We start from the raw sequence: 112223 nt of genomic DNA, 5'->3' as shown, positions 1-112223 counted from the left end.
CTTGGCCGACCGAGAAGGCTGCGATACCATCCGACTCCCCAACGGACTCCCGCCAGGACGACGCGATGAACCGAGTGTTGTACCCAGGTACCTTCGACCCTATTACCAAGGGCCATGGCGATCTGGTCGAACGCGCCGCGCGCCTGTTCGACCATGTGATCATTGCCGTCGCCGCCAGCCCGAAGAAGAACCCGCTGTTCCCGCTGGAGCAACGTGTGGAACTGGCCCGCGAGGTCACCAAACACCTGCCCAACGTGGAAGTGGTCGGTTTCTCGACGCTTTTGGCCCACTTTGCCAAGGAAAAGAACGCCAATGTGTTCCTGCGCGGCCTGCGTGCGGTCTCGGACTTCGAGTACGAGTTCCAACTGGCCAACATGAACCGCCAACTGGCACCGGACGTCGAGAGCCTGTTCCTGACGCCGTCGGAGCGCTACTCCTTCATTTCCTCGACCCTGGTACGGGAAATTGCGGCGTTGGGCGGTGATATCACCAAGTTCGTCCACCCGGCCGTGGCCGATGCGCTGACTCTGCGCTTCAAGAAATAACCGGCTGGCGCTGCGAGCCACCTCGTAGCGCAACGCAGTCCATCGCGCCCGCGTGCACTGCGCTCGCCAATGCGGCACAATTGCGCCCATACGTTTTCAGATGCCCGGGCCAAACGCCCCGGCAGGAGCCTGCATGTCCCTGATCATCACCGACGACTGCATCAATTGCGACGTCTGCGAACCCGAATGCCCGAACGAGGCCATTTCCCAAGGCGAGGAGATCTACGTCATCGACCCGAACCTGTGCACCCAGTGCGTCGGCCATTACGACGAACCCCAGTGCCAGCAGGTTTGCCCGGTCGATTGCATCCCGCTGGACGAGGCTCATCCGGAGACGGAAGAGCAGTTGATGGCGAAATATCGCAAGATCACTGGCAAGGCTTGAATTTTGGGCGGCCCTGCTGGCCCCATCGCGAGCAAGCTCGCTCCCACAAGGGATTTGCTTCAGCCCCCAATGGTGTAGACACAGCAGATCCCTGTGGGAGCGAGCTTGCTCGCGATGAGGCCATCAGCCACACCCCAAAACCAACTGTCACTCCTGCCGCTCAAACCCCTCCCCCACACACCCCAGGCACCGCACGAACGTGGCCTTCGCCGGGTCCACCACCAACGCCTTCCCCGCATCACCGACCCCGCCACCCAGCGCGGTAAAGGGCAACGACACCACGAACGCCCCAGCCCCGATCACCGTGGCGGCGAGCAGCAGTGGGCGGGCGATCAGCAGATCACCGATCATGGCAAAAGCCGGCGGATTCTGGATGGTGTAGCGCGGGTCGCCGCTGCCGCTGCTTGCCAGGGCAGGCAAACCGATACTCAGCAGCAGCGCTAGAACGACAGGTCGAAGAGGTTTCATCGGGCGATCCTTCGGCTAAAGCAGTTGACTACTGACTATAGACCGTCGGACGCATCAGCTCTGGCAGCGTGGACACCAGACACTCGCGCGCTGGCCCAGGCGGATTTCCCGCAGCCCCGTGCCACAGACCTTGCACAACTCCCCGCCCCGGCCGTAGACGAACAGCTCCTGCTGGAAATAGCCGGGCTGGCCGTCCCCACCGATGAAATCCCGCAACGTGGTGCCGCCGCGCTCGATGGCATGGGCGAGGATGCGCTTGATCTCGATCGCCAGCTTCAGGTAACGCGCCCGGGAAATGCCCCCCGCGGCCCGGCGCGGGTCGATCCCGGCGGCGAACAGCGCCTCGGTCGCGTAGATATTGCCCACGCCCACCACCACCGCGTTGTCCATGATGAACGGCTTGACCGCCATGGAGCGCCCCCGCGAAAGCTGGAACAACCGTTCGCCATCGAACAGATCGGTCAACGGCTCGGGGCCGAGGCGAATCAGCAACTCGTGATTGAGTGGGTCGAGGCTCCAGAGCATCGCGCCGAAACGCCGAGGGTCGGTGTAGCGCAAGGCCAGGCCGGACTCCAGCTCGATGTCCACGTGCTCGTGCTTGAGGGCGGGCATGCCGATTTCCACCAGGCGCAAGTTGCCGGACATGCCCAAATGGCTGATCAACGTGCCGACCTCGGCATTGATCAACAGGTACTTGGCCCGCCGCTCCACCTGCACGATGCGCTGGCCCGAGAGCCGCACGTCGAGATCTTCCGGGATTGGCCAGCGCAGGCGTCGGTCACGGACCACCACGCGGCTGACCCGCTGGCCTTCAAGGTGGGGCGCGATACCGCGACGGGTGGTTTCGACTTCCGGCAGTTCTGGCATGGGGTTCTCGCGTCAGGCGACGCCGCGCACTCAACGAGAGGCGAGGTCGCGAATTTCCTGTTTCTGGGTCTGGAAGTCGTATTCCGACAAACCGATGTAGTCGAGCACCAGGCTGCCGACGCTATCCCACTCATGGTCTTCGGCCTGATTGCCGAGCACCCGGTGGGACGCACAGATGTTTTCGGACATTTTCAGGATCGCCAGCAGGTTTTTCAGCTGGCTGTTGTTGCGTGAAGAGTCGTCACTGAAGATCGCCAGGGCGTTGTGGTGGTTGGCGATGGCCTGGCTGACGTGATCCGGCAGGCGCCAGGATTTGGAGGTGTAGTAGCCGACCACCGCATGGTTGGTGTTGAACACGCGGTTCTCGGTGTCCACCACCCGGCACTCGGCGCTGGCATTGGCGTAGGCCTCTTCCAGCACGCTCATGTAGTTGGGGAACTGCTTGAGCATCAACGGCACGCCGCAATCGTGGAACAACCCCAAGGCATAGGCTTCGTCACCGTTCTCCAGGCCGACACGCTTGGCCAGGGTCAGGCAGGTCATCGCCACGTCCTGGGCCGTATCCCAGAAGCGGTTCAGGGTCACGATGGCGTCGTCGTGCAGCTCGCCCTTGATCGACTGCGCATTGATCAGGTTGATGATCGAACGGCTGCCCAGCAGGTTCACCGCGCGCTGGATCGAGGTGATCTTGTTGCGCAGGCCGTAATACGGCGAGTTGACGATCTTGAGCAAGGCCCCCGAGAGGCCCGGGTCCTGGGAGATCAACTTGGCGATGGTCTCCAGGTCCGGGTCGGGCATGTACTGCTCCATCTGCAGATCCACCATGATCTGCGGCTGGGGCGGCACACTGATCCCTTGCAGGGACTGTTGGATCTGTTCGGCGGAAAGTTCTTTGGACATGAGTACACACTCTGGGTCAGGCGGGGATTCTAACCCTGAAAGATGGATCCGATATACCGCCGGGTAGATCGGCGGAACTTTCATCCAGGCATCGGCTTCGGACTTTACAGGGCCGACAGCCAAGCCTGCCTACAGGCTTGAATCGGCAACCCAGCCACTCAGCTTGAGGAGATTTTTTCATGCCAGGCTCCCTGAACAACAAACGTGTCGCCATCCTGGTGACCGACGGTTTTGAACAAGCCGAACTGACCGGCCCCCAGCAGGCGCTGGAACAGGCCGGCGTCAAGGTGGACATCATTTCGGCCCGCGAAGGCCAGGTCAAAGGCTGGAACCATGATCAGCCGGCCGACGACTTCCCGATCGACCTGACCTTCAAGGCCGCCAATGTCGAGCAGTACGACGCCGTGGTGCTGCCCGGTGGCGTGCAGAACTCCGACACCATCCGCATCGACCCCGACGCCCAGAAACTGGTCAAGGGCTTCGAGGCGGCGGGCAAGCCCATTGCGGTGATTTGCCATGGCGGCTGGTTGCTGGCGTCGAGCGGGCTGGTCAAGGGCAAGACCATGACCAGCTACAAGACCCTCAAGGATGACCTGGTCAACGCTGGCGCGAACTGGGTCGATAAGGAAGTGGTCAAGGACGGCACGTTGATCAGCAGCCGCCAACCCGATGACATCCCGGCGTTCAACCGCGAGTTGATCAGCGCGTTGTCCGCTTGATAACTTGAGGCCACTGCCAAACTGTCGAGCTGGGGACACGATGTACCTGTGGCGAGGGGATTTATCCCCGCTGGAGCGCGAAGCGGTCCCAAAATAGCTGGCTCGGTCAGGCCAATGCATCGCGCTCCCGGATTTTAGGGCTGCTTCGCAGCCCAGCGGGGATAAATCCCCTCGCCACAGGCTCCGTATCGGATTGCCGACAGGGCACGCCGCCACGTTTCATCGCCCTTCAAACCCGCCGTACACTTCAACACGGTATACTCCCGCTCTTTTTTCCGGAGCGACGTCATGTCCCTGCCTAGCCTGCGCCTCAAAGCCAACGCCGACCGTCGCCTGCGCGCCGGCCACCTGTGGGTCTACAGCAACGAAATCGATGTGGCCGCCACGCCCCTGCACGGCTTCAAGGCCGGCGACCAGGCCATCCTCGAAGCCGCCGGCGGCAAGCCGCTGGGCATCGTCGCGATGAGCCCCAACAACCTGATCTGCGCCCGCCTGCTGTCCCGCGACGTGAAGCTGCCGCTGGACAAGTCACTGCTGGTGCATCGCCTCAACGTGGCGTTGTCCCTGCGCGAGCGGCTGTTCGACAAGCCGTTCTATCGCCTGGTCTACGGTGACTCCGACCTGTTGCCAGGCCTGGTGGTCGACCGTTTCGGCGACATCCTGGTGGTGCAGATCGCTTCGGCCACCATGGAAGCCCACAAGGACGACGTGATCGCCGCCCTGACCCAGGTGCTCAAGCCCAGCGGCATCCTGTTCAAGAACGACTCCGCGGCCCGTGACGCCGAAGGCCTGAACCGCTACGTCGAGACCGTGTTCGGCCTGGTGCCGGAATGGGTGGCCCTGGAAGAGAACGGCGTCAAGTTCGAAGCGCCAGTCATGGAAGGCCAGAAAACCGGCTGGTTCTACGACCACCGCATGAACCGCGCACGCCTGGCGCCGTACGCCAAGGGCAAGCGCGTGCTGGACCTGTTCAGCTACATTGGCGGCTGGGGCGTACAAGCCGCGGCGTTCGGCGCCAGTGAAGTGTTCTGCGTCGACGCCTCGGCCTTCGCCCTCGACGGTGTCGAGCGCAACGCCGCGTTGAACGGCTTCGCCGAGAAGCTGACCTGCATCGAAGGCGACGTGTTCGAGGCCCTGAAAGAGCTCAAGGCCAGCGAAGAGCGTTTCGACGTGATCGTGGCCGACCCACCGGCCTTCATCAAGCGCAAGAAAGACCTGAAGAACGGCGAAGGCGCCTATCGCCGCCTCAACGAGCAAGCCATGCGCCTGCTCAGCAAGGACGGCATCCTGGTCAGCGCGTCGTGCTCGATGCACCTACCCGAAGACGACCTGCAAAACATCCTGCTGACCAGCGCCCGTCATCTGGACCGCAACATCCAACTGCTCGAACGCGGCGGCCAGGGGCCAGACCATCCGGTACACCCGGCCATTGCCGAAACCCGCTACATCAAGAGCATCACCTGCCGGTTGTTGCCCAACAGCTAAGGCCGAGCGGGGCCGGTGCCGTAGCGCTGAGCCCCCCGACTGACAACCTGATCGCAGCCTTGGCTGCGATTTTTTTTGCGCGTCTGAATAAGTCTGTAGGAGCCACCCCACGAAATTACCAGAACCGTCCTACTCAATCTCCCCGTGACTGGCGGACATGACGCATTAGGATTGAAAGTGCCCCCTCAGGTACGTCTTGGAACGCCTCATGACTGATCCGCAAAACCGCCTGGCTGCCCGCAAACCGGCCACCGTCGGCTTGTTGTTGACGCTGACATTGCTCGGCGTCTTTCCAATCGATGTCGTGCTGCCCTCGTTCCCCGCCCTGTCCGAGTATTTTGAACGTCCATCGCCGGACATTGCCCTGTCCGTCAGCCTGTTCGCGGTGGGCATCGCCCTTTCGCAACTGCTGATCGGTCCGCTTTCCGACGTTATGGGACGAAAAAACCTGCTGTTGATCGGGATCGCCGTTTCAGCGGTTGGAGCAACAGGTTGCGTACTCGCCGACAGTTACTGGTCCTTTCTCTTCTTCCGTGTCGTCCAGGCCTTGGGGTGCGGTTGTTTCGTGCTGTCCCAAGCGCTGATCCAAGACCTGTTCACCGGACAAGAACAGCAGCGATTGCGAGTCTTGCTGGTCACCTGCGGGGGGATTTTCATTTCCGTTTCGCCTCTGGCTGGCACCGGGCTGCAAAGCTGGATGGGCTGGCGCGGCAGCTTCCTGGTGTTCATTGCCCTGGCAATTGGCGTATTCGCAAGCGCCTGTCATTTGCTTGAACGCTCCCCGTCCGGCAGTCAATCCAGGCGTTTCAATATCATCGCATCCTATCGAAAGGTCTTCGGTGACTTCAGTTTCATCGCTTATTGGTTAACCTCGGCGCTGGCTTTTTCCTGCCATTTTTCGTTCATCGTCATTTCCCCCCTGGTGCTGATCGACCAGTTGCACTTATCACCCGAGGCTTTTTCGCTGGTACTGCTGGGCTATGGGCTGGCCTATATCGGTGGGGGCGCGGTGGCGTCCGTGCTGAGCAATCGAATCGACCCACAGGCGCAAATCATCACGGGGCTGGGCCTGATCCTCGCCGCAGGTCTCCTGATGCTGGGGCTCGCCAATCACCTGGGCTTGTCAGTCACCACTCTGTTAGTGCCCATGATCGTGTGCACCGCCGGAACGACCATTGCCCGGGCGGCAGCCAACAACCAAGCCATGACGCTATTTCCGGCGCAGGCCGGTACGTCCGCTTCGGCCGGTAGCGTACTGATCTTTATTGTCGGCGGGCTGACCAGTGCCGTGATCAGCCTCACCCCGCTGGACTTACAGCTGACCCTGGCCCTCTGCCTGGTCCTGCTTAGCCTGCTGGGGCTGGCACTCAATGCCCTGCTCCGGCAGCGTAACAGGGGGCTGTTGGCCGGCTGAACCCTGCCAGTCGTCATCCCGCGCACGACATTGGCGTGCGATCAGCGCTTTGCGTCATTTCATCCTGGCGCCAGCGGTGTAGAATCGTGGCATTCATCGCCATTCATCCCCGGCGGGTTTATGAGCTCATGCCGAGGCGCGCAGCGATCCTGCAAAGTCATCGGCCACTTCCGGACACACGGCCAAACCCGGGTGCTCCAGACGTCGACAGAAGCTCACTTCCCCATTGATACCTGATAAGTACCTGATTAGCCGCCCGGAGTGCTCCATGCCTGATTACCGCTCGAAAACATCCACCCATGGCCGCAACATGGCCGGCGCCCGTGCCTTGTGGCGCGCCACGGGGATGAAGGATGACGACTTCAAGAAGCCGATCATCGCCATTGCCAACTCCTTCACCCAGTTCGTACCGGGCCACGTCCACCTCAAGGACCTCGGTCAACTGGTTGCCCGGGAAATCGAACGCGCCGGCGGCGTGGCCAAGGAATTCAACACCATCGCCGTGGACGACGGTATCGCCATGGGCCACGACGGCATGCTCTATTCGCTGCCGAGCCGCGAGATCATCGCCGACTCCGTCGAATACATGGTCAACGCCCACTGCGCCGATGCCATCGTGTGCATTTCCAACTGCGACAAGATCACCCCGGGCATGCTCATGGCCGCCCTGCGCCTGAACATCCCGGTGATCTTCGTCTCCGGCGGCCCGATGGAAGCCGGCAAGACCAAGCTCGCCAGCCACGGCCTGGACCTGGTCGATGCCATGGTGATCGCCGCCGACTCCAGCGCTTCTGACGAGAAGGTTGCCGAGTACGAGCGCAGCGCCTGCCCGACCTGCGGTTCGTGCTCCGGCATGTTCACCGCCAACTCGATGAACTGCCTGACCGAAGCCCTGGGCCTGGCCCTGCCGGGCAACGGTTCGACCCTCGCCACCCACAGCGATCGCGAACAACTGTTCCTGCAGGCCGGCCGGACCATCGTCGAGCTGTGCAAGCGCTACTACGGCGAGAACGACGAATCGGTGTTGCCGCGCAACATCGCCAACTTCAAGGCGTTCGAAAACGCCATGACCCTGGACATCGCCATGGGCGGTTCCACCAACACCATCCTGCACTTGCTGGCGGCGGCCCAGGAAGCCGAGATCGATTTCGACCTGCGCGACATCGACCGCCTGTCCCGTCATGTGCCGCAACTGTGCAAGGTCGCGCCGAACATCCAGAAGTACCACATGGAAGACGTGCACCGTGCCGGCGGGATCTTCAGCATCCTCGGCTCCCTGGCCCGTGGCGGCCTGTTGCACACCGACCTGCCGACCGTGCACAGCAAGACCATGGCCGAAGGCATTGCCAAGTGGGACATCACCCAGACCACCGACGAGGCCGTGCATCACTTCTTCAAGGCCGGTCCGGCAGGTATCCCGACGCAAACCGCGTTCAGCCAGTCGACCCGTTGGGAAACCCTGGACGACGACCGTGAAAACGGCTGCATCCGCAGCGTCGAGCACGCGTATTCCAAGGAAGGCGGCCTGGCCGTGCTGTACGGCAACATCGCCCTGGATGGCTGCGTGGTGAAGACCGCCGGCGTCGACGAGTCGATCCACGTGTTCGAAGGCAACGCGAAGATTTTCGAAAGCCAGGACAGCGCCGTGCGCGGCATCCTCGCTGACGAAGTGAAGGCCGGCGACATCGTGATCATTCGCTACGAAGGTCCGAAAGGCGGCCCGGGCATGCAGGAAATGCTCTACCCGACGTCCTACCTGAAGTCCAAAGGCCTGGGCAAAGCCTGCGCCTTGCTGACCGATGGCCGGTTCTCCGGCGGCACCTCGGGCCTGTCCATCGGCCACGCTTCGCCGGAAGCGGCGGCTGGCGGTGCCATTGGCCTGGTGCGCGATGGCGACAAGGTCCTGATCGACATTCCGAACCGCTCGATCAACCTGTTGATCAGCGACGAAGAACTGGCCGGGCGCCGCATCGAACAGGACAACAAGGGCTGGAAACCGGTGGAAGTGCGTCCGCGCAAAGTCACCACGGCCCTCAAGGCCTACGCCCTGCTCGCCACCAGCGCCGACAAGGGCGCGGTGCGTAACAAGGCGATGCTTGACGGCCTGTAAGCGTCGTTAGCCGCAATAAAAATGCCCCGCCAAGTGCGGGGCTTTTTTTGATGCCATGAAACCCAGTGATCCTTTGTGGCGAGGGAGCTTGCTCCCTCGCCACGGGTTCACCTATTTTCAAGTCTCTGGTACTCCTGAGGGAGCGAACTTGCTCGCGATGGCGGTGTGTCAGCCAGCAAAAGTGTTACTGAACCATCGCTATCGCGAGCAAGCTCGCTCCCACAGAAGGTCGTGGGTCTTATTGAATGTCTTCGGGCTTGACGATCACCCAGTTCTTGTCCGCCGTCACCGGCAGACCTTCCTTGGCCTGGGCCGCGGCGTGCTTGGCCATCATGCCGTTGATCTGGTTCATGTATTTGTCCTTGCGGTTGACCCACAGGTGAATACCGCCCTTGGCCACGTCCACATCGTGGAACAGCATGTAGCCGTCACTGCTCGGTGTGTCACCCGCCACCAGCACCGGTTTTTTCCATTCGTCGATGTACGTCAGGATCGCCGCGTGCTTGCCGGCCATCCAGGTCGCCGGGGTCCACAGATAAGGTGTGTACTCCAGGCCAAGGTTGGCCTTCTCGTCATATTTACCCGCGGTGATCTGCTTACGGGCGGTGGTCAGCTCGCCGGTCTTGCGGTCCTTGAGCAGCGTGGTCACGCCGATCACGTTCTGCGGCTTGAGGTTGTAGCCGTATTTCGGGTCCGAGGCGACCATGCGTACCAGCTCTTCGGAAGCGGCGGTCATGACATAGACCTCGATGCCGTTTTCCATCAGCTTGTTGTACAGCTCGGCCTGGCCGGTGAAGATTTTCGGCGGGTTGACGTTGTACTGGACCACCTTGTCACCATCGTAATAGGTAGTCGGCACCGGCTTGCCGGACGCCATCAGCTCATCGACATAGCCCTTGAGCTCCTTGAGCGTAAAGCCAGAAAACACCTGGGCCACCCACGGATAACAGACCATGTCATCCACTTCGCACAGGCGATAGTAATAACTGAACAGGCTTTCCTTGTGGTCGGCCGTGTCCTTGAACGGCATCAGCTTCAAGGACGGGTCCAGGCTTTCCCGAGTGATGAGGCCCTTGTTCTCCATGAACGGCAGCAACGATTCCTCAAGGTCGTAGCGGTAACTGGTGTTGTCCATGTCGAATACCGCGTAGTTACCCTTGTTGGCGTTGGCCGCGATCATCGCGTCCAGGGCCTTGGCCTGTTCCGCCGGCCAGTGCTTGAGCTCGGTGGCGAGCACCTGGCCGGCAAGACCAAGACTCAAGGCGACAGCGAGAAAACGAGGTGCGAGCTTCATCGGCATTTCTCCCAGGTTCAAAGAACTCGACGCTAACAAATGCGTATGACAGTCCTCGCCCAGCCGCGACTGCTTGCGTTCTGATAACGCCAGCGGCATACCCGCAAACGCCAAGTCCTTATTCCATAAACGACAATCTACATGCGTTTTTAGTATTAATTCATTAGTTATCAGGCTGTTAGGCTTCCCGACTCACAGTCGCAGCTTCGGGCGACTGGCACGTCTTATCGGAGTCTCTTTTGATGAATCTGCCGCTGATCCTCAACCTGCTGGTGTTCCTCGCCTTGCTGTATGGCCTGGCGCAAACCCGTCACCGCACCTGGAGCCTGGCCAAGAAGGTGCTACTGGCACTGGTGCTGGGCGTGGTGTTCGGCATCGCCCTGCACACGATTTATGGCGCCGGCAACCCGGTGCTCAAGGCCTCCATCGGCTGGTTCGACCTGGTGGGCAACGGCTACGTGCAGTTGCTGCAAATGATCGTGATCCCGCTGGTCTTCGCCTCGATCCTCAGCGCCGTGGCTCGCCTGCATAACGCCTCGTCCCTGGGCAAGATCAGCTTCCTGACCATTGGCACGCTGCTGTTCACCACCGCCATCGCCGCGCTGATCGGCATCGGCCTGACCAACCTGTTCGGCCTCACCGCCGAAGGCCTGGTGGCCGGCACCCAGGAACTGGCGCGCCTGCAAGTGATCCAGAGCGACTATGCCGGCAAGGTCGCCGACCTGAACATCCCGCAATTGCTGCTTTCGTTCATTCCGCAGAATCCCTTTGCCGACCTGGCGCGGGCCAAGCCGACGTCGATCATCAGCGTGGTGATCTTCGCCGCGTTCCTCGGCGTCGCGGCGTTGCAGTTGCTCAAGGATGACGCGGAAAAAGGCCAGAAAGTGATCAACGCCATCGACACCCTGCAAAGCTGGGTGACGCGCCTGGTGCGCCTGGTGATGAAGCTGACGCCGTACGGTGTGCTGGCGCTGATGACCAAGGTGGTGGCCGGCTCCAACCTCCAGGACATCATCAAGCTCGGCAGTTTTGTCGTGGTGTCGTACCTCGGGCTGGGCCTGATGTTCGTGGTCCACGGCCTGTTGGTGTCCGCTGCGGGGATTAACCCGTTGCGCTTCTTCCGCAAGATCTGGCCGGTGCTGACCTTCGCTTTCACCAGCCGCTCCAGCGCCGCCACCATCCCGTTGAGCATCGAAGCCCAGACCAGTCGTCTCGGCATTCCACGGGCGATTGCCAGCTTCAGCGCCTCGTTCGGCGCCACCATCGGCCAGAACGGTTGCGCCGGTCTTTATCCGGCCATGCTGGCGGTGATGGTCGCGCCGACCGTGGGCATCAACCCGCTTGATCCGGTCTGGATCGCAACGCTGGTGGCGATCGTTACGTTGAGTTCGGCCGGAGTGGCCGGGGTCGGTGGCGGCGCGACGTTCGCCGCGCTGATCGTGCTGCCGGCCATGGGCTTGCCGGTCGCGCTGGTTGCCTTGCTGATTTCCGTCGAGCCGCTGATCGACATGGGGCGTACGGCGTTGAACGTCAGCGGCTCGATCACCGCAGGGGCGATTACCAGCCAGGTGATGCAGCAGACTGATAAGGCCTTGCTCGATGCCGAGGCGCATGGGGAGTTGGTGCACGCTTGATTGCCTGATACCTGTGGGAGCAAGGCATAGCTCCCACAGGGCTTACAGTTTTTCCCACACCTCAAAGCTGTAGGCCGGCTTGTCCCCTTCAGCCGGGTTCGGCTGGTTCGACACCAGCTTCCACTGGCTCGAATCGAATTCTGGAAACCACGCGTCCCCTTCCGGACTCAGCGCCACGCGGGTCAGGTACAGTCGATCCGCCTGCTCCAAGGCCTGGGCGTACAGTTGGGCGCCACCGATCAACATCAGCTCGTCGACGCCCTGCTCCAGAGCCCACGCCTGGGCCCGCGCCACCGCGGCTTCCAGGGTGGAAAACACTTCCGCGCCGTCCAGCACCAAGTCCGGCTGACGGCTGACCACGATGTTCAAGCGCCCCGGCAGCGGTCGACCGAGGGAATCCCAGGTCTTGCGCCCCATGATGATCGGCTTGCCCAAGGTGGTGGCCTTGAAGTATTTGAAATCCCCCGGCAGGTGCCAGGGCATGCTGTTGTCGACGCCGATCACACGGTTTTCACCGAGGGCTGCGATCAGGCTTAGGGGGAGAGTTTTGTTCATGGTCGCGAGGATACCAGAGGCCCGGCGTACCCCGACAGGCATCACAGCGGTTATGCTCAACCCTCATTCGAGCAACGGAAGCCCCCGTGACAGAACTGCAGAACCTCTGGTTGACCGAGACGATCCGCCTGCGTGAAGAGCATGCCGGCCCGCTCGAAGACCAGGAAGCCAATCGCCTGGCCCGTGCGGCAGGCGGCGATCTCTCCACCCGCATCGGCCACCGCGCTCGCTGGCTGGCCGAACGCGATGGCCTCACCCAAGCCCTGCGCCATTGGCTGCAAGGGGCACGCCTGGCGCTGGTAACGTTGGCGCTGCTCGCCGTCATCAGCGGCGCTGGGCTGGGCTTTGCCGCCCTCGGCGACGGGCAAACACCGGTCAATGTGTTCTGGGCCTTGGGCAGTCTGTTGGGGTTGAACCTGATCCTGCTCATCTCTTGGGCCCTGGGCCTGATCTTTGCCGGTGAGCAAGGTGCCGCACTGGGACGCCTGTGGCTGTGGCTCAGCGAAAAACTCGCCCGCGATGCCAAGGCCGCCCAACTGGCACCGGCCCTGCTGCTGTTGTTGCAACGGCACAAGCTCAATCGCTGGGTCCTCGGCGCGTTGGTCAACGGTTTGTGGCTGCTGGCGATGCTCAGCGCGCTGGTCATTGTCCTGATGCTGATGGCGACCCGGCGCTACGGCTTCGTCTGGGAAACCACGATTCTCGGCGGCCAGACCTTCGTCGCCATGACCCAGGCGCTTGGTGCACTGCCCGCCCTGTTGGGTTTCAGCGTGCCGACCGAGGAGATGATCCGCGCCAGCGGCGACGGCGCCCTCAACATAGAGAGCGCCCGCCAGGCCTGGGCCGCCTGGCTGGTCGGCGTGCTGCTGGTCTATGGCGTGATGCCGCGCCTGTGTCTGGCGCTGCTGTGTCTATGGCGTTGGCAACGTGGCCGGACCACGCTGCGTCTGGACTTGAACCTGCCGGGCTACGCTCAACTGCGCGAACGACTGATGCCCAGCAGCGAACGCCTGGGCGTCAACGACGCAGCACCCGCACAACTGCATCCCATTGAAAGCGCCGTCAGTGCAATGGACAGCGACGGCGCGCTGCTGGTGGCCATCGAACTGGACGATCGGCCCTGGCCGCCCAAACTGCCCGAAACCGTGAAAAGTGCTGGCATCCTCGACAGCCGCGAGTCGCGTCACAAACTCCTCGAACAACTGTCGCGCTTTCCCCCGGCGCGGCTGGCGATAGCCTGCGACCCCCGCCGATCACCGGACCGTGGCAGCCTGGCGCTGATCGCCGAGTTGGCCCGCAGCGCCAGCGCTACCCGCGTTTGGCTGTTGCAAGCGCCGCCCGGCGAAGCGCTGGATGCCGAGCGCCTGAGCGACTGGCACAACGCGCTGCAGCAGTTGCAACTGCCCTTCGCCGACTGCATGCCCTTGAACTGGCTGGAGACCGGCCATGACTGAGCCCCTGAAACCGCTGAAGTTGGCCGTGGTCGGCCACACCAACGTGGGCAAAACCTCGCTGTTGCGAACCTTGACCCGCGACGTCGGCTTCGGCGAAGTGTCCCACCGCCCGAGCACCACCCGGCATGTCGAGGGTGCGCGCCTGTCGGTGGACGGCGAAGCGCTGCTGGAACTGTACGATACGCCGGGCCTGGAAGACGCCATCGCCCTGCTCGATTACCTCGAGCGCCTGGAGCGCCCTGGCGAACGCCTCGACGGCCCGGCGCGCCTGGCCCGCTTCCTCGAGGGCAGCGAGGCACGGCAACGCTTCGAACAGGAAGCCAAGGTGCTGCGGCAACTGCTCGACAGCGACGCCGGGCTGTATGTGATCGATGCCCGGGAGCCGGTGCTGGCCAAGTACCGCGATGAATTGGAAGTCCTCGCCAGTTGCGGCAAACCGCTGCTGCCGGTGTTGAATTTCGTCAGCAGCGCCCACCATCGCGAGCCCGACTGGCGCGAAGCCCTGGCGCGATTGGGGTTGCACGCCCTGGTGCGGTTTGACAGCGTCGCCCCGCCCGAGGACGGCGAGCGACGCCTGTATGAAAGCCTCGCGTTGTTGCTGGAAAGCGCCCGTGGGCAACTGGAGCGACTGGTCGCCGACCAACAGGCCCAACGCCTGGCCCGCCAGCAGAGCGCGGCGCGCTTGATCGCCGAACTGCTGATCGACTGCGCCGCCTGCCGACGCAGCGTGGCCAGCGACGTCGAGTTGGAACGCGAGGCCATCAGTGAACTGCGCAACGCGGTACGTCAGCGCGAACAGCGCTGCGTCGAAGCCCTGCTCAAGCTCTACGCGTTCCGTCCCCAGGACGCGGCTGCCAGCGACCTGCCGCTGCTCGACGGACGTTGGGGCGATGATTTGTTCAACCCCGAAACCCTCAAGCAACTGGGCGTACGCGTCGGCGGCGGGATCGCGGCGGGCGCGGCGGCCGGTGCCGGGGTGGACTTGCTGGTGGGTGGCCTGACCCTCGGTGCCGCGGCCCTGGCCGGGGCCATTGTCGGCGGCACCCTGCAAACCGCCCGCAGCTATGGCAACCGGCTGATAGGCAAACTCAAGGGACAACGGGAACTGACGGTGGACGACGGCGTGCTGCGTTTGCTGGCCCTGCGCCAACGGCAATTGCTCCAAGCCCTCAACCTGCGCGGCCACGCGGCGATGGACAGCATCCGCATCGCCACGCCCCAGGACAAGACCTGGCGCGAAGGCAAGCTGCCCGAAGCCCTGAACAAGGCCCGGGCGCATCCGCAATGGTCGTCGCTCAATCCCCAGGCTCGGTTGAGCCAGGCGGAGCGGCAGGAGCAGATTGAGCAGTTGGCCGAGCAGCTCTAGCCCTGCAGCAAGAGACTTTGTGGGAGCAAGGCTTGCCCGCGATGAATCGATGCGGTCTTTCAGAGACCGAGGCGCCTGTATCGCGGGCAAGCCTTGCTCCCACAGAGAGTTCCTTGTCGCAGAGCGCTGCGCTGCTCAAGATTACTCGTTACTCAAGGCTTTGAGGGCCGCCGCCGCTTCAGCCAACTCCAGCTCGCTGAACACCCGCACCCCATGGCGCTTGAGCAACGCCGCCGTCACGCCTTCGCCACTGACCTTCACACCGCTGAACGTCCCGTCATAGGTCAGCAGGTTGCCGCACGATGGGCTGTTGGCCTTGAGCACGGCGATCTGGATGCCATGGGCACGCACCAGTTCCAGCGCCTGATTCGCACCGGACAGGAACTGCGCACTCACATCCTCGCCATCGGTAGTGATCACCACCGCCTGACCGTCGAGCACTCGCCCGCCCTGCCCGCCAGGAATCTCCGCCGCCGCCCGAGGCGTGGGCAAGCCGCCGGCGACTTCTGGGCACAACGGCACGACCCGGCCTTCGTCGAGCCATTGCTGGAGTTGATCGAACGGCCCGCTGGCACCACCGTCATAGCGCACGCGATGGCCGAGCAGGCAGCGACTGACCAGGATCTTTTCCATATTCAGAACAACTCATTGCCGCGACGGCGGAACCAACCGGTCAAGGACAAGCGATTGCGCGTGGCCGGCAGGACTTCATGGGGAATGTCCCCCGACAGGAACACCACCAGGCAGCCGCCGATGGGCACCACGTCACGCTCCACGCCTTCGTCCAGGTACATGCGCAACTGGCCGCCGTGCTCCGGTAGCCAATCGTCGTCGTTGAGGTAGAGCACCGCCGACACCATGCGCCGGTCATCGTCGCGAAAGCGGTCGACGTGCCTGAGGTAGAACGCACCGGGAGGGTACAGGGCGAAATGGCTTTCGAAATCCTCCAGCCCCAGGAACAGCCCGCGATTCATCGCCTCGCGCAGGCTGTCCATCAGCGCCAGGTAATGGTCGCAGGCTTGCGCCTGACCAGGTTCGATCCACTGGATGCGATCCCCCCGAATCCCTTCGCGAATCTCCGAGAACGGTCCGCGACCGACCGCTGCCGGAGCCAGTTCACCCTCGGCGGCACGCTGGCGGCATTCGGCCGCCAGGGCGCGGGTAAGCGCCTCCGGCAGGAAGAGATTCTGCTGCGACCAGCCGCGCTCGGCCAGGTCGTCGACGATACGTAGCAGCAGCGGGTGATCAGAAGGTATTTGCATGGCGCGCATAGTATTCCTGTGCCTGCAAAACCGACAGCGACGCTCAGCAGGTTTTTTGCTGCCAGATAGCACCGCCGTACGAACTTGATACGAATTCTCGACAAGACCCCACACCCCACGGAGAATAGTCGGCTGCTGACAGGAGTCCCTATGCGCCGTTTGCTTTTCTCACTGTTGATGTTCTGCGTTTTGCCCGCCTGGGCAGACAGCTACGACCAGTTGTACAAGGTCGCCGGCTGGCCGGAACAGCGGGCGCATTTCAGTGATGCCTTGAGCGCCGCCCAGCAGCGTTACCAGAGCAGCCTGCCGCCGGCGGTGTTCCAAGCGCTGGTGAACAACAGCAATCAACGTTTCGCCCCCCAGGCCATGGACCAGCGGGCCGAAGCGCAAATGCGCAAGAATCTTCGTGACCCTCAGCCGGCCCTGAGTTTCTTCCAATCGCCTTTGGGCCGCAAAGTCGTGGCAGCCGAGTTGCTGGCGACCCGGCGCGATCAATTGGCGAAAAACGCCAAAGGCCTGCCGAAGATGCAAGCCAGTGACAACCGCCTGTTGATCATCGGCCACCTGGCCCAGGCCCTGCCCGCCCGCGAAGCCGGCGCCGAAGTTAGCCTGGCGATCGCCGGCGTGGCGGCCGACAGCCTGAGCTCGATGATCCCGGGACTCCTGGGGGCCGGCCAGGCCCAGGGCATGCTCAACGGCCAGCGCCAGCGACTGATGGAACAGATCGGCGCGGACCTGAACAACACATTGCTGTACGTCTACCGTGACCTGACGGATACCGAGTTGGAAGAATTCGCCACCTTCGCCGAATCGACTGAGGGCCAGGCTTATTATCAAGCGGCTTTGGCGGCGATTCGGGCGGGGTTGGCGGTGGGGCAGACTCTCGGGCAATAGTTCAGCACCGCTATCGCGAGCAAGCTCGCTCCCACAGGGTGTTGAGTGAACTCAGATTCGCGAGCACACAGATCCAATGTGGGAGCGAGCTTGCTCGCGATAGCAATAGCCCGGTCACCGCCGAACCCGACTCATCCGCTTCGTCAAAAACCCAAACATCTCTTGCCGTATCGCCAGCGCCTCGTTCGCCAGGTGATGCCGCCCTTCAGGCAACATCAGCACCTGCGGCCGGTCGAATTTGCCGCGCAGCACTTGCAGGTTGTGCACCCAATCCACCGTCATGTCCGCCTGTCCCTGCACGATCAACGGCTGGCGCGGGCTGCTCGGGGCGGCTTCGATACGCTTGATCCATTGCCCCAAGGCCCCCACCCATGCGGTGGGCAAACGTAATGGCTGCAGCGGATCGGCTTGCAGGAATGGCAGGAACTGCGGGTCAGTGGAGTTCTCGCTGAAACGCCGGGCGATACCGGTGACGAAGGGCTTGAGCAGGTAATAACTCAGGCGCGACCAACCCCAGGCCCGCGGCCGCACCAGGGGTGACAACAGGATGACCTGGCCCTGGGCCGGGCTTTGCGCGCCGTGGTTGAGCACGTGATCGACCACGATCGCCCCGCCGGTACTTTGCCCACACAGGTGCCAAGGATGCGGCAGGTCCAGCGTCGTGGCCTCGGCCAACAGCCCCTGCAAGGTGGCCTGGTACTCGGCGAAATCCTCGATGCTGGCGCGTTCGCCGCTGGACAGGCCATGGCCCGGCAGGTCGCAGGCGATCACCGCGAACTTCTGTTCCAAGGCCCATTCGATCAAGTGCCGGTACAGCCCCATGTGATCGTAGTAACCGTGGAACACAAACAACGTCGCCACGGCTTTTTCCGGCCACCAGACCTGACTGACCACCTCATACCCGCCCACCTCGAAACGCCCCAATCCCTTGCGCACGCTGCGCTGGGGAAAATCCAGCCCATAGAACCGCTGGTAAGCCTGGGCTTGCTCGGACAGGGCTTGCCACTGGGCCAACGGTTGCAGGCTGGCACGCAGGAGATCGGGATCGAAAGTGGCAGGCATTAAGGTTTCCAGACATGGGCGCAGCGCGCGAGACAGACTTTACAAGCCTGTGATATTCATCTGTCGCGGCAAGCATGGCAAGCTACGCGGCTTCAGAGGATCGACTCCATGCGCCCGTCCCATCGCACGACCTTGCTTGCCAGCCTGCTTGCCCTCGGATGCGCCATCGTATTGTGGGCGGCCTACGACTGGTTCCAGGGCCGTTTCCTGCGGACCTTCAGTCAACACACGGCGGTGTTTTCCGGCGACCCTCTGCGCCTGCCTGCCGACCTGGCCGGCCCCGGCGCGATCCGCCTGGTGCATTTCTGGGACCCGGCGTGCCCGTGCAACGTCGGCAACCAGCAGCACCTGGCCGAACTGGTCGATAAATACGTACCGCAAGGCGTTGAGTTCTATGCGGTACAAAAGCCCGGCAGCCAGGGTCAATTACCGGCCACCCTGAACAGCCTCAAACCGCTCTCGGCGCTCCCCGGCTCAAACCAGATTCCCGCCAGCCCGGCCGTGGCGATCTGGGATCGCAGCGGCCAGTTGGCGTACTTCGGTCCCTACAGCGAAGGCCTGACCTGCAATTCGAGCAACAGCTTCATCGAACCGATTCTCGAGGCGTTGAGTGCCGGCCGGGAAGTTAACGCGACTCACACATTGGCCGTGGGCTGTTATTGCCCGTGGTCGGTTTCAAACTGAAGTGTTAACTACATCACGTATTGCCAGCCTCCTCTTGGGTGAGAATACAAAGTTGAACCTAGTGCCCGCCTCTAGAGCTCTTACTCAAAGTAAGGGCGTGGGCTGAACCGTTTGTCGGATCCAATTTTTCCAAAGAACGCCATTACCCTTCCTTTTCGGCCTGTGCCCCGTGCCAGACGGGTTGTGCAGGGCAATTGACGGCCGCCGACCGTTTAGCTGAATCGATTAACAGCGGCCGTGCCAGTATGAACTTTTTTTTAATCTCTTCTCTAAACCTCGTGACCAACAAAATGTTCTTTACCCGTGCAGCGCGCGGCGGCGCTAACTAGAGGAAGTTCCATACGCCTTTTGATCTTTCAACTTGTCGACCCTCCTAACCAAACAAGAAATGGAATCGTCAGTGATGCAAAAGCTGCTATGCGCTGCACTTTCCAATCCCCATAAAGAAGATGCCCTCAACCTTGAGGCGTTTGTCCAATGCGTCGCCCCGCTCATGATCGACGTGCTGCTGCGCGGCGAAACCGGCACGGGTAAAGACACGCTGGCAGAAAAGATCCATCGTATGTCGGGTTGCTCCGGCAAGTTCGTTGCCATCAACTGCGCCGCCATTCCTGAAACCCTCGCGGAGAGCCAGCTCTTCGGGGCCAACACCGGCGCGTTTACCGGCGCCAGCCAAAATCGCGCGGGGTTCGTCGAAGCCGCGCATAACGGCACGCTGTACCTGGACGAAATCGACAGCATGCCGTTGGGGCTGCAAGCCAAGCTGCTGCGTGTCCTGGAATCCAGGACGGTCCAAAGGCTGGGCTCGACCCAGAACATCCCGGTGAACATGCGGGTTATCGCCTCCGCCCAGTGCCCGCTGGGGGAAATGGTCGAACGTGGCGAATTTCGCCGGGACCTGTATTTTCGCCTGAACATCATCAGCCTCAAGCTGCCTCCACTGCGTAGCCGCAAGGAGCGCATCGTGCCGCTGTTCCAGTCGCTGGTGCGCCGGGAGGCACAGGCACTTGACCGGCCTTATGTCGCACCGTCGCCAACGCTGTTGCGCCAACTGCTCGGCTACGCCTGGCCTGGAAACATCCGCGAGCTGCAATCCGCCGCCAAGCGATACGTGCTCGGCTTGCCGGCATTGCCCCGCGCCGAACCACTGGAACACAGCAGTTCAACGCTCAAGTTGAAAGAGCACCTGCAGCAGTTCGAGAAAATCCTCATCGAGGACTGCATGCGCCGCCACCATCACTGCATCGACAAGGTTATCGCCGAACTGGGTATCGCCCGGCGTACGCTGTATTACCGAATGAAGTGCCTGCAAATATCGACGAGTTGAGTGGGATCGGTGGAACCGTTTACGCAACGGTCGCCACTTAACCGTCGAGACGCTCACGATCGTCTCGCCATTCCACAACCCGGAGATACGACTATGAGTTTTGGTGGACTTTCTCTCGCGGCTTCCACGGCTGCCATGCAGCAGATGGACGCGACCTCCGCTGCGATGACAACCATGAAATCCGAATTCGACCAGAAGAAACTGGTCGCCGACACCATGAACGCAATCGCGGCAGGGTCGATGGACACCGCAACCAAGGCCATCACCGCCATGGGGGAGGCATCCAAAGGCATACGATTCTGACCCATCCGCTTCAGTCCCCGCTTCGGCGGGGCAACCTCAAGCGCGATGCGCAGGAGGCCTTATGCACATTGACATGCCAGACAGCCTTCGTGCTCTCAGAGACCTGTCCCATGACGAGCCCACGCAGCGCCCCGCCCAGACTCCTCCGGGCCTGGCGAACGTGGTCGCCGAGCACCTGGCGTTGCATGGGGCCGGCGACCGGTTGCGGGCGTCGCTCGTCCAGTGGGGTGACGAACAGGGTTCGACCGGCGGACAGTCTCGCTTCGGCTGGCGCAACCCCCAGGACAGATTGACCGCAGAAACCGAAGACCCTTTGCGCCTGGTGCTGGAAGACATCCTGGAAGAGATCAACAGCGGCACCGGTTCCAATCTCGATGTCGACATCGATGACGCCTATTCCAATGAAGACCTGTTCAACGATCTGGCCCAGATGCTCGCCCATCGCCGGCAACCCATCGGTGACAACGATCTCGACAGCCAAAGCGATTTCGGCAGTGCCAACAACCCCTTCTGTGGCGCGTTGTTCGGTGCCTGGGAAATGGAGGGCGATCACGCCACGCGGCGCGGTCGTCATGACGCGAGCCTGTCGCTGCTGCTCAAGATCATCGCAGTCCTGGGTCGAAGGAAACTGCTGACGCTGCTGGACATCGACGAAAGTGACGGCCAGGCGCGGTATGAACCGGATGACCAGGACCTGTTGTTCGAGATCGCGGCATTCATGGACCAGCACCCGGCGCGCTATCCCCCACCGGCAGCCCTCGACACGGAACGGTGGACATGGACCGAACGCATTGCCCGCGGCACAGCGCTGGATGCGCGCGAAACTCGCTTGTTCCAGCTTGCCCTGGAAGAACTGGACTCCGCGCTGGCCCGCTTGGCCGGCCAGCAGTCCCCGCTACGCCAACGCGCCCGGCGCAGCCGGGAAGAAATCGAGTTTCACCTGAGCGTCACCGGTAGCGCTCGCAACGTCTTGAGGCGGATGTGCGCCTGAAGGCACCCGCTCTTTGAATTCCAGCTATTTGAACAACAGGAGACATTCCGTGGACATACATGCCATCGACCCCAGCAACCTCGCCTCCACTTCCGCCAAAACGAGCGCCAGGCCACAGGCCAGCGCCGAGACCAGCGATGTCAGTTGGTTCAACGCACAAATGCGCGAGAAAGCTCCCGCCCCGGACAGCGAAAACAACGTCGCGGCACGCATCATTGACTCGTTGTCGAGCCGCTCCAGCGAATTGCAGCGCCTGGATGAACGCGCCAACCGCGACATGATCAAGGCCGTCCGCAGCGCCGACCCGCAGGATATGTTGCAGTCGAATCGGTCGTTGTCGTCCTTCCACCTGGAAAGCCTGATGACCGCGAAAATAGTCAGCAAAGGCTCCCAGGCAATCGAGAAGCTCACCAATCTCCAGTAAAGGGAAGGCCGGTCATGTCCATGCGCGCGTTCTCCACACTGTTGCTGTGCCTGCTGCTCACCGGTTGCGACGAACGGACGGCATTGCACAGCCATCTTTCCGAGCAGGATGCCAACGAAGTGATCGCCGAGTTGGCGAACAAGAACGTGGAGGCGAGCAAGCAAGTCGACAAAGACGGGTTGACCGTACTGGTCGAGCCAGCCGACATGAACAGTGCCGTCCAGGTACTCGAAGCCGCCGGCTTGCCGCGTCGGTCCCGCTCCAGCCTGGGGGAGATCTTCCGCAAGGAAGGGGTGATTTCCACGCCGATGGAAGAGCGTGCCCGCTACATCTATGCCTTGTCCCAGGAGCTCGAATCGACGCTTTCACAAATCGATGGCGTGGTGCTCGCCCGGGTCCATGTGGTCCTGCCGGAACGGGTGGCCCCGGGTGAGCCGGTCCAGCCTGCATCGGCCTCGGTCTTCATCAAGCACACCAGTGCCCTGGACCCCGACAGCATTACTCCCCGCGTACGCAACCTGGTCGCCAGCGGGATTCCCGGCATGGCCGACGCCACTCAGAACCCGACCAAGTTATCGGTGGTATTCGTTCCCGCCGCCCCCTATCAGGAACAGCGCAAGATGGCGTACTTCGGCCCCTTCCTCATGCAGGCCGATGACATTGGTTATTGGCGGGCGGTGACCGTGGCGGCAAGCATCACCTTGCTCGGCATCCTGATGGGTGCCTTGTATGGCCTCTATCGGCTATGGCGCAAAGGCGTGTTGGTGCTGCCACGGTTCCTCGGCCACACGCTCGCCAAGCCAGCCGGGACGCCCGCCTCACCTCAAAGCAGCGCGACACCCGGGTTGTTTGCCGTGAAAACCCCGGGGGCCAAGCCCGACAGTAACGGGACTGCCGCATGACGGCGGAAGTTGAATGGGTGCGCTGGTGGAGCCACGCCTGGCGCGAGGCAGACCGGGCCTGGTACTCGTCGGCGCTTTGCCGGCTGACCGCGCCGCAAATCGACGCCCTCGCCCGGGGGCACCACGCCGCGCTTGCGCGCACCTTCGGCATGACCCCGTGCACGCCACCACAACCCAGTCCGGCGCTGCAAGCGCTGTTCTGCGGTACGCCCCGGACCTTGCCCCTTGCCTGCGAATTGGTGGCGAGCACTTGCGCACCGTTAACAGCGACACACGCCCTTTCGGCGCAGGACCGGGCCTGGTGCGAGCGCACCGCCAAAGCCCTGCGGCCGGGGCACTGGCTCGAACAAGGCCAGGATCCGCTCGCACTGCTGCGTGCCTGGCTGGGTGAACGGGCCTGGGAACGTGCGCGCCTGGCGTTCCCACGCGACAGAATCAGTGCCCTCGAATCGGTGCCCGCCCCTCAACCGCCAGCCGCCAAGCTGAACACGCTTTGGCAGTCCGCCTGCTGGAAGGCTGAGCAAAGCCTGGCAGCCCCGGCCCCTATCCAAACGGAGAGACACGATGCTCGCTCGGCGTTCGCTTGAACTGCGCCCCGATGGCCAGGGCCTGTCGCAGCCCTATATATCGCGCGAAACCCTGGTGGACTGTGCCCGCGCACAGGTCATCCTCGAACAGGCCCAGGCGCAGGCTGCGCAATGGCTTGAGCGCGCCAGCGCAGAGGCGGACGCGACCGTGCTTGAGGCCCAAGCCCGCTTCTGGGAAAAGGCCGAAACCTTGCTCGCCACCTGGGAAGCCCAGCGCCAAGCCATGTGGGAGCGGATCGAGACGAGTGCTGCTCACCTGGTCAACGAGGCCCTGGGGACGCTGTTGGACGAAGTCCCGGAACAGGCGCGCATCGATGCGCTCGTTCGCCAGTTGGCGTCGCGCCAGGACGAGCCGGTCAGCGTCACCCTTCGCTGCCATCCCGAAGACCTGGCGAGCCTGACGCAGAGCCTGGGCACCGATGGCAGGCGCCCCTGGACGCCGGTGGCGGATGCCGACATGGAACGACAGCAACTGAAGCTGGAAACGCCAGGCGGCACATTCCTGCTCGACTGGCCCACCGCTGTCAAAGCCCTGCGCCTGCCTGATCCACCACACCTCCCTGCAAACTGACCTACCGCTATCGCGAGCAAGCTCGCTCCCACAGGGATTTCTGGTGGCTGCGCTGCCTGTGAACACCCCGGAAAAACTGTGGGAGCGAGCTTGCTCGCGAGACGGCGGCACATCCAACATCACCGCAAACTGACCCACCGCTATCGCGAGCAGGCTCGCTCCCACAGGATCTGTGGTGGCTGCGCTGCCTGTGAACACCCCGGAAAAACTGTGGGAGCGAGCTTGCTCGCGATGACGGCGGCACAGCCCCCCCCCGACGCTAACTGAGCCACCTTCATCACAAGCAAGCCCCACCTCCCCAGTTTTTTCCTCATTTACGCGGAACCGCCCATGGCATGACCACCACTCACATCGTGAACATGCCTAACCCAGAGGAACCGCCCATGTCTTCCACCGATGCCGTCCAGCGCCGCCTCGACACCTACTTCCAACGCGCGACCGACAACGTCAACAACGCTGCGATGAACGCGGCAGAAAGTCAGTCGCTCGACGACATGCATTCATTCCTGACGAGCATGAACGGCATGTCCGTGGCAGTGAACGCGGCGACTCAACAGACCACGGCCCATCACAACCTCGCCAAGGCGATCATCGATGCAATGCCATGAGCTGCGAACACAGCTCACCCGCTGGAGCGCCAGCGTCGATGGCCCGGAACGCTTCAGCCTTGTCATCGACGATGGCGAGGCGACCTTCAGCAAGCTCGACGAGGCCGTGCTGGTATCGGTCGAGCTGACTGTCCCGATGACCCATGAGGTGCTTCTGGAAGACCTGCTTCGGCTGGCGCACCCAAGCCTATCGCGATTCCCCGGCGCGCTGGCCCGTTCGCCGCAGGACGGTCGTTTATGGCTGCTGACGCAATTGGCGCCGGACGGGCATATCGACGACCTGATCGAGGCGCTCGAAGCCCTGCTCAACCAGCGTGACACCTGGCAATCCATTCTCAATAAAGACCAACGTGCCGTCGCAGCGCCTGTGGCGCGACGCCTCTCGCACTCTCACTTGCTCGGAACAGGAATCCGCCATGCCTAACAGGTGGCTTATACCGTACCGCTCGATGACCGCAGGCAAGGTACACCTTCGCCAGTCGATCCCACGCCGCTGGGCGACACCTGCGCTGGTCGCACTGGCATTGGCCGCGCTTGGCGCGGGCATGCCGGCACAGGCGGCCATACCGACCGACTGGAAGAACACGCCTTACGCCTACGACGCCCAGGGCACACCGTTGGCCAAGGTACTCGGCGACTTCGCCAATACCTTCGCGGTGCAACTGGTGATCGATGGCACGGTGAAAGGCACCGTCGACGGGCGGATGCGCGCTGAAAGTCCCCAGGCGTTCCTCGACAGGCTCGGCCTGGAAAATCGCTTCCAGTGGTTCATGTACGGCAACACGTTGTACGTCAGCCCCTTGCAGAACCAGGACTCCACGCGCCTGGAAGTGTCCGCCGATGCCGTGCCGGACATGAAGCAAGCCTTGACCGACATCGGCCTGCTGGATCCACGCTTCGGCTGGGGTGAATTGCCCGACGAAGGCGTGGTCCTGGTCTCCGGCCCGGAACGCTATGTGCGTCTGGTGACGCAGTTTGCCGAAGCACGCAAGACCCCCGAGGAAAAGCAGGAAGTGATCAGCTTCCCATTGCGCTATGCCACCGCCGCCGACCGCAACGTCAAGTACCGCGGCGAAACACTGGTCATTCCCGGGGTCGCCAGCATCCTGAAAGGTTTGCTGGAAAGCCGCAGCGCCGTGTCCGGCGGCATGCAAACGGCCTCGCCCCAGGCATCGTTCCAGAACATGCAGGCCCAGCAATCGGCGACCATGGGCAACATCGAACAGTTGGCATTGAACGGCATGGGTCGCCCGAACACCAACCGCGTACCGTCCGGCGCGAGCGGCGGTGGAGGCGGCCGGGGCAAGATCCGCGTCGAAGCCGACGTGCGCAACAACGCGGTGCTCATCTACGACGCGCCCAAGCGACGGGAAATCTACACGCCGCTGATTCGCGATGTGGACGTCCCGCGCAAGCTGGTGGAGATCGATGCGATCATCCTCGACATCGACCGCACGCAACTGGCCGAGTTGGCCTCGAACTGGAACGTCGAGAGCGGCGATCTGATCGGTGGGGCCTCGATGATTCGCCCCGGAGCCAGCTCGACGGTGTTCATTCAGGACTACGGTGATTTTTCCGCGCAACTGCGTGCCCTGGAAGGCCGCGGCCTGGCCTCGGTGGTGGCGAATCCATCGGTTCTGACCCTGGAGAACCAGCCGGCGGTCATCGACTTCAGCCGCACCGAGTACATCTCCGCCATCGGCGAGCGCGTAGCCACCGTCGAGCCGATCACGGCGGGCACCAGCCTGCAGGTCGTGCCCCATGCCATCGAGACCGGGGGCCGCAACCAGATCCAGATGTCCCTGGACATCGAAGACGGCCGCATCGAGCCCTCGGAGGTCGGCCAGCAGACGCCCAGCGTGCGCCGGGGCGTGGTCAGCACCCAGGCTGTCATGGGGGAAAGCCGGTCGCTGGTGGTCGGCGGCTTTCATACCGAAGAGACCGGTGACAACCTCGAACGGGTGCCGTGGCTGGGCCGCATCCCGCTGATCGGGCCGCTGCTGTTTTCCTCGACCACGCGCGAGACCAGCCGTCGCGAACGGGTCTTCATCCTGACGCCCCGCCTGATCGGCGACCAGGTCGACCCGGCCCGCTATATCTCCGCCCTTGACCGCGAGCAGGTCGACAGCGCCATGGCTCGCCTGGAAGAGCGTCGCAACGGCACCCGTCCCGTCGGCCGTATCGAAGTCAGCGATGTGCTCGCCCAGCTCGCCGACGGCAACATTCCGGCCACGTTCAAGCAGGCTGCGTCGATTCCTTATTCGCCCGACACATTGTGCGCACTGCAACCCGGGCTATCCCTGGATGCCGCACGGGCGCAATGGTTCGCAGGCCCCGATTACGGCATCGCCGTGGGCGTGGTGCGCAACGACGGCCAGCGGCGGCTGCGCTTCGACGAGGCGAGCTGCGGCAGCCGCTGGACCCTGGCCACCTCCGCCTGGCCGAAGGTGTGGCTTGAGCCTGGCGAGGAAACGGAAGTGTTCGTGGTCATGAAACAACCCACGCGCACGCCCGGCGGCGAGCGCCCATCTCTCCTGCAAACCAGCGCGAGGACCTTGCCATGAGTCGCACGTCACTGCTGCTCGTTTTATTGCTGAGCCTGCCGGTGTTCGCCGGCTGCGCGAACCGCTCGGGCTGCCAGGGCGAGGCCTGCAGCCGGGCCGAACCGGACAACGGTCGACTGGTGATCTGGTGGTCGCCCGGTATGCGTGGCGGCCTTGGCTCCCCCGAACACCCACTGGACCATACGGTCGTCCCATTGGAGAACTGAAACGCTATGTCTTTTTCGGTACACAGCGTGAGCACTCGCCAGGCCTTCCAGAAGAACATCATCGCCGGCATCGCGACGTATTGGGAAATAGCCCCGGGCATTGAATTCTGTCTGCGACGCGAGCCTCACAGCGTCGGGCTCGTCTTACAGATAGAAAGCCAGGCGCTACGCGCAAACCAGATCCAGCATGCGCTGGAACGGCGCTTCGCCCACCCGACCGACTACGCGCAGCTGTTCGTATTTCTCGATCCGCAGCGAGCGCTCGTGGTCTGGCAGGCACTGCCCGACGCGCCGCTGTCCACTGAGCTGCTCGATGAAATCCAGTCCCGTCAGCTATCGCTGCTGGGCCTGGAAGACCTCGACGATTATTCGGCCACTTATTGAGGGCGATGCTGTTCACTCAGGAACAACGCTGAACCCGTGGCCAGAGATTCATCCAGAAACTTTATGAGGGAGGTTTTCCATGACTGTCGCACCGCTTGCCCAGCGCTTGATCTCGGCCCTCGCGCAACACCTGCATGCGGACTTGCAGCTGGAAGGTGGCGTATGTGCGCTGTATGACACGAGCAACCGCGAGGCCGTGGTCATCGAGCTGCCCGATCACGGCGACGTCGCCATCCTTCATTGCTCGATCGATGTACCTGCCCACGCCCCCGGCCTGCACAAGCGCTTGCTGGAGCTCAACTTTCGCTTGGATCTGCTCGGTGGCAGCTGGCTGGCCCTGGACGATAAGAGCAGCGTTCGCCTGTGCGCCCATTGCCCGCTGGCGATGCTCGACGAAGCGCGGTTCTGCCATTGGATCGTGGGCTTCATCGCCCAGGTCGGCGAGGTTCGTGCACGCTTGGCGGTGCCTGCGACGCCGGGCGGACCTCGTCCGACCTCGCTCAACACAAGCCGTACCCGACTGGGCTAGATGGCCATAGAACAAAAGTCGATAAACCCATGGCTAGAGGTTGCTCCCGCTGGGCTGCGTAGCAGACCATTTTTTGTGAGTGCTTCGCACTCAAGCGGGAGCAAGCTCCCTCGCCACAGGTTCATCATTTTCCCCAGATGGTCAGCATTGGAGATGTTTATCGAAGCTTCATCGCCTCTCCACCCTCCTGCATGACTTTCCTTGCGCTGTCCATGAAGCCCTTGGTCACCTCGGTCACCGTATCGCTCATCAACTTGGCCATGTCGGCAGAGCTTTTAATCAGCATCAGGGCGCTCTGGCGCTCTTCCATCTGCATCTGTAGACCGAACTGCTTTTCCATCGCCTCCTTTTGACGGGTTTCCATCTCGCTCATGAAAGAGTCCTGAGTGCGCGATGCCGGAGTGGCGTTGGACGTTTGCGCGTCATCCAGCGGTTGAGCTTCATTCGGCGCCGCCGCATGGTTGGCGTCCCGCGTTCGGGTACGGCCACGCTCACGCTGATGCACCGGAGGTGGCGTCGAGGAGGAACGTCCCCGTGTGTGCAGGCTTTGGCTGCCCTGGCGCTGCTGCGCCTCGCGGGGCCGTTGGTTCAGTGAGGGTGAGCGCGATAAGCTGTCGATGCCGTGCAGGGCACCTGTGCCCCTTATGGGGGTCGTCAGGGAACGTTGATCAGGCATGGGAAATCCTCCACGAGTCGGTGTGTGGTGAGCACTGTCGGCAGGCCGGTATCGGCCAGACGAGCCTGGCTCACTACCTGAGTGGCGAGCGCGCGTGCATCGGTTCCATCGACCTCAACGCAGGTTCAATTCCGGAATCTCGATCACCTCGCCCTTGGCCTCGTCATCCAGTTCGCGCAGCACCCGATAAATGTGCGCAACCGCCTGGAGCGTTTCCCGGGGGATATACCCACCGACGTCTTCGCGGTAGATCGTTCGTGCCAGCCAGATGCACTGAATGACCGGGACCCGCGCCGCCTTGGCCCGTTCGATCAGCGCCCGGGCCTCGGCATCGACGCCTTTGACGATCAGTTGCGGCAGCGGCGTTTCCTCGGGGCGATACAGCAGCGCGACGGCAAAGTGGGTGGGGTTGACCACCAGCATGTCGGCGTCCTCCACCGGCTTGGTCTCTTTGCTGACGGGCTGGTCGACCAATTGCCGGGCCAGGCTGCGGCGATGCATTTTTACGTGCGGGTCGCCTTCCATTTCCTTGAACTCCTTGCGCACCTCCTCCTCGCTCATGCGCAGGCGCTTGGCGAAGAAATATTTCTGCAGGCCGAAGTCGAGAATCGCCAGCACCAGCAATACGCCCAGGCAAACGTGCATGATGTGTCGAAACAGGCTGGCCAACCCGCGCCAGTAACTGTGCAGGTCGCCGTTGACCAGACTGATCAACGAGCCGAGTGCCGGCAGGGTCACCAGATAAATCACGCTGCCGATAAACACGGCCTTGACCAGCCCCATGAACAGGTTGATCAGCGCCTGGCCGGAGAACATCTGCTTGGCCTGGTTCATCGGGTTCAAGCGGTTCGGGTCAGGCTGCAGGGCTTCGGGAGCGAACAGGAAGCCGAACTGTATCCAACCGGCCACCAGGCGCGTGACGATCGCCAGCCCCACGGTCATCAAGGTGAAATTGAGCAGCACGCCACCGGCATGGGCCAAGGTCTCCTCGAAGGCCCGTACAAAGTCGACATCCAGCCGGTGCAGCGGGAACGCCACCAGGTCTTCCAACGCCTGCATGCTGTCGTCGGCCTGGGTCAATGCCACTTCAGTGATCGCAGCGAGCACCAGCAGGCTGCTCAAGTCCTGGCTCTGGCCGACCTGGCCTTTGTTGCGCGCGTCGCGAATCTTCTTGGGCGTCGCCCGCTTGGTCTTTTCACCACTGTCTTCGCTCATGGGCGAAGCCCTCCTTCAGGGCGCCTGCAACAACAGGTGAAGCAGATGCCGGATTTCGCCATAGCGGCCAAGACGGCCCGTCATCGCATCCCACAGGGTGGGCAAGTAGAACAGCAGGAAGCCCAGGCCGATCAGGCTCTTGGCCGGCATGGCGAGCACGAACACCTGCAATTGCGGGCTATACAGGCTGAGCAGCGCCAGGCTGAACTCCACCAGCAACAGCAAGCCGATAAAGGGTGCCGCGTAGAGCATCATGTGCATGAACATTTCGGCGAGCAGCCCGAGAAACACGCCGAAGCCGTCCGCGCCAGGCAATGGAAACCAAACGGTGGGCGACCACACCAGGTAGCTGTCCCAGATCACCTGGGTCAACGTACCAATGCCCAGGGTGGCGACCAGCAGCAGGATCGTCATCTCCTTGAACAGGTGTCCCAAGGGCGTGGTGTCGGTGCCGAGCGCCGGGTTCAACTGACCACCGATGAGCGCGCCGCGCTGGTTGTCCAGCAAGGCGCCCACCGATTCGTACAACCAGAACGGCATCGCCAGCAGCACCCCGAGCAAGAAACCCAGCACCAGTTCCTTGAACATCAACCCGGCCAGGGACAACCAATTGACCTGGGCGTCGATCAGCGCCTGGCGAATGCCGGGCGCCGGCAACATGCCCAGGGCAAACACCACGGCATGGCGCGGCAAGCCTCGCAGGTGCTGGAAGCAAAACACCGGGACCAGGTAAGCGACCGGGTAGATGCGCGCCATGCCGAGCGCGATCGACAGCAGCAAGTCGAAGTACGGGACGAAAGCCTGGGCCGTCATCAGGTGTTGGCCATCATTTCGAATGCCCGGCGCAGCAGTCCCAGCAATTCCACGCCGATCCAACGGCCGGTGACCAGCAAGGTCAGCCCGACCGCCACCAGCTTGATGCCGAAGGGCAAGGTCTGGTCCTGGATCTGCATCAAGGCCTGCACCAGGGACGTCAGCACACCGACGATCACCGCCACGATCAAGGGCGGCGCGGAGAGCAGGACCACCAGCAACATGCCTTCCTTAAACAACGTCAGCGCGTCCATCGCACGTCCTCAAAGATAGGAATAGAAGAGGCTGTCGAGCAATTGCGTCCAGCCCTGCACGAGGACAAAAATCAGCAGCTTGAGCGGCAATGAAATGGTCATGGGCGCGACCATCTGCATGCCCAGCGCCAGCAGCAGGTTGGACACGATCAGGTCGATGACAATGAACGGGATGTAGATCAGGAAGCCCATCTGGAAGCCGGCCTCGAGCTCCGACAGCATGAAGGCCGGGATGAGCAGCATCAGGTCGTCGCGACTGGCCTGCTCGGCGCGTTCCTTGGGCCACATCCGCTGGGTGTTTTCCAGCAGGTGGGCGAGGATGTCCGGGTTGGTATTGCGCGACATGAACGCCTGCAACGGTTTTATCGCGTTCAGAGCAGAACCTTGCAGCGCCTCGGTACTGCTGAAATCCAACGGTCGCTCCTTCAGCTCTTCGGCGATGTTGTGACCGACCGGCGCCATGATGAACAGCGTCGCGGCCAGCGCAATGGCATACAGCGCCATATTGGGTGGCACCTGCTGTACGCCGATGGCGTTACGGGTGATCGTCAGCACGATGGCTATCTTGAGAAAGGCGCTGCAGATGATCAGCAGCAGGGGGACCAACGAGATCCCACCGATGAACAGCGCCAGCAGAAAGGGGTCGACCCCCTGGAAGCTCATCCAGCCACATCCACGCGAGCGATTTGCAGGCCCAGCCGGCCATCGACCTCGACCAGCTCGCCATGGGCCAGGGCTCGTTCGCCATAGAACAGCGCCGCTGTTCCCGGTGTCGCACCCTGCACTTGCAACACCGCGCCAGGCGCCAGGTTGCGCAGCTCGCCCAATGTCAGGTTCAAATGACCGCAGCGGATCGTAAGCGCCAGCGGCAGGTCGTCGAAGCGCTCGGGCAGATCGGCAGCAACCGGCTCCGTCATCGGCGCCTCCTCGGTTTCAGCGACGCCATAGGCTGGCTGATCGGCCGCCTCGGGGGCTTGGGCCTCAGGTTCGTAGCGGGCGGTATCGTCCCAGTCCGGTGTCAGGATGTCGGTGTCGGCAGTGGTGCTCATAACGGTCTCCTCCAGAGCGAGCAAGGTCAGGCGCAACGGCGCGGCACGGCTGTGTACCCGCACCTGCAAACAATGCCGGCCCAGGCGAATCAGCCCTTGGCCGGATGAGTCGAACAAGGCGGTTTCCGGCACCAGCACATCACCGGGGCGCAGCGTCGCCAACTGCCCGGCAGGCAGTGCCAGGCGTCCCAGTTCCAACGGAACATGCAGCGCAAAACCCGCGAACCCGGGCGCGCTTCGCCGCTGCCAAGGGGCGGCGCGAAGCAGCCCCAGCAGGGTCGTCCCGGGCATTTGCAGATGACTCGTGACGCGGGCCGCGCCCACCCTCACGTCGAGCCGGCAGACAATGCCCGGCACGGCAGGCTCGGCCGTTGGCTTGAGAAAGCCGAATGCCAGGCGCAGGGGCTCGCTCAGGGTTTGCTGGAACAGCGACCAGAACCACGCGTCATCCGGTCCGGGGTCGGCGGGCAAGACCACCGGACATTCACCGAACAGGCTGAGTACGGCGCCGGGCTCATCCAGCGTGAAGACACCATGGGCACACGCCAACACACACGGCGCCCCCCCAGCCGCGCCACCCGGGGTCAGTTCCAGCAGGCCCGTCTCACCCGCCACCTCGAAGGGCAAGCTGACACCGATCCCCAATAGCCGCCGGGCAGTGGCGTCCTCGATACCAACCGGCGGCAGCGTCAATGCATGGACGGTCATGTCGCGCTTGCCTCTTCTTCCTGCGCTACGCGCACGCTCACTGGTTGGCCCAGGCTCTGGGTCAGCGCTTCTTCGAGACGGCCGGATCGACTCGATAACCGCGCCTGTGCGTCTGCACTTTCGCCGGTCAGGCCGATGTCCCACCCGGACGCCCCGCCCAGCCGGCGGGCGGACACCTTGATGCGGCCCAGATTGGGAAGGTGCAGCAGCAGGTCCAGTTGCTGGTCGAGCGTGGCGCGCAAGCGTGGCGTGAGCTGGTCGACAAACGCCTCCACTTCGCTGCTCGAAAGATTCACCAGGCCCGCCAGCGAACCAGTGCCTGCGGTGTCATCCTGCGTGCCGCCCCGTGGCGCATCGGCCCACTGGCGAAACCAGTAGCCGTCACTGCGCCCTGCCATCACGTCGGGGTCGCGCCCGGTTGCAGGAGCAGAGTCGCGCGCCGCCGGACGGATGGCCCGGCTCACCTGGGCGGGCGGTTGCTCATACGCCCGAGGCGGATGCCGGACGGGCGCTGCCGAGGGGTTGCTGTGCGGTGTCGGCCCACCGCGCACGGTACGTTCATTCATCGCTTGGGGTCTCCACCCAGTGCTCCATCATTGCGCTGAGCTTTTCCAGATCACGTCGGCGCCCTTGTAGCCGCTGCTGGGCGGCGGCCGTGTCCTTTGCCTGCTGCGCCTGCTCATCGTCCAGTGCCTGCAACGCCCGCGCTTGCTCGGCCAGCTCGCCGATCAAACGACGCTCCTGGGTACTCCAGGCATTGAGTTCGCACACGCTCAGCGCCCGGCCACGGTGCTCGCCGTACAACGCTTCGCGCTGCAGCGCCTGCTCCTCGCTGGTCGCCTGCATGCGCGCCCGCGCGGCGACAACCGCGGCTTCGCGCTCGCGCAGAAGCTCGCGCTGCTGGCGCCACGCCCGCTCGGCCTGCGCTTCACGGTGGCGGCGAATCGGCGCCAGGGTGTCCAGATCAACCCGGGACATAAGCGGTCAACTGCTGCAGATGGGCGAGCGTCGACGCAAACGGCTCCGGCTCACGCAGGTCCTGGCGCAGGAAGGCGTCCAGGGCCCCACGGGACTCCACCGCCAGGTCGGTCAAGGGGTCGGCGCCGGCCTGGTATTCGCCCAAGCGCAACATCAGTTCGATTTGTTCATAGGCCGACAGCAATCGACGCACATTGATGCCCGCCCGCAGGTGCTCTGCCTCGGCCACGTTGGCCAAGGTTCGCGAGAGGCTGGCCAGCACGTCGATTGCCGGGTAGTGGCCGCGCTCGGCGAGCTTGCGCGACAGCACGATGTGACCGTCGAGCAGCGACCGCACTTCATCCGCCACCGGATCGTTCATGGAATCCTGCTCGATGAGCACCGTATAAAACGCGGTGATGGCGCCCTCGTTGGTCAACCCGGCGCGCTCGACCAGGCGCGGCAGCAAGCTGTAGACCGACGGTGGCAGGCCGCCGCGCCCCAACGGCTCGCCGGCGGCCAGACCGATTTCACGTTGGGCCCGGGCGAAGCGGGTCAGCGAATCGATGAGCAGCAGGACCCGCTGGCCCCGGGCACGAAAGCCCTCGGCCAAGGCCGTCGCGGTAAACGCCGCACGGGCCCGTTCCATGCTGGAGCGGTCGGAGGTGGCGCACACCAGGACCGCACGGGCACGCAGTTCATCATCCAGCTCATGGTCGAGGAATTCGCGCAGTTCGCGCCCACGCTCGCCGATCAGGCCGAAGACGATGACATCGCAGTCAACGTTCCGGGCAATTTCCGCCAGCAGCGTGGTCTTGCCACAACCGGCGCCGGCGAACAGCCCCACACGCTGGCCTTCGCCGAGTGTCAGCGGGCCGTCGATGGCCCGTACGCCGGTCATCAAGGGCCGTTGGATACGCGGGCGCGCGGTAGGTGCCGGGGCCTCGCCAATCACCTGCGACGCGTGCAGCACGTGCGAATCGGCGAACGCTCCCGCGCCGCCATCCACCAGTGGCCGGCCGAAGCCATCCAACACCTGGCCCAGCAACTGCGGCCCCACGCACACCCGATGGGGCATGCCCAGCGGCTCCACCGCCGCACCGACCCGGACACCCTCCAGGCCGCCCAAGGCGCTGAGCAAGGCATCGTGCTGGTCGAAGCCGACGATCTCGGCGAGCAGCGGTTCGCGGGCGTCGCGCTCGACCCGGCAGAGGTCGCCGATCTGCGCCCCCGGCAGCCGGCACTGCAACAGGATGCCGCTGACCCGCTGCACCCGTCCGCGCACCATGACCGGCGCGAAGCGACGCAGGTGCGCCAGTTGCCCGGCCTCCCAGGCCTCCAGTCGCACGATGGCCGCCTGCGTCATCACCACGTGACCTCGTAGCGTTGGTCACCCTCGAAGGTGACTTTGCCGCTGTCGATGGCGGTCAAGCGCAGGCCATCGATCTGGTCGCCCAGGAACAGCCGACGTCCATCGGCCGTAACCACGTGGCCACGCTTGCCGCCCACGATCTGGGCGATCTGGAACGGCAACTGCGTCAGTCGCTCCTTCACGTTGGCCGTAATCCCGATTGGTGTCTCGTAGCGATCGTGGAAACGCTCGATCAACCGCTCGACCATCGCCAGGCGTGGGCGCGGCAGCTCGCCCACCAGGACCAACTGGTCGCCCTGGTTCTCGACCCGCACGCCGGCGCCCAGATCACGTTCCTGCAACATGCGATCGAGTTCCAGGCGGACCGCCTCGACATTGTCCAATGCCACTTTGTTGTGCTTGAGCTGCTGGGCCGGGCTGCGCGTCGCGGTCTGCGCCGGCTGGCTGGTAAAGGCCCAAGCGCTGGACGCAACGGTGATCACCGCCGCAGCGATTGCCAGGCGCTTGGGCCACGATGGCCGCACGACGGGTTTCGGGGTTTCCCGCGCCGTCGCCAGATGCGCAGCGTCATCCAGCGCCGCCTCTTCGGGCCAGGGCTGATCGGCCGGGGCCAGACACAGCCAGACGCCTGCCACGGCAAACGGGGCATTGCTCTGCAAGGGCTCGGCCGGCGTCCAAGGTTGGCCCTGTCCATCACAAACCGCACCCTCCAGCAGCTCCAGCAGCCATTGGCCCTGCACCTGCCGCAGGCCTACGTGACGCCCGCAGATGCCCGGATCGTAAAGCGCCAGGTCGGCATCCTCCGCCGCCCCGACCACCCATTGCTCGCCCACCAGCGGCAACGCCGCACCTCGGTGCAGACCACTCAAGACACGCAGTTCGAACATGGCCAATTCCTCAAGGGGCGACAGACGTTCGCCCACGCTCCGGTTGTACGACGGGGCACCGGCGGTACCCGTCCTCTGTCATAGCCAGGCCATCGACCGCACCTGGATTTGCATCGTTACCTAGTGGCTGCGCTGCCGGTGCGCCAAGGCCGACCGTCACGCGGCATCCTCCACCTGTAGTTTTTCCTGCTCGACGTCAAAACGTCCCAGCACGATGACCTGGGCGTTGCTGTGCAACTCGCTGAAGGCGAGCACGGGCACGTGATTGAATTCGTCGCGCAACAAATCGCGCAGCGGTGCCCGCAGGTCTTGCGCCACCAGCAGCACGGCCACGCGCCTGGCGCGCAACGGGAAGCCTTCGCGCAACTGCATCACCAAGGCGCGGGTATGCAGGCTTTCCAGGGCAAAAAAAGTTTCCGTCTGGGTCTGGCGCAGCGCGTCGCGCAACAGGCCTTCGGTTTCCGGCGTCAACAGCCACACGTGCAGGCCGTCTTCATCGCGGTACTGGTGATAGATCTGCGACTTCAGGGCAATGCGTGCGTAGTCGGTCAGCGCACCGACGTCACGCTCGTGCTGCCCATGTTCGATCAGGGACTCGGCGATCAGACGCACCGCGCGCAGCGGGACACCTTCGCCGGCCAGGCGCTGGAGCACGGCGGCGAAACGGGCCAATGGCATGGTTCTCTGCAGCTCCTGCACCAGCTCTGGCTGGCCCGCTTCGAGCCAACTGAGAATCGACTTGCTCTCCTGAAGGCCCAAGAACTGCGGGCCCGTGGCGAACATGGCGCGGCTCATGCGTTCCACCAGCAATTCGCCGGCCGACACCGCCTCCACGCGCTCGTCCGCCAACAGCGGATCGTCAGGCGTCAGCCATAGCCACTGGTGCTCGTCACGCACCTCGCTGCCGACCTGCCCGTCACGGGCTTCGAACGGCAGCGGCCCGCGCGCCACGGCAACACGCTCACCGAAAGTTGCCCGCAACATCGGCACCTCGTGCACGCAGAAGCGGAACTCGTCGTCCTCCAACAGCGCGCTGTATTCGATCTCAAAGGGTGGCAAGGTCAGGCCAAAACCGGCCACCAGGGCATTACGTTTCTTGCGGATCGCCTGGATGACGTCCTCGGCCGCCGCGTTGCCTTCCATGGCTTTGGAAAACTGCAAAAGATAGGCACGGGTCGGGTCGAAGCTGCGCAGGTCTTCCGCGCCGTTCTGTGCCGGGGCGACGACATCCGCTGGCTGGTCGCCCTGACGGGCCTGCCGGGCGCGCGTGTACAGCTGGAGGATGCCCGCGGTGCCGGTGATCAAGGCGATGACAATGAACACCAACGTCGGCATACCGGGCAAGGCCGCAAAGCCGAGCATTCCCACCGACGCGATCACCCAGGCCTTGGGCTCGGCGGTCAACTGCTGGGCGATTTCCTTGCCGACGCTACTACCTGCCGGCTGCCCTTCCGGCGAAACCCGGGTGATGATCATGCCGGCGGTGAGGGAAATCAGCAGTGCCGGAATCTGCGCGATCAGGCCGTCACCGATGGTCAACACGGCATACAAATGCATCGATTCGGACGCGCTCATGTCGTGCTGCATCATGCCGATCGAAAAGCCGCCGATGAGGTTGATCACGACGATCACCAAGCCCGCGATGGCATCGCCCTTGACGAACTTCATCGCCCCGTCCATCGCACCGAACAGCTGGCTTTCCTTGTTCAATTCCTCGCGTCGCCGCCGGGCTTCGCTGACGTCGATCAGGTTCGCGCGCAGGTCGCTGTCGATGGACATTTGTTTGCCCGGCAGCGCATCCAGGGTAAAACGCGCCGCCACTTCGGCGACCCGCTCCGAGCCCTTGGTGATCACCAGGAAGTTGACCACCGTCAGAATGAGGAAAATGACCAACCCGACCGCCAGGTTGCCCCCCACCACGAAATTCCCGAACGCCTGGACGATATGACCGGCGTCGCCCTGGAGCAGGATCAACCGGGTGGTGGCCACCGACAACGCCAGCCGGAACAGCGTGGTCAACAGCAGCACCGCCGGAAACGAGGAAAACGCCAGCGGGCGTGGCAGGTACAGCGAGAGCACGATCAGCAGGCAGGAAATACAGATGTTGATCGCGATCAGCGCATCGACCACCGAGGTCGGCAAAGGCAGGATCAGCATGAACACAATGCCCAGCACCACGAACGCCCCGACCACCTCGATGCGCCGCACCGCTTCATTGGCGACTTTGTTCAACAGGGCGATCATGAGCGCGCTCCAATCACCGGAACAGCGGTCTGGCTTCGGGGCTCGCCACGGGAACGCTCATCGAGCAGCACCAACAGATTCTTCAACGCGGTCTGTCGGCTTTTGCCATCACGCCAGAGGGGTAGCGGCAAACGCTTGAGCAAGGGATACAGGCCGTTCAGGGAGACCAGTTGGTCCCGCTCCTGGTCGCCCCCCAGTTCACGGCCGATGCGCCGTACTTCCGCCGCCGACAGGCCACTGCTGACAAACCCCAGCATGCGCTGGAGCAGCAACACGGCGGTGAGCTGGCTGGCCGGGCAACTGTAGGCCAACTGCTCCAGCAAACGGCGGCAGCTATGCAGGACACTGCCCAGTTGCGTCGAGGCCGCCAGGCCGATCAACAACGTGCGCAACAGGGCGGTAGGGCGTGAAGGCGTGTGTGCGGCGATGTCGTCAGCCAGTGCCCGGCGCATCATATCCAGCCCCGGCACGAACGCCGCCTCGCCGAACAGGCCAAGCAATGCCTGCATCATGGTGGGCAATGACTGCTTGAGCACCACGGTGTCGTAGTAGAGCCGCCGTACCGCCTGGCGCAGTTCGGGATCGCCGCCCGCAGCGCGCAATGCCTCGGCGATGTTCATGCCCGCCTGGATCTGCGCGCCATAACGCTCGCGCAATAACTGCAGGTAGTCGCGAGCACGCTGGGCTTCGACAAGACGCCCTTGCACCTCGGCATCGCGCAATGTTTGTTGCAGGATCAGGTCGGTACGGGCCGGGTCTCCACCGGTGGACTGCACCACCTCCTCAAGCACCGGCTCGCCACGCAACAACAGACCCGCCTGGGCGGCCATCGCGCCCAGGCTCTGCTTGCCTGGATGGCCGAGTTGGTCGTACCACTCCTCCAACTGCTCGCGCGTCTCGACCCGCACCTGGCCCACCTCGCTGCGGGCATTGCGGATGCGCCGCTGGCTCAGTGCCTTGGTATTGCGCTCCACGTGATGGCTGAAGGTCATGCCGACCTCCTCCATCGAATTGGACTGCACGGCCTGGAACGATTCGACAGGCTTGCCCATGCCCACGACGGCCGAAGCGGCCTGGGCAAGGTTGACGGCAATACGCGCATTGGTCGGGGCTTCTACTTTCATGATGGCCGTGAGCGTGGTTTCGGACGCTCAGTGGGTGGCGGCGATCCGGCATTCGGTTCCATCGGCGGCCGTGGCCTTTTCTGACCGGTTCGAGAGGGCTTCCCGACCAAGCGTTCGCTCGGTGCAATTTCATGCAGTGGGGCTCGGGACGGCTGTGCATGCCCTTGCACAAATAGAGCAAAAGCACTAGATAAAAAGACTTATTTATCAAATAGATAACTAACAAATTTGGCTTGGCACAGGTCCTGCTGACAGGGGAAACGTCGACATTTGCATCGACGCTACGGAACCTACTCAGAGGGATTTATTGATGACCAGCCTGAATCTCATGGCCCCCCCGCAAACCTCCCCGGCACCCACGGGTGCGCCAGGCATCTGCTTCGGCGAGGAACGCAAACTGCGTCTGTTTGTGCAAAAACGCGTACTCAACCAAGACGATGCCGACGACATCATCCAGCTCACGTACCTGGAAGCCTGGCGTAACCAGCAGAAGTTCAAAGGGCTGGCAAAGCAGGACACTTGGTTGTGCGGTATCGCCCTGAACCTGATCCGCAACCATTTCCGCCGCTTCTACGCACAGCCGCCGCTGAGCACTTTCGATGAAAGCGAGTTCAACGAGTCCAGTGACGACATTGACTTGAGTGAACTGTGCGATAACCGTCGATTGCTGGACCGCACGCTGATCGCCATGGACGCACTGCCCAAGGACATGCGCGATACCCTGTGGACCGCCGTGGACACTGAAAGCAGTTATCGCGATGCTGCCGAACGGCTGGGCGTACCCATTGGCACCGTGCGCTCAAGGTTGTTTCGCGCGCGTGAACAACTCAAGCGAAGCGTCTACGGAGAAGCCCGACCATGACCCAGAATCGTTTGAACAGCCGGCCCGACCTGCCACGCGGCGTGCGTCGCTACACCCCCGACGACTTGCCGGTGATGACAGATATCTTCAACGAAAGCGCTCTGGGGGGGACCAGCTCCCCCGTACTCAGAGCGTTTTCCCTGAAGGAAATGACGTTCTTCGTCGACTGTTTCGTCAAGGAGGGCGATCCGATCTACGTGCTTGAACGCGCTGGCGAAGTCGTCGCCTGGTTGATCGTCAACCGCTTCTGCTGGGGCGCCCAGGCCTGTCGATTGACCGGCGAAGTGTCGATCTACGTGCGCAACGACCACATCGGCAGCGGCGTCGGCATTCGCCTTGGCCAAGCCGCGGTGGTGTTGGCCAAACGGTATGGTTTCGAGACGCTGGTGGCCTGGATCATCGAGCATAACGAGGCCAGCAAACGCGGCGTACAAGGACTTGGCGCAACGCAATGGGGACGCTTTCCAGGGATTGCCCGGTTCGCGGACACGCGTGCGGATGTCGTGCTCTATGGACTGCACCTGACGCCAAGCGACACGGCACCCACCCCCCTTTCAGCGCCGGCGCAAACCGAGGAGACCAGCCTGGCGTGAGTCCACGGCTCGTCCGGCTTGACGTCGGACGAGCCGTTTTTTTTATCAGGCAGAGGCCTGTGCCATTTTCTGCACAGTCACAAACAACGCTACTCCCCCAGGGTTTATTCGATCCATTGTGGCGAGGGGATTTATCCCCGCTGGGCTGCGCAGCAGCCCCGAAAAGGTTGACTGCGACCAGCCAGGCACGCCACGGCGGCAGGCTTCAGGGCCGCTTCGCAGCCCAACGGGGATAAATCCCCTCGCCACACATTCATACGCCCTCCCAAGTAAACCGCATGCACCGTCACCTGGGCTTCTCCCGGCAGCAACCGCCTCAGTCCACCGACCAGCACACCGGCAACGCCTCCGGCCCCCGGAAGTTGGGGACGTAACGCCAGCGTACGGCGCTGGGATCGACCGTCAATCGCAGCCCAGGGCAACACCGAAGAAGCGTATTCAATGCAATTTCCAACTCCTGCCGGGCCAGGGAGGCGCCCAGGCAGTAGTGAGTGCCCTTGCCGAAAGACATGTGCGGGCAGGCCGGGCGAGTGATGTCGAGCGTGTCAGGATTGGCACACAGCGCTTCGTCACGATTGGCCGAACCCACCACCGCAATCAGCAGTTGCCCGCGCAGCAAACGCTGCCCGGCCAGCTCGGTGTCCCGGGTGACGAAGCGGACCATGGCCCGCTCCACCGACGAGTCATAGCGCAGAAGCTCTTCGACCGCGCCGGGCATCAATGCCGGGTCGTCACGCAACCGCGCCAGCGCCCTCGGGTGCTGCACGAGCATGTGCACGGAATTGCCGATCATCGACGCCGACGTTTCGTGCCCGGCGATGATCAACAAGGCGATCATGCTGCACAGCTCACTTTGGCTGAGCATGCTGCCCTCTTCCTCGACCTGCACCAATGCCGAAACCAGGTCGTCGCCCGGCTGCGCCCGACGCTGGTCTATCAATGCAAGCATGTAGCCGGCGAATTCGTTGTAGCAACGCTGCAACTCGCTCAGGTCGTGCCCCACCTGCTGGACGATCATGTGGGACCAGCGGCGGAAATCGTCACGGTCTTGCGCAGGGACGCCAAGCAATTCGGCGATGACGGTGATCGATAACGGGAATGCATATTGGCTCACCACGTCCATTCGCCCGCTCGACCGCACGGGCTCCAGCAACGTCTCGGCGATCTGCTCGATACGCGGCCGCAGAGCGTTCACCGCCTTCAACGTGAAGGCCTTGTTGACCAGGCGACGCAAGCGGCGATGACTGTCGCCATCACGGTTGAGCATGTGTTCGTTAAGGAACGCGATCGATTGCTCGCCACCGAGCATCGCGGCGAACTGCGCATCGATCCGCGACGGGTCACGGGCGAAGCGCTCGTTGTCCAGCAGCACCTCCTCGACTTCCCGGGCACCGGTGACGTACCACATCGGCAACTGTCCTTCGGCCTGGCTGAGGAACACCGGAGACGTCTGGCGCAGCGCCGCATAATGCCGATAGGCCTCGCCGCGAAACGCGTCGCTATTGAAATCAAGGGTACGCTCGTAAGCCATGAACACTCTCCAGGGGCATGAATCGTTGCTCCTTGAGTGGCAAGGCTGGCCAAAAAGATCCCTGTGGGATCTGGACCCGTCGGTGAACCGTTTGCACAGCTGGCGTCACTCAAGGAAAAACACCAACCCTTGCGTGGAGCTGACATGACGCGTGCACTTGCTATCCATGGCCAATGCGACACCCGCTTCGAACCGGTCAAAGAGGCGTTTATCCGACTGATGCAGAGCCCTTTCGAACGCGGTGCCGCCCTTTGCATCCAGATTGACGGCGAAACCGTTATCGACCTGTGGGCCGGCATTGCCGGGCCGGAACCGGACAGCCATTGGCAGCGCGACACGCTGCTCAATCTGTTTTCCTGCACCAAGCCCTTCACAGCGGTGGCGATCATGCAACTGGTCGGCGAAGGACGCCTGGACCTGGACGCGCCGGTCTGCCACTACTGGCCGGCCTTCGCCAACGCCGGTAAAGCGTCGATCACAGTGCGCCAGGTGCTTTGCCATCGCGCCGGGCTGCCGGCGTTGCGCACGCCCCTGGCACCGGAAACCCTCTACGACTGGAACACCATGACGGACCTGATCGCCGAGGAGCATCCCTGGGCCGCGGCAGGGGAACAGCAGACGTATTCGCCCTTACTGTTCGGCTGGATCCTCGGCGAGCTGCTACGCCGGGTGGATGGTCTGACGCCGGCGCAAAGCATTCATCGGCGCGTGGCGGTGCCGCTCGGGCTGGATTTCCACATCGGCCTGGACGATGCGACCATCGCTCGCTGCGCTTACATGGCGCGCACCAAGGACGAGATCGACGATGAAGCCTTTGGCCGGGTGCTGAACGATGTGCTCAACGCGCCGACCGCCATGAGTGCCCTGGCCTTCGCCAATCCGCCGATGGTACTGGGGCGCAGTAACGAAACCGGCTGGAAACGCATGACCCAACCCGCAGCCAACGGACACGGCAATGCCCGCAGCCTGGCAGCGTTCTACACCGGCCTGCTCGACGGGCGATTACTGGAGTCGCCGTTGCTCAACGAAATGTTGTGCGAGCACAGCGCCGAATACGATCCGACCATCCAGACCCCAACGCGTTTTGGCCTGGGCATCATGCTCAACCAGCCAGACGTGGCGAACGGCAGTTACGGCATGGGCAGCGAGGCGTTCGGCCACATGGGCGCCGGAGGCACTATCGGGTTTGCCGACCCTGAACGCGGGGTGGCGTTCGGCTTCGCCTGCAACACCATTGGCTCCTACGTCTTGATGGACCCGCGCGCACGCGGCTTGGCCAATGTCGCGATGGGCTGCCTGTAGACCCCGGATGGAAGAATTAGTAGCCGGCTGGCGCGGATCGATCGTTCCCACGCTCCCGCGTGGGAATGTCGCCAGGGACGCTCCGCGTTCCGCTTCTGGAAGGTGACGATCGGCTCAAACTCCTGGTGGCGCGGCCACCTCCGCCACCTGCGGCTCGGCCGCGCCGGTATCGGGTACGCCAACCATGGGCTCTTCACTACCGGCCACGCGGGGCAGCGCCGCCTTGGCGATCATGTCCGGTTGGGCCAGTAACCTGCGTGAGGCTTCCAAGGGCATCAGCAAGCGCCCCCGGGCCCGGCCACGCGCGGCGGGGTTGAGCATGCGCAACTCTCGCTCATGAACACCGGACAACAGCGCCAGGTGCGCCAGGTCCACGGGCTGCGCCAAGGCGACCATCTGGAAATATGGCTGGTCGACGATGGGCGCCAGGCTCACGCCATAGTCCGCGGGCGCATTCACCAGTTGCGACAGCGCCAGCAGCCGCGGCACATAGTTCTGGGTCTCACCGGGCAACGACAGGTTCCAATAATTGGTCGCCAGGCCGCGGGCGCGATTGCGCGTGATTGCGTCGCGTACCCGCCCTTCCCCGGCGTTATAGGCGGCCAGCGCCAGCAGCCAGTCGCCGTCGAAGTAATCGTGCAGATAGGACAAATAATCCAGGGCGGCCCGCGTCGACGATGGAATGTCCCGGCGCTCGTCATAGTCGCCTCGCTGCTGCAACTGGTAACGGCGTCCCGTGGCGGGGATGAATTGCCACAGGCCCATGGCCTGGGCGGGCGATTGGGCGTTCGGATTGAACCCGCTCTCGATGGCCGGCAACAGTGCCAGTTCCAGCGGCATGTTGCGCTTGTTCAGTTCCCCCACGATGAAGTGCAAGTAACGGCTGCCGGCACGCCCGGTCTGGGTGAGAAACGCCGGACGCGCCATCAGCCAGCGGCGCTGCTCATCGACGCGCGCCACACCCTGGGTCTTGGCCTGCAAGGAAAATCCCTGGCGCATGCGCGCCCACAGGCTACCGCCGCTTTGCGGGGCCAACTCACTGATCTGGATGATGGTGTCCGTAGGCGCCGGCTCCAGCCAGCGCAGTTGCGAACGATAAGGCTCGTTGGCGGAAGGATCGCCAATGGTCAACTGCGGTTCGAGGTGCTGGCAGCCATACAGCAAGGTCCCCATGGCCAGCATGGACAACCCTTTGGGGACGAAGCGAAGAGCCGGCGAAGGTGCAAGTGATCGGGACATGGGCGGTCGACCTTGAATGAGGTGGCGCCATTGGGTGGCAGATCACAGGACACTGGTTCCACGCAGATCATCCTGCGCGCTGGCATTGGGCGGCAACGGCGCTCGGTTGGAACCGAAATGCCGCGGGTGTCACTCACCATGGGCAGCAGGCGCTCGTCGGCGCCTGGATGACAATGCGAGGTCACTCATGGCGTCACCCACCTATTGCAAGCTGATCGATCAGCTCTGCGCACTCACGATGATTCCCACCCCGTCAGCGTTCTACGAACAGGCGAACCTGTCGGTCAAGGATGTGGACTTTTCCCTGAAGCACACCCCTGGCGTGGGCGAGGGAGATGTCTTCATCTACTGCAGCTTCGGGCCGTTGCCCGTGGCGAATCGCGAAGCGGTCCTGCAACGGCTGCTGGAAACCAACCTGTACCTGCTGAGCGGGGCGTTCTGCCCGTCCCTGTCTTACAACCGCGACAGCGAACAGGTGATCCTGATCGGCCACGTCCCCCTGGAAACCCTCACGGCCGAACGCCTGCTCGGGCTGATGGGTGGGGCTGCCGACATGGCGCTGATTTGGCGCGATGGCTACTTCTTCGACGGCCCCGACACGGGTCGCGACGCCAAGCCTGCCCAGGCGCCAAACCCCATCAAGCGTAATTCAGGACTCAACAGCGCCTTGTCGCTCTAGGAGAAAACCATGGCAGATTTATCCGTAAGCCAGAACCAAGGCCTCGCGGCATTGCGCCAACAGCAGGACGATGAAATCAGACCGGTGGGAGGCAACCTTGCCGAGCAGGTTCGTCCCTCCACGACCCCTTTGGTGCCCTACCATTTCACCGGCAGTTCCACCGATTCGACGCAGCAGGCCTTCGCCAGCAAAAAGACCCGCCTGGAGGGGATGATCGGCAGGCTGGACAAAAAGGACCCTGAAGCAGATCCCATCGGCTTTGCCCGGGCACATATGACCCTGGAAGGCAAGGCACTGAGCTACGCGCCTGGAACGAGTTATCAGGACATGCACCAGCATCTGGCCGAGCTGGGCGGCAAGACGCACCCGATGCTGTCGGGCCGCAAGGAAACCGAAGACTTCACCACCGCCCTCGACAAATACCTGAACAGCAGCGAAGAAGCACGGGACGCCAGCGGCGGTTTCAAAGCCGTCTGGGATGCCCATTGCGAGCGCGTGGGCAACACCCTCGGGGCCTATCATTCGTTATGCCAGGAAGTCATCGACAACTCCCAGGGGCATGAGGACCTTGCGCACCTGGAGCGCAGCCATGCCGCCTTCCGGGGCTACGCCAAGGGTGTGGTGAAGGCCATGACCGAGGAAATGCCCACACGCCTGAGCACGTTCCTGGACAGCCGTATCGCCCACGCGCAAGAGGCCGCCAGCAACGAGGCCCTGCCCAAGGCCGAGCAGGACAGCGCGCGGGATCAATTGATCCAACTGCAGGAAGTGCGCACGGAGCTCGGTGAGTTGCTGAAAAAGGATGAGGCCAAGCCAGCCACCCCGAGCAAGCTCGATAAGGCGACGAAGGCAAACGATGGGCTGGACACCGCCTTGAAGAACATCGCGCGCCAGGACCATGTCGCCGAACTCAAGACCCAGACCGGCTTCGTCACTGGCCTGGCGGTCTTCGTCGACGCGGGAATTCCCCAGGGCGTTGCGTCCGCCGGCCACTTCGGCGCAAGCACCGCGGCGATCGATGAAGCGATGGCGGATACGGCCTATGGCAAACATGTCGCCGCGACCTCAGCCGTCCTTGGTACGGCGCACAAGGTGATCAGCGACGGCATTCGCCCGTTTGTCCAGGTGGTGGTCGACAAGACCATCGGCAAGGGCCTGGCCAAAGTCGACCCGTTGGCGGTGTACCCCAAGCCCTTGCAGGAGATCACCGTGAACGGGCGTCGGGTCGCCAACCCGCAATTCGCGACACTCGACGCTTCCCAGGCGCAAAAGCGCGACGAGTTCAAACTGAAACAGAACGCCAACAACTTTGGCACCATGAGCGGTGACTTCACCGGCTACCTTGCCTTCGGGGCCGCTCACGCGGTGCGCGACACGTTGGATCAGTTCAGCTCGGTAAACGCCTCGGGTATCGCCGCCCGCAGCCTCGCTTCGGCGGTGGGCGGCACCTTCATGGCGGGCGGCCAGGCCGTGGCGAAATATGCGCAGACCCATGGTGACGAGCAGATTCCCACCTATCGGGTCACAAAAGAAAACCGGAACTGGGGCGAACTGTTGCCCAAGGCCTTTTCCGAGGCGAAGGACAAACTCAACCCTATCAGCATGACCAACCTCAGCGACCTCTCCAACCGGTTCGTCAGCGTCGGCGAAGGGATCGCCCTGCGAACCGCAGTGGGCGGCGCGTCCGAGGCGGGCGACGACGCCCCGGTGCAGAAAAAACTCGAGCAGGTGGTCGCGACGTTCTACAACTCCGGCCTGACCCTGTTCCCGTTCTTTGCCAACAGCGTGGCAGCCCCGTTGGAAAACAAGGCGATGAATGAAGACAAGGAGGACAACCTCGCCCAGCGTGCAAACGTGCCATTGCAGAACGTCCTGCATCCCAACCGCGACACCCTCCCTCATACCCAGCCGGAAGGCTTGCGGCGCAATCTGGAGAACACCTACCACGTGGCTCGCGGCTTTACCCAGATCGTTCCCCAAACCGCTATCGCGGGTCTCAACCTGGGCGCCAACAAGGTCCAAAACCTCACCACGCGATCCAAGAACGCGCTCCCGGACAACAATCTGGAGCTGGCGGAACGCGGCGAAGCACGGCCCCAGGGCGGGCCGTCCAACGAACCAACACCCACCACCCGGCCAAGCTGATGAACTCGCCGAGCCATCCTTCGCTGGCTTGACGATCACCGGTTGAAACCGCCCTTCTAGCTACGCCGGTCGCAGGAGCCTCCTGTGGCCGGCCCTCGCGACACACGCCGACTCACATCCCTTTGCGCTTCGACGACGGCCGACGTGATTGCCGCGCCGATCGACGATAGCCTCCCGACTCGCGGCGCCGGCCTCCAAAACCCGGTCGCTGCCCGAGACTTTCCACCGCCTATACTCCCGCCCGCGAGGCGACTTGGAGAAAATCCCTCCGACGGACGATGCGCCGGGAAGCAGCCGTATGCTAAACAGGGAATCAACAGCGAGGCCATGGAACCGCTGTCACCAGAATAAGGACTCACCATGAAACGCACCCTCATCGCCTTCCTGTCATTGATCGTCACCGCGATCATCGTCGCGGGCGGCTACCTCTACAGCAAGCAGCCCACCCGCCAGGGCACGATGCAGTTGCAAGGGCTGCAGGGCTCGGTGACAGTGCGCTACGACGAACGCGGTGTGCCGCATATCCGCGCCGAAAACGAAACCGACCTGTACCGCGCCCTCGGTTATGTCCATGCCCAGGACCGGCTGTTTCAAATGGAGCTCATGCGCCGTCTGGCCCGGGGCGAGTTGGCCGAGGTACTGGGGCCAAAGCTGCTGGACACCGACAAGCTGATGCGCAGCCTGCGCATCCGCGAGCGCGCCGCGGCCTATGTGACCGAGCAAGATCCGCAATCCCCGGCCTGGATCGCCATGCAAGCGTACCTGGACGGGATCAATGCCTACCAGGACAGCCACACCCGGCCCGTGGAGTTCGATGTGCTGGGCATTCCCAAGCGTCCCTTCACTGCTGAAGACACCGTGAGCATCACCGGCTACATGGCCTACAGCTTTGCCGCCGCCTTTCGCACCGAACCCCTGTTGACCTACGTGCGCGATCAACTGGGTGCCGAGTACCTGAACATCTTTGACCTCGACTGGCAGCCCCAGGGCGTGCTGGACGAAGGTCGCAAGACTGGCTTGCCATTGGCCGCCGCCGACTGGAAAGACCTCAACGCCCTGGCCCGCCTGAGCGAGCAAGCCCTGGCCGAAAACGGTCTGCCGCAATTCGAGGGCAGCAACGCCTGGGCGGTTGCCGGCAGCCGTACCCGCAGCGGCAAGCCGTTGCTGGCGGGCGATCCGCACATCCGCTTTTCCGCGCCGTCGGTGTGGTACGAGGCGCATCTGTCGGCTCCGGGTTTCGAACTCTACGGGCAGTACCAGGCGCTGCTGCCCTTTGCGACGCTGGGCATGAACAAGGATTTCGGCTGGAGCGTCACCATGTTCCAGAACGACGACCTGGACCTGATCGCCGAGAAGGTCAACCCGGACAATCCCGAGCAGGTCTGGTACCGCGACAAATGGGTCGACATGGCTCGCAGCGAGCAGCAGATCGCGGTCAAGGGCCAGGCACCGGTGACGCTGGTGCTGCGCCAGTCGCCCCACGGTCCGATCGTCAACGATGCCCTCGGTGCGAACGCCGGCAAGACCCCGGTCGCCATGTGGTGGGGGTTCCTGGAAAGTCGCAACCCGATCCTCGACGCCTTTTACCAGCTCAACCGCGCCGATACCCTGGCCAAGGCGCGTGGCGCCTCGGCCAATATCCACGCCCCCGGATTGAACGTGGTGTGGGCCAACGCCAAGGGCGATATCGGCTGGTGGGCCGCGGCGCAATTGCCCAAACGTCCAGTCGGCGTGAAGCCCGGGTTCATCCTCGATGGCAGTAGCCCGGAGGCGGAAAAGGAAGGCTTCTATCCGTTCAGTAGCAATCCCCAGGAAGAGAATCCGGCGCGGGGCTACATCATTTCGGCCAATTTCCAGCCGGTGCCGGCCAGCGGCATCGAGATTCCCGGTTACTACAACCTCGCCGACCGTGGCCAGCAACTCAACCGTCAGCTCAGCGACAAGCAGGCGAAGTGGGACCTGGAAGCTACCCAGAAACTGCAACTGGGCACCACCACCGCCTACGGCCCTCGCCTGCTCGCGCCTTTACTGCCGGTGCTGCGTGAAGTGGTCAGCGACCCACAGCAACGCAAATGGGTGGAGCAACTGGCCCAATGGCCGGGCGATTATCCCCTGGACTCCATCAGCGCCACGCTGTTCAACCAGTTCCTGTTCAACCTGGCCGACGCCGCCCTGCACGATGAACTGGGCGATGGGTTCTTCGAGACCGCTCTGTCGACCCGGGTGATCGACGCAGCCCTGCCACGCCTCGCGGCCTCCGAGGATTCACCATGGTGGGATGACCGCACGACCCTCGGCACGGAAACCCGTGCCGATACCGTGAAAAAGGCCTGGGACAAGAGCCTCGCCCACCTGAAGGCCACCCTCGGCGAAGACGCCACGCAATGGCGATGGGGCAAGGCCCACACCTTGACCCACGGCCACCCGCTGGGGCTGCAGAAACCACTGGACCGGATCTTCAACGTCGGCCCGTTCGCCGCGCCGGGCACCCATGAAGTGCCCAACAACCTCTCCGCCAAAATCGGCCCGGCGCCGTGGCCGGTGACCTATGGGCCTTCGACCCGGCGCATCATCGACTTCGCCGACCCGAGCCACAGCGTCACCATCAACCCCGTCGGCCAGAGCGGCGTACCGTTCGACAAGCATTACGAGGATCAGGCCGAGGCGTACATCGAGGGGCTGTATCACCAGGCGCACCTGGCCGAGGAGGAAGTGACGGCCAATACCCATGGCACCTTGAAGCTGTTGCCGGCTAGGGCGCCCTGAATCGGACGCGCAGGTCTTTTTCCATCGTTAACCGGGCTTGATCGTCATGGATGGTCAAGACTACAGGGGCTCATTCCCCCCGCCTCTTCCACAGGAGTCAATGCTATGTTCAATAACTGGTCCGAGCTGCTGCCCACCATCAAGAGCGCCTTTGGCGCCCTGGGCAAAAGCAATCCGAAGATGGTCAAGGCCTACATGGCCCTGGACGAAGCCGCGGCTGAGAACAATGTGCTCGATGCCAAGACCCGCGAACTGATCTCCATCGCCGTCGCCATCACCACCCGCTGTGACGGCTGCATCGGCGTACACACCGACGCCGCCATCAAGGCCGGCGCCACCCGCGAAGAAATCGCCGCCACCCTGGCCACCGCCGTGTCACTGAATGCCGGCGCGGCGTACATCTACTCCCTGCGAGCCTTGGAGGCCCATGACGCGTTGAAGAAGTGAGCGGCGAATAACCCGCCCACCGCTATCGCGAGCAAGCTCGCTCCCACAATGGGATCTGCGTTCGACCGCGGATTTGCAGGCGCCCCAAAAAACCTGTGGGAGCGAGCTTGCTCGCGATGGCGGACTGACCTTCAACCTCTTCGTCGACTGACACACCGCTATCGCGAGCAAGCTCGCTCCCACAATGGGATCTGCGTTCGACCGCGGATTTGCAGCCGCCCCAAAAAACCTGTGGGAGCGGGCTTGCTCGCGAAAGCGGTGTATCAGCCAACATGAATGTTGAATGTACTTCCGTCTTCGCGAGCAAGCCCGCTCCCACATTTGGCGCCAGTGTCGGGTTAGACCGGTGCGGTCTCGGCCCGGCGGACTTGCGGTTGTTTCCAGGAGTCGGCGGCGCTTTCTTCGATGGCTTGCTGGATCGCGCGCTTGCGATTTTCTTCGGCGCGGCGGCTGAAATACCAGACCAGGAAGGTCACCAGCGACACCGCCAGCAGGATCAGGCTCGCCACGGCGTTGATTTCCGGTTTGACCCCCAGGCGCACGGCCGAGAACACTTCCATCGGCAAGGTCGTCGAGCCAGGGCCGGAAACGAAGCTCGCCAGCACCAGGTCATCCAGGGACAAGGCGAACGACATCATGCCCCCCGCCGCCAGCGACGGCGCGATCATCGGGATGGTGATCAGGAAGAACACCTTCCACGGCCGCGCACCGAGGTCCATGGCCGCCTCTTCGATGGACAGGTCCAACTCACGCAAGCGTGCCGAGACCACCACCGCCACATAGGCCGCGCAGAACGTAGTGTGGGCGATCCAGATCGTGACGATGCCACGCTCCTGGGGCCAGCCGATCATCTGCGCCATGGCCACGAACAGCAGCAACAGCGACAGACCGGTGATCACTTCCGGCATCACCAGCGGCGCGGTGACCAAGCCACCGAACAGCGTGCGGCCCTTGAAGTGGGTGATGCGGGTCAACACGAAAGCCGCCAGCGTACCCAGGGCCACCGCGGCAATCGCCGTGTAGCAGGCGATTTCCAGCGAGCGCATCACCGAGCCCATCAACTGGCTGTTGTCCAGCAGGCCGACGTACCACTTGATCGACCAACCGCCCCACACCGTCACCAGCTTCGAGGCGTTGAACGAGTAGATCACCAGGATCAGCATCGGCGCGTAGATAAACAGCAAACCCAGCACCAGCATCAGGCTTGAAAAACTGAAGCGCTTCATTCCTTGCCCTCCATTTCTTTGGCCTGACTGCGGTTGAACAGGATGATGGGCACGATCAGGATCGCCAGCATCACCACCGCCAGGGCGGAAGCCACCGGCCAGTCTCGGTTATTGAAGAATTCCTGCCACAGCACTTTGCCGATCATCAGGGTTTCCGGGCCACCCAGCAGTTCCGGGATCACGAACTCGCCCACCACGGGGATGAACACGAGCATGCAGCCGGCGATGATGCCGTTCTTGGACAGCGGCACGGTGATTTTCCAGAAGCTGTTGAAGGTGCTCGAACCCAGGTCCGACGCGGCTTCCAACAGGCTGGCGTCATGTTTTACCAAGTTGGCGTACAACGGCAGGATCATGAACGGCAGATAGGAGTAGACGACCCCGATATACACCGCCAGGTTGGTGTTGAGGATCTGCAGCGGTTCGCTGATCCAGCCCATGCTCAACAAAAAGCCGTTGAGCAAGCCGTTGTTGCTGAGGATGCCCATCCACGCATAGACGCGGATCAGGATCGCGGTCCAGGTGGGCATCATGATCAGCAGTACCAGCACCGTCTGCATCTCTTTGCGGGCGTTGGCGATGCCATAGGCCATCGGGTAGCCGATCAACAGGCACAAGGCCGTGCTGATCAGGGCCATCTTCAGCGAGCCAAGGTAGGCAGCGATGTACAACTCGTCCTCGCTCAGCATCGCGTAGTTGGCGAGGTTGAGCAGCACCTGCAGCTTCTGGTCGACGTAGCTGTAGATCTCGGTGTACGGCGGGATGGCCACGTCGGCTTCGGCGAAGCTGATCTTCAAGACGATGAAGAACGGCAGCATGAAGAACAGGAACAGCCAGATGAAAGGCACCCCGATGACCAGTTGGCGGCCACCGGGCGTTATTCGATCAAGTCGGCGTTTGAATTTGCGCATGTTCATGAGCGAAGTACCACGCCGCTGTCGTCTTCCCACCAGACGAATACCTGGTCGCCCCAGGTCGGACGCTGGCCACGGCGTTCGGCGTTGGCGACGAAGGATTGCACCAACTTGCCGCTCGGCAGCTCGACGTAGAACACCGAGTGGCCGCCCAGGTAGGCGATGTCATGGACCTTGCCGCTGGACCAGTTGTGCTCGCAGGTCGGCTGCTCGGACGTAACCAACAGTTTTTCCGGGCGAATGGCGTAGGTCACGGACTTGTCCTGCACCGAGGTGCTGATGCCGTGGCCAACGTAGATGTTGCGGTCCAGGTCCTTGCACGTCAGCACCGCGTGGCCTTCGGCGTCATCCACCACTTCGGTCTCGAAGATGTTGACGTTGCCGATGAACTCGCAGACCAGCCGGCTGGTCGGGGTTTCGTAGATGTCGATTGGGCTGCCGATCTGGGCGATCCAGCCCAGGTGCATGATCGCGATGCGTTCGGCCATGGTCATGGCCTCTTCCTGGTCGTGAGTCACCATGACGCAGGTCACGCCGACCCGCTCGATGATCTCCACCAACTCCAGCTGCATCTGCGAGCGCAGCTTCTTGTCCAGCGCGCCCATCGGCTCGTCGAGCAGCAACAGCTTCGGCCGCTTGGCCAGGGAACGGGCCAGGGCCACACGCTGGCGCTGGCCGCCGGAGAGCTGGTGCGGCTTGCGCTTGGCGTACTGGCTCATCTGCACCAGTTTGAGCATCTCCGCCACGCGGGCATCGATCTCGGCCTTCGGGATCTTGTCCTGTTGCAGGCCGAAGGCGATGTTCTGCGCCACGGTCATGTGCGGGAACAAGGCGTAGGACTGGAACATCATGTTGATCGGCCGCTCATAGGGCGGCATGTCGGTGATGTCCACACCGTCGAGGAAAATCCGTCCCTCGGTGGGCCGCTCGAAACCGGCCAGCATGCGCAGCAAGGTGGATTTGCCCGATCCCGAACCGCCGAGCAAGGCGAAGATCTCGCCTTTCTTGATTTCCAGGGACACATCGTCCACGGCAATCGTCTCGTCGAACTTCTTCGTGACCCGGTCGATTTTGACCAGCACCTGTTTGGGTGTCTGGTCGCCCTCGAGGGCTTTCTTATAGGCGCCGGAGGCAACTGCCATTTACGAAACTCCCACAAAATTTGCAGTTCGCCCCACGCGGACGAACAAGGGTGTTGAGGTTATTTACCCGACTTGACCTTGGTCCAGCTGCGGGTCATGAGTCGTTGGATCTTGGGCGGCAACTCGGAGTTGACATAGAGCTTGTCGACGACCGCTTGCGGTGGATAAACCGCTTCATCGGTGCGTACTTTCTGGTCCATCAGTTCGCCAGCCTTCGGGTTCGGGTTGGCATAACCGACAACGTCGCTGACTTGGGCGATGACCTCAGGCTTGAGCACATAGTTGATGAAGGCATGCGCTTGCTTGACGTTAGTGGCGTCACGCGGGATCGCCAGCATGTCGAACCAGAGGTTGCCGCCTTCCTTGGGAATCACGTAGGCGATATCGACGCCCTTGCCGGCTTCACTGGCACGTTCGCGGGCCTGGAAGATGTCGCCGGAGAAACCGGCCGCCACGCAGATCTCGCCATTGGCCAGATCGGAGATGTACTTGGAGGAGTTGAAGTAGGTCACGTAAGGCCGGATCTTGAGCAACTGCGCCTCGGCCTTCTTGTAGTCTTCAGGGTCTTCGCTGTTGGGGTTCAGGCCCAGGTAGTTGAGCATCGCCGGGATCATTTCGTCGCCCGAGTCGAGGAACGAAACGCCGCAGCTGGACAACTTCTTGATGTTTTCCGGCTCGAACAACATGGCCCACGAATCGATCTTGTCGACGCCCAGGACCGCCTTGATCTTCTCGACGTTATAGCCGATGCCGTTAGTGCCCCACAGGTAAGGCACGGCGTACTGGTTGCCCGGGTCGTTCTTTTCCAGGCGCTTGAGCAGCACAGGGTCGAGGTTGGCGTAGTTGGGCAACTGCGCCTTGTCGAGCTTCTGGAACGCCCCGGCCTTGATCTGCTTGCCCAGGAAGTGGTTGGACGGCACGACCACGTCGTAACCGGTGCGCCCGGCCAGCAACTTGCCTTCCAGGGTTTCGTTGGAGTCGAACACGTCATACACCGGCTTGATGCCCGTGGCTTTTTCGAAATCCGCCAGGGTGGTCTCGCCAATGTAGTCCGACCAATTATAAATATGCACGGTGGAGGCGGCCTGGACGCTGACAGCGAGCGTCAGGCCGGCACCGACCAGCAAGGCGTTGCGTAACAAAGAAAAGACTGGCACGTGGAGGTCCTCTTAAATAGTTGGGCCCAAGTTGCCCCCGTTACTTGGCCACGATGGGCCCTGCAACAAAACCGGCGCGCAACTTACCCTCGATAAACCGATCCCGCAAAACTTTTAGTTATTGAATGCTCCTGTTGCCGCCGCCGCGATGCCAGCAACAACAGGAGGATGCTTCAGGCCGGCTTATTTACCGGATTTGATCTTGGTCCAGCTGCGGGTCAGGATCCGCTGGGTTGCCGACGGCAGGTCAGCGATGGCGTACAGCTTGGCCTTCACTTCATCCGATGGATAAATGCTCGGGTCGCCGGAGATTTCCTTGTCCACCAAAGCGGTGGCGGCCTTGTTACCGTTAGGGAAACGCACGTTGTCGGTGATCTCCGCCATGATTTCCGGCTGCATGATGAAGTTCATCCACTTATAAGCGGCCTCGACGTTTTCGGCATCCTTGGGAATGGCGACCATGTCGTAGAACGAACCGGCACCTTCCTTGGGAATGGTGTAGGCCACTTTCACTTTGCCGCCAGCCTCGGCAGCTCGGCTCTTGGATTGCTCGATATCACCCGAATAGCCCACGGCGACGCAGATGTTGCCGTTGGCCAGGTCGGAAATGTATTTGGACGAGTGGAAGTAACCGATCGATGGACGCAACTTGAGGAACAGTGCTTCGGCCTCGGCCAATTGCTTCTTGTCCTGGCTGTCGGTCGGGTAGCCAAGGTAATGCAGGGCCACCGGAATCATTTCGGTTGGCGAATCGAGGAAACTTACGCCGCAGCTCTTGAGCTTGGCGATGTTCTCGGGCTTGAGCAGGGTGTCCCAGGAGTCGATCTTGTCGACGCCCAATGCGGCCTTGACCTTCTCGGGGTTGTAACCGATGCCGATGGTGCCCCACATATAAGGGAAGGCGTGTTTGTTGCCCTGGTCGCTGGCATCGCCGACAGCCTTGAGCAGGTCGGTGTCCAGGTTCTTCCAGTTCGGCAGCTTGGACTTGTCCAGTTCCTGGTAGACACCGGCCTTGATCTGCTTGGCCAGGAAATTGTTCGACGGCACCACGATGTCATAACCGGACTTGCCGGCCAGCAACTTGGCTTCCAGGGTTTCGTTGCTGTCGAACACGTCGTAGACGACTTTGATCCCCGTTGCTTTCTCGAACTTGGCGACGGTGTCCGGCGCAATGTAGTCGGACCAGTTATAGACATGCAGCACTTTGTCGTCCGCCTGGACGGCGCCCGCCATCACGCCCATCAGGGACATGGCGAGGAGGGTCTTGCCAGCTATCTTCATACCTAATGCCTTCATGGATTGATGCTCCAGTTATTCTTTTTAGCCACGTTCAGCAGCCGGCTCGCGGGCAACTTGAACAGCGGGTAGTCTGGCAAGTTACAGGCCAGGCTTTCAACACAAGCCCAGCCTTTTGTTTACGCTGGGCGAGGCCCTTGCAGGCACCTCGCTCAGAGCCTAGCACTTAGCCTTGCAATGCATTGAGGGTCAGGTCCAGACACTGCCGCGCCTTGGTCACCAGCTCATCGATCTCGGCCTTGCTGATCACCAGCGGCGGCGCAATGATCATGGTGTCGCCCACCGCGCGCATGATCAGCCCGTTATCGAAACAGAACTGCCGGCAGATCATGCCCACGCCCTTGCCTTCGTAGCGCTTGCGCGTGGCCTTGTCCTGGACCAGTTCGATCGCCCCCAGCAAACCGACCCCGCGTACTTCACCCACCAGCGGATGATCGTTCAGTTCCCGCAAACGCTTCTGCAAATAGGGTGCCGTTTCGCTGTGGACACGCTCGATGATCTTCTCGTCGCGCAGGATGCGGATGTTTTCCAGGGCCACCGCCGCGGCCACCGGGTGACCGGAGTAGGTAAACCCGTGGTTGAAGTCACCGCCTTCGTTGAGCACCGCGACCACGTCGTCGCGCACGATCAACCCGCCCATGGGGATGTAGCCAGAGGTCAGGCCCTTGGCGATGGTCATCATGTGCGGTTTCAACCCGTAATGATCGGTACCGAACCACTCACCGGTACGGCCGAAGCCACAGATCACTTCATCGGCCACGAACAGAATGTCGTACTTGGCGAGGATTTCCTTCATGCGCGGCCAGTAGCTGTCCGGCGGCACGATTACGCCACCGGCGCCCTGGATCGGCTCGGCGATGAAGGCACCGACGTTGTCCACGCCGATCTCCAGGATCTTTTCTTCCAACTGGTTGGCCGCCCACACGCCGAACTCTTCGGGGCTCATGTCGCCGCCTTCGCCGAACCAGTAAGGCTGGGCGATGTGGACGATGCCCGGGATCGGCAGGTCGCCCTGCTCGTGCATATAGGTCATGCCGCCCAGGCTCGCGCCGGCGACAGTCGAACCGTGATAACCGTTCTTGCGGCTGATGATGACTTTCTTGTTCGGCTGGCCCTTGATCGCCCAATAGTGGCGGACCATGCGCAACATGGTGTCGTTGCCCTCGGAGCCGGAGCCGGTGAAGAACACATGATTCATGCCTTCAGGGGCGATGTCGGCGATGGCTTTGGACAATTCCAGCACCGGCGGGTGGGCCGTCTGGAAGAACAGGTTGTAGTACGGCAATTCGCGCATTTGTTGGCTGGCGGCGTCGGCCAGTTCGTCGCGGCCGTAACCGACCGCCACGCACCAGAGGCCGGCCATGCCGTCGAGGATCTTGTTGCCTTCACTGTCCCAGAGGTAGACGCCCTTGGCGTGAGTGATGATGCGCGGGCCTTTCTCTTTGAGCTGCTTGAAATCGCTGAACGGCGCCAGGTGGTGATCGTTGCTCAGGGCCTGCCATTCACGGGTTTGCGGGTTATTGCGGGTCATGCGAATTCTCCTGTGATCGGTGAGGGCGAAGCTGCCTTAAGCAGCTCCGCCCGGCGCTTCAGACGGCAAAGAGCAGGAATTCCCGCTCCCACGAACTGATGACGCGCTTGAAGTTTTCATGCTCGGCCCGCTTGACCGCGACGTAGCCTGTGATGAATTTCTTGCCCAGGTATTTCTCGATGGTGGTGCTGTTTTCCATGCGTTCCAGGGCGTCTTCGATGGTCAGCGGCAAACGCAGGTTGCGGCGTTCGTAGCCACGGCCCACCACCGGCGCGCTCGGGCTGATGCCCTCGACCATGCCGATGAAGCCGCACAGCAGGCTGGCGGCAATCGCCAGATACGGGTTGGCGTCGGCGCCCGGCAAGCGGTTTTCCACCCGACGGTTCTGCGGCCCGGCATCCGGCACGCGCAGGCCCACGGTGCGGTTCTCTTCGCCCCACTCCACGTTCACCGGTGCCGAGGTGTCCGGCAGGAAGCGGCGGAACGAGTTGACGTTGGGGGCGAACAGCGGCAACAGCTCGGGGATGAACTTCTGCAGGCCGCCGATGTGGTGCAGGAACAGATCGCTCATGGTCCCGTCTTCATTGGAGAAGACGTTCTTGCCGGTTTCCTTGTCGATGATGCTCTGGTGCAAGTGCATCGCGCTGCCCGGCTCGCCGGTCATGGGCTTGGCCATGAACGTGGCCGCCACGTCGTGCTTGAGTGCCGCCTCGCGCATGGTGCGCTTGAACACCAGGATCTGGTCGGCCAGGGACAGGGCATCGCCATGACGGAAATTGATTTCCATCTGCGCCGTGCCGTCCTCGTGGATCAGGGTATCGAGGTCCAGTTCCTGCAACTCGCACCAGTCGTAGACGTCTTCGAACAGCGGGTCGAATTCGTTGGCCGCTTCGATCGAGAAAGACTGGCGACCGGTTTCCGGGCGGCCGGAGCGACCAATGGGCGGTTGCAGCGGAAAGTCCGGGTCGTCGCTGCGTTTGGTCAGGTAGAACTCCATTTCCGGCGCGACGATGGGCTGCCAGCCTTTGTCGGCGTAGAGCTTGAGCACTTTCTTGAGCACGTTGCGCGGCGACAGCTCGATGGGGTTGCCCTGCTTGTCGTAGGCGTCGTGGATGACCTGGGCGGTGGGCTCGATGGCCCATGGCACAAGGAATACGGCGTTCTCGTCCGGGCGGCAGATCATGTCGATGTCAGCCGGGTCGAGCAGTTCGTAATAGATGTCGTCTTCGACATAGTCGCCCGTAACGGTCTGGAGCAGAACGCTCTCGGGCAGACGCATGCCTTTCTCGGCGATGAACTTGTTGGTCGGCGAGATCTTGCCCCGGGTGATACCGGTCAGGTCGCCAATCATGCATTCGACTTCTGTGATCTTGTGGTCTTTCAACCAATCGGTGAGCTGGTCGAGGTTGTTACTCATAAATGCCTCTAGGCGTGAGTTTCCTGACTGCTATTAGTCGTCAGGCGTTGTTTGACGCATCCGCGTCGCGTTGTGTTGCCCTTGCGCGGCAGGCATCGCCAAATGCCTGGAAAATCGCAAGGTAGTGCGGGTTAGAGCTTACCTCCCATTCAGGGTGCCATTGCACACCTAAAGCAAAAGCCTTGCCTTCTAATACCGAAATAGCCTCGATCAGGCCGTCCGGCGCCACCGCTTCGGCCCGCAAGCCAGGTGCCAGGCGCTCGATACCCTGGCTGTGGATCGAGTTGACGTCTATCCATTGAGGCAACCCCAGGCCTGCCAGTACGCCGCCAGGCTGGATATGCACGGTGTGGGCAGGACCGTATTGGACGTCCACCGCTTGAGTATCGTCTTCACGATGATCGATAAACGTTCCCACTTCATGAACCTTCTGATGCAGGCTGCCGCCAAAGGCTACGTTCATCTCCTGGAAACCACGGCAGATGCCCAGCACCGGGACGCCCGCCGCGACAGCGGCGCGGATCAGCGGCAGGGTGGTGGCGTCCCGTGCAGGATCATGGGCAGTGCCCGGCGCGCTGGCTGGGCCCTGGTAGTGAAAAGGTTCTACATTGGAAGGAGAGCCGGTAAAGAGAATACCGTCCAGGGCGTCCAGAATATCGGACGGCGCGAACAGATCCGCCAAGGACGGGAGCAGCACTGGCAAGCCCTTGGCGGCTGTCGCGACAGCCCGGGAATATTTATCGCCACTGGCGTGATAAGCATGCAGACCCATCTGCTTGGAGCAGGTGGTGACGCCGATTAACGGCAGGCGAGACATGAAGCACCCCGGTATTATTGCTGTTATGGGTTTGAATCGAGCTTAGCCTTGTTCATTTTTTTACACAACACCCCCGTAAAAAATACAACACGGCCCGCTCAAGCCTGCGGGCGCCAAGGCCCTTAAAGGGAAAAAAACGCCCTAAATTGCCTCAAAAAAGCCCTGCAGGTGCTTTTTTAGGGCAAAAAAGGCCCTGCTTGACTTCGGCATGCCGTTCGGGTTGACTGGCTTTCGAAGAGATCAATGATTGATATTTTTAACAACAAAGGTGTTGCATCATGTCGGTACCCCCGCGTGCCGTTCAGCTTAACGAAGCGAACGCGTTCCTTAAGGAACATCCTGAGGTTCTGTACGTTGACCTTCTGATTGCGGATATGAATGGTGTGGTGCGCGGCAAGCGCATAGAACGCACCAGCCTCCACAAGGTTTACGAGAAAGGCATCAACCTGCCGGCCTCTTTATTTGCTCTGGATATCAATGGCTCTACGGTGGAAAGCACCGGCCTGGGCCTGGACATCGGTGATGCTGACCGAATCTGTTATCCAATCCCTGACACCCTGTGCAACGAGCCTTGGCAGAAGCGCCCTACTGCGCAACTGTTGATGACCATGCACGAACTCGAAGGCGAACCTTTCTTCGCCGACCCGCGTGAAGTCCTGCGACAGGTCGTGACCAAGTTCGATGAACTGGGTCTGACCATCTGCGCCGCATTCGAGTTGGAGTTCTACCTGATCGACCAGGAGAACGTGAATGGACGCCCACAACCGCCTCGCTCGCCGATTTCCGGCAAACGCCCGCATTCAACACAGGTCTACCTGATCGATGACCTCGACGAATACGTCGATTGCCTCCAGGACATTCTGGAAGGGGCCAAGGAGCAAGGCATTCCCGCCGACGCCATCGTCAAGGAAAGTGCCCCGGCGCAGTTCGAAGTGAACCTGCACCACGTGGCCGATCCGATCAAGGCGTGCGACTACGCGGTCCTGCTCAAGCGCCTGATCAAGAACATCGCCTACGACCATGAAATGGACACCACCTTCATGGCCAAGCCGTATCCGGGCCAGGCGGGCAATGGGTTGCACGTCCACATTTCGATTCTGGATAAAGACGGCAAGAATATCTTTGCCAGCGAGGATCCCGAGCAGAACGCCGCACTGCGTCACGCGATCGGCGGTGTGCTCGAGACCCTGCCCGCGCAGATGGCTTTCCTCTGCCCGAACGTCAACTCCTACCGTCGTTTCGGCGCACAGTTCTACGTGCCGAACTCGCCGACCTGGGGCCTGGACAACCGCACCGTGGCCTTGCGCGTGCCCACCGGCTCGGCCGATGCCGTGCGTCTGGAACACCGCGTCGCCGGCGCCGATGCCAACCCCTACCTGCTGATGGCGGCAGTGTTGGCGGGTGTGCACCATGGCCTGGTCAACAAGATCGAGCCCGGTGCGCCGGTGGAAGGCAACAGCTACGAGCAGAACGAGCAAAGCCTGCCGAACAACTTGCGCGATGCACTGCGCGAGCTCGACGACAGTGAAGTCATGGCCAAGTACATCGATCCGAAATACATCGATATCTTCGTGGCCTGTAAGGAAAGTGAGCTGGAGGAGTTCGAACACTCCATCTCCGACCTCGAATACAACTGGTACCTGCATACCGTGTAAGCGGTTGCGGTAAAAAAGAAACGCCGCAGGCCTTATGGCCTGCGGCGTTTTTTTATGGAGGCTGGTTGAATGGCCGCCTTCGGCGGATCGCGAGCAAGCTCAGCTCCCACAGGGGTTCTTTGTGATCATTTGACCTGATTCACAATGTATTGCTCTGTGGGAGCAAGGCTTGCCCGCGATGAGGGCTTGGCAGACAACACAGAAATCGACTCGTACAATGCCCGGCAGCCCCGCAGGAGAGCTTCATGACACGCATCGCCGCACCCCGCAAACCCCGCGCACGCAGCCAGGCCCGGATCGACACCATTCTCGATGCCGCCCGTACACTGCTTGCCGCCGAAGGCGTGGCCAGCCTGTCGATCTACAGCGTCGCCGAGCGCGCCGGGATCCCGCCCTCTTCCGTGTACCACTTCTTCGCCAGCGTCCCGGCCCTGCTCGAAGCCCTGACCGCCGATGTCCACGCCGCCTTTCGCGCGGGCCTGCAAGCACCGATCGATCATGCAGCGCTGAACCACTGGCACGACCTGTCACGGCTGGTGGAACAGCGCATGCTCGCCATCTACAGCCAGGACGCCGCCGCTCGCCAGCTGATCCTGGCCCAGCACGGCCTGACCGAAGTCACCCAGGCCGACCGCCAGCACGACCTTGAGCTGAGTGACTTGATGCACAAGGTATTCGACCACCATTTCGCCCTGCCGCCCTTGCCTAAAGACGTCGACGTGTTCGCCCTGGCCATGGAACTGGGCGACCGCGTCTACGCCCGCTCGATACAACAGCACGGCCAGATCACCCCGCGCATGGCCGAAGAAGGCATGCGGGTGTTCGATGCGTACCTGGGACTGTATCTGCCGCCGTATCTCCCCAAGCGTGAAGCCCCCTGACCCCTGTGGCGAGGGGATTTATCCCCTCGCCACAAAGGCCCCCTTCTAACCTCACCAAGCGTATTCACCGGCCACCAAAAAGAACCCCGAAGGGCTCACGCCGTCCGGGGCTGTGGGTGAAACATCGTTCACAACTTGGCGATAGACACCTCAGTGGATTTGACGAAGGCGATCACTTCACTGCCGATCGCCAGCTCCAGCTCCTTGACCGAGCGGGTAGTGATGACCGACGTGACGATGCCGGAAGCGGTCTGCACGTCGATTTCCGACAGCACGTCGCCTTCGACGATTTCCTTGATGGTGCCTTTGAACTGGTTGCGTACGTTGATGGCTTTGATAGTCATGGTGTCGATTCCTGTCTGGATGAAGTTATTGAGCCCAACGCAATTGCGTGGGCAAGGGTGAAACGGGTTCGGGTTCCGGCGGTTGGCCGGGCAAGGACAGCACACGGTTGAGGACTTCGGTTTCCAGGCTCGCCAGGCGATGAGAGCCGCGAACCCGTGGACGCGGCAGGGCGATGGCCAGGTCGAGGCCGATCTGACCGTCCTCGATCAGGATCACCCGATCGGCAATCGCCACCGCTTCGCTGACGTCGTGGGTCACCAGCAACACCGTGAAACCGTGTTGCCGCCAGAGGTTTTCGATCAGTTGCTGCATCTCGATACGGGTCAGGGCGTCCAGCGCTCCCAAGGGTTCGTCGAGCAGCAACAGGCGTGGCTGATGGATCAACGCGCGAGCCAGGGCCACCCGTTGCTTCTGGCCGCCGGACAGCGCCGCCGGCCACTCATGGGCGCGGTCGGCCAGGCCCACCGCTTCCAGTGCCTGCAACGCCTGCGGGCGCCAATTGCCCCTGAGCCCGAGACCGACGTTATCGATGATTTTTTTCCAGGGCAGCAAACGCGCTTCCTGGAACATCAACCGCGTGTCTTCCCGTGCATCGCTCAACGACGCAGAACCGGCCAGCAACTGTCCACCGGTGGGCTGATCGAGGCCAGCCAGCAAACGCAGCAAGGTACTTTTGCCACAGCCGCTGCGACCGACCACGGCCACGAATTGCCCGGCCGGGATATGCAGGTCGATGTCGCGCAATACCTGGCGCGTGCCGAAGGTTTTTTGCAGCTTGCGCACCGCCAGCGGAATGCCACGCAGCAGGCGCGGAGGTTGTTGGGCGGTCATGCCACACCTCCCTTGCTCACTTGGTACGCCGGGTGCCAGCGCAGCCAGACCCGCTCAAGCCCGCGAGCGGCCAGGTCGGCCAATTTGCCCAGCACGGCGTACAGAAGAATCGCCAATACCACCACATCGGTTTGCAGGAACTCCCGGGCATTCATCGCCAGGTAACCGATGCCGGAACTGGCGGAGATGGTTTCCGCAACGATCAGCGTCAGCCACATGAAACCCAGGGCAAAGCGCACGCCCACCAGGATCGAAGGCAAGGCGCCCGGCAGGATCACCTGACGAAACAGGCGCAAGCCAGACAAGCCGTAGCTGCGGGACATTTCCACCAGCGCCGGGTCGACGTTGCGAATCCCGTGGTAGGTGTTGAGGTAGATGGGAAACAACGTGCCCAGGGCCACCAGGAAAATCTTCGCCGACTCATCGATGCCAAACCACAGGATCACCAGCGGAATCAGCGCCAGGTGCGGCACGTTCCGCACCATCTGCACGGAGCTGTCCAACAGGCGTTCGCCCCATTTCGACAAACCGGTGATAAAGCCCAGGGCCAGGCCGATGCCGCCACCGATCAGGAAACCCACCGCCGCCCGCCAACCGCTGATGGCCAGGTGCGTCCAGATCTCGCCGCTGCGCACCAGGTTGACCCCGGCTTCGATCACCGCCACGGGTGCCGGCAGGATCCGCGTGGACAACCAACCGGCCGACACCGACAGTTGCCAGACCGCCAGCAACAGCAGCGGCACTGCCCAGGGCGCGAGGTTGTGGATAATTTTCTTCATGGCCGCCTCAGCTCTGGGACGCGGCTTTGGGCAGGATGTCGTTGGCGACCATTTCACCGAACGGGCTCACATAACCCTGGCTTTTCGGCAGCTCCGGACGCTCCACGTCCAGGTGTGGGAACAACAGTTCCGCCACGCGATAGGACTCTTCCAGGTGGGGATAACCGGAGAAGATGAAGGTGTCGATGCCAAGATCGGCGTACTCCTTGACCCGCGCCGCCACGGTCGGGCCGTCGCCCACCAGTGCGGTCCCGGCACCGCCGCGCACCAGGCCGACACCGGCCCAGAGGTTGGGGCTGACTTCCAGCTTGTCGCGACGGCCACCGTGCAGGGCGGCCATGCGTTGCTGGCCCACCGAATCGAAGCGCGCCAGGGACGCCTGGGCACGGGCGATGGTGTCGTCGTCCAGGTGGGAAATCAGCCGGTCGGCTGCTTGCCAGGCTTCGGCGTTGGTTTCCCGCACGATCACATGCAGACGGATGCCGAAGCGCACGGTGCGGCCGAGCTTCGCGGCCTTGGCGCGCACTTGTTCGATCTTCTGCGCTACGGCGGCGGGCGGCTCGCCCCAGGTCAGCACCATTTCCACTTGCTCGGCCGCCAGGTCCTGGGCGGCTTCCGACGAACCGCCGAAATACAGCGGCGGACGCGGTTGCTGGATCGGCGGATAGAGCAGCTTGGCGCCCTTCACACTGATGTGTTCACCGTCGTAATCCACGGTTTCGCCTTCCAGCACTCGGCGCCAGATCCGGGTGAATTCCACTGAGGCCTGGTAGCGTTGTTCGTGGTCGAGGAACAAGCCATCGCCGGCCAGTTCGTCCGGGTCGCCGCCGGTCACCAGGTTGAACAACGCCCTTCCGCCGGACAACCGGTCGAGGGTCGCGGCCTGGCGTGCCGCCACCGTCGGCGAAATAATCCCGGGACGCAGGGCGACGAGGAATTTCAGGCGCTGGGTCACCGGAATCAACGAAGCGGCCACCAGCCACGAATCCTCGCAGGAACGCCCGGTGGGGATCAACACGCCGCCGAAACCCAGGCGGTCCGCCGCTTGGGCGACCTGCTGCAAATAACCGTGATCGACGGCGCGGGCGCCTTCGGCAGTGCCAAGGTAATGGCCGTCGCCGTGGGTAGGCAGGAACCAGAAAATATTGAGGCTCATGGAGTGGTCTCCTAAGGGATCGAATTACTGCGCGTTCGCAACGGCCGCCGGCGGCGTCCAGATCACGTCCTTGATGCTCAAGGGCTTGGGAATCAATTTGAGCTGGTAGAAGCTGTCGGCGATTTTTTGCTGCGCCGCCACCACTTCCGGCGTGAGGAACAACGCCCCGTAGCCTTGGCGCTTCACCGACGTCAGGGTGATGTCCGCCGGCAGCCCGAGCAGCGGCGATACCTGCTGGGTCACGTCTTCAGGGTTGGCCTTGGACCACTCCCCCACCGCGCGCACTTCTTCCACCAGGGCGGTAATGACCTGGGGATTCTTTTGCGCATAAGGTTTGGTGGCGAGGTAGAACTGGTGGTTATCGACGATGCCTTTGCCGTCTCGCAGGGTGCGTGCCTGCAACTGTTGTTCGGCGGCAGCCTGGTACGGGTCCCAGATCACCCAAGCATCGACACTGCCACGCTCGAACGCAGCACGGGCGTCGGCCGGTGGCAGGAAAACCGTCTGGATATCGGAGTACTTGAGGCCGGCGTCTTCCAGCGCCCGCACCAGCAGGTAGTGGACATTGGAGCCTTTGTTCAGCACGACTTTCTTGCCCTTGAGGTCGTGCACCGATTGGATCGCCGACCCCTTGGGCACGAGGATGGCTTCGCTGGCGGGTGCCGGTGGCTCGTAAGCAACATAGAGCAGGTCGGCGCCCGCGGCCTGGGCAAACACCGGCGGGGTCTCACCGGTCACGCCGAAGTCGATGGAGCCGACGTTCAAGCCTTCCAACAGTTGCGGGCCGCCAGGAAATTCGGTCCATTGCACATCCACGCCTTGGGCGGCGAGGCGTTTCTCCAATGAGCCCTTGGCCTTGAGCAGCACCAGGGTGCCGTACTTCTGATAACCGATCCGCAAGGTCTCGGCTTGAGCCTGGGTAACGACGCCGAAGGACACAGCCGCAGCAAACAGAGCGACCAGCCCGCGACGCAAAATGACAGTGCGCATGGCGCCTCTCCTTTTTGCTGTGGGGTTTTGGCTGCACCTGCTGGGCCGTTGGCGGCTGAGTAAGGTGAGTTGAATCAGGGGTGTCCGGGGTTTAAATGCTCCAGCGAGCACTCAGCAAACGTTCGTTCAATACATTGGGGTCCAGCGGCCTGGGCCGACGGGCCATGGCGCTGAAAAACTGTTCCAGCGCCTCGTCCAGGCGCTGTTGCAAGGCCGGCGCCAATTGCGTCTGGGCACTGCCTTCGCCGTAGGCGATCTGGCTGTCTTCGGCAAAGATCCCATGGAGCATTTCCTGGGCCTTGAGCGCCGACAACACCGGCTTGAGGGCGTAGTCCACCGCCAACATGTGGGCGATGCTGCCGCCGGTTGCCATCGGCAGCACCACTTTATGGGCCAAGGCCCGTTCCGGCAGCAGGTCCAGCAAGGTCTTCAACGCGCCGGAAAAAGACGCCTTGTACACCGGCGTGGCAATCAGCAGACCGTCGGCATTTTCGATCTGCTGGAGCAGGTCGACCACCTTCGGGCTGTCGAAACGGGCATGGAGCAAGTCTTCGGCCGGGAAATCGCGCACCTGATAACTCACCACTTCCACACCTTGCTGCTGCAACCAGCGTTGCGACCGCTCCAGCAGCACCCCGGAGCGGGAGCGTTGGCTGGGACTGCCACCGAGTGAGACGACCAACATGCCTACCCTTCCTTAACTGTCACGTGCGATTCGCGGCGGGCGATCTCGCTGTATGGGTCAAACCATAACAGCGGATTGATATATCTTTAAATCATATTTATTCATTTGGTTATTCTATATAGAGATATACGTATGACTTTATTCGGGGCATAAAAAAAGGCCGTCGGAACGGCCGAAAACCCTTGGTGCACAGTAATCCCCCTGTGGGAGCGAGCTTGCTCGCGATAGCGGTGTGTCAGCCAACATTATGTGTCGGATAGACCGCTATCGCGAGCAAGCTCGCTCCCACAGGTCCAGGACCAGGTTTTGTCTCAGCGATTGGGCTGCGGGGTAAGGCGCAGGTAGGGTTTCACGGCACGGTAGCCCTTGGGAAAGCGCTGCTTGAGTTCCTCTTCATCCTTGAGCGACGGCACGATCACCACTTCATCACCGTCCTGCCAGTTGGCCGGAGTGGCGACTTTGTAGTTGTCGGTCAGTTGCAGGGAATCGATCACCCTCAGGATCTCGTTGAAATTGCGCCCGGTGCTGGCCGGGTAGGTGATGGTCAGGCGAATCTTCTTGTTCGGGTCGATCACGAACAGTGAACGCACGGTCAAGGTGTCGCTGGCGTTGGGGTGGATCAAGTCGTACAGGTCCGACACCTTACGGTCGGCATCGGCCAGGATCGGAAAATTGACCACGGCGTTCTGGGTCTCGTTGATGTCCTCGATCCACTTGTGGTGCGAGTCCACCGGGTCCACCGACAGGGCAATGGCCTTGACCCCACGCTGGGCGAACTCGTCCTTGAGCTTGGCGGTCAGACCCAACTCGGTGGTGCATACCGGCGTGAAGTCCGCCGGGTGGGAAAACAGCACACCCCAGCTGTCGCCGAGCCATTCGTGGAAGCGAATCTTGCCGGCGCTGGAATCCTGTTCGAAGTCGGGGGCGATGTCGCCAAGTCTGAGGCTCATGGTGCGGCTCCTGGATGAGGTTGTTGTGAGCCCAACTTTGCACCGGTTTCGATTGCATTAAAAAGAATGAATATCCATTTATCTAGATCATTAGTGAATATAAAAAACTGTTCACTGGCGTCATTCCGCATACCGGCACAAGATCGTCAACGAGGTTCGAGAAGGCCTCGAGTTGCTGAAAAGAGGAGAAGTTTCGAGGAGGGCTACAGGGGTGGGCCTGACTCGAAAACGTAAAAGCCCCGCCCGGCGTGTTGCCGGGCGGGGCTTTTTTACTTCGCTACGTCTTACATGAAGTTGTAAGTGTAGTTGAAGATCAGGCGGGTCTGATCACGGTCAGGGCCGGAAAGACTACCGGTGCCACGATAGGAGCCGTGACGCAGGGTGGTGCCGAAACCTTTCAGAGCGCCTTGCTGGACGACGTAATCCAAGCGCATGTCGCGCTCCCACTCGGACGAATCGCTTCCACCTGCGGTCTTGGACCTGATGTTTTCACCATGCAAATAGGCCACGGCAGCTTTCAGGCCAGGAACGCCCAGAGAGGCGAAGTCGTAAGAGTATTGACCGAAGGTGGTATTTTCACCGGCACGGATAAACCCGTTGATCATGCTATCTGTGAACAGATAGAAGCTCGAGCCACCAGCGCCTTCATTTCGGCCGTTGCCGTCAAGCACATTGCCCTGGTTCAGGAAGACAAAACCACCGTCATCGCCAACTTGCTGATGACCCAACATGAAAGCACTGCCACCCAGGGAGTAGGTGAACATGGCGCTCCAGGTTTTGTTATCGACCACACCCTGTTCTTTGAAATAGCCACCGTTGTTATCGAACTGATAGCCTGCATCGCCGTTGCGGCCATCCGAGCTGCTGTCGAAGTAACGCAGGTCAGTCTTGAAAGACTGGCCCTCGCTGATCGGGAAAACATGTACAGCACCCAGGAAGTGCTGTTTGTAGTAATCCTGCAGGTTGGAGTAGTAGTACTGCAGAGTCAGGTCTTTGGTGACCTTCCAATCAGCACCGGCGTAGCGGAATTGATTGCTTTCCTCGGTACCACCAGAGACCGCCAAGCCGGTACGGTTGCTCGATGCACGACCAACAGCATGTTCCAGCTGACCAGCGTTGAACGTTACGTTGTCCAGGTCCTTGGAGGTGATGGTGCCACCTTCGAAGGTTTGCGGCAGCAGACGACCGTCGCTGGCGACCAGGATCGGCAGGTTAGGCGCCAGGGCGCCACCCAGGTGGGCTTCGGTCTTAGAGAAAAGCGCCTTGACGTTGCCCGACAGACGACTCCAGTTGTGTACGGCGGAGCCATCGGTGTCACTTGGAACGAAGGTGTTGCTATTTGGGTGTTGGCCTTTACCACCATCGAGATGGATACCCACCAATGCCTGGGCATCGATACCAAAACCAACGACGCCTTGGGTAAAGCCAGACTTGTAGTCGAACTTCAGGCCAGTAGCGGTTTCACGCTGGTCGGCACCGCCTTCGCGGTTATCGTTATCAAAGTACAACGTACGAGAACTGACAGACGCCTTGCTGTCCTCGATAAAACCCGCGGCGCCTGCCTGCTGCGCCAGAACCCCAACGGCCACGGCCACGGCCAAGGTGGACTTGTTCATGCTTCGCTCCTCTCGTTTTCTAATTCTTGTGTCTCTTTGGCTCCGGATCGAACGCCCGGAATCCGCGGATGCGCGATTAGCGCCAGACCGTGACTGACAAGTCAATCGTAAGCATTTATGGCTACGACTATGGTCTAACCCCTCTACACCGGCCCGCAGGATAATGGATTCTTTATAATCCCAAAAAGAATTGTTTCAACAGTTTTCAGCTCGTTTCGACATATGAGTGCCATCACAGCACCATCAGGCCGTGACATGCCTTATCGGCGACGCAGAGAATTACTGAACGATGATTCGTCGGGGATTTACGAGACCCGCGAATTCTTGGCGGCGAGATCTGTTTGCGCGCCTCCTGCGCCTTCGATTCCTGTTCAAGACAGCGCGCGCATGCCGCGATCTTGACGTGTTCCAGACTAGCTGCTCATTGTCTGAAATCAAGAAGATCGCGGTAGCGCAAAGTTTCCGACGGCTGTCCTACAAGGATTTTTCGAAGATTTTCGAATTACGCTGATAGTTGTAGAGCGACGCCCGCGCCGCCGGCAGGCGGTCGACGCTGCTGGGCTCGAAACCGCGTTCGCGGAACCAGTGGGCAGTGCGGGTCGTAAGGACGAACAGCGTCTTGAGCCCTTGGGCACGGGCCCGGGTTTCGATGCGCTCCAGCAGCTCATCGCCCCGGCCACCGTGGCGGTATTCCGGGTTCACCGCCAGGCAGGCCAGTTCCCCGGCATCCGAGTCGGCGATCTGGTACAGCGCCGCGCAGGCGATGATCATGCCTTCGCGCTCGACCACGCTGAACTGTTCGATCTCGCGCTCCAGCACCTCGCGGGAGCGACGCACCAGAATCCCCTGCTCTTCCAGCGGACTGATCAGGTCCAGCAGGCCGCCGACATCTTCGATGGCCGCTTCGCGCACCACTTCGAATTGCTCCTGGGCCACCAAGGTGCCGCTGCCATCGCGGGTGAACAGTTCAGCCAGCAGCGCGCCGTCCTCGGCATAGCTGACGATATGGCTACGGGCGACGCCGCCACGACAGGCCTGGGCCGCCGCATCCAGCAGTTCGGCCTGATAGTCGCTGCCCAGGCGTTGCATGTGGCCGGGGACCTGTTGCGGGCGCAATTCGCGCACCAGCCGTCCATCCTCGCCGATCAGCCCCTGCTCGGCACCGAACAGCAGCAGCTTGTCGGCGGCCAGGTCGATGGCCGCCCGGGTGGCGACGTCTTCACAGGCCAGGTTGAAGATCTCTCCGGTGGGCGAATAACCCAACGGCGACAGCAGCACGATGGAACGCTCGTCCAGCAGGCGATTGATGCCCTTGCGATCGACCCGACGCACTTCACCGGTGTGGTGATAATCCACGCCTTCGAGCACACCGATGGGACGCGCGGTGACCAGGTTGCCGCTGGCGACCCGCAACCGCGAGCCCTGCATGGGCGAAGAGGCCATGTCCATGGACAGGCGTGCCTCGATGGCGATGCGCAACTGGCCGACCGCGTCGATCACGCACTCCAGGGTCGCCGCATCGGTGATACGCATGCCGTGGTGGTAATGGGGCGTCAGGCCCCGTGCAGCGAGGCGGGTCTCGATCTGCGGACGCGAACCATGGACCAGCACCAGGCGCACGCCGAGGCTGTGCAGCAGCACCAGGTCATGGACGATATTGCCGAAATTCGGGTGTTCCACCCCGTCGCCGGGCAGCATGACGATGAAGGTGCAATCGCGGTGGGCATTGATGTAGGGCGAAGCGTGGCGAAGCCAATTGACGTATTCGGGCATGAACCTGGACCTGTAATAAATAACAGCCAAAACAAAGACGAAACAGAACGCACAACGGGGCTGGTGGTTATCGTCGGAACAGGCTTGGCGACACGCGCGCTCTCCTCATGTGATGAATACGGGCCCGCAAGGGCGCAATTTAACCGGCGGTGGCCGGCGTCAGGCAGTAATGGCCGATCAACTGCCGCAACAGTTGCACGGTAGGTTGCAAACGTGACATTTCAAGGTACTCGCCCGGTTGGTGGGCACAGGCGATATCGCCAGGGCCGAGCACCAGGGTTTCGCAGCCAAGGCGCTGAAGATAAGGCGCTTCGGTGCCAAACGCCACTGCTTCGGCGCGATGGCCGGTCAGCCGTTCGGCCACGCGGACCAACTCGGCGTCCTCGGCCTGCTCGAACGGCGGCACTTCGGGGAACAGTGGCGCGTAATCAATCTTGACCTGGTGGCGCTCGGCAATGGGCTCGAGCTTCTGCCGGATCGCCGCCCGCAGCACTTGCGGATCCATGCCCGGCAACGGGCGCAGGTCGAATTCCATGGAGCACTGGCCGCAGATCCGGTTGGGATTGTCGCCCCCATGGATGCAGCCGAAGTTCAAGGTCGGTTGTGGCACGCTGAACTGCGGATTACGGAATTCACGCTGCCATTGCAGGCGCAGGCCGCGCAATTCGCCCATGGCATCGTGCATGGCTTCCAGTGCGCTGTGGCCCAGGCGCGGATCGGACGAATGACCGCTACGCCCGAGAATGTCGATGCGCTCCATCATGATGCCTTTGTGCATCCGAATTGGCTTGAGGCCGGTCGGCTCACCGATTACCGCAGCCCGCCCCAGGGGCCGGCCGGCATCGGCCAGGGCCCGGGCGCCGGACATGGAGCTTTCTTCGTCACAGGTCGCGAGGATCAGCAGCGGTTGCTTGAACGGTTGGTCCAGCAGCGGCTTGACCGCTTCGATGGCCAGGGCGAAAAAGCCCTTCATGTCACAACTGCCCAGGCCCACCCAACGGCCATCGACCTCGGTGAGCTTCAACGGATCGGTCTGCCACAACGCGCCGTCGAACGGCACCGTGTCGCTGTGGCCCGCCAGCACCAGACCGCCGGGACCGCTGCCGAAACTGGCCAGCAGGTTGAATTTGCCAGGGCTGACCTGCTGGATATCACAGGAGAACCCCAGCTCAGTGAGCCAGCCTGCCAGCAGCTCGATCACGGCACTGTTGGATTGGTCGAGCCCTGGTTGGGTGCAACTGACCGAAGGCGTGGCGATCAGGGCAGCGAATTGATCTTTCATGGACGGCAAAGGCATCGCTGGCTCCGAGCTTACAGATTGACGTTCATCATAGAACCATCTGGACCCAGGAATAAACCGTCGCGGCGCGTAGGAGGGAGGAGTCCTGTACACTGCACGGCCTTGGCAGCCACACCTTCCCCCGGCTGCGCACCCGATCCCTGGATTTTCCGGCCATGCAGAAAGAAACCGAAATCAAACTCCGCGTCAGCCGCGAGACCCTGGCAGCCTTGCGCGAGCATCCGCTGCTGAAAAAACGCAACAAGAGTGGCTGGGAACGCCACGAATTGATGAACCAGTATTTCGACACGCCAGAGCGTGACCTGGCCCAGGCCAAGGTCGCCCTGCGCCTGCGTCGCGACGGCGAAGAGGTGATCCAGACCCTCAAGACCCGCGGCCAGAGCGTCGCCGGCCTGTCCGAGCGCAACGAGTACGACTGGCACCTGCCCAAGGCCAAGCTCGACCTGAAGAAGCTCGACGGCGAATGCTGGCCCGAGGCCCTGGCCGACCTGGACAAGAAAACCCTCAAGGCCATCTTCACCACCGATTTCGTTCGCGAACGCGCTGAAATCGCCTGGGGCCGTGGCAAAAGCAAGGTGGTCATCGAAGCCGCCCTGGACCTGGGCCACGTCGTGGTCGGCAAGCAGAAGGAAGAAATCTGTGAGCTGGAGCTGGAACTACGCGAAGGCGAGCCCGCCGCCCTGCTGGAACTGGCCGCCGAGCTGGCCGCAACCCTGCCCTTGATGCCCTGCGACATCAGCAAGGCCGAGCGAGGCTATCGCCTGCATGACGCGAGCAGCTACGCCTTGAGCCTGCCGGCCCCGCAACTGACCGCCGAAACGCCGCTGGATGACGCCTTCGCCGCACTGAGCTGGCATTTGCTCGGCAGCAGCCAGCGCCTGGCCGAGCAATACCGTTTCAACGGCCACTGGCGCCTGCTGCAGGACTGGGTGGAAAACCTCGCTGAACTGCGCGCCCTGCTCAGCAGCCTCGGCCAGGCCGCGCCACGCCAGTCGACCCACGACTTGCGCCTGGCCCTGGACGCGTTGCTGGAAGACTGGCGCCCGCTGGTCCAGGCCGGCCTGGACGACGAAGATGTGCGCAAGGCCGCGCCGGAACAGTTCCTGGAAGAGTTGCAAGACCCGCGCTGGGGCCTGTTTTCCCTCAATACTTCACGCTGGCTGCTGGCGCGCAGCTGGGCCGCCGAGCGCAACACCCGTGGCAATCGCCAGGGCGCGGCGCAACTGGGCAGCTGGCTGCCGCGTCTGCTGGGCGAAGAATCCTCGTCCCTGCAATTGCAACGCTATCAGCAGCAGCCGGAAGACCTCGCCGAGCAACTGCCGCGCATCGAACGCATCCAGGCCTGGCTACACCACGCCCGCCATGTACTGGAGATCCCGGAAATGGATCGCCTCTATGGCGAGCTGAATAAACTGGCGCAACTGGCCAACCAGCCGATCACCGACGAAACGCTGGATGCGCGCAAGCAGCAGGCCATTGCGGTGTATCAGAATCGGGCTTGGAAGACTTTGCTGCGCCTGTGATACCGCCATCGCGAGCAAGCTCGCTCCCACAGGGGTTCAGTGTTGTAACCACATCTTGTGGCCACTGAAGATCAACTGTGGGAGCGAGCTTGCTCGCGATGAGGCCACCCCCAAACACCACAAAAAACAAGCTTCAGCGCACCACCGGCAAACTCGTCGTCGATTTGATCTCCGACAGCGCCACGATCGAATTCACTTCCTGGATCCCCGGTACCATCGACAGCTTTTCGAAAAAGAATCGCTCATACGCCTCGATGTCCGCCGTGACGATGCGCAACAGAAAATCCACCGACCCCATCAGCACGTAACACTCCAGTACTTCGGGAAAGCCGCGGATCGCCTCGGTGAACTCTGTGAAGTTCGAACGGCCATGGGCGTTGAGTTTCACTTCGGCGAAGATCTGCGTGTTGAGGCCGATTTTCTTGCGATCCAGCAGGGTCACCTGCCCGCGGATGATGCCCTCCTCCTTCATCCGCTGGATCCGCCGCCAGCACGGCGACTGAGACAAGCCAACCTGCTCGGCGATCTGCGCGCTGGACAGCGAGGCATCCTCTTGCAGCAGCGCCAGTATCCGGCGGTCGTAGCTATCCAGCTGGCTTTGCATAAATAAACCCAAAATGACTGATTTGTAGAATAAGGCGATTCGTAGTATCGCCAGATCCACCCATCTTAGATAAGAAATACCCCACGACGCATGTAAATATTTCTCCGCCCCCCAAGGAGACCGAACATGCCCCCACTTGAAGCCGTTGCCACTGCCCCGACCCGCGCCGATGTCTGGCATGTCGCCAATGCTCATTGCCGCGTGCACTACCAGATGCTGGCCGAGGCCGAGCCGGACCTGCTGTGCCGGGCCTTGAACCTGTTTGCCTTACAGGGCCTGACGCCACAGCAGGTTCGCGTCGAGCGCCTCGATGACCTGCTGTCGCTGGAGATCGTCATGGACGGGCTGAGTTGGCACCGAGCCCAGGTGATCGCTGAAAAATTACGCAACCTGATCGGCATGTGCTCGGTGAACCTGCAAAGCGCTGAATTTACGAGGGTTGAGCCGACCCAGGCGGCCGGTTGAGCGCCCCACGGGCAAGACCTGGTAACGCATTGGTCGGGTAGTGGCCCAACGGACCACCGGGTCGGGACTATTCTTTTGCAGACCGAGCGAAGACGCCGAAGCGTCTGTATCGCGGCTTTGCTGCAATTGTCCAATAGGAACCCGCATGTCCACCAAACACGCCACTCAGGACCGCTGGCTGGACCTCAATGATCTGCTGCGCCAACTGGTCACCCAAGGCTTCATCAGCCAGGATTCAGCCGAAACCGCGCTCAACGCCCGCCGACGCCACAGCGCCAATAGCCAGCTGCATCCGCTGGAGTTCATTGCCAACCAGCACCTGGACGATCTCAGCCGCCCTGGCAAGCGCCTGGACCTGGAGAACCTGACCCTGTGGTTGTCCCAGCAGGCCGGCCAACCCTACATGCGCATCGACCCGCTGAAAATCAACGTGGCGGCCGTGACACCCTTGATGTCCTACGCCTTTGCCCAACGCCACAAGATCCTCGCGGTAGCGGTCGATCGTGACGCCGTCACCGTCGCCAGCGCACAACCTTACGTCAGCAGCTGGGAAGCCGACCTGACCCACGTACTCAAGCTGCCGATCAAGCGGGTGGTCGCCAACCCGGTGGATATCCAGCGCTTGAGCGTGGAGTTCTATCGCCTGGCCAAGTCGGTCAGCGGCGCCACCACGGTCGATCAGCAACCGAGCAACCTGAGCAACTTCGAACAGTTGCTCAACCTCGGCGCCAGTGACCAGGAACCGGACGCCAACGACGCCCACATCGTCAATATCGTCGATTGGCTGTTCCAGTACGCCTTCCAACAGCGCGCCAGCGATATCCACATCGAACCGCGCCGCGAGCAGGGCACCGTGCGGTTTCGCATCGACGGGGTGCTGCATACCGTCTATCAGTTCCCGCCGCAGGTGACGATGGCGATCGTCAGCCGCCTCAAGAGCCTGGGCCGAATGAACGTCGCGGAAAAACGCAAACCCCAGGACGGTCGGGTCAAGACCAAGACCCCGGACGGCGGCGAAGTGGAATTGCGCCTGTCGACCTTGCCCACGGCGTTCGGCGAAAAGATGGTCATGCGGATCTTCGACCCGGAAGTGCTGCTCAAGGACTTCGACCAGCTCGGCTTCTCCGCCGACGACCTGCGCCGCTGGCAGGACATGACCCGCCAGCCCAACGGCATCATCCTGGTAACCGGGCCCACCGGCTCCGGCAAGACCACCACCCTCTACACCACCCTCAAGAAACTGGCGACGCCGGAAGTGAACCTCTGCACCATCGAGGACCCGATTGAAATGGTCGAGGCGTCCTTCAACCAGATGCAGGTCCAGCACAACATCGACCTGACCTTCGCCGCCGGCGTGCGCGCACTGATGCGGCAAGACCCGGACATCATCATGATCGGTGAGATCCGCGACCTGGAAACCGCTGAAATGGCGATCCAGGCGGCGCTCACCGGGCACCTGGTGCTGTCGACTCTGCACACCAACGACGCGCCGAGCGCCATCAGCCGTTTGCTGGAGCTGGGGGTGCCCCATTACCTGATCAAGGCCACCGTGCTCGGGGTCATGGCCCAGCGCCTGGTGCGCACCCTGTGCCCACAATGCAAGGCCCCGCTGACCCTCGACGAAGATGACTGGCAGACCCTGACCCGGCCCTGGCAGGCACCGTTGCCGAGCAACGCCCAACAAGCCGTTGGCTGCCTGGAATGCCGCGACACCGGTTACCGTGGTCGCGCCGGCGTCTACGAAATCATGCAACTGACCGACAGCGTCAAGGCCTTGATCCACCCCGACACCGACCTGCTGGCGGTGCGCCGCCAGGCCTTCAAGGAAGGCATGCGCAGCCTGCGGCTGTCGGGGGCGCAAAAGGTGGCGGCGGGCTTGACCACTGTCGAGGAAGTGCTGCGGGTGACGCCACAGAGCGAGCAGAAGTAGTTGTGGCAGCACCTGTGGCGAGAGGGTTTATCCCCACTGTGGGAGCAAGGCTTGCCCGCGATGAAGATAACGCGGTCTCCCTGAGAAGCAAGACGCCTGCATCGCGAGCAAGCTTTGCTCCCACAGAGTGAGGATAATGGCCGCTTGCCCTACACTAAGGGCTCGCAGGTCCATCTCAATTCGCACAGGGAACCGTCATGCAGATCGGTAGCGTACTTTTACTTTTCATCGGCCTGGTGGTCGCCATTCTCTTCATGGGCTTCAAGGTCGTGCCCCAGGGCTACCAATGGACTGTCGAGCGGTTCGGCCGTTACACCAACACCCTCAAGCCCGGCCTGAACATCATCATCCCGGTGATGGATCGTATCGGGCGCAAGATCAATGTCATGGAAAGCGTGCTGGACATCCCACCCCAGGAAGTCATTACCGCCGACAACGCCACGGTACAAATTGACGCCGTGTGCTTCTTCCAAGTGGTCAATACGGCCCAGGCGGCCTACGAGGTCAACAACCTCGAACACGCCATCCGCAACCTGTTGCAAACCAACATCCGTACCGTGCTGGGGTCCATGGAACTGGACGCGATGCTGAGCCAGCGCGACGGCATCAACGAAAAATTGCTGCGCACCGTCGATGAAGCCACGGCACCGTGGGGCATCAAGATCACCCGGATCGAGATCAAGGACATCAGCCCGCCGGCCGACCTGATGGCCGCCATGTCGGGGCAAATGAAAGCCGAACGTATCAAGCGTGCCCAGATCCTGGAAGCCGAGGGCCTGCGAGCGTCGGCGATTCTCACCGCCGAAGGCAAGAAGCAGGCGCAGATCCTCGAGGCCGAGGGCAGCCGCCAGGCGGCGTTCCTGGAGTCCGAGGCCCGCGAGCGTCAGGCGCAAGCTGAAGCGCTGGCCACTCAGGTGGTGTCCCAGGCCATTGCCGACGGTAACGTGCAGGCCGTGAACTACTTCGTCGCCCAGAAGTACATCGATGCGCTGGGCAAACTGGCGTCAGCCAACAACAGCAAGGTGATCCTGATGCCGCTGGAAGCCAGCCAGGTCATCGGTGCGGTCGGTGGCATCGGCGAGATCGTCAAGGCCACCTTCGACAGCAAGAAAGCCTGAGGCACGCGTATGTGGGAGTTCCTGCAACACCTGTCGTACTGGGACTGGCTGGCGCTGGGCGTTATCCTGCTGATCCTTGAAGTGTTCGGCGCCGGGGGGTACTTGCTGTGGATCGGCATGGCCGCCGCGGCAGTCGGCGTGCTCACGTTCATCCTGCCGCAGATACCGTGGGAGCTGCAGTTCCTGTTGTTCGGCCTGTTCGCCATCGCCACGGCGCTGTACTGGTGGCAACGCCAGCGCAGCGCCGTGCGCCAAAGCGATCAGCCGCACCTGAACCTGCGCGGACAGGAACTGATCGGCAAGGTCTTCCTGGTCCATGAAGCGATTGTCGATGGCCGCGGCAAGATCAAGGTGGCCGACAGTGTCTGGCTGGCCAAGGGACCCGAGTCGTCCGTTGGCACGCGGGTCAGGGTGATGGCGCAGGACGGCGCGGTGCTGCAGGTGGAACGGGCTGACTGACACGTCATGGAACTGAATCGAGACGCCGGTAATCCAACGTCATAGTTAACCCAGTGGAGTCACCTATCATGCGTCTCAAACTTGCTGTCGCTACCCTAGCCTTGCTGTCTCTACCTGTTGGCTCGGCAATGGCCGACACGTTTTGGCGTAACGTCATTTCATCCGGTGCGACCACCGGTTCCACCTACCTGACTTTCAAGGATCACAAACTGATCGTCGCCGCCCAGGACGATGCCGGCAGCTTCGTCGCCAGTGATGGCGGTATCCGTGGCCCTTACCTGGAAGCGGCGATGCAGAAAGTTCGCGCCGACAACCCAGGCCTGCAAGCCACCGACATGGAACTGGCCAACGCGATCCTGGCGAAAAACGCCGTCGCCCAGGACTGATTTCCGGCCAATAAAAAATGCCGCTCGATTGAGCGGCATTTTTTTGCCCGGTGAAACCCCCAAGGCTGTCCCAGCCCCCCTGTGGGAGCGAGCTTGCTCGCGATAGCGGCGTGTCAGCCCACATCAATGCTGCTGATCCACCGCTATCGCGAGCAAGCTCGCTCCCACAGGTACAGTGGTCCTTATTCGCCGATAGCGGCCTGGTAGCCGGCCGCATCGAGCAACTTGTCCATCTCGGCCTTGTCGCTTGGCTTGAGCTTGAAGATCCAGGCGCCGTACGGATCGGAGTTCAGCAGTTCCGGCTCACCGCCCAACGCCTCATTGACCGCAATCACTTCACCGGCAATCGGGGAGTAGATATCGGAAGCGGCTTTGACCGACTCAACCACACCGGCCTGGTCACCAGCTTCAAACACCTTACCGACTTCAGTCAGCTCGACAAACACCACATCGCCCAAGGCTTCCTGTGCATGATCGCTGATGCCCACGGTGACGGTACCGTCAGCTTCCAGGCGGGCCCACTCATGGCTTTCAGCAAAACGCAGTTCGGCAGGGATATCACTCATATTCTGTGTCCTCAAGAGAAAGTGTCAGCGGCCAGCGGCCCGCCGCAAAAGGTTAGATCAGGGTTTTGCCATGGCGGACGAAGGTCGGTTTGACCACCCGTACCGGGTACCACTTACCGCGAATTTCTACCTCGGCCCGGTCGGCAGTAGCCATCGGAACACGTGCCAGGGCGATCGACTTGCTAAGCGTAGGAGAAAAACTACCACTGGTGATCTCCCCTTCGCCAACATTGGCGATGCGAACCACCTGATGGGCGCGCAAAACACCCCGCTCCTCCAACACCAGCCCAACCAGTTTGTGCTGCACACCGCTGGCAAGCTCGGCCTCCAGCGCACCACGCCCGATGAACTGACGGCTCGCCGGTTCCCAGGCGATGCTCCAGGCCATGTTCGAGGCCAGCGGTGAAACGTCCGGGTGGATATCCTGGCCGTAGAGGTTCATGCCCGCTTCCAGGCGCAAGGTATCGCGAGCACCGAGGCCGATGGGCGAAATACCGGCGCCGACCAGGTCGTTGAAGAAACTCGGGGCTTCCTGGGCGGGCAGGACGATTTCCAGGCCATCTTCGCCGGTGTAGCCGGTCCGGGCGATGAACCATTCGCCGTCGGCACGCCCTTCGAAAGGCTTGAGTTGCTGGATGATTTGTCCACGGGATTGTGTGACCAGCTCGGCAATCTTCTGTCGGGCGTGGGGCCCCTGGATCGCCAGCATCGCCAGCTCGGGGCGCTCATGCAGTTGCGCGTCGTAGTCACCGAGCTGTGCCTGCATCCAGGCCAGGTCCTGATCGCGGGTCGAGGCGTTGAAGACCAGCCGATAGCCGTCCCCGACACGGTAGATGATCATGTCGTCGACGATGCCGCCGCGCTCATTGAGCATGGCGCTGTACAAGGCACTGCCTGTGTCCTGCAAGCGGTCGACGTCATTGGCCAGCAAGCGCTGCAGCCAGACCTTGGCCTGGGGGCCGGCGACGTCGATCACGGTCATGTGGGATACATCGAACACACCGCAGTCGCGACGCACCTGATGGTGTTCTTCGACCTGCGAGCCGTAATGCAAAGGCATATCCCAACCGCCAAAATCGACCATCTTCGCGCCAAGGGCGAGATGAAGGTCATACAGAGGCGTACGCTGTCCCATGGGTTTCTCCTTCCGGGCTTGGCGAAGGTGCGGACGGACACTGCGTAGCGCGAACGTCTGAAAAAAGGAGTTTTCTGACGTTCTCAGTTGCCCGGTCCGACAGACGGACCGCACCGAATGCCGCGCATTGTAGCCGCATGAGGTAGGACTGACACCTAGCTGTTTCGATGGGCCGAACGTCGTATCAATCCGATGACCGGCAACAGCCCCACCAATACCAACGTCAGCGCCGGCAGCGCGGCCCGGGCCCACTCGCCTTCACTGGTCATCTCGAAGATCCGCACCGCCAGCGTGTCCCAGCCGAACGGGCGCATCAGTAGCGTCGCGGGCATTTCCTTGAGCACATCGACGAACACCAGCAACGCCGCGCTCAACGTTCCGGGCAACAGCAATGGCAGATACACTTTGAAAAACAGTCGTGGCCCACTGATCCCAAGGCTGCGTGCCGCTTCGGGCAAGGACGGACGAATTCGCGCCAGGCTGCTCTCCAACGGGCCGTAGGCCACGGCCAGGAAGCGCACCAGATACGCCAGCAACAGCGCCGACAGGCTGCCCAGCAACAACGGTTTGCCCGCACCGCCGAGCCAGGTCGACAGCGGGATGACCAGCTCACGGTCCAGATAGCTGAACGCAAGCATGATCGACACCGCCAACACCGAACCGGGCAAGGCATACCCCAGGTTCGCCAGGCCGACGCCGGCACGAATCGGCCGGGTCGGCGCCAACCGCCGGGCGAACGCCAGCAGCAAGGCCACGCAAACGGTGACCAGCGCCGCCAGGCCGCCCAGGTAGAGAGTGTGGACGATCAGCCCGGCATAACGCTCATCCAGGTCGAAACGACCCCGTTGCCAGAACCACACCACCAATTGCAGTACCGGGATGACAAAGGCGCAGGCAAACACCAGAAAGCACCAGCCACTGGCCGCCACGGCCTTGAGGCCGCGCAACGTGTACAACGCCTTGACCCGGGGCCGCTCGTTACTGGCCCGGTGGGCGCCACGGGCCCGGCGTTCGCCGTAGAGCACCAACATCACCGCCAGCAACAGCAAGCTGGCCAGTTGGGCAGCGCTGGAAAGGCTGAAGAAGCCGTACCAGGTCTTGTAGATGGCGGTGGTGAAGGTGTCGAAGTTGAACACCGACACCGCGCCGAAATCCGCCAGGGTTTCCATCAGCGCCAGCGCCACGCCCGCACCGATGGCCGGCCGGGCCATCGGCAGCGCCACGCGCCAGAACGCCTGCCACGGCGACTGCCCCAGCACCCGGGCGGCTTCCATCAAGCCCTTGCCCTGGGCCAGGAAGGCACTGCGCGCCAGCAGATACACGTATGGGTAAAAGACCAGCACCAGCACCAGGATCACCCCGCCGGTGGAGCGAACCCGGGGCAGGCGCAGGCCGCTGCCGAACCATTCACGCATCAGCGTCTGCACGGGGCCGGCAAAATCCAGCAGGCCCACGAAGACAAATGCCAATACGTAGGCCGGAATCGCAAACGGTAGCATCAATGCCCAATCGAGCCAGCGACGCCCCGGGAACTCACACAGGCTGGTGAGCCAGGCGAGACTGACACCCAGCAAGGTCACACCCACACCCACGCCAAGGATCAACGTGAGGGTGTTGCCCAACAAGCGCGGCATCTGCGTGTCCCACAAATGGGACCATATCTGCTGGTCGACGCTCTGCCAGGACAGCAGCAGCACACTCAGGGGCAACAGGACCAGCGCGGCGATGGCGAAGACCAGGGGGTACCAGCGGCGTTGGGCGGGGTGGGCCAAGGAATACTCTCGTTAAACAATCGGTCACGTGGCGAGGGAGCTTGCTCCCGCTGGGCTACGAAGTAGCCCCAAAGTTCCGGGCCATGGCCCGCGGATACTCTGGGAGGGCTTCGCCCTCCAGCGGGAGCAAGCTCCCTCGCCACATGTTATCAATGAACTGGACAGGACTGGTCTCAGTTCCAGCCGGCACGATCCATCATGCGAATGGCTTCGGCCTGGCGTTTACCCGCGACTTCCACCGGCAGGGTGTCGGCCTTGAACTTGCCCCAGGCCGCCACTTCCTTGGACGGCTCGACCTTCGGGTTGGCCGGGAATTCCTGGTTCACGTCGGCGAAAATGTTCTGCGCTTCCGGCGTGGTCATCCACTCCACCAGTTTCTTCGCGGCTTCCGGATGCGGTGCATGCTTGGTCAAGCCAATCCCCGAAAGGTTGATGTGCACGCCGCGATCAGCCTGGTTCGGCCAGAACAATTTCACTTTCAGGTCCGGCTTCTGCTGGTGCAGGCGGCCATAGTAGTAAGTGTTGACGATGCCGACGTCGCACTGGCCAGCGTTGATCGCCTCAAGCAATGCGGTGTCGTCGGAGAACACGTCGGTGGACAGGTTCCTGACCCAGCCCTTGAGGATTTCCTCGGTTTTTTCCGCGCCGTGGGTTTCGATCAGCGTGGCGGTCAGGGACTGGTTGTAGACCTTTTTCGAGGTCCGCAGGCACAGGCGGCCTTCCCACTCTTTGCCAGCCAGCGCTTCATAGGTGGTCAATTCGCTGGGTTTAACCCGTTCGGTGGAGTAGACAATGGTCCGTGCCCGCAGGCTCAAGCCGGTCCAGGCGTGGGACGAAGCGCGGTATTGGGATGGGATGTTGGCATCGATCACCGGGGAGGTGAACGGTTGGAGAATACCCATCTGCTCGGCCTGCCAGAGGTTGCCGGCGTCGACGGTGAGCAGCAGGTCGGCGGTGGCGTTCTCGCCTTCGGCCTTGATCCGCTGCATCAACGGCGCTTCCTTGTCAGTGATGAACTTCACCGACACGCCAGTCTTCTTGGTGTAGGCATCGAAGACCGGCTTGATCAGTTCATCGATACGCGAGGAGTAGACCACCACCTCATCGGCGGCCTGGGCGGCAGTGGAGCCGATCAGTGTCAAGGCGAGGGCGGACAGCAGGCGCTTGGTTGCCAACATGGTAGCGGTCTCTGGATTATGAACGAAGCGCAAATGATAAGGACTCACATTTGGCACCACAATCGAACAGTGGGCGGACACATTTCCAAATGTTGCAGCCTGGAGATGCGCAGTATTTTGGGTCCGCTATCGCGGGCAAGCCTTGCTCCCACAAGCTCTTGCTCCCACAGGTGTGCAATGTGGGACAAGCTTTTGTGGGAGCAAGGCTTGCCCGCGATAGGGCCATGAGCCCCAATACAGATTTCAGGCCTTGGCCAAATCCGGCAAATCCCCAATCAATCCCAGTGCCTCGCGCACGAACAACGCCTTGGCCTCAGGCAGGCGGTCCACCAGTTTCAGCCCGGTGTTACGCAACCAGCGCACCGGCAGCGGATCGGCCTGGAACAACCGCTCGAACCCCTCCATCGCCGCCATCAGCGCCAGGTTATGGGGCATGCGGCGCCGCTCGTAGCGGCTCAACACCTTCACGTCCGCCAACCGCTCGCCACGGCCAGCCGCGTGCAGCAGCACTTCGGCCAGCACGGCGGCGTCGAGGAAGCCCAGGTTCACCCCCTGCCCGGCCAACGGATGAATGGTATGGGCCGCGTCGCCGATCAGCGCCAGCCCTTCGGCCACGTAGCGCTTGGCATGTCGCTGGCGCAGCGGCACGCACAGGCGCGGGTCGGCACTCAGCACCGTGCCGAGCTGGCCTTCGAAGGCGCGTTCCAGTTCGTTGCAGAATGCGGTGTCATCAAGCGCCATCAAGCGCTGTGCTTCTTCGGGGGTGGTGGACCAGACAATCGAGCACCAATCGTGCTGGCCGTCACGTTCAAGGGGCAGGAACGCCAGCGGACCGTTGTCGGTGAAGCGCTGCCATGCCGTCATTCGATGCGGCCGGGCGCTGCGCACGCTGGTGACGATGGCGTGGTGCAGGTAATCCCACTCGCGCGTCGCCACGCCGGTCAGGCGGCGCACAGCGGAATTCGCGCCGTCGGCGGCAATGACCAGGGGCGCGCGCAAGGTGCGGCCATCGGCCAGGGTCAGCAGCCAGTCGTCGCCGGAACGACGCATCTGCTCCAGGCGGGCGTTGGCCAGCAAGCCCAGGTCGCAGTCATGCAGCCGATCCAGCAAGGCGTCCTGCACCACGCGGTTTTCAACGATGTGCCCAAGCGTCTCGGCATGCAGGCTGGTGGCGGAAAAATGGATCTGCCCGGTGCCACTGCCGTCCCAGACGTGCATGTCGGTGTAAGGGCTGACACGCCGGGTGGTGATGCCGTCCCAGACGCCCAGACGCTCGAGGATCCGCTGGCTGGCCGTCGACAAGGCGCTGACCCGGGGCTCGAACGCGGCCTGGGGATCGAAGGGCTTGACGCTCATCGGGCTGCCGTCGAGCAACAGCACTTGCAGGCCACTGCCCTGCAACGCCAGCGCCAGGGCGCTGCCGACCATACCGGCGCCGACAATCAGCAGATCTGCACGCAATTCCATGCTCTAAGCCTGTTTTGCTGGCGACATCAGCCGCCCATGAAAAGAAATGACCACCCCAGCCTCAAGCATCGGGACGCGTCCCCAGGCCCATGGCCTGGCGGGCGAACCAGCGCTTGGCTGGCGGCAGCAGGTCGAGACCCAGCAAGCCGAGGTTACGGCCCAGGGACACCAACGGCAGGCTGCTGCCGAACAGCCGCGTGACCTGATCGGAGAAGCCCACGGTCAGGGCCTGGTCCATGCGCTGGCTCTCGCGATAGGCTTGCAGCACGGCAAAATCCCCCGGCTCGCTGTCGCTGTCGAGCAAGGCATCGGCCAGGGCCTGAGCATCGCGCAGGGACAGGTTGAACCCCTGCCCGGCAATCGGGTGCAGGCTGTGGGCGGCATTGCCCAGGATCGCCAGGTGCGGACGAACCTGCTCTTCGGCCTCCACCAGCGCCAGCGGGTACAGGTGTCGCACGCCCACTTGCTTCAGCGTACCCAGGCGATAACCGAACACGCCCTGCAATTCGGCGAGGAAGCTGCGTTCGTCGAGGGCCGCCAGCCGTTGTGCGTCCATGCCCTGGCGGGTCCAGACCAACGCGCAACGATTCTCCGGCAGCGGCAACAAGGCCATCGGGCCGTCATCGGTGAAGCGTTCAAAGGCCATGCCATTGTGGGCTTCGCTGGGGGTGATGTTGGCGATCAAGGCGCTCTGGTCATAAGGGCGACTGCGCACGGCGACGCCCAACTGCTCGCGCAGGCTGGAGCGACCACCATCGGCCAGTACGGCCAGGTCGCACTCCAGGGTGGTTTCGTCGTCGAGGGTCAGGCGATAACCGCCGACCAGTGGTTCCATGCGGGTCACCTGCGCCGGGCAGCGCCAACTGACCACCTCTGGGTCCAGACCTTGCCACAGGCACTGGCCGAGCCAGGCGTTTTCCACCACGTAACCCAGCGCCGGCACGCCCTCTTCCATGGCCGACAGCCGCGCCGTGGAAAACCGCCCGCGGTCGGACACATGGATCTGCTTGATCGGCTCGGCGCGACGGGAAATCTCCTGCCAGACACCCAGGCGTTGATAAATCTGCCGGGCACCGTAGGACAACGCCGAGGACCGGGCATCGTAGCTTGGCTGCCAAGCGTCACCGGGGGCGAAAGGCTCGATCAGCATGATTTTCCAGCCCCGGGCCTTGGCACCGGCCTGCAGGGCCAATGCCAGGCTCGCGCCGACCAGGCCGCCGCCGATGATCGCCAGGTTGACCCGGCTCATGCCGCTTGCGTCCGGGCGGCGGCCATCAGGGCCTCGATGTCGGCGACCGTTTTCGGCACGTCTCGGCTCAGGATTTCACAACCGGTTTTGGTCACTACCACGTCATCCTCGATGCGCACGCCAATGCCGCGCCATTTCTTCGCGACGCTGCGGTTGTTCGGGCTGATGTAGATGCCCGGCTCCACCGTCAGCGTCATGCCGATTTCCAGTACCCGCCACTCGCCGCCGACCCGGTACTCACCCACGTCATGCACGTCCATGCCCAGCCAATGCCCGGCGCGGTGCATGTAGAACGCCCGGTAGGCCTCGCTGGCGATCAACTCGTCCACCTCACCCTCCAGCAACCCCAGGCGTACCAACCCTTCGGTAATGACCCGGACCGTCGCTTCGTGGGCCTGGTTCCAGTGTTTGTCCGGTGCGATCTGGGCAAACGCGGCTTCCTGGGCGGCCAGCACCACTTCGTAGATCGCCTTCTGCTCGGGTGAAAACTTGCCGCTGACCGGCCACGTACGGGTGATATCGCTGGCATAGCAGTCGATTTCACAACCGGCGTCGATCAACACCAGGTCGCCGTCCTTGAGCAGCGCGTCGTTCTGCTGGTAGTGCAGGATGCAGCTGTTGCGCCCCGCCGCGACGATCGAGCCATAGGCCGGCATCTTCGCCCCGCCCTTGCGGAATTCATAATCCAGTTCGGCTTCCAGGCTGAACTCATGCAACCCCGGACGTGCCGCCTGCATCGCCCGGATGTGCGCCTGGGCGGAGATCCGCGCCGCTTCGCGCATGACCTTCAGTTCCGCCGCCGATTTATACAGGCGCATGTCGTGCAGCAAGTGATCCAGGGCAACGAATTCGTTCGGCGGCTGGGCGCCGAGGTGGGCCTTGGAGCGAATCACGTTGATCCACTCCATCAGGTGCCGGTCGAACTCAGGGTTGCTGCCCATGGCTGAATACACCCGGTCGCGGCCTTCGATCAGGCCCGGCAGGATGTCGTCGATGTCGGTGATGGGAAATGCGTCGTCAGCGCCGTAGTCACGGATCGCCCCTTCCTGGCCGGCGCGCAGGCCGTCCCACAACTCACGTTCGGCGTTGCGCTCGCGACAAAAGAGGATGTACTCGCCGTGGGCGCGGCCGGGCATCAGCACCAGCACCGCTTGCGGCTCGGGGAAGCCGCTGAGGTATTGGAAGTCACTGTCCTGGCGGTAGACGTGCTCGACGTCGCGGTTGCGGATCGCAACGGCGGCGGCGGGCAGGATTGCGATGCTGTTGGGTTCCATCTGCGCCATCAGGGCCTTGCGGCGACGGCTGTATTCCGATTTCGGGATATGAATCATGGGCAGACGGGGTTCCCTCTAATTAATGCAAGGACGGCTTGGGGGCCGCTGCATCGGTTTTCTTGGTCTCGGTGAACAGCAGCAATGGCGCGACCCGCAGGTACTCCATCACTTCCATGTAATCGCTTTCGCCGTCATCGGACTCTTCCAGGGCATCCTGGACCTGGGAGATCGCGGCCAAGTCCTGCAACACTTCCTTGGCCTCTTCGCTCAGCGCGTATTCGCGACGGGTCAGACCGAAGCCGGCGAGGAAGCCCTGGCACCACTGGCCCAGCGCCGCGGCACGTTCGGCCAAGGGGGCATCGTCAGTGGGCAGCAGCAGGACGACGGTCATGTCGTCGCTGGTCAGCTCGCCCTTGACCATTTCCTGCAGGCCGATCAGCGCGTTACGAACGTTGTCCGCCGGCTCGCCTTCCAACAGCTCGGCGGCGTCGGCCAACCAGCCGTCGGCATCGAAGCCGGCGCCGGCGCAACTGCGCCCGAGCAACAGGCCATGCAGTTCGGCAGGCGAGACAGGATGACCGCTGGTGCTCAGCAGGGTGGCGAATGCTTGATACGGGGAATTCTGAATGGGCATGGGCAGCTAGGCGCCAGACGGCGCTATGTCTAGAATGGAGGCCTTGTATCCTACATCGACAGACTCGCCAAGACTATCAGAGGCTGTGCGACCCACATCCCTCCATCAGACACAATCTTCAGTGGACACAATGGAAGACACCGACCTGCAAGCGCTGATGGCCAGACTCGAACTGCTAATTGACCGGGTCGAGCAACTTAAGAGCCAAAACGGACTCCTATTAGCTCAGGAAAAAACCTGGCGCGAGGAACGCGCGCACCTCATTGAAAAAAACGAAATCGCCCGGCGTAAGGTCGAATCGATGATTTCGCGCCTCAAGGCCCTGGAGCAAGACTCATGAGTTCAAGCAATAGCGTTACCGTGCAGATCCTCGACAAAGAATATTCGATCATCTGCCCCCAGGAAGAGCGTAGCAACCTGGTGAGCGCCGCCCGTTACCTGGACGGCAAGATGCGCGAGATCCGCAGCAGCGGCAAAGTCATCGGTGCCGACCGCATCGCCGTGATGGCCGCCTTGAACATCACCCACGACCTGTTGCATCGCCAGGATACGCCGGACGTACAGGTCAGCGGCTCGACCCGTGAACAGGTGCGCGACCTGCTCGATCGGGTGGATCTGGTGCTCGCCACCGATCCGGACGTCACCAAGGGCTGATTCGCGAGGCTGCCTGGGGTATACTCGCTTCACTCCCTGGGGTGCTTGCCAGTTGGTGATGTCCCTGAGCCGATACGCACAACCACGGGGGTTGCACGTTGGGGCCGGTGTGCATGTCCGCTTGACGGAAAGCCTTAACGCCCCCTGCAACTTCCACCTTGAACTTTCGGGTTCAAGGGCTAAGCCGACAGCGGTTCATCCGGGGAGCCTGACTCCAGACAATGCCAGTTCATGTGAACTGGCATTGTCGTTTCTGGGCGCAGGCATTTCTGAGCGTCCTGTTTTGCGGTTACGCTGTGCGGCATCGCCCCTGCGTGAAGCCTCGACATGACTGAACCCGCGCTGCTGCCCCGCCCGCAACTTCGACGCCTGCTTCGTCAGGCCCGTCGCGCCCTGACACCCGCCCAGCAACGGCAAGCCGCCCGCGGGCTGTACAAACAACTGGCCCAGCATCCGCTGTTCCGCCGCGCGAAGCACATCGCCCTGTACCTGCCCAACGATGGCGAGATCGACCCGCGCCTGCTGCTGCGCGCGGCCCAGCGCCGGGGCAAGGCCACTTACCTGCCAGTGCTCAGCCCGTGGCCGCAGACCAAGATGGTGTTCCAGCGCATCCACCCCGGCGAAAAAATGCAGCCCAACCGGTTTCGCATCCCCGAGCCACGCAAGAACATCGCCCGGCAACGCAAGGTCTGGACGTTGGACCTGGTGTTGTTGCCATTGGTGGGGTTTGACGATGCGGGAGGTCGACTGGGCATGGGCGGCGGCTTTTACGATCGCAGCCTGGCGTACCTGGCGCGACGCAAGCAGTGGCGCAAGCCCACGCTGTTGGGGCTGGCCCATGAATGCCAGAAGGTCGAACGATTGGCGCAGGCAAGCTGGGACGTGCCGCTGCAGGGAACGGTCAGCGACAGGCAATGGTATATCGCGGGGTAGACGCCGCGGGAATCAGCGGCGCCTGGAAAGCGGGCTCAGCGTTTGAGCGATGGCGCGGGTTGGGTGATGTCCACCGGCGCCTCGGTCTTGTTGGACCACAGGCTTTGGGCGTAACCCGTGGTCACGACACCCAGACCGAACAGAATGACCAAGATCCACAACAAATCCGGTTTGCGTTTCATCGATTGCCCCCCTCAAGGCATATCACACACGATGACAGCAGCGGTTTTCTTATTGGCCGTGCAGCAGCGTCAAGCTTGGAAGGCCGGCATTTTGCGGCAACCGGCCCCGACACGCAAACTCTGGCGTCAACCGACTGTCGGTTTGTCATAAAATCGCTGAACTATTTTTTTCAACACCGCCCAGGAGTAGCAATCATGGCCTATTGGCTGATGAAATCCGAGCCCGATGAATTGTCTATCCAAGGCTTGGAAAAGCTCGGCCAGGCCCGATGGGACGGCGTTCGCAACTACCAGGCGCGCAATTTCCTGCGAGCCATGGTGGTGGGCGACACGTTCTTTTTCTACCACTCCAGTTGCCCCGAGCCGGGCATTGCCGGGATCGGCAAAATCATCCAGGCGGCCTATCCCGACCCGACGGCCCTGGACCCGGACAGCCATTATTTCGACCCCAAGGCCAGCCCGGACAAAAACCCCTGGACCGCGATCGACGTGGCCCACGTCGAGACGTTCCGTCACGTGCTGAAGCTCGACTACCTCAAGCAACAGACCGCCCTGGCGCAAATGCCGCTGGTACAGAAAGGCTCGCGGCTTTCGGTGATGCCAGTGACGGCTGAGCAGTGGGCGGCGGTGGTTGCGCTGAAACCTTGAGCGATTCGCTGTCCGATAGGCCGCTATCGCGAGCAAGCTCGCTCCCACAGGGGTTTTGCGTCGATCACAAAACCCCTGTGGGAGCGAGCTTGCTCGCGATAGGGCCGTCCCAGACGACGTTAGATTTACTGAATGATCAGGTTGTTGAACAACAGATCATCCACCATCGGCTTGCCGGTCTCGTCGTTCATCACCTGCTGGGTCTGCTTCAACGCTTCCTGACGTAGTTTTTCCTTGGCTTCGAGGTTGTTCATCGCCTCGGTGGTCTGCTGGGCGAACAACGCCACCAATTGGTTGCGAATCAGCGGCTCGTTGGCCTTGACCGCCGCAGCGGCGGCGTCACCGGTCACACGCAGGGCCACATCAGCCTTGTAGACCTTCAGCTTCGCCGTGCCGTCCAAGCCATAATTGCCCACGAAGGGCGGGCTGAGGGTGATGTAACTGACCTTCGGCGCCTCGCCTTCTTTGGCCTCTTCGGCCATCGCCGCCACAGGCAGCGACAGGGCCAGCATCAACATGATCCACGCTTTCACAATTGATTCCTCATCCAGTTTGCGGCCCAGCATACCGACCCGCCGTTCAAGCACAAGCTTATGGCCGGCTATCAGGGCGGGGCATGCTCGTTGACCCGTTGTCTCTCACACCTACACTTATCGGCCATCACTCCCAAAGGAATAGCCCTGATGAAAGCCGTGCTGTGCAAAGAATTCGGCCCCGCCGAATCGCTGGTGCTGGAAGACGTCGCCAGCCCCGTCGCCAAGAAGAACGAAGTGCTGCTGGACGTGCACGCCGCCGGGGTGAATTTCCCGGACACGCTGATCATTGAGGGCAAATATCAATTCAAGCCACCCTTCCCGTTCTCTCCTGGCGGCGAAGCGGCGGGCGTGGTCAGCGAGGTGGGTGAGAAAGTCAGCCACTTGAAGGTCGGCGACCGGGTGATGGCGCTGACAGGTTGGGGCAGCTTTGCCGAACAAGTGGCGGTGCCAGACTATAACGTGCTGCCGATCCCGGCATCGATGGACTTCAACACCGCTGCCGCCTTCAGCATGACCTACGGCACTTCGATGCACGCCCTCAAGCAACGGGCCAACCTGCAACCCGGCGAAACCCTGCTGGTGCTCGGCGCCTCCGGCGGCGTTGGCCTGGCCGCCGTGGAAATCGGCAAGGCCATGGGTGCTCGGGTGATCGCCGCCGCCAGCAGCGCGGAGAAACTTGCCGTGGCCAAGGCCGCTGGCGCCGACGAGTTGATCAACTACAACGAAACCAGCCTCAAGGATGAAATCAAACGCCTTACCGACGGCCAGGGCGCCGATGTGATCTACGACCCGGTGGGCGGCGACCTGTTCGACCAGGCCATCCGCGCCATCGCCTGGAACGGCCGGCTGCTGGTGGTCGGCTTTGCCAGCGGGCGCATCCCCGAACTGCCGGTGAACCTGGCCCTGCTCAAGGGCGCCGCGGTGGTGGGTGTGTTCTGGGGTTCCTTCGCCCAACGCCAGCCCCAGGACAACGCCGCCAACTTCCAACAATTGTTCGGCTGGTTCGCCGAGGGCAAGCTCAAGCCGCTGGTGTCGCAGGTGTATCCGCTGAGTAATGCCGCTCAGGCGATCAATGACTTGGGGCAGCGCAAAGCGGTGGGGAAGGTGGTTGTTCAGGTGCGTTGAAACCCGTCGGACAAAAAGGCCAGAACCACTGATGAGGTGGTTCTGGCCTTTTTTTTATCTCAGCTGCCATAAATAAAAGCTGATTTGGCGGTAGATATATACCGCACCCTCACCGAAAAAAAACGTAAACCTTCTTCGCACACAACAGCAACTCGCAGCAGCGGGGAGCCATTCAGTACGGAAAACCGACATGGATAAGTCATATGTGCGATGCGAATACATATTTAGGGCCTCATAAGCAGTTAGGCCCCGGCTCATACGAAATAGGTCCTTTATCGATCAAAGGTAATAATTTCACTGAGGGATATTTCCAAGGGGCTTGGGGTCCGTACGAGGGGCCTCCCAGAGGGGTCACTAGAAGTTCAAAAAGACACAACGCGTCTATCCCCTACGCATGGGATGACATGATGAGAGAGCGAATCGAAAACAGCAAAGTCATCGATTCCGAGTATCGTAATATATTTATAAAACTTACCGAAACGACCATAAAAGAACTCGAGCAAGCGAAAAAATCAGCAATAGGTGCTCGTCCGCTTTCGCCTTTGGAAAAAGCGAAGACAGAGCATGAAGTAACGCTAAAATCTATTCACTCCAAAGAAACCGAGTATCAAGCACGCACCAAAAATGCTTACTCGCTGTATGGTCACAATCCATTCTTCCTAATGAAGGAATTGTCTTTCAAAAGAGTAATGGAAAGCCTGCAGACCTCCCCACCCAATATCGCCGTCGCTTACTCAGCGATCGATAACGCGTACCGATCAGCGTTGGAGCTGAAACGGCTTTCATTGCAAAATGACATCCTTGCTGGACAACTGGAACACGCATCAAAAAAAGTCGAGCAGGCTGCTGTCAAATCTGGGCAAAGTGATTCCGCATCAGCAGCAAATGAAAAACTTAGGATTATCAATCAGGAAAAAAATACTCACCTCCAGCTTCTTCCAGGCTTTTTGCTAAGAAAAGTTTCATCGACGCTAGGCGCAACAGGCGGGCTAACCTCCTCCCAGTCGCTTAGGAACTACAAAGCAGCCTTAGCCAAGATTATTGCAACTGAGCGTGCAGCTATCGCTGCTTTTGCGAAAGCCAATCCGAACATCAAGCCTCCCTTGAGTAAACCTGAGCTCGATGCCCTCAACAATCTTGTGGCGCTACAGGCAAAAACAAACCTAGGAAAGCGATGGCAGGACTACCATGTATCCCTTCTTCACTCAGAATCCGTTCGACATTTAATAAAAACAACTAACGCCTTTACCGGACTCATCGACAGGGCTTTAGCAGCCGAACGCTTACAAGAACAGCTACGTGTTGCAGCCGAAAAAAAAGCACAAGCACTAAAGCAAGCGCAAGCCCGAGCTGCGGCGCAACGAGCCGAACAAGAACGAAAACAGAAAATCGCGGCGGCATTGGCAGACCGTTTCAACGCGCTGCTCCATCAGTTCAACCAAGCCCAGCCTGAAGACATCAATCAAAAACTGCCTTGGATGCAGCAAAAGCACCGGGAACTGTCTATCGCGCACCGGGACGCAACCAAAGCAGAGCACGCAGTAGGCAATCTTTTCAATGTATTGACGAGTGATTCACGGAAGACTTCGCTGCGTAAAGCACAAGCCGATATCGATGCGACTTTTCGGTTGAAACATCACATCGAAAATATACAGCTATCCACCGCCAGCGGCACGCTGGCATCAGCACGGCCACTCATGACGACTCCCGACGGCCTGATCGCTGGGTATGAGGGTTCGCCCGTTTCGTTGCAAGGCGCCATAGATCTACTGAAGAAGGCGAGTGCCACCCTGGCGGGTGGTCCATTGACGGTATTTGGCGTGGCGGTGTCTTACTCTCCGACAATCGGCAATAGCGAGCTTCAGCGTAATCCAGTGGTGATCAGTATTCCGCTGTCCCAACTGGATGAGAATTTCAAACTAACTCCAAATACTGAAACAGGTCATTTACCGCTTCGCGTCGTGTCATCGGTTCGCGGGGAGCATACTCAGTTTTATCTTTCACCGACCGGTGGAAGTTTATCCAACGAGGTTCGGATCAGATACATAACACTTGATCCACACACCAATCTCTACACTTTCACGACAGAGGGGATTCTTCCAAGGACACTGACTTGGACGCCGAACAGCCCTCCAGGGGATAGTCTCCTTGGATCGACTGAGTTGCCTGTGACGCAGCCGGAAATCAGGATCCTTCCAGGGGCCAGGATTACCCAGATAGAGGGGAGAATAGACGAGCATCCAACCTGCGATGACGCTGACATTGACGATTATGTGCTGGTATTCCCAATGGAATCGGGAATTCAGCCAGTCTATGTCATGGCGAGTCGTACCGGGCCGCGTTATGAGCCAGGGACAGTGACCGGTGCCGGACAAACAGTCGGCCCAGATTGGATGAGCGCCGCTAGGGAATCAAGCGGCGTTCCGATTCCCAGCCAGATAGCGGATAGCTTGCGTGGTCAAGAAATGAAAGATTTTGATAGCTTTAGAGAAAAATTATGGAGCGCTGTTGCAAACGAACCAGAGTTAATCAAACAATTCAGCTCTCGAAATCAGGCGATAATGAAAGACGGCTACTCTCCATATGCGCCGCGTAACGAACAGGTAGGGGGACGAGAAAAGTTTGAGATACATCATGTGCACCCAATTGGCGAGGGCGGTGATGTATACAATATCGACAATATGGCTATCACGACGCCTAAGAGCCATATTACTATTCACTCAAAAAGCAATGGTGAGCGAAAATGATTAAAAAACCGTACGAACAATATACTCGCAAAGAGTTCCTACACCTTATCGAGCGCTTATTTAATAAAGAATACTCATCCGAGACCGAACTCGATGCGCTAGTACATCAGATTGTCGACACTTCAGAGCATCCAGATGGAACCGATATTATTTTTTACCCTAGCAAGGGAGTTGAAGATACGCCCCTGGGAATACTTAACAGCATTGAGTTCTGGCGAGAACAAAACGGAAAACCCGGTTTCAAGCCAGAATGAACAAGTAGGGGGCATCGTCAACGGCGATGCCTCCTACAGCAGCTAAAGCAACTCGCGAATCTCCTTCGGCAGCATCCGCACATACCGTGTCGCAGGAAAACGCCCACAACGCTGCACGATCGAGGGCAGGAGCCTGTTGAACCGGGCGATCAAGGCCAGGCGCTCGTTTTCCGGTAGCTGTTTGACGAGAAACGCATTGGACAAATAAAGGCGTGTGTAGTGGAACGGGAGCAAGTCCTGTTCCCATCGCTGGCCCTTGGCGTGTGCGTTGATGTCCGAGCATTTCCAGGTCTTGATCCATTTATTCGTATCCAGCGGCAAGCCATCCAGACGGAACTCGAAGGGCGCTACCACGTGCGTCTGCGCCGGGTGTTCGTGGTCCACTGTCCAGGGCTTGAAGCGCCATTGGCTCACGGCCTCCCGTGCGGCTTCGGCAAAGTCCGGATGATCGCTGTGCAGGATCGCGATCTCATCGACATGACCATCGGCATGCACCATGAAGCCGACCCGGGCCACACCCGTGATGCCCTGCCGGACCAGAGTCGTCGGGTAATCCGGCTTGGGATTGTGTTCGGGCACCAACAACACATCCGCTGCCCCGCTCATGCCGGACAAGCACAGCAACAGCATCACCACACACCACCTCATACCCCTACCCCTCACCTGAATTCAGAGACGTAAAGGGTAAAGGCCATGACTCATGGGCCCTATAGCGAGACTTCCCATTTGGGTGAAGGATGTTTCCCACCGATTTGCCCCGTTTTCACCGATACGGGGCATGAAAGGGCTTTGCGAAGACATTTCCTACGGCGCCCTTCGCTTATGCCTGAGCGACATGTTCACTTAAGAACATGACTAATCGAAATTTCCGCTGTTTATGCGACAACGAGCAATGCTATTTTCGGTAACGAAACTGTAACATTCGCATCCGCCGCCATAACAAGAACCTGGAGCACTTGAATGTTTGCTTTCTTTCGACCTGCCGCACACCAGGCAGTCCTGCCTGAAGAAAAAATAGACAGCACCTACCGACGCCTTCGCTGGCAGATCTTCGCCGGGATCTTCATTGGCTACGCCGGGTATTACCTGCTGCGCAAGAACTTCTCCCTGGCCATGCCCTATCTGATCGACGAGGGTTACACCCGTGGCCAGCTGGGCCTGGCCATGTCGGCCATCGCCATTGCCTACGGGCTGTCGAAGTTCCTCATGGGCCTGGTGTCCGACCGTTCCAATCCGCGTTACTTCCTGCCCTTCGGCTTGCTGGTCTCGGCGGGGGTGATGTTCGTGTTCGGTTTCGCGCCCTGGGCAACGTCCAGCGTCACCATCATGTTCATCCTGCTATTCATCAACGGCTGGGCCCAAGGCATGGGCTGGCCGCCAAGCGGACGGACCATGGTGCACTGGTGGTCGCAGAAGGAACGTGGCGGCGTGGTGTCGGTGTGGAACGTGGCGCACAACGTCGGCGGCGGCCTGATCGGTCCGCTGTTCCTGCTGGGGATGGCCTGGTTCAATGATTGGCACGCGGCATTCTATGTGCCTGCTACCGTAGCGCTCGTCGTTGCGGTGTTTGCCTTCGCGACCATGCGCGACACCCCGCAATCGGTGGGCTTGCCGCCGATCGAGAAATACAAGAACGACTACCCGGAAGGCTACGACGCCAGCCACGAGAACGAATTCAGCGCCAAGGAAATCTTCGTCAAGTACGTGCTGCGCAACAAAATGCTCTGGTACATCGCCATGGCCAACGTCTTCGTCTACCTGCTGCGCTACGGCGTGCTGGACTGGGCGCCGACCTACCTCAAGGAAGCCAAGGGCTTCACGGTGGACAAGAGCTCCTGGGCCTATTTCTTCTACGAGTGGGCGGGCATTCCTGGCACGCTGCTGTGTGGCTGGATGTCGGACAAGATCTTCCGTGGCAATCGTGGCCTGACCGGCATGGTGTTCATGGCCTTGGTGACCGTGGCAACCCTGGTGTACTGGCTGAATCCGGCCGGCAACCCGACCGTCGACATGATCGCCCTGGTTTCCATCGGTTTCCTGATCTACGGCCCGGTGATGCTGATCGGTTTGCAGGCATTGGAACTGGCGCCGAAGAAAGCCGCCGGTACCGCTGCGGGTTTCACTGGCCTGTTTGGTTATCTGGGTGGTTCGGTCGCGGCCAGCGCCGCCATGGGCTACACCGTGGACCATTTTGGCTGGGACGGTGGGTTTGTGCTGTTGATCGGTGCGTGCCTGCTGGCGATGGCATTCCTCGCGCCAACCCTGTGGCACAAACAAATCGCCAGTCAGAGCCGCGAAGCGGTCGCCTGATCCAGCGCTGATTGGCAGCGCTTGAGCCGCGCCTCCAGACTTCGGTCTGGCATGGCGTGGCTACGCAGGGCGTGGACGGTCTGCTCGACGTAATCGCGAGTGGTGCCGTAACGCCCGCAGGCACTTTCGAACACCTGGCTCAGCACATGGTCCGGCAAGTTGCCGGCATAGCTGGGCAGGTGCCGCTCCAGCACAAATCCCAAGGCTTGCACCCGGCTGCCATCCTCGAGACGGCAACTGAGCCAGTGCGGGCGATAGGACGGCACCGGCATCTCGCGCTGCCAGAGGGCAAACAGCGAGTCTTCGAGATTCTCCTCCGGCAATCGGTAGGCGAACCCGCTGCACGAGCCGCCGCGATCCAATCCGAACACCAGCCCCGGCAACTCCGGGGTGCCACGGTGTTCGTGGGACCACAGGTACAAACCGCGATGATAACCATGGACCCGACCGCGCATGCGCTCCACTGCCGTGCATTCCGGCCGCCAGATCAGTGAACCGTAAGCGAACAACCAGACAGGGCCGCCCTGGTGAAGACTCATGGTCAATTGCATCGAGGCGAGCAATTGCTCACGGGTCAACTGCGGCCCCAGCTCGAGTCGTGGCGGGTACAAGGCACAGGTGATGGCGGATTCGATAGCACTCATGGCCGGTAGCGGTTGGCTCCTCGCGGGTCGGAAAGTGAATGGGGGTCGTCATGAGGTTGACGTTCACGGGGATCAAGGCAAGTTAAATGCCATCCACGCGCTATATACGTTATCGGTATCTAGCCCTGAGACTAAATATCGAATAGAAATATCGTTGGGTATATAACTTGTGGCGAGGGGATTTATCCCCGCTGGGCTGCGAAGCAACCCCAAAACATGATTGCTCGGTGTGTCAGTCAATTGCGTTATGGTTTCAGGGGCTGCGTCGCAGCCCAACGGGGATAAATCCCCTCGCCACAAAGCAGACCTGAGCCTGTGCTAATGAATGCGGCTCAAGCCCGCGGCGCATACGCAAATACGTCGGCGCGCATTTGATGGGCGTCCATGCCGGCTTCCACCAGCGCATCGAGCGTGGCGTAGATCATGGCCGGCGAGCCGCTGGCGTAGACGTGCACGCCGGAAAGATCGCTGAGGTCCTCGCACACCGCTTCATGGAGCATCCCGCAACGCCCTTCCCAGCCGCACAAGTCGCTGACGACTTTATGCAGGAACAGGTTCGGCAGTTTTTTCCATTCGTCCCAATGCTCGATTTCATAGAAATCGTCCGGCCGCCGCACGCCCCAGTACAGATGCACCGGGTGCTTGAAACCCGCCGCGCGGCAATGCTCGATCAAGCTGTGCATCTGCGCCATGCCGGTACCGGCGGCGATCAACACCAACGGCCCGTCCGGCAGCTCGGACAAATGGGTGCCACCAAAAGGCATTTCGACGCGCACGCTGGGGTTGCGTTGCAGTTGTTCCAGCAGCGCCCGTGCACTGCTTTCGCGCACCAATACGTGCAACTGCAGCTCGCGCCCGGAATGCGGCGCCGAGGCCAGGGAGAACGCCGATTTTTCGCCGTTTTCCCGTTCGATCAGCAGGTACTGCCCGGCGTGATAGCGCGGTGGCTTGCCCGCTGGCGCCCGCAGGCGCACTCGCCAGACATCGCCGCCCACATCGGCGCACTCGATCACCTGGCACGCCAGGTTGCGTACCGGCAGTTCACCCGGCGACAGCACGCCATCCCACAACACCACGCAGTCCTCCAACGGCTCGGCGATGCACGTGAAGATCTCACCGTGATCGCGCACCTCGCCCGCCTGTTGCACACGGCCTTCCACCAGCAACGCACCACAGACATGGCAGTTGCCGTTGCGGCAGCTTTGCGGGCATTCATAGCCCAGGCGCCGCGCGCCATCGAGAATCCGCTCGGCGGGCCGTATCTCCAGCACCGCCCCGGAAGGCTGCAAGGTTACACGCATCAATCTATTCCTAACTGATTCCAGATGGCATCGATCCGTTGGGTAACGGCTTCATCCTTGACGATAACCCGGCCCCACTCGCGAGTGGTTTCACCGGGCCATTTATGCGTGGCATCGAGCCCCATCTTCGACCCCAGGCCAGACACCGGCGAGGCGAAGTCGAGGTAGTCGATCGGCGTATTCTCGATCATCACCGTGTCGCGCTTGGGGTCCATGCGCGTGGTGATGGCCCAGATCACGTCGTTCCAGTCCCGTGCGTTGATATCGTCGTCGGTGACGATAACGAACTTGGTGTACATGAACTGTCGCAAAAACGACCAGACCCCGAGCATCACGCGCTTGGCGTGCCCCGGATACGACTTCTTCATGGTCACCACGGCCATGCGATACGAACAACCTTCCGGCGGCAGATAGAAATCGGTGATTTCCGGAAACTGCTTCTGCAGGATCGGCACGAACACTTCGTTCAGCGCCACGCCGAGAATGGCCGGCTCATCGGGTGGACGGCCGGTGTAGGTGCTGTGGTAAATCGGTTTGATCCGATGGGTGATGCGCTCGACGGTGAACACCGGGAAACTGTCGACTTCGTTGTAGTAACCGGTGTGGTCGCCGTACGGCCCCTCATCGGCCATTTCGCCGGGATGGATCACACCTTCAAGAATGATCTCAGCGGTGGCCGGCACTTGCAGGTTATTGCCACGGCATTTCACCAACTCGGTACGGTTGCCGCGCAACAGACCGGCGAACGCATACTCGGAAAGGCTATCGGGCACGGGCGTGACGGCACCGAGAATGGTCGCGGGGTCCGCGCCCAGGGCCACCGACACCGGAAAGGGCTGGCCGGGGTGTTTTTCACACCACTCACGGTAGTCCAGCGCCCCGCCCCGGTGGCTCAGCCAGCGCATGATGACCTTGTTGCGGCCAATCACCTGCTGACGGTAGATGCCCAAGTTCTGGCGGTCCTTGTTCGGGCCTTTGGTGACGGTCAGGCCCCAGGTGATCAGCGGGGCCACGTCGCCCGGCCAGCAGGTCTGCACCGGCAGCATGGCCAAGTCGACATCGTCGCCCTCGATCACCACTTCCTGGCAGATCGCGTCCTTGACGACTTTCGGCGCCATGGAAATGATCTTGCGGAAAATCGGCAGCTTGGACCAAGCGTCCTTCAGGCCTTTTGGCGGCTCGGGCTCCTTGAGGAACGCCAGCAGCTTGCCGATTTCGCGCAGTTCGCTGACGGCTTCGGCGCCCATGCCCAGGGCCACGCGCTCCGGTGTGCCGAACAGGTTGCCCAGCACTGGAATGTCGTAGCCCGTAGGGTTCTCGAATAGCAGCGCCGGGCCTTTGGCCCGAAGCGTGCGGTCGCAGACTTCCGTCATCTCCAGCACTGGAGAGATAGGAACCTGGATGCGTTTCAACTCGCCGCGCTGCTCAAGCTGCTGCACGAAATCCCGAAGATCCTTGAATTTCATTGAGATGCCACCCCGAAAATAGGCGTACATCCTACCTGCTCTAACGCCCAAACAGCAGCCCGCGCGTGCGCGGCGCGATCAATTTTCGGTTGTACCCAACAGCACTGGAGCAAACAGTGGACTTAGTCGGGTACTGCCGAGATCAGACAGATGATCCTCATCCTTGTACTGTGAGTAACCATTGACCTCAATGCTGCAGATCTGTCCCGCACACATCAGCGGCGTCGGATCGATGACATGCACGCCTGGATCGGCGGCGCTCATCGACTCGAACAAGGCACTGAGAAAGTGCTGGCGGGTCAAGTGCTCCTGGAGCGGGCGCCCCAACCCTTCGGCCGAACGTCCGACCCGGGCCAGGCTCGTCAATCGATTAACGGCGCCCTTGCGCTGCAGCGGCACTTCCTTGAACAACCAGACTTGCACGCCCGCCGCCCTTAGCATCGCCACCCGAGCCTTGAGCGCCGCGGCCATGCGCGCCTCGGCCTCGGCCGTATTGTCGCGGGGGTTGAGCAAAACTTTCCTGTCGCCGTCCTCACGACCGTAGACGTAAAGACTCCAATTGGAAGCCAGCACTACATCCTTGATCTGCAGGTGGCGAACCTGCTCCATGGTCCTTTCGTTGAAGTCCTTGCAACGCTGGCGCACGTCGTCGCTCAGGATCGGCGGACAGGCGCTCATGCTGTAAAGCCATACCGGGCGCCCCTCACGTGTGGCATTGCTCTCAATCGCCGGCAACAATGCCGCGGCATGGCTGTCGCCCCAGAACAGTTGAGTCGCCGGGGCCTCTTTGGTCGCACCAACCAGGCACGCCTTGTCCAGGTTCTTGTCCGAGGTCACCAGCATGCATTTCATCTGCCCGGCCTTCCACTCCCGCGCCTGCGCATACTCCAACGCCTTGCCGGTAAGGCGCTGAGGAAAGCCATCCGCCGAACGCACCACCGAACCTGTCACCGCCAGGGCGACCATGGCCAGCAAGCCTCCCACCAGCACCGGCTTGCGTCCGGGCAACAAGCGCTTCTCACGAAACGGAAGCTCGACGAAGCGCCAGCTCAGCCAGGCCAGACTCAACGCCAGCAGTATCCAGCCTACGGCCTCCAGATGTTCGATACCGTCGATGGAAACAGCATTGGCATAGACGTAGACCGGCCAATGCCACAGGTAAAGGGAATAGGAAATCAAACCAATCCAGACGAGCGCCCTGGTACCGAGCAGTTGAGCCACCCAGGTCGAACCCTGTGCCCCGGACCAGATCAGCGCGGTGGCGCCAAGGACAGGCAGTAAAGCGGCCCAACCCGGGAACGTCGTGGTCCTGTCAAAGGTGAACACCGCCACCAGAACCGCCGCCAACCCGGCCACACCCGCCAGTTGATAGAGCCACGGCCTCACGGCATGTCTTGAGGTGGGCAATACCGCGAGCATCGCACCACACAACAGCTCCCAGGCCCGTGTCGGCAACGAGAAGAACGTCACGTCAGGCTTGCGGTCGATGTAGGCGATATTCAGCCCGAAAGAAACCAGCAATACGGCAAACAGCATCCAGCGCCAATGACGAACATGGCGCATCAACAACACCATCAGCAACGGAAAGAAAATGTAGTACTGCTCTTCAACAGCCAGCGACCAGGTATGAAGTAGCGGCTTCAGGTCCGACGCCGGCTCGAAGTAGCCGTCTTCACGCATGAACAAGATGTTTGAAATGAACAGCGATTGGTAACGAACCGTCCGGCCAAGCTCGGAAAAATCCTTGGCCGTCAGCAATAACCACCCCAGGACCAACGTTGCCAACAACACCAGGCTCAAGGCCGGCAGGATGCGTCGCGCACGCCGGGCCCAGAAATCGACAAAACTGAAACGTTGCGCGCCAATCTCACGGAAGAGGATGCTGGTGATCAGGAATCCGGAAATGACAAAGAAGACGTCGACCCCGACAAAACCACCGCTGAACGTGCTGAAACCGAAGTGAAACAGCACCACCGGAATAACGGCCAAGGCCCTCAAGCCGTCGATGTCACGGCGATTGCCAAATGTGTGCATAACGCTCCTTGTCGTTTAAATCGTTTAAATCGTTTAAAAATACAAATGCCACAACAAGGACACTGCCAGCCTGCAAAAAGTTGTCTGCCTTGATATAAATCCAGCCCAAAAAAGAGCGCCCGGTCAGGGGCGCTCTTTTTTTGAAGCGTTGCTTCGTGTTACTTGCGCTTCATCGACAGGAAGAACTCATCGTTGGTCTTGGTCGTTTTCAGCTTGTCGACCAGGAACTCGATGGCGGCGACTTCATCCATCGGATGCAGCAGCTTGCGCAGGATCCACATGCGCTGCAATTCGTCGTCGGCGGTCAGCAACTCTTCGCGGCGCGTGCCGGAACGGTTGATGTTGATGGCCGGGAACACACGCTTTTCGGCGATACGACGATCCAGGGGCAGCTCCATGTTGCCGGTGCCCTTGAATTCCTCGTAGATCACTTCGTCCATCTTCGAACCGGTTTCAACCAGTGCGGTGGCGATGATGGTCAGCGAGCCGCCTTCCTCGATGTTCCGCGCGGCGCCGAAGAAACGCTTGGGTTTTTCCAGGGCGTGGGCATCGACACCACCGGTCAGCACCTTGCCGGAACTCGGGATCACAGTGTTGTAGGCACGGGCCAAACGGGTGATGGAGTCCAGCAGGATCACCACGTCTTTCTTGTGTTCGACCAGGCGCTTGGCCTTCTCGATCACCATTTCGGCAACCTGCACGTGGCGGGTCGGCGGCTCGTCGAAGGTCGAGGCGACCACTTCGCCGCGCACGGTGCGCTGCATCTCGGTCACTTCTTCCGGACGTTCGTCGATCAGCAGCACGATCAGATGAACTTCAGGGTTGTTACGGGCGATGTTGGCCGCGATGTTCTGCAGCATGATCGTCTTGCCCGCTTTCGGCGGCGCCACGATCAGGCCGCGCTGGCCTTTGCCGATGGGTGCGCACAGGTCGATGACACGACCGGTGAGGTCTTCGGTGGAACCGTTGCCGGCTTCCATCTTCATGCGCACGGTCGGGAACAGCGGGGTCAGGTTCTCGAAGAGAATCTTGTTCTTCGCGTTTTCCGGACGGTCGTAGTTGATCGTGTCGACCTTGAGCAGGGCGAAGTAACGCTCGCCTTCCTTCGGAGGGCGGATCTTGCCAACGATGGTGTCACCGGTGCGCAAGTTGAAGCGACGGATCTGGCTCGGCGAGACGTAGATATCGTCTGGGCCGGCGAGATAGGAAGCGTCTGCGGAGCGAAGGAAGCCGAAGCCGTCCTGGAGAATCTCCAGCACGCCATCACCGGAGATTTCCTCGCCGCTTTTCGCGTGCTTCTTGAGCAGGGAGAAAATCACGTCCTGCTTGCGCGAACGGGCCATATTTTCTATGCCCATCTGTTCGGCCAATTCGAGCAGTTCGGTAATCGGCTTTTGCTTGAGTTCAGTCAGATTCATATAGGAATGACGTAATCATTTATGGAGGGGGGAAATTAAGCTTTTGGCTTAATGAGGCCGCGCCGCGGAGAAGGCGACAGGATCGCGTACTTATTCGAAAGGAGAGCGTCGGCGACGGCTTGCAGGGGGCAATGGAGAAACCAGTGCGGGGCCGAATGTAACACCTGGGTTTACGAGCGTCTAGCCCTGAATAACGAAAAAGCCCCGCGATTTGCGGGGCTTTTTCAATGGCATTCGGCGCTTAGATGTTGGCGTCGAGGAAAGCGGCCAGTTGCGACTTCGACAGCGCACCGACCTTGGTGGCTTCGACGTTGCCGTTCTTGAACAGCATCAGGGTCGGGATACCACGCACACCGTGCTTGGCCGGAGTCTCCTGGTTCTCGTCGATGTTCAGCTTGGCAACGGTCAGCTTGCCCTTGTAGGTCTCGGCAATCTCGTCCAGGACCGGGGCGATCATTTTGCAGGGACCGCACCACTCAGCCCAATAGTCGACCAGCACTGCGCCTTCGGCCTTGAGTACGTCAGCTTCGAAGCTAGCGTCGCTAACGTGTTTGATCAGATCGCTGCTCATGGAAATCTCCGGGGTAATCAGCAAAAAAACGTGGCCCATCATAGCTGCCCTTCCCAGGTTCAGGAAGCTTGAGTTGATTGAGTCTCGCTATGGCGGCAGATGTATTTGGGTATAGCTCAAGTCACGAGGCCACAGGCGCCACGAAGGAAATTCCGGTACGCAGCGCAGCGTTACGTACATGTTCCTGCATGGCTTTTTGCGCGGCGCCTGACGCCCGACGGGCCAGGGCGCGAAGGATCTTGCGATGCTCCTGCCAGGTTTCCATCGCCCGCTCCGCCCGGATGAACGGTAGCTTCTGGCTTTCCAGGAAGATGTCAGCGCTGGCGGTGAGGATGCTCAACATCGCCTGGTTACCGCTGGCCAGCAGGATGCGCCGATGGAATTCGAAATCCAGCCGCGCGGCGGCGTCGAAATCCCCGACCTTCAATTCCCGACGCATGGCTTCGACATTGTCTTGCAGCCGGTCGAGCTCATCGGCGCTGAGTGTCACTGCAGCCAACCCCGCCGCAAAGCCCTCCAGGGCGTAGCGCAACTGGAAGATATCCACCGGCGAGACCTGGGCCGCGAACGGCCAGCCCGGCGCCGACTCGCCGCGTGGAGCCTCTACCGGTGCCTGCACGAACACCCCCTTGCCCGGCTGCACGCTGATCATGCCCAAGGCACTCAGGGAGGACAGCGCTTCGCGCAGCGACGCCCGGCTCACGCCCAGTTGCAGCGCCAGGTCCCGTTGCGACGGCAGCGCATCGCCCGGGCCGAAGCCTTCATCGACGATCAGTTTGCGGATGGCTTGCAGGGCCACTTCAGGAACGGCACGAGCGATGGAATTCATGATTTTTCAGACGAACCGGGCCAGTGAGCGGCTAGTTGTAAAGCTATTCGCCGCCCCCGGCAAGTCGTGCCCCAGCAGGGTTCGGCGACAAATGCCGACGCCCGATAACGGTGCGAAACGCGGCACAACTGTTCAGACCAGTAAGACCGCTCCCCACCAGCAAAACCGTGGCTTCGGCCGATGGAAAGTCGCCTTGGCATGGCCTGTGCTCTGTCCGAACGCAGAAATCACATCACCGATTGCGGAGATTCGCCATGATTCAGCGTTGCAGCGTCCTGCTCACAGCCCTGTTTGCCAGCCTGATGCTTAGTCAGTTGCCCGCCCATGCCGACGGCCTGGACGACGTGGTCAAGCGGGGCACCCTCAAGGTCGCCGTGCCCCAGGACTTCCCGCCATTCGGTTCGGTCGGCCCGGACATGAAACCCCGCGGCCTGGACATCGACACCGCAAAACTGCTGGCCGACCAGCTCAAGGTCAAGCTTGAACTGACGCCGGTCAACAGCACCAACCGCATCCCCTTCCTGACCACCGGTAAGGTCGACCTGGTGATTTCCAGCCTGGGCAAGAACCCGGAGCGCGAAAAAGTCATCGACTTCTCCAGCGCCTACGCGCCGTTCTACCTGGCCGTGTTCGGTCCACCTGATGCCGCCATCAACACCCTGGACGACCTCAAGGGCAAGACCATCAGCGTCACCCGTGGCGCCATCGAAGACATCGAACTGAGCAAAGTCGCCCCCGAAGGCACCACCATCAAGCGCTTCGAAGACAACAACTCGACCATCGCCGCCTACCTGGCCGGCCAGGTGGACCTGATCGCCAGCGGCAACGTGGTGATGGTCGCCATCAGCGAACGCAACCCCAAGCGCGTCCCGGCGTTGAAGGTGAAACTCAAGGACTCGCCGGTGTACGTGGGCGTGAACAAGAACGAGCCGGCGCTGCTGGACAAGGTCAACCAGATCCTCGCCACCGCCAAGACCGATGGCAGCCTGGAGAAGAATTCCCAGACCTGGCTCAAGCAGCCGCTGCCGGCCGATCTCTGACCGTCGCTTGAGAGGCTGAGCATGGCTTATCAGTTCGATTTTCTGCCGGTGGTGCAAAACACCGAGCTGCTGTTGCGCGGCGCGCTGTTCACCCTGGAACTGACCGCCATTGGCACGTTGCTCGGGGTCGGCCTGGGCATTGTCGGGGCCGTGGTGCGGGCCTGGAACATTCGTCCATTCGCGGCGATCTTCGGTGTGTACGTGGAATTGATCCGCAACACGCCGTTCCTGGTGCAGTTGTTTTTCATCTTCTTCGGTTTGCCATCCCTGGGCCTGCAGATCTCCGAATGGCAGGCGGCGGTGCTGGCGATGGTGATCAACCTCGGCGCCTACTCCACCGAGATCATCCGCGCCGGTATCCAGGCCATCCCCCGGGGGCAACTCGAAGCGGCCGCGGCCCTGGCGATGAGCCGCTTCGAAGCCTTGCGCTACGTGGTGCTGCTGCCGGCATTGGGCAAGGTCTGGCCGGCCCTGAGCAGCCAGATCATCATCGTGATGCTCGGATCGGCGGTCTGTTCGCAGATCGCCACCGAAGAGTTGAGCTTTGCCGCCAACTTCATCCAGTCGCGCAACTTCCGCGCGTTCGAAACCTACGCCCTGACCACGCTCATCTACTTGTGCATGGCGCTGTTGATCCGCCAGTTCCTCAACTGGGTGGGTCGTCGCTGCCTGTACAAGAGCAGCACCGGGAGCCGCCCATGAGCGATTTCACTTTCTGGGACGTGGTGCGCAACCTGCTCACCGGCCTGCAATGGACCCTGGCGCTGTCGCTGGTGGCGTTTATCGGCGGCGGTGTGATCGGCTTGCTGGTGATGGTGCTGCGCATCTCCAAAAGCGCCCTGCCCCGTAACATCGCCCGCACCTACATCGAGCTGTTCCAAGGCACGCCGCTGTTGATGCAGCTGTTCCTGGTGTTCTTCGGCGTGGCCCTGGCCGGAGTAGAGATTTCCCCGTGGATGGCGGCGGCCATTGCCTTGACGCTGTTTACCAGCGCCTACCTGGCGGAGATCTGGCGCGGTTGTGTCGACTCGATTTCCCACGGCCAGTGGGAAGCTTCGGCGAGCCTGGCCCTCAACCCGCTGGAACAGTTGCGTTACGTGATCCTGCCCCAGGCCCTGCGCATCGCCGTGGCACCGACCGTGGGCTTTTCCGTGCAGGTGGTCAAAGGCACCGCCGTCACTTCGATCATTGGCTTCACCGAACTGACCAAGACCGGCGGCATGCTCGCCAACGCCACCTTTGAGCCATTCATGGTCTACGGCCTGGTCGCCCTCGGTTACTTCCTGCTCTGCTACCCCTTGTCCCTCAGTGCGCGCTACCTGGAAAGGAGACTGCATGCCTCTGCTTAGAATTACTGCCCTGCATAAATACTACGGCGATCATCACGTGCTCAAAGGCATCGACCTGAGCGTCGAGGAAGGCCAGGTGGTGGCGATCATCGGCCGCAGCGGCTCGGGCAAGTCCACCTTGCTGCGCACCCTCAATGGCCTGGAATCGATCAACGATGGCGTGATCGAAGTCGACGGCGAATACCTCGATGCCGCCCGCGCCGACCTGCGCAGCCTGCGGCAGAAAGTCGGGATGGTGTTCCAGCAGTTCAACCTGTTCCCGCACCTGACGGTGGGCGAGAACGTGATGCTGGCGCCGCAGGTTGTGCAAAAAGTGCCCAAGGCCAAGGCGGCCGTGCTGGCGCGGCAGATGTTGGAACGGGTCGGGCTTGGCGAGAAATTCGATGCCTTCCCCGACCGGTTGTCCGGCGGCCAGCAGCAACGGGTGGCGATTGCCCGCGCCCTGGCGATGTCGCCGAAAGTGCTGCTGTGCGACGAAATCACCTCGGCCCTGGACCCGGAACTGGTCAACGAAGTGCTCAGCGTGGTGCGGCAACTGGCCAAGGAAGGCATGACCCTGATCATGGTCACCCACGAAATGCGCTTCGCCCGGGAAGTGGGCGACAAACTGGTGTTCATGCACCAGGGCAAGGTGCATGAGGTGGGCGATCCCAAGGTGCTGTTCGCCGATCCGCAGACGGCCGAATTGGCGAACTTCATCGGTACCGTGGAACCGGCGGCGTGACGTTCAGTGGCCGGGGACCAGCTCGAAGCGGCCACGACCGTCAATCAAGGTTTCATCACGCACCCGGGTCGCACTGGCTGGCAAGTAGGTCTCGATCTCGACTTGCGCCGTAAACATCCGCCCCTGGATGGGTACACCGCCCTGCCGGGCGACCAGGGTCTGGCCAGGCAACAGACGGCTGCCCTGCTCCAGGGAACGCGCACGTCCTTGGAACAGTTCGACGGCCTGCCCGTCCAGCCGGGGCTGCTTGAGGCCTAGCGTGAAACTGCCGTGGAGCCCCAGGCTGAAGGCTTCGGGGCCGGCGCCAGGGCTGTCGAAACGCAAAGCCATCGCGGTGGGCTGGGGACAGACCACACTCAGGTTCAGGGTTCGCTTGCCGAGCGCCAGTTCAGCCTGGCCCGGCTGCTCGACAAGCAGCTCGCCGGAGTGCAGGCGACCATAATCGATCCGATCCTGGCTCAGCGACACACTGCATTGTTCAGCTTTCGCTGGGTTCGTCAGCATCAGCATCAGCATCAAGCAACTCAGGCAACTCAGGTTCCTCGGCAGTCGCCAGTGCCTCATTTGACTGAAGGTCACGGCATACCGCCGAAGCGGTCTCATAGGGAAGATCTTCATCGTTGTTCTCCATCAGTTCGAATTGAAGCTGGCAGGTCCTGGCTCCGGACAACGCAACTTTCAGGGCCTGCTGCCCATCGATGTCGCCAAGGAAAATCATGCCGTCGCCAGCCACGCTGGTCAGGAAGTCGTCATTTTCAGCCAGTACCGAGACACCCTGCGGCAGCGCCTGACCGCCTTCGTCGCGGGCATGCAGCAACAGCCTGCGAACATTGACCACCGAGAAGTCGACGGCATTGAATGAACCGCGTCCGGCGCTCAGGACCTTGGTGCCGTTCTGGATATCCACGCGCTTGGGCAGCGACCGGGTGTCCACTTGGAGACGACTGTTGTTGTAGGCGGGCAAACTGGCGATGACCGCCTGCCCTTTCGCGTCCGTCCATACCGGGCCTTGCGGTGTGCTGATCCTGGCCCCTGGAACACCCCCCAAGGAAACGACGCCGAATGTTTCCTGGACCCGGTAAGGGGAAAAAGTCACCCCTTGTCCATGCGCTACGACACCACCTTTGAGGTAGCCACTGTAATTAGTGCTGAAACGGTCTTGACTGGCCGCCAGCCCGACCTGCGCATAACGTGGCGTCGCGTTGACACTGCCTCGCGTCAGGGATTGCGGATGGTTAAGTCCTTGCTCGGTCCCCACCTCATAGTTGAGGTATTCGTTGACGCGCTCGCTGTAGGCGGCCGCCAGGGTCGAACGGCTGCCCTGATGCCTTAGAGAGGAACGGGCGCGGCGGTCCTTGCCCAGCGGTACGCTGACCTGCAGGCGTACCGACACACCCTCGTCGTATGACCCTGATGTGCCCACCGCCGAATCAATGTGGGCACTCACGCTGGCATGCTTGAACGATTTGCTCCAGGAGCCGTACAAGCGCGCGTACGTCTGGTCATCGAATTGCGACGATTGGGAGTAACCCACCGAGAAACCACCCAACGCCGGATCGAACCAGCTGAGTCCGGCCGTGTATTGGTTCTTGAAGCGCGACGCCAGAAAATCATCCCGCTCGGTATTTTTGTCGACGTAACGAATCTCTGAAACTTCGCGGTAGCCCTGCGTCTGTCGGGTGGCGCTGAGTGTCAGGTCGAGGTTGTCGGCCAGCGCCGTGCCCAGGGAAAGACTGCTGCGCGCACCGGACCTGCCGCTGGCCTTGTCATGGGAGACGTTGCTGCGCGCACCAACCGAAAGGTTCGCCAGTGGTCGGGTATCGAGCCCAAGCCCCATCGCCTGATACGTCTGCGCACCCACCAGGCCGCTGCTGAGCGCC

General features: G+C 61.7%; 112 protein-coding genes and 1 other RNA gene (1 of these 113 cut by a window edge). 52 read left to right on the top strand and 61 right to left on the bottom strand.

Annotated elements, in window-relative coordinates; all coding sequences use genetic code 11:
* Nucleotides 1–65 precede the first annotated feature (65 nt).
* Together coaD and AC3A5O_RS04385 are read left to right on the top strand one after the other, a co-directional pair.
* Nucleotides 66–545: a pantetheine-phosphate adenylyltransferase gene (gene coaD / locus AC3A5O_RS04390; RefSeq protein WP_003177462.1), complete on the top strand. Its 480-nt coding sequence runs from the start codon at nt 66–68 to the stop codon at nt 543–545.
* Between the two features lie 133 nt (nt 546–678).
* A complete protein-coding gene (locus AC3A5O_RS04385; RefSeq protein WP_003206534.1) occupies nt 679–930 on the top strand; it encodes a YfhL family 4Fe-4S dicluster ferredoxin in 252 nt (83 codons plus the stop codon).
* 147 nt (nt 931–1077) lie between these two features.
* On the opposite strand, the gene AC3A5O_RS04380 is transcribed toward AC3A5O_RS04385, so the two are convergent.
* The 3 genes from AC3A5O_RS04380 to AC3A5O_RS04370 are packed head-to-tail and all read right to left on the bottom strand — an operon-like array spanning nt 1078 to nt 3111.
* A complete protein-coding gene (locus tag AC3A5O_RS04380; RefSeq protein ID WP_122567418.1) occupies nt 1078–1398 on the bottom strand; it encodes a multidrug transporter in 321 nt (106 codons plus the stop codon).
* A 54-nt stretch (nt 1399–1452) separates the two neighbouring features.
* On the bottom strand, nt 1453–2265 hold the full coding sequence (gene mutM, locus AC3A5O_RS04375; protein ID WP_106273994.1) for a bifunctional DNA-formamidopyrimidine glycosylase/DNA-(apurinic or apyrimidinic site) lyase: 813 nt from the start codon (nt 2263–2265) through the stop codon (nt 1453–1455).
* A 30-nt stretch (nt 2266–2295) separates the two neighbouring features.
* The gene (locus AC3A5O_RS04370; protein ID WP_163006816.1) at nt 2296–3111 is read right to left on the bottom strand and encodes an HDOD domain-containing protein; all 816 of its coding nucleotides are present in this window, start codon (nt 3109–3111) and stop codon (nt 2296–2298) included.
* A gap of 233 nt (nt 3112–3344) precedes the next feature.
* Here AC3A5O_RS04370 and AC3A5O_RS04365 point away from each other — a divergent pair, with 233 nt between their 5' ends.
* The 4 genes from AC3A5O_RS04365 (at nt 3345) to ilvD (ending at nt 8893) form a co-directional block, all read left to right on the top strand.
* A complete protein-coding gene (locus AC3A5O_RS04365) occupies nt 3345–3884 on the top strand; it encodes a type 1 glutamine amidotransferase domain-containing protein (RefSeq protein ID WP_305468762.1) in 540 nt (179 codons plus the stop codon).
* A gap of 288 nt (nt 3885–4172) precedes the next feature.
* Nucleotides 4173–5369, top strand: a complete 1197-nt coding sequence (locus AC3A5O_RS04360) for a class I SAM-dependent rRNA methyltransferase (RefSeq protein WP_003206543.1) — start codon at nt 4173–4175, stop codon at nt 5367–5369.
* A gap of 208 nt (nt 5370–5577) precedes the next feature.
* The gene (locus tag AC3A5O_RS04355) at nt 5578–6783 is read left to right on the top strand and encodes an MFS transporter (protein WP_305468763.1); all 1206 of its coding nucleotides are present in this window, start codon (nt 5578–5580) and stop codon (nt 6781–6783) included.
* 268 nt (nt 6784–7051) lie between these two features.
* Entirely contained in the window at nt 7052–8893 is a 1842-nt protein-coding gene (gene ilvD, locus AC3A5O_RS04350; RefSeq protein ID WP_122567423.1) for a dihydroxy-acid dehydratase, read from the top strand.
* A 238-nt stretch (nt 8894–9131) separates the two neighbouring features.
* Here ilvD and AC3A5O_RS04345 read toward each other — a convergent pair whose 3' ends face one another.
* On the bottom strand, nt 9132–10187 hold the full coding sequence (locus AC3A5O_RS04345) for an HAD family hydrolase (RefSeq protein WP_305468764.1): 1056 nt from the start codon (nt 10185–10187) through the stop codon (nt 9132–9134).
* Nucleotides 10188–10429: 242 nt separating this feature from the next.
* Between AC3A5O_RS04345 and AC3A5O_RS04340 the strand changes: the two genes are divergently transcribed.
* On the top strand, nt 10430–11821 hold the full coding sequence (locus tag AC3A5O_RS04340) for an L-cystine transporter (RefSeq protein WP_122567425.1): 1392 nt from the start codon (nt 10430–10432) through the stop codon (nt 11819–11821).
* A gap of 42 nt (nt 11822–11863) precedes the next feature.
* Here AC3A5O_RS04340 and AC3A5O_RS04335 read toward each other — a convergent pair whose 3' ends face one another.
* Nucleotides 11864–12376, bottom strand: coding sequence for a dihydrofolate reductase (locus AC3A5O_RS04335; protein ID WP_305468766.1), 513 nt, complete (start codon nt 12374–12376; stop codon nt 11864–11866).
* Between the two features lie 86 nt (nt 12377–12462).
* On the opposite strand from AC3A5O_RS04335, the gene AC3A5O_RS04330 reads away from it, so the two are divergent.
* Nucleotides 12463–13830 carry a DUF2868 domain-containing protein gene (locus AC3A5O_RS04330; RefSeq protein WP_354336084.1) on the top strand — a complete coding sequence of 456 codons (1368 nt, stop codon included), beginning with the start codon at nt 12463–12465 and terminating at the stop codon, nt 13828–13830.
* Entirely contained in the window at nt 13823–15196 is a 1374-nt protein-coding gene (locus AC3A5O_RS04325) for a GTPase/DUF3482 domain-containing protein (protein WP_487752876.1), read from the top strand. The genes AC3A5O_RS04330 and AC3A5O_RS04325 overlap by 8 nt, the downstream gene beginning before the upstream one ends.
* Nucleotides 15197–15337: 141 nt before the next feature.
* On the opposite strand, the gene AC3A5O_RS04320 is transcribed toward AC3A5O_RS04325, so the two are convergent.
* Together AC3A5O_RS04320 and AC3A5O_RS04315 are read right to left on the bottom strand one after the other, a co-directional pair.
* The gene (locus AC3A5O_RS04320) at nt 15338–15829 is read right to left on the bottom strand and encodes a 2-thiouracil desulfurase family protein (RefSeq protein WP_122567429.1); all 492 of its coding nucleotides are present in this window, start codon (nt 15827–15829) and stop codon (nt 15338–15340) included.
* Nucleotides 15830–15831: 2 nt separating this feature from the next.
* Nucleotides 15832–16467, bottom strand: a complete 636-nt coding sequence (locus AC3A5O_RS04315) for a 2OG-Fe(II) oxygenase (protein ID WP_122567430.1) — start codon at nt 16465–16467, stop codon at nt 15832–15834.
* Between the two features lie 141 nt (nt 16468–16608).
* On the opposite strand from AC3A5O_RS04315, the gene AC3A5O_RS04310 reads away from it, so the two are divergent.
* Nucleotides 16609–17352 carry a DUF2059 domain-containing protein gene (locus AC3A5O_RS04310; RefSeq protein ID WP_122567431.1) on the top strand — a complete coding sequence of 248 codons (744 nt, stop codon included), beginning with the start codon at nt 16609–16611 and terminating at the stop codon, nt 17350–17352.
* Between the two features lie 114 nt (nt 17353–17466).
* Here the strand turns inward: AC3A5O_RS04310 and bipL are convergent, their stop codons facing one another.
* Nucleotides 17467–18414 carry a phospholipase BipL gene (gene bipL, locus AC3A5O_RS04305; RefSeq protein ID WP_122567432.1) on the bottom strand — a complete coding sequence of 316 codons (948 nt, stop codon included), beginning with the start codon at nt 18412–18414 and terminating at the stop codon, nt 17467–17469.
* A 108-nt stretch (nt 18415–18522) separates the two neighbouring features.
* Here bipL and AC3A5O_RS04300 point away from each other — a divergent pair, with 108 nt between their 5' ends.
* The 14 genes from AC3A5O_RS04300 to AC3A5O_RS04235 all read left to right on the top strand — a co-directional run bounded on the left by AC3A5O_RS04300 (nt 18523) and on the right by AC3A5O_RS04235 (nt 28494).
* Nucleotides 18523–19098, top strand: coding sequence for a DUF6436 domain-containing protein (locus AC3A5O_RS04300; protein WP_122567433.1), 576 nt, complete (start codon nt 18523–18525; stop codon nt 19096–19098).
* Between the two features lie 403 nt (nt 19099–19501).
* Entirely contained in the window at nt 19502–20425 is a 924-nt protein-coding gene (locus tag AC3A5O_RS04295) for a sigma 54-interacting transcriptional regulator (RefSeq protein ID WP_122567434.1), read from the top strand.
* Nucleotides 20426–20518: 93 nt separating this feature from the next.
* Nucleotides 20519–20728, top strand: coding sequence for a type III secretion system major pilin HrpA (locus AC3A5O_RS04290; protein WP_109752469.1), 210 nt, complete (start codon nt 20519–20521; stop codon nt 20726–20728).
* A gap of 61 nt (nt 20729–20789) precedes the next feature.
* A complete protein-coding gene (locus AC3A5O_RS04285) occupies nt 20790–21719 on the top strand; it encodes a type III secretion protein (protein ID WP_487752875.1) in 930 nt (309 codons plus the stop codon).
* A 49-nt stretch (nt 21720–21768) separates the two neighbouring features.
* Nucleotides 21769–22143, top strand: coding sequence for a type III secretion system inner rod subunit SctI (gene sctI, locus AC3A5O_RS04280; protein ID WP_122567435.1), 375 nt, complete (start codon nt 21769–21771; stop codon nt 22141–22143).
* Between the two features lie 14 nt (nt 22144–22157).
* The gene (sctJ, locus tag AC3A5O_RS04275; protein ID WP_122567436.1) at nt 22158–23045 is read left to right on the top strand and encodes a type III secretion system inner membrane ring lipoprotein SctJ; all 888 of its coding nucleotides are present in this window, start codon (nt 22158–22160) and stop codon (nt 23043–23045) included.
* A complete protein-coding gene (locus tag AC3A5O_RS04270; protein ID WP_305468771.1) occupies nt 23042–23632 on the top strand; it encodes a hypothetical protein in 591 nt (196 codons plus the stop codon). Before sctJ ends, AC3A5O_RS04270 begins: the two co-directional genes overlap by 4 nt.
* Nucleotides 23610–24203, top strand: a complete 594-nt coding sequence (sctL, locus tag AC3A5O_RS04265; RefSeq protein ID WP_487752874.1) for a type III secretion system stator protein SctL — start codon at nt 23610–23612, stop codon at nt 24201–24203. Before AC3A5O_RS04270 ends, sctL begins: the two co-directional genes overlap by 23 nt.
* A 383-nt stretch (nt 24204–24586) precedes the next feature.
* Nucleotides 24587–24811, top strand: a complete 225-nt coding sequence (locus AC3A5O_RS04260; protein ID WP_014340714.1) for a type III secretion protein — start codon at nt 24587–24589, stop codon at nt 24809–24811.
* Entirely contained in the window at nt 24798–25235 is a 438-nt protein-coding gene (locus AC3A5O_RS04255) for a type III secretion system chaperone (RefSeq protein ID WP_122567439.1), read from the top strand. The genes AC3A5O_RS04260 and AC3A5O_RS04255 overlap by 14 nt, the downstream gene beginning before the upstream one ends.
* Entirely contained in the window at nt 25228–27375 is a 2148-nt protein-coding gene (gene sctC / locus AC3A5O_RS04250; protein WP_122567440.1) for a type III secretion system outer membrane ring subunit SctC, read from the top strand. The genes AC3A5O_RS04255 and sctC overlap by 8 nt, the downstream gene beginning before the upstream one ends.
* Nucleotides 27372–27581: an HrpT family type III secretion system protein gene (gene hrpT, locus AC3A5O_RS04245; RefSeq protein ID WP_122567441.1), complete on the top strand. Its 210-nt coding sequence runs from the start codon at nt 27372–27374 to the stop codon at nt 27579–27581. Before sctC ends, hrpT begins: the two co-directional genes overlap by 4 nt.
* A gap of 6 nt (nt 27582–27587) precedes the next feature.
* The gene (locus AC3A5O_RS04240) at nt 27588–27965 is read left to right on the top strand and encodes a hypothetical protein (protein ID WP_487752873.1); all 378 of its coding nucleotides are present in this window, start codon (nt 27588–27590) and stop codon (nt 27963–27965) included.
* Nucleotides 27966–28044: 79 nt separating this feature from the next.
* Nucleotides 28045–28494 carry a type III secretion system chaperone gene (locus AC3A5O_RS04235; RefSeq protein WP_122567443.1) on the top strand — a complete coding sequence of 150 codons (450 nt, stop codon included), beginning with the start codon at nt 28045–28047 and terminating at the stop codon, nt 28492–28494.
* A 157-nt stretch (nt 28495–28651) separates the two neighbouring features.
* On the opposite strand, the gene AC3A5O_RS04230 is transcribed toward AC3A5O_RS04235, so the two are convergent.
* The 12 genes from AC3A5O_RS04230 to AC3A5O_RS04175 all read right to left on the bottom strand — a co-directional run bounded on the left by AC3A5O_RS04230 (nt 28652) and on the right by AC3A5O_RS04175 (nt 39793).
* A complete protein-coding gene (locus AC3A5O_RS04230; RefSeq protein WP_205929636.1) occupies nt 28652–29170 on the bottom strand; it encodes a type III effector in 519 nt (172 codons plus the stop codon).
* Between the two features lie 114 nt (nt 29171–29284).
* A complete protein-coding gene (sctU, locus tag AC3A5O_RS04225) occupies nt 29285–30385 on the bottom strand; it encodes a type III secretion system export apparatus subunit SctU (RefSeq protein ID WP_122567444.1) in 1101 nt (366 codons plus the stop codon).
* A 15-nt stretch (nt 30386–30400) separates the two neighbouring features.
* Complete coding sequence (sctT, locus tag AC3A5O_RS04220; RefSeq protein WP_109752489.1) at nt 30401–31198, bottom strand: type III secretion system export apparatus subunit SctT; 798 nt, start codon at nt 31196–31198, stop codon at nt 30401–30403.
* Complete coding sequence (gene sctS, locus AC3A5O_RS04215; RefSeq protein WP_003206603.1) at nt 31198–31452, bottom strand: type III secretion system export apparatus subunit SctS; 255 nt, start codon at nt 31450–31452, stop codon at nt 31198–31200. Before sctS ends, sctT begins: the two co-directional genes overlap by 1 nt.
* A gap of 9 nt (nt 31453–31461) precedes the next feature.
* The gene (gene sctR, locus AC3A5O_RS04210; RefSeq protein ID WP_116833691.1) at nt 31462–32115 is read right to left on the bottom strand and encodes a type III secretion system export apparatus subunit SctR; all 654 of its coding nucleotides are present in this window, start codon (nt 32113–32115) and stop codon (nt 31462–31464) included.
* Nucleotides 32112–33209, bottom strand: coding sequence for a type III secretion system cytoplasmic ring protein SctQ (gene sctQ / locus AC3A5O_RS04205; RefSeq protein ID WP_122567445.1), 1098 nt, complete (start codon nt 33207–33209; stop codon nt 32112–32114). The genes sctR and sctQ overlap by 4 nt, the downstream gene beginning before the upstream one ends.
* Nucleotides 33206–33775, bottom strand: a complete 570-nt coding sequence (locus tag AC3A5O_RS04200; RefSeq protein ID WP_240998489.1) for a type III secretion protein — start codon at nt 33773–33775, stop codon at nt 33206–33208. The genes sctQ and AC3A5O_RS04200 overlap by 4 nt, the downstream gene beginning before the upstream one ends.
* On the bottom strand, nt 33768–34187 hold the full coding sequence (locus AC3A5O_RS04195; RefSeq protein ID WP_122567446.1) for a YscO family type III secretion system apparatus protein: 420 nt from the start codon (nt 34185–34187) through the stop codon (nt 33768–33770). Before AC3A5O_RS04195 ends, AC3A5O_RS04200 begins: the two co-directional genes overlap by 8 nt.
* On the bottom strand, nt 34174–35532 hold the full coding sequence (locus AC3A5O_RS04190; protein WP_487752872.1) for a FliI/YscN family ATPase: 1359 nt from the start codon (nt 35530–35532) through the stop codon (nt 34174–34176). The genes AC3A5O_RS04195 and AC3A5O_RS04190 overlap by 14 nt, the downstream gene beginning before the upstream one ends.
* Nucleotides 35532–36425 (bottom strand): FHA domain-containing protein, encoded by an 894-nt coding sequence (locus AC3A5O_RS04185; protein ID WP_122567448.1) that lies wholly within the window; start codon nt 36423–36425, stop codon nt 35532–35534. The genes AC3A5O_RS04190 and AC3A5O_RS04185 overlap by 1 nt, the downstream gene beginning before the upstream one ends.
* Nucleotides 36426–36581: 156 nt before the next feature.
* Nucleotides 36582–38669 carry a type III secretion system export apparatus subunit SctV gene (gene sctV / locus AC3A5O_RS04180; protein WP_487752871.1) on the bottom strand — a complete coding sequence of 696 codons (2088 nt, stop codon included), beginning with the start codon at nt 38667–38669 and terminating at the stop codon, nt 36582–36584.
* Nucleotides 38666–39793 (bottom strand): TyeA family type III secretion system gatekeeper subunit, encoded by a 1128-nt coding sequence (locus AC3A5O_RS04175; RefSeq protein ID WP_122567450.1) that lies wholly within the window; start codon nt 39791–39793, stop codon nt 38666–38668. Before AC3A5O_RS04175 ends, sctV begins: the two co-directional genes overlap by 4 nt.
* Before the next feature lie 310 nt (nt 39794–40103).
* Between AC3A5O_RS04175 and AC3A5O_RS04170 the strand changes: the two genes are divergently transcribed.
* A complete protein-coding gene (locus tag AC3A5O_RS04170) occupies nt 40104–40655 on the top strand; it encodes an RNA polymerase sigma factor (RefSeq protein ID WP_122567451.1) in 552 nt (183 codons plus the stop codon).
* Complete coding sequence (locus AC3A5O_RS04165; RefSeq protein WP_487752870.1) at nt 40652–41248, top strand: N-acetyltransferase family protein; 597 nt, start codon at nt 40652–40654, stop codon at nt 41246–41248. The genes AC3A5O_RS04170 and AC3A5O_RS04165 overlap by 4 nt, the downstream gene beginning before the upstream one ends.
* Nucleotides 41249–41564: 316 nt before the next feature.
* Here AC3A5O_RS04165 and AC3A5O_RS04160 read toward each other — a convergent pair whose 3' ends face one another.
* Complete coding sequence (locus AC3A5O_RS04160; RefSeq protein ID WP_487752869.1) at nt 41565–42779, bottom strand: cytochrome P450 family protein; 1215 nt, start codon at nt 42777–42779, stop codon at nt 41565–41567.
* Between the two features lie 144 nt (nt 42780–42923).
* Here AC3A5O_RS04160 and AC3A5O_RS04155 point away from each other — a divergent pair, with 144 nt between their 5' ends.
* The gene (locus AC3A5O_RS04155) at nt 42924–44081 is read left to right on the top strand and encodes a serine hydrolase domain-containing protein (RefSeq protein ID WP_122567454.1); all 1158 of its coding nucleotides are present in this window, start codon (nt 42924–42926) and stop codon (nt 44079–44081) included.
* Nucleotides 44082–44195: 114 nt separating this feature from the next.
* Here the strand turns inward: AC3A5O_RS04155 and AC3A5O_RS04150 are convergent, their stop codons facing one another.
* Nucleotides 44196–45320 carry a transglycosylase SLT domain-containing protein gene (locus AC3A5O_RS04150; protein ID WP_487752868.1) on the bottom strand — a complete coding sequence of 375 codons (1125 nt, stop codon included), beginning with the start codon at nt 45318–45320 and terminating at the stop codon, nt 44196–44198.
* 187 nt (nt 45321–45507) lie between these two features.
* Here AC3A5O_RS04150 and AC3A5O_RS04145 point away from each other — a divergent pair, with 187 nt between their 5' ends.
* The 4 genes from AC3A5O_RS04145 to AC3A5O_RS04130 all read left to right on the top strand — a co-directional run bounded on the left by AC3A5O_RS04145 (nt 45508) and on the right by AC3A5O_RS04130 (nt 51357).
* Entirely contained in the window at nt 45508–45999 is a 492-nt protein-coding gene (locus tag AC3A5O_RS04145; RefSeq protein WP_487752867.1) for a CesT family type III secretion system chaperone, read from the top strand.
* Between the two features lie 9 nt (nt 46000–46008).
* Nucleotides 46009–48144 (top strand): type III effector, encoded by a 2136-nt coding sequence (locus AC3A5O_RS04140; RefSeq protein ID WP_487752866.1) that lies wholly within the window; start codon nt 46009–46011, stop codon nt 48142–48144.
* A gap of 360 nt (nt 48145–48504) precedes the next feature.
* Complete coding sequence (locus tag AC3A5O_RS04135; RefSeq protein WP_305491301.1) at nt 48505–50910, top strand: penicillin acylase family protein; 2406 nt, start codon at nt 48505–48507, stop codon at nt 50908–50910.
* A gap of 105 nt (nt 50911–51015) precedes the next feature.
* Nucleotides 51016–51357, top strand: a complete 342-nt coding sequence (locus AC3A5O_RS04130) for a carboxymuconolactone decarboxylase family protein (protein ID WP_014340738.1) — start codon at nt 51016–51018, stop codon at nt 51355–51357.
* 338 nt (nt 51358–51695) lie between these two features.
* On the opposite strand, the gene AC3A5O_RS04125 is transcribed toward AC3A5O_RS04130, so the two are convergent.
* The 8 genes from AC3A5O_RS04125 to AC3A5O_RS04090 form a co-directional block, all read right to left on the bottom strand.
* Complete coding sequence (locus AC3A5O_RS04125) at nt 51696–52583, bottom strand: ABC transporter permease subunit (protein ID WP_122567460.1); 888 nt, start codon at nt 52581–52583, stop codon at nt 51696–51698.
* Complete coding sequence (locus AC3A5O_RS04120) at nt 52580–53500, bottom strand: ABC transporter permease subunit (protein ID WP_122567461.1); 921 nt, start codon at nt 53498–53500, stop codon at nt 52580–52582. Before AC3A5O_RS04120 ends, AC3A5O_RS04125 begins: the two co-directional genes overlap by 4 nt.
* The gene (locus AC3A5O_RS04115) at nt 53497–54639 is read right to left on the bottom strand and encodes an ABC transporter ATP-binding protein (RefSeq protein ID WP_122567462.1); all 1143 of its coding nucleotides are present in this window, start codon (nt 54637–54639) and stop codon (nt 53497–53499) included. The genes AC3A5O_RS04120 and AC3A5O_RS04115 overlap by 4 nt, the downstream gene beginning before the upstream one ends.
* A 59-nt stretch (nt 54640–54698) precedes the next feature.
* Nucleotides 54699–55796, bottom strand: coding sequence for a polyamine ABC transporter substrate-binding protein (locus AC3A5O_RS04110; protein ID WP_122567463.1), 1098 nt, complete (start codon nt 55794–55796; stop codon nt 54699–54701).
* 183 nt (nt 55797–55979) lie between these two features.
* Complete coding sequence (locus AC3A5O_RS04105; RefSeq protein WP_122567464.1) at nt 55980–57077, bottom strand: polyamine ABC transporter substrate-binding protein; 1098 nt, start codon at nt 57075–57077, stop codon at nt 55980–55982.
* A gap of 181 nt (nt 57078–57258) precedes the next feature.
* A complete protein-coding gene (locus AC3A5O_RS04100) occupies nt 57259–58623 on the bottom strand; it encodes an aspartate aminotransferase family protein (protein ID WP_122567465.1) in 1365 nt (454 codons plus the stop codon).
* 58 nt (nt 58624–58681) lie between these two features.
* Entirely contained in the window at nt 58682–60040 is a 1359-nt protein-coding gene (locus tag AC3A5O_RS04095) for a glutamine synthetase family protein (RefSeq protein ID WP_053126367.1), read from the bottom strand.
* Nucleotides 60041–60080: 40 nt separating this feature from the next.
* The gene (locus AC3A5O_RS04090; protein WP_122567466.1) at nt 60081–60857 is read right to left on the bottom strand and encodes a gamma-glutamyl-gamma-aminobutyrate hydrolase family protein; all 777 of its coding nucleotides are present in this window, start codon (nt 60855–60857) and stop codon (nt 60081–60083) included.
* 278 nt (nt 60858–61135) lie between these two features.
* Between AC3A5O_RS04090 and AC3A5O_RS04085 the strand changes: the two genes are divergently transcribed.
* Together AC3A5O_RS04085 and AC3A5O_RS04080 are read left to right on the top strand one after the other, a co-directional pair.
* Nucleotides 61136–62512 (top strand): glutamine synthetase family protein, encoded by a 1377-nt coding sequence (locus tag AC3A5O_RS04085; RefSeq protein ID WP_025216023.1) that lies wholly within the window; start codon nt 61136–61138, stop codon nt 62510–62512.
* Nucleotides 62513–62757: 245 nt separating this feature from the next.
* A complete protein-coding gene (locus tag AC3A5O_RS04080; protein WP_122567467.1) occupies nt 62758–63393 on the top strand; it encodes a TetR/AcrR family transcriptional regulator in 636 nt (211 codons plus the stop codon).
* Between the two features lie 128 nt (nt 63394–63521).
* Here the strand turns inward: AC3A5O_RS04080 and AC3A5O_RS04075 are convergent, their stop codons facing one another.
* The 10 genes from AC3A5O_RS04075 to argE form a co-directional block, all read right to left on the bottom strand.
* Nucleotides 63522–63737, bottom strand: a complete 216-nt coding sequence (locus AC3A5O_RS04075) for a TOBE domain-containing protein (protein WP_003177394.1) — start codon at nt 63735–63737, stop codon at nt 63522–63524.
* 25 nt (nt 63738–63762) lie between these two features.
* Nucleotides 63763–64569, bottom strand: coding sequence for an aliphatic sulfonates ABC transporter ATP-binding protein (gene ssuB, locus AC3A5O_RS04070; protein WP_122567468.1), 807 nt, complete (start codon nt 64567–64569; stop codon nt 63763–63765).
* Nucleotides 64566–65348: an aliphatic sulfonate ABC transporter permease SsuC gene (ssuC, locus tag AC3A5O_RS04065; protein ID WP_122567469.1), complete on the bottom strand. Its 783-nt coding sequence runs from the start codon at nt 65346–65348 to the stop codon at nt 64566–64568. Before ssuC ends, ssuB begins: the two co-directional genes overlap by 4 nt.
* A 7-nt stretch (nt 65349–65355) precedes the next feature.
* Entirely contained in the window at nt 65356–66504 is a 1149-nt protein-coding gene (ssuD, locus tag AC3A5O_RS04060) for an FMNH2-dependent alkanesulfonate monooxygenase (RefSeq protein ID WP_018610594.1), read from the bottom strand.
* A gap of 24 nt (nt 66505–66528) precedes the next feature.
* The gene (locus AC3A5O_RS04055) at nt 66529–67494 is read right to left on the bottom strand and encodes a sulfonate ABC transporter substrate-binding protein (RefSeq protein WP_122567470.1); all 966 of its coding nucleotides are present in this window, start codon (nt 67492–67494) and stop codon (nt 66529–66531) included.
* Between the two features lie 91 nt (nt 67495–67585).
* On the bottom strand, nt 67586–68179 hold the full coding sequence (gene ssuE / locus AC3A5O_RS04050; protein ID WP_487752865.1) for an NADPH-dependent FMN reductase: 594 nt from the start codon (nt 68177–68179) through the stop codon (nt 67586–67588).
* Between the two features lie 311 nt (nt 68180–68490).
* Nucleotides 68491–69129 (bottom strand): peroxiredoxin, encoded by a 639-nt coding sequence (locus AC3A5O_RS04045; protein ID WP_024617266.1) that lies wholly within the window; start codon nt 69127–69129, stop codon nt 68491–68493.
* A 284-nt stretch (nt 69130–69413) separates the two neighbouring features.
* Entirely contained in the window at nt 69414–70745 is a 1332-nt protein-coding gene (locus tag AC3A5O_RS04040) for an OprD family porin (RefSeq protein ID WP_487752864.1), read from the bottom strand.
* 474 nt (nt 70746–71219) lie between these two features.
* On the bottom strand, nt 71220–72518 hold the full coding sequence (argA, locus tag AC3A5O_RS04035; protein WP_122567475.1) for an amino-acid N-acetyltransferase: 1299 nt from the start codon (nt 72516–72518) through the stop codon (nt 71220–71222).
* 139 nt (nt 72519–72657) lie between these two features.
* Nucleotides 72658–73815, bottom strand: coding sequence for an acetylornithine deacetylase (gene argE / locus AC3A5O_RS04030; protein WP_122567476.1), 1158 nt, complete (start codon nt 73813–73815; stop codon nt 72658–72660).
* Nucleotides 73816–73973: 158 nt separating this feature from the next.
* Here argE and AC3A5O_RS04025 point away from each other — a divergent pair, with 158 nt between their 5' ends.
* The gene (locus AC3A5O_RS04025) at nt 73974–75341 is read left to right on the top strand and encodes a CYTH domain-containing protein (RefSeq protein WP_122567477.1); all 1368 of its coding nucleotides are present in this window, start codon (nt 73974–73976) and stop codon (nt 75339–75341) included.
* Nucleotides 75342–75474: 133 nt separating this feature from the next.
* Here AC3A5O_RS04025 and AC3A5O_RS04020 read toward each other — a convergent pair whose 3' ends face one another.
* On the bottom strand, nt 75475–75945 hold the full coding sequence (locus AC3A5O_RS04020; protein WP_122567478.1) for an Lrp/AsnC family transcriptional regulator: 471 nt from the start codon (nt 75943–75945) through the stop codon (nt 75475–75477).
* A 126-nt stretch (nt 75946–76071) separates the two neighbouring features.
* On the opposite strand from AC3A5O_RS04020, the gene AC3A5O_RS04015 reads away from it, so the two are divergent.
* The 5 genes from AC3A5O_RS04015 (at nt 76072) to AC3A5O_RS03995 (ending at nt 80303) form a co-directional block, all read left to right on the top strand.
* Complete coding sequence (locus AC3A5O_RS04015; RefSeq protein WP_122567479.1) at nt 76072–76410, top strand: hypothetical protein; 339 nt, start codon at nt 76072–76074, stop codon at nt 76408–76410.
* Nucleotides 76411–76555: 145 nt separating this feature from the next.
* The gene (gene tfpB, locus AC3A5O_RS04010; protein WP_053126399.1) at nt 76556–78340 is read left to right on the top strand and encodes a type IV pilus assembly ATPase TfpB; all 1785 of its coding nucleotides are present in this window, start codon (nt 76556–76558) and stop codon (nt 78338–78340) included.
* Nucleotides 78341–78537: 197 nt separating this feature from the next.
* Nucleotides 78538–79458, top strand: a complete 921-nt coding sequence (locus AC3A5O_RS04005) for an SPFH domain-containing protein (protein ID WP_003206668.1) — start codon at nt 78538–78540, stop codon at nt 79456–79458.
* 9 nt (nt 79459–79467) lie between these two features.
* A complete protein-coding gene (locus AC3A5O_RS04000) occupies nt 79468–79917 on the top strand; it encodes an NfeD family protein (RefSeq protein WP_122567480.1) in 450 nt (149 codons plus the stop codon).
* Nucleotides 79918–79982: 65 nt separating this feature from the next.
* Nucleotides 79983–80303: a DUF2388 domain-containing protein gene (locus AC3A5O_RS03995; protein WP_170846005.1), complete on the top strand. Its 321-nt coding sequence runs from the start codon at nt 79983–79985 to the stop codon at nt 80301–80303.
* Between the two features lie 182 nt (nt 80304–80485).
* Here AC3A5O_RS03995 and gcvH read toward each other — a convergent pair whose 3' ends face one another.
* The 8 genes from gcvH to AC3A5O_RS03955 form a co-directional block, all read right to left on the bottom strand.
* Nucleotides 80486–80869, bottom strand: a complete 384-nt coding sequence (gene gcvH / locus AC3A5O_RS03990) for a glycine cleavage system protein GcvH (RefSeq protein ID WP_305468785.1) — start codon at nt 80867–80869, stop codon at nt 80486–80488.
* Between the two features lie 52 nt (nt 80870–80921).
* On the bottom strand, nt 80922–82004 hold the full coding sequence (gene gcvT, locus AC3A5O_RS03985) for a glycine cleavage system aminomethyltransferase GcvT (RefSeq protein ID WP_305468786.1): 1083 nt from the start codon (nt 82002–82004) through the stop codon (nt 80922–80924).
* A gap of 155 nt (nt 82005–82159) precedes the next feature.
* Nucleotides 82160–83776 (bottom strand): ABC transporter permease, encoded by a 1617-nt coding sequence (locus tag AC3A5O_RS03980; protein ID WP_122567483.1) that lies wholly within the window; start codon nt 83774–83776, stop codon nt 82160–82162.
* 173 nt (nt 83777–83949) lie between these two features.
* A complete protein-coding gene (locus tag AC3A5O_RS03975; protein WP_122567484.1) occupies nt 83950–84954 on the bottom strand; it encodes an extracellular solute-binding protein in 1005 nt (334 codons plus the stop codon).
* 243 nt (nt 84955–85197) lie between these two features.
* Nucleotides 85198–86415, bottom strand: a complete 1218-nt coding sequence (locus tag AC3A5O_RS03970; protein WP_305471291.1) for a 2-octaprenyl-3-methyl-6-methoxy-1,4-benzoquinol hydroxylase — start codon at nt 86413–86415, stop codon at nt 85198–85200.
* A gap of 67 nt (nt 86416–86482) precedes the next feature.
* Nucleotides 86483–87670 (bottom strand): 2-octaprenyl-6-methoxyphenyl hydroxylase, encoded by a 1188-nt coding sequence (gene ubiH / locus AC3A5O_RS03965; protein WP_122567486.1) that lies wholly within the window; start codon nt 87668–87670, stop codon nt 86483–86485.
* Nucleotides 87667–89001 (bottom strand): Xaa-Pro aminopeptidase, encoded by a 1335-nt coding sequence (pepP, locus tag AC3A5O_RS03960; RefSeq protein WP_122567487.1) that lies wholly within the window; start codon nt 88999–89001, stop codon nt 87667–87669. Before pepP ends, ubiH begins: the two co-directional genes overlap by 4 nt.
* A 22-nt stretch (nt 89002–89023) precedes the next feature.
* On the bottom strand, nt 89024–89578 hold the full coding sequence (locus tag AC3A5O_RS03955) for a YecA/YgfB family protein (protein ID WP_060740134.1): 555 nt from the start codon (nt 89576–89578) through the stop codon (nt 89024–89026).
* 130 nt (nt 89579–89708) lie between these two features.
* On the opposite strand from AC3A5O_RS03955, the gene AC3A5O_RS03950 reads away from it, so the two are divergent.
* The 4 genes from AC3A5O_RS03950 to AC3A5O_RS03935 all read left to right on the top strand — a co-directional run bounded on the left by AC3A5O_RS03950 (nt 89709) and on the right by AC3A5O_RS03935 (nt 91165).
* A complete protein-coding gene (locus AC3A5O_RS03950; protein ID WP_003177365.1) occupies nt 89709–89918 on the top strand; it encodes a TIGR02449 family protein in 210 nt (69 codons plus the stop codon).
* Nucleotides 89915–90232: a cell division protein ZapA gene (locus AC3A5O_RS03945; protein WP_122567489.1), complete on the top strand. Its 318-nt coding sequence runs from the start codon at nt 89915–89917 to the stop codon at nt 90230–90232. Before AC3A5O_RS03950 ends, AC3A5O_RS03945 begins: the two co-directional genes overlap by 4 nt.
* A gap of 30 nt (nt 90233–90262) precedes the next feature.
* Nucleotides 90263–90442: non-coding RNA, 6S RNA (gene ssrS, locus AC3A5O_RS03940), on the top strand.
* 117 nt (nt 90443–90559) lie between these two features.
* Nucleotides 90560–91165 carry a 5-formyltetrahydrofolate cyclo-ligase gene (locus tag AC3A5O_RS03935; protein WP_053189087.1) on the top strand — a complete coding sequence of 202 codons (606 nt, stop codon included), beginning with the start codon at nt 90560–90562 and terminating at the stop codon, nt 91163–91165.
* 35 nt (nt 91166–91200) lie between these two features.
* Here the strand turns inward: AC3A5O_RS03935 and AC3A5O_RS03930 are convergent, their stop codons facing one another.
* Nucleotides 91201–91347: a hypothetical protein gene (locus tag AC3A5O_RS03930; protein ID WP_122567491.1), complete on the bottom strand. Its 147-nt coding sequence runs from the start codon at nt 91345–91347 to the stop codon at nt 91201–91203.
* Nucleotides 91348–91542: 195 nt separating this feature from the next.
* Between AC3A5O_RS03930 and AC3A5O_RS03925 the strand changes: the two genes are divergently transcribed.
* Entirely contained in the window at nt 91543–91995 is a 453-nt protein-coding gene (locus AC3A5O_RS03925; protein ID WP_305482046.1) for an EVE domain-containing protein, read from the top strand.
* A gap of 125 nt (nt 91996–92120) precedes the next feature.
* On the opposite strand, the gene AC3A5O_RS03920 is transcribed toward AC3A5O_RS03925, so the two are convergent.
* Nucleotides 92121–92528, bottom strand: a complete 408-nt coding sequence (locus tag AC3A5O_RS03920) for a flagellar basal body-associated protein FliL (RefSeq protein WP_305468789.1) — start codon at nt 92526–92528, stop codon at nt 92121–92123.
* 150 nt (nt 92529–92678) lie between these two features.
* On the opposite strand from AC3A5O_RS03920, the gene AC3A5O_RS03915 reads away from it, so the two are divergent.
* From AC3A5O_RS03915 to AC3A5O_RS03905, 3 genes are all read left to right on the top strand, one after another.
* Nucleotides 92679–93656, top strand: a complete 978-nt coding sequence (locus tag AC3A5O_RS03915; RefSeq protein WP_487752863.1) for an NADPH:quinone oxidoreductase family protein — start codon at nt 92679–92681, stop codon at nt 93654–93656.
* 407 nt (nt 93657–94063) lie between these two features.
* The gene (locus AC3A5O_RS03910) at nt 94064–96403 is read left to right on the top strand and encodes an S-type pyocin domain-containing protein (RefSeq protein WP_305468791.1); all 2340 of its coding nucleotides are present in this window, start codon (nt 94064–94066) and stop codon (nt 96401–96403) included.
* Nucleotides 96400–96657, top strand: coding sequence for a bacteriocin immunity protein (locus tag AC3A5O_RS03905; RefSeq protein WP_305468792.1), 258 nt, complete (start codon nt 96400–96402; stop codon nt 96655–96657). The genes AC3A5O_RS03910 and AC3A5O_RS03905 overlap by 4 nt, the downstream gene beginning before the upstream one ends.
* 42 nt (nt 96658–96699) lie before the next feature.
* Here the strand turns inward: AC3A5O_RS03905 and AC3A5O_RS03900 are convergent, their stop codons facing one another.
* Complete coding sequence (locus tag AC3A5O_RS03900; protein ID WP_305468793.1) at nt 96700–97287, bottom strand: energy transducer TonB; 588 nt, start codon at nt 97285–97287, stop codon at nt 96700–96702.
* Between the two features lie 330 nt (nt 97288–97617).
* Here AC3A5O_RS03900 and glpT point away from each other — a divergent pair, with 330 nt between their 5' ends.
* Nucleotides 97618–98967: a glycerol-3-phosphate transporter gene (glpT, locus tag AC3A5O_RS03895; protein WP_122567494.1), complete on the top strand. Its 1350-nt coding sequence runs from the start codon at nt 97618–97620 to the stop codon at nt 98965–98967.
* Here the strand turns inward: glpT and AC3A5O_RS03890 are convergent.
* The 7 genes from AC3A5O_RS03890 to AC3A5O_RS03860 all read right to left on the bottom strand — a co-directional run bounded on the left by AC3A5O_RS03890 (nt 98943) and on the right by AC3A5O_RS03860 (nt 107230).
* Nucleotides 98943–99611, bottom strand: coding sequence for a gamma-glutamylcyclotransferase (locus AC3A5O_RS03890; RefSeq protein WP_305468794.1), 669 nt, complete (start codon nt 99609–99611; stop codon nt 98943–98945). The two genes, glpT and AC3A5O_RS03890, sit on opposite strands and share 25 nt — an antisense overlap.
* 332 nt (nt 99612–99943) lie before the next feature.
* A complete protein-coding gene (locus AC3A5O_RS03885) occupies nt 99944–100912 on the bottom strand; it encodes a CDP-6-deoxy-delta-3,4-glucoseen reductase (protein WP_305468795.1) in 969 nt (322 codons plus the stop codon).
* Entirely contained in the window at nt 100912–102378 is a 1467-nt protein-coding gene (ubiD, locus tag AC3A5O_RS03880; RefSeq protein ID WP_122567817.1) for a 4-hydroxy-3-polyprenylbenzoate decarboxylase, read from the bottom strand. Before ubiD ends, AC3A5O_RS03885 begins: the two co-directional genes overlap by 1 nt.
* A gap of 78 nt (nt 102379–102456) precedes the next feature.
* Nucleotides 102457–104412 carry an acyltransferase family protein gene (locus AC3A5O_RS03875; protein WP_305468796.1) on the bottom strand — a complete coding sequence of 652 codons (1956 nt, stop codon included), beginning with the start codon at nt 104410–104412 and terminating at the stop codon, nt 102457–102459.
* 158 nt (nt 104413–104570) lie between these two features.
* Nucleotides 104571–105830 (bottom strand): transcription termination factor Rho, encoded by a 1260-nt coding sequence (gene rho / locus AC3A5O_RS03870; protein ID WP_046039047.1) that lies wholly within the window; start codon nt 105828–105830, stop codon nt 104571–104573.
* 241 nt (nt 105831–106071) lie between these two features.
* Nucleotides 106072–106401, bottom strand: a complete 330-nt coding sequence (gene trxA, locus AC3A5O_RS03865; protein ID WP_003206727.1) for a thioredoxin TrxA — start codon at nt 106399–106401, stop codon at nt 106072–106074.
* Between the two features lie 121 nt (nt 106402–106522).
* A complete protein-coding gene (locus tag AC3A5O_RS03860) occupies nt 106523–107230 on the bottom strand; it encodes a FadR/GntR family transcriptional regulator (protein ID WP_122567498.1) in 708 nt (235 codons plus the stop codon).
* A gap of 254 nt (nt 107231–107484) precedes the next feature.
* Here AC3A5O_RS03860 and AC3A5O_RS03855 point away from each other — a divergent pair, with 254 nt between their 5' ends.
* The 4 genes from AC3A5O_RS03855 to AC3A5O_RS03840 are packed head-to-tail and all read left to right on the top strand — an operon-like array spanning nt 107485 to nt 110343.
* A complete protein-coding gene (locus tag AC3A5O_RS03855) occupies nt 107485–108270 on the top strand; it encodes a transporter substrate-binding domain-containing protein (RefSeq protein ID WP_305468798.1) in 786 nt (261 codons plus the stop codon).
* A 21-nt stretch (nt 108271–108291) separates the two neighbouring features.
* A complete protein-coding gene (locus tag AC3A5O_RS03850; protein WP_305468799.1) occupies nt 108292–108972 on the top strand; it encodes an amino acid ABC transporter permease in 681 nt (226 codons plus the stop codon).
* Nucleotides 108969–109619: an amino acid ABC transporter permease gene (locus tag AC3A5O_RS03845; protein WP_077507224.1), complete on the top strand. Its 651-nt coding sequence runs from the start codon at nt 108969–108971 to the stop codon at nt 109617–109619. Before AC3A5O_RS03850 ends, AC3A5O_RS03845 begins: the two co-directional genes overlap by 4 nt.
* Complete coding sequence (locus tag AC3A5O_RS03840) at nt 109606–110343, top strand: amino acid ABC transporter ATP-binding protein (protein ID WP_024619803.1); 738 nt, start codon at nt 109606–109608, stop codon at nt 110341–110343. Before AC3A5O_RS03845 ends, AC3A5O_RS03840 begins: the two co-directional genes overlap by 14 nt.
* Nucleotides 110344–110346: 3 nt before the next feature.
* On the opposite strand, the gene AC3A5O_RS03835 is transcribed toward AC3A5O_RS03840, so the two are convergent.
* Entirely contained in the window at nt 110347–110859 is a 513-nt protein-coding gene (locus tag AC3A5O_RS03835) for a DUF1120 domain-containing protein (protein WP_487752862.1), read from the bottom strand.
* Nucleotides 110822–112223, bottom strand: partial view of a fimbria/pilus outer membrane usher protein gene (locus AC3A5O_RS03830; protein ID WP_487752899.1) — the 3' portion only. 1190 nt of this gene lie beyond the right edge of the window; only the last 1402 of its 2592 coding nucleotides appear in the window; its start codon lies beyond the right edge, outside the window; the stop codon is at nt 110822–110824. The genes AC3A5O_RS03835 and AC3A5O_RS03830 overlap by 38 nt, the downstream gene beginning before the upstream one ends.

The sequence above is a fragment of the Pseudomonas sp. Soil_N_39 genome (assembly GCF_057655955.1).
Note: the sequence above shows the minus strand (reverse complement) of the source record. Positions and strands in the feature narration are given on the sequence as shown.

What these genes read in the sequence shown, in the direction of transcription:
- AC3A5O_RS04300 (WP_122567433.1), top strand. Translation starts at nt 18,523, where the DNA reads ATGCGCCCGTCCCATCGCACGACCTTGCTTGCCAGCCTGCTTGCCCTC.
- AC3A5O_RS04130 (WP_014340738.1), top strand. Translation starts at nt 51,016, where the DNA reads ATGTTCAATAACTGGTCCGAGCTGCTGCCCACCATCAAGAGCGCCTTT.
- AC3A5O_RS04115 (WP_122567462.1), bottom strand. Translation starts at nt 54,639, where the DNA reads ATGGCAGTTGCCTCCGGCGCCTATAAGAAAGCCCTCGAGGGCGACCAG.
- AC3A5O_RS04140 (WP_487752866.1), top strand. Translation starts at nt 46,009, where the DNA reads ATGGCAGATTTATCCGTAAGCCAGAACCAAGGCCTCGCGGCATTGCGC.
- AC3A5O_RS04055 (WP_122567470.1), bottom strand. Translation starts at nt 67,494, where the DNA reads ATGCGCACTGTCATTTTGCGTCGCGGGCTGGTCGCTCTGTTTGCTGCG.
- AC3A5O_RS04365 (WP_305468762.1), top strand. Translation starts at nt 3,345, where the DNA reads ATGCCAGGCTCCCTGAACAACAAACGTGTCGCCATCCTGGTGACCGAC.
- AC3A5O_RS04105 (WP_122567464.1), bottom strand. Translation starts at nt 57,077, where the DNA reads ATGAAGATAGCTGGCAAGACCCTCCTCGCCATGTCCCTGATGGGCGTG.
- AC3A5O_RS04090 (WP_122567466.1), bottom strand. Translation starts at nt 60,857, where the DNA reads ATGTCTCGCCTGCCGTTAATCGGCGTCACCACCTGCTCCAAGCAGATG.
- AC3A5O_RS04340 (WP_122567425.1), top strand. Translation starts at nt 10,430, where the DNA reads ATGAATCTGCCGCTGATCCTCAACCTGCTGGTGTTCCTCGCCTTGCTG.
- AC3A5O_RS04295 (WP_122567434.1), top strand. Translation starts at nt 19,502, where the DNA reads ATGCAAAAGCTGCTATGCGCTGCACTTTCCAATCCCCATAAAGAAGAT.
- sctC (WP_122567440.1), top strand. Translation starts at nt 25,228, where the DNA reads ATGCCTAACAGGTGGCTTATACCGTACCGCTCGATGACCGCAGGCAAG.
- AC3A5O_RS04150 (WP_487752868.1), bottom strand. Translation starts at nt 45,320, where the DNA reads ATGTCCCGATCACTTGCACCTTCGCCGGCTCTTCGCTTCGTCCCCAAA.
- ssuD (WP_018610594.1), bottom strand. Translation starts at nt 66,504, where the DNA reads ATGAGCCTCAATATTTTCTGGTTCCTGCCTACCCACGGCGACGGCCAT.
- AC3A5O_RS04120 (WP_122567461.1), bottom strand. Translation starts at nt 53,500, where the DNA reads ATGAACATGCGCAAATTCAAACGCCGACTTGATCGAATAACGCCCGGT.
- sctL (WP_487752874.1), top strand. Translation starts at nt 23,610, where the DNA reads ATGCTCGCTCGGCGTTCGCTTGAACTGCGCCCCGATGGCCAGGGCCTG.
- AC3A5O_RS04230 (WP_205929636.1), bottom strand. Translation starts at nt 29,170, where the DNA reads ATGCCTGATCAACGTTCCCTGACGACCCCCATAAGGGGCACAGGTGCC.
- AC3A5O_RS04310 (WP_122567431.1), top strand. Translation starts at nt 16,609, where the DNA reads ATGCGCCGTTTGCTTTTCTCACTGTTGATGTTCTGCGTTTTGCCCGCC.
- AC3A5O_RS04020 (WP_122567478.1), bottom strand. Translation starts at nt 75,945, where the DNA reads ATGCAAAGCCAGCTGGATAGCTACGACCGCCGGATACTGGCGCTGCTG.
- AC3A5O_RS04095 (WP_053126367.1), bottom strand. Translation starts at nt 60,040, where the DNA reads ATGAGTAACAACCTCGACCAGCTCACCGATTGGTTGAAAGACCACAAG.
- glpT (WP_122567494.1), top strand. Translation starts at nt 97,618, where the DNA reads ATGTTTGCTTTCTTTCGACCTGCCGCACACCAGGCAGTCCTGCCTGAA.
- AC3A5O_RS04290 (WP_109752469.1), top strand. Translation starts at nt 20,519, where the DNA reads ATGAGTTTTGGTGGACTTTCTCTCGCGGCTTCCACGGCTGCCATGCAG.
- AC3A5O_RS04045 (WP_024617266.1), bottom strand. Translation starts at nt 69,129, where the DNA reads ATGAGCCTCAGACTTGGCGACATCGCCCCCGACTTCGAACAGGATTCC.
- AC3A5O_RS04185 (WP_122567448.1), bottom strand. Translation starts at nt 36,425, where the DNA reads ATGTTCGAACTGCGTGTCTTGAGTGGTCTGCACCGAGGTGCGGCGTTG.
- ubiH (WP_122567486.1), bottom strand. Translation starts at nt 87,670, where the DNA reads ATGAGCCGGGTCAACCTGGCGATCATCGGCGGCGGCCTGGTCGGCGCG.
- AC3A5O_RS03900 (WP_305468793.1), bottom strand. Translation starts at nt 97,287, where the DNA reads ATGCTGTTGCTGTGCTTGTCCGGCATGAGCGGGGCAGCGGATGTGTTG.
- AC3A5O_RS04190 (WP_487752872.1), bottom strand. Translation starts at nt 35,532, where the DNA reads ATGACGCAGGCGGCCATCGTGCGACTGGAGGCCTGGGAGGCCGGGCAA.
- AC3A5O_RS04085 (WP_025216023.1), top strand. Translation starts at nt 61,136, where the DNA reads ATGTCGGTACCCCCGCGTGCCGTTCAGCTTAACGAAGCGAACGCGTTC.
- AC3A5O_RS04145 (WP_487752867.1), top strand. Translation starts at nt 45,508, where the DNA reads ATGGCGTCACCCACCTATTGCAAGCTGATCGATCAGCTCTGCGCACTC.
- AC3A5O_RS04255 (WP_122567439.1), top strand. Translation starts at nt 24,798, where the DNA reads ATGCAATGCCATGAGCTGCGAACACAGCTCACCCGCTGGAGCGCCAGC.
- gcvH (WP_305468785.1), bottom strand. Translation starts at nt 80,869, where the DNA reads ATGAGTGATATCCCTGCCGAACTGCGTTTTGCTGAAAGCCATGAGTGG.
- AC3A5O_RS04025 (WP_122567477.1), top strand. Translation starts at nt 73,974, where the DNA reads ATGCAGAAAGAAACCGAAATCAAACTCCGCGTCAGCCGCGAGACCCTG.
- AC3A5O_RS04320 (WP_122567429.1), bottom strand. Translation starts at nt 15,829, where the DNA reads ATGGAAAAGATCCTGGTCAGTCGCTGCCTGCTCGGCCATCGCGTGCGC.
- ssuE (WP_487752865.1), bottom strand. Translation starts at nt 68,179, where the DNA reads ATGTTGGTCGTCTCACTCGGTGGCAGTCCCAGCCAACGCTCCCGCTCC.
- trxA (WP_003206727.1), bottom strand. Translation starts at nt 106,401, where the DNA reads ATGAGCAGCGATCTGATCAAACACGTTAGCGACGCTAGCTTCGAAGCT.
- ssuB (WP_122567468.1), bottom strand. Translation starts at nt 64,569, where the DNA reads ATGACCGCCCAACAACCTCCGCGCCTGCTGCGTGGCATTCCGCTGGCG.
- AC3A5O_RS04285 (WP_487752875.1), top strand. Translation starts at nt 20,790, where the DNA reads ATGCACATTGACATGCCAGACAGCCTTCGTGCTCTCAGAGACCTGTCC.
- AC3A5O_RS04325 (WP_487752876.1), top strand. Translation starts at nt 13,823, where the DNA reads ATGACTGAGCCCCTGAAACCGCTGAAGTTGGCCGTGGTCGGCCACACC.
- AC3A5O_RS04075 (WP_003177394.1), bottom strand. Translation starts at nt 63,737, where the DNA reads ATGACTATCAAAGCCATCAACGTACGCAACCAGTTCAAAGGCACCATC.
- AC3A5O_RS04005 (WP_003206668.1), top strand. Translation starts at nt 78,538, where the DNA reads ATGCAGATCGGTAGCGTACTTTTACTTTTCATCGGCCTGGTGGTCGCC.
- AC3A5O_RS04315 (WP_122567430.1), bottom strand. Translation starts at nt 16,467, where the DNA reads ATGCGCGCCATGCAAATACCTTCTGATCACCCGCTGCTGCTACGTATC.
- AC3A5O_RS03975 (WP_122567484.1), bottom strand. Translation starts at nt 84,954, where the DNA reads ATGTTGGCAACCAAGCGCCTGCTGTCCGCCCTCGCCTTGACACTGATC.
- ilvD (WP_122567423.1), top strand. Translation starts at nt 7,052, where the DNA reads ATGCCTGATTACCGCTCGAAAACATCCACCCATGGCCGCAACATGGCC.
- AC3A5O_RS04355 (WP_305468763.1), top strand. Translation starts at nt 5,578, where the DNA reads ATGACTGATCCGCAAAACCGCCTGGCTGCCCGCAAACCGGCCACCGTC.
- bipL (WP_122567432.1), bottom strand. Translation starts at nt 18,414, where the DNA reads ATGCCTGCCACTTTCGATCCCGATCTCCTGCGTGCCAGCCTGCAACCG.
- ubiD (WP_122567817.1), bottom strand. Translation starts at nt 102,378, where the DNA reads ATGAAATTCAAGGATCTTCGGGATTTCGTGCAGCAGCTTGAGCAGCGC.
- sctR (WP_116833691.1), bottom strand. Translation starts at nt 32,115, where the DNA reads ATGAGCTTCCAGGGGGTCGACCCCTTTCTGCTGGCGCTGTTCATCGGT.
- rho (WP_046039047.1), bottom strand. Translation starts at nt 105,830, where the DNA reads ATGAATCTGACTGAACTCAAGCAAAAGCCGATTACCGAACTGCTCGAA.
- hrpT (WP_122567441.1), top strand. Translation starts at nt 27,372, where the DNA reads ATGAGTCGCACGTCACTGCTGCTCGTTTTATTGCTGAGCCTGCCGGTG.
- AC3A5O_RS04175 (WP_122567450.1), bottom strand. Translation starts at nt 39,793, where the DNA reads ATGAAAGTAGAAGCCCCGACCAATGCGCGTATTGCCGTCAACCTTGCC.
- AC3A5O_RS03910 (WP_305468791.1), top strand. Translation starts at nt 94,064, where the DNA reads ATGAGAGAGCGAATCGAAAACAGCAAAGTCATCGATTCCGAGTATCGT.
- AC3A5O_RS03840 (WP_024619803.1), top strand. Translation starts at nt 109,606, where the DNA reads ATGCCTCTGCTTAGAATTACTGCCCTGCATAAATACTACGGCGATCAT.
- AC3A5O_RS04270 (WP_305468771.1), top strand. Translation starts at nt 23,042, where the DNA reads ATGACGGCGGAAGTTGAATGGGTGCGCTGGTGGAGCCACGCCTGGCGC.
- sctS (WP_003206603.1), bottom strand. Translation starts at nt 31,452, where the DNA reads ATGGACGCGCTGACGTTGTTTAAGGAAGGCATGTTGCTGGTGGTCCTG.
- mutM (WP_106273994.1), bottom strand. Translation starts at nt 2,265, where the DNA reads ATGCCAGAACTGCCGGAAGTCGAAACCACCCGTCGCGGTATCGCGCCC.
- AC3A5O_RS03950 (WP_003177365.1), top strand. Translation starts at nt 89,709, where the DNA reads ATGGAAGACACCGACCTGCAAGCGCTGATGGCCAGACTCGAACTGCTA.
- AC3A5O_RS04260 (WP_014340714.1), top strand. Translation starts at nt 24,587, where the DNA reads ATGTCTTCCACCGATGCCGTCCAGCGCCGCCTCGACACCTACTTCCAA.
- AC3A5O_RS04385 (WP_003206534.1), top strand. Translation starts at nt 679, where the DNA reads ATGTCCCTGATCATCACCGACGACTGCATCAATTGCGACGTCTGCGAA.
- AC3A5O_RS03845 (WP_077507224.1), top strand. Translation starts at nt 108,969, where the DNA reads ATGAGCGATTTCACTTTCTGGGACGTGGTGCGCAACCTGCTCACCGGC.
- AC3A5O_RS04200 (WP_240998489.1), bottom strand. Translation starts at nt 33,775, where the DNA reads ATGAATGAACGTACCGTGCGCGGTGGGCCGACACCGCACAGCAACCCC.
- argA (WP_122567475.1), bottom strand. Translation starts at nt 72,518, where the DNA reads ATGCCCGAATACGTCAATTGGCTTCGCCACGCTTCGCCCTACATCAAT.
- AC3A5O_RS04015 (WP_122567479.1), top strand. Translation starts at nt 76,072, where the DNA reads ATGCCCCCACTTGAAGCCGTTGCCACTGCCCCGACCCGCGCCGATGTC.
- AC3A5O_RS04125 (WP_122567460.1), bottom strand. Translation starts at nt 52,583, where the DNA reads ATGAAGCGCTTCAGTTTTTCAAGCCTGATGCTGGTGCTGGGTTTGCTG.
- AC3A5O_RS03890 (WP_305468794.1), bottom strand. Translation starts at nt 99,611, where the DNA reads ATGAGTGCTATCGAATCCGCCATCACCTGTGCCTTGTACCCGCCACGA.
- AC3A5O_RS04135 (WP_305491301.1), top strand. Translation starts at nt 48,505, where the DNA reads ATGAAACGCACCCTCATCGCCTTCCTGTCATTGATCGTCACCGCGATC.
- AC3A5O_RS04165 (WP_487752870.1), top strand. Translation starts at nt 40,652, where the DNA reads ATGACCCAGAATCGTTTGAACAGCCGGCCCGACCTGCCACGCGGCGTG.
- sctV (WP_487752871.1), bottom strand. Translation starts at nt 38,669, where the DNA reads ATGATCGCCCTGTTGAACAAAGTCGCCAATGAAGCGGTGCGGCGCATC.
- gcvT (WP_305468786.1), bottom strand. Translation starts at nt 82,004, where the DNA reads ATGGGACAGCGTACGCCTCTGTATGACCTTCATCTCGCCCTTGGCGCG.
- tfpB (WP_053126399.1), top strand. Translation starts at nt 76,556, where the DNA reads ATGTCCACCAAACACGCCACTCAGGACCGCTGGCTGGACCTCAATGAT.
- AC3A5O_RS03905 (WP_305468792.1), top strand. Translation starts at nt 96,400, where the DNA reads ATGATTAAAAAACCGTACGAACAATATACTCGCAAAGAGTTCCTACAC.
- AC3A5O_RS03935 (WP_053189087.1), top strand. Translation starts at nt 90,560, where the DNA reads ATGACTGAACCCGCGCTGCTGCCCCGCCCGCAACTTCGACGCCTGCTT.
- AC3A5O_RS03850 (WP_305468799.1), top strand. Translation starts at nt 108,292, where the DNA reads ATGGCTTATCAGTTCGATTTTCTGCCGGTGGTGCAAAACACCGAGCTG.
- AC3A5O_RS04170 (WP_122567451.1), top strand. Translation starts at nt 40,104, where the DNA reads ATGACCAGCCTGAATCTCATGGCCCCCCCGCAAACCTCCCCGGCACCC.
- argE (WP_122567476.1), bottom strand. Translation starts at nt 73,815, where the DNA reads ATGCCTTTGCCGTCCATGAAAGATCAATTCGCTGCCCTGATCGCCACG.
- coaD (WP_003177462.1), top strand. Translation starts at nt 66, where the DNA reads ATGAACCGAGTGTTGTACCCAGGTACCTTCGACCCTATTACCAAGGGC.
- AC3A5O_RS04000 (WP_122567480.1), top strand. Translation starts at nt 79,468, where the DNA reads ATGTGGGAGTTCCTGCAACACCTGTCGTACTGGGACTGGCTGGCGCTG.
- AC3A5O_RS04235 (WP_122567443.1), top strand. Translation starts at nt 28,045, where the DNA reads ATGACTGTCGCACCGCTTGCCCAGCGCTTGATCTCGGCCCTCGCGCAA.
- sctQ (WP_122567445.1), bottom strand. Translation starts at nt 33,209, where the DNA reads ATGACCGTCCATGCATTGACGCTGCCGCCGGTTGGTATCGAGGACGCC.
- AC3A5O_RS04240 (WP_487752873.1), top strand. Translation starts at nt 27,588, where the DNA reads ATGTCTTTTTCGGTACACAGCGTGAGCACTCGCCAGGCCTTCCAGAAG.
- AC3A5O_RS03855 (WP_305468798.1), top strand. Translation starts at nt 107,485, where the DNA reads ATGATTCAGCGTTGCAGCGTCCTGCTCACAGCCCTGTTTGCCAGCCTG.
- AC3A5O_RS04155 (WP_122567454.1), top strand. Translation starts at nt 42,924, where the DNA reads ATGACGCGTGCACTTGCTATCCATGGCCAATGCGACACCCGCTTCGAA.
- AC3A5O_RS03930 (WP_122567491.1), bottom strand. Translation starts at nt 91,347, where the DNA reads ATGAAACGCAAACCGGATTTGTTGTGGATCTTGGTCATTCTGTTCGGT.
- AC3A5O_RS03925 (WP_305482046.1), top strand. Translation starts at nt 91,543, where the DNA reads ATGGCCTATTGGCTGATGAAATCCGAGCCCGATGAATTGTCTATCCAA.
- ssuC (WP_122567469.1), bottom strand. Translation starts at nt 65,348, where the DNA reads ATGAAGAAAATTATCCACAACCTCGCGCCCTGGGCAGTGCCGCTGCTG.
- AC3A5O_RS03835 (WP_487752862.1), bottom strand. Translation starts at nt 110,859, where the DNA reads ATGCTGATGCTGATGCTGACGAACCCAGCGAAAGCTGAACAATGCAGT.
- AC3A5O_RS04100 (WP_122567465.1), bottom strand. Translation starts at nt 58,623, where the DNA reads ATGACCCGCAATAACCCGCAAACCCGTGAATGGCAGGCCCTGAGCAAC.
- AC3A5O_RS03915 (WP_487752863.1), top strand. Translation starts at nt 92,679, where the DNA reads ATGAAAGCCGTGCTGTGCAAAGAATTCGGCCCCGCCGAATCGCTGGTG.
- sctJ (WP_122567436.1), top strand. Translation starts at nt 22,158, where the DNA reads ATGTCCATGCGCGCGTTCTCCACACTGTTGCTGTGCCTGCTGCTCACC.
- AC3A5O_RS03885 (WP_305468795.1), bottom strand. Translation starts at nt 100,912, where the DNA reads ATGCGTGTAACCTTGCAGCCTTCCGGGGCGGTGCTGGAGATACGGCCC.
- AC3A5O_RS04040 (WP_487752864.1), bottom strand. Translation starts at nt 70,745, where the DNA reads ATGAACAAGTCCACCTTGGCCGTGGCCGTGGCCGTTGGGGTTCTGGCG.
- AC3A5O_RS04160 (WP_487752869.1), bottom strand. Translation starts at nt 42,779, where the DNA reads ATGGCTTACGAGCGTACCCTTGATTTCAATAGCGACGCGTTTCGCGGC.
- AC3A5O_RS04345 (WP_305468764.1), bottom strand. Translation starts at nt 10,187, where the DNA reads ATGAAGCTCGCACCTCGTTTTCTCGCTGTCGCCTTGAGTCTTGGTCTT.
- pepP (WP_122567487.1), bottom strand. Translation starts at nt 89,001, where the DNA reads ATGATTCATATCCCGAAATCGGAATACAGCCGTCGCCGCAAGGCCCTG.
- sctU (WP_122567444.1), bottom strand. Translation starts at nt 30,385, where the DNA reads ATGAGCGAAGACAGTGGTGAAAAGACCAAGCGGGCGACGCCCAAGAAG.
- AC3A5O_RS04080 (WP_122567467.1), top strand. Translation starts at nt 62,758, where the DNA reads ATGACACGCATCGCCGCACCCCGCAAACCCCGCGCACGCAGCCAGGCC.
- AC3A5O_RS04335 (WP_305468766.1), bottom strand. Translation starts at nt 12,376, where the DNA reads ATGAACAAAACTCTCCCCCTAAGCCTGATCGCAGCCCTCGGTGAAAAC.
- AC3A5O_RS04360 (WP_003206543.1), top strand. Translation starts at nt 4,173, where the DNA reads ATGTCCCTGCCTAGCCTGCGCCTCAAAGCCAACGCCGACCGTCGCCTG.
- AC3A5O_RS03875 (WP_305468796.1), bottom strand. Translation starts at nt 104,412, where the DNA reads ATGCACACATTTGGCAATCGCCGTGACATCGACGGCTTGAGGGCCTTG.
- AC3A5O_RS03945 (WP_122567489.1), top strand. Translation starts at nt 89,915, where the DNA reads ATGAGTTCAAGCAATAGCGTTACCGTGCAGATCCTCGACAAAGAATAT.
- AC3A5O_RS03955 (WP_060740134.1), bottom strand. Translation starts at nt 89,578, where the DNA reads ATGCCCATTCAGAATTCCCCGTATCAAGCATTCGCCACCCTGCTGAGC.
- sctT (WP_109752489.1), bottom strand. Translation starts at nt 31,198, where the DNA reads ATGACGGCCCAGGCTTTCGTCCCGTACTTCGACTTGCTGCTGTCGATC.
- AC3A5O_RS03860 (WP_122567498.1), bottom strand. Translation starts at nt 107,230, where the DNA reads ATGAATTCCATCGCTCGTGCCGTTCCTGAAGTGGCCCTGCAAGCCATC.
- AC3A5O_RS04380 (WP_122567418.1), bottom strand. Translation starts at nt 1,398, where the DNA reads ATGAAACCTCTTCGACCTGTCGTTCTAGCGCTGCTGCTGAGTATCGGT.
- AC3A5O_RS04195 (WP_122567446.1), bottom strand. Translation starts at nt 34,187, where the DNA reads ATGTCCCGGGTTGATCTGGACACCCTGGCGCCGATTCGCCGCCACCGT.